Annotated in this window: 77 protein-coding genes and 1 pseudogene; 19 read left to right on the forward strand and 59 right to left on the reverse strand. The window is 59.5% G+C overall.

Annotated elements, in window-relative coordinates:
• Positions 1 to 77: 77 nt before the first annotated feature.
• Complete coding sequence (locus ACTHV6_RS02495; RefSeq protein ID WP_441385686.1) at positions 78 to 1,601, forward strand: IS30 family transposase; 1,524 nt, start codon at positions 78 to 80, stop codon at positions 1,599 to 1,601.
• Between the two features lie 48 nt (positions 1,602 to 1,649).
• Here ACTHV6_RS02495 and ACTHV6_RS02500 read toward each other — a convergent pair whose 3' ends face one another.
• From ACTHV6_RS02500 to rimP, 10 genes are all read right to left on the reverse strand, one after another.
• The gene (locus tag ACTHV6_RS02500; protein ID WP_441385687.1) at positions 1,650 to 2,981 is read right to left on the reverse strand and encodes a M16 family metallopeptidase; all 1,332 of its coding nucleotides are present in this window, start codon (positions 2,979 to 2,981) and stop codon (positions 1,650 to 1,652) included.
• Positions 2,982 to 3,105: 124 nt separating this feature from the next.
• Positions 3,106 to 5,418 (reverse strand): polyribonucleotide nucleotidyltransferase, encoded by a 2,313-nt coding sequence (locus ACTHV6_RS02505; RefSeq protein ID WP_441385688.1) that lies wholly within the window; start codon positions 5,416 to 5,418, stop codon positions 3,106 to 3,108.
• Positions 5,419 to 5,556: 138 nt separating this feature from the next.
• Positions 5,557 to 5,826 carry a 30S ribosomal protein S15 gene (rpsO, locus tag ACTHV6_RS02510; protein WP_441385689.1) on the reverse strand — a complete coding sequence of 90 codons (270 nt, stop codon included), beginning with the start codon at positions 5,824 to 5,826 and terminating at the stop codon, positions 5,557 to 5,559.
• Positions 5,827 to 6,008: 182 nt separating this feature from the next.
• Positions 6,009 to 7,001, reverse strand: coding sequence for a bifunctional riboflavin kinase/FAD synthetase (locus ACTHV6_RS02515; protein WP_441385799.1), 993 nt, complete (start codon positions 6,999 to 7,001; stop codon positions 6,009 to 6,011).
• A 47-nt stretch (positions 7,002 to 7,048) separates the two neighbouring features.
• Complete coding sequence (gene truB, locus ACTHV6_RS02520; protein ID WP_441385690.1) at positions 7,049 to 8,059, reverse strand: tRNA pseudouridine(55) synthase TruB; 1,011 nt, start codon at positions 8,057 to 8,059, stop codon at positions 7,049 to 7,051.
• Between the two features lie 2 nt (positions 8,060 to 8,061).
• Positions 8,062 to 8,559 carry a 30S ribosome-binding factor RbfA gene (gene rbfA, locus ACTHV6_RS02525; protein WP_441385691.1) on the reverse strand — a complete coding sequence of 166 codons (498 nt, stop codon included), beginning with the start codon at positions 8,557 to 8,559 and terminating at the stop codon, positions 8,062 to 8,064.
• Positions 8,560 to 8,625: 66 nt separating this feature from the next.
• Positions 8,626 to 11,535 (reverse strand): translation initiation factor IF-2, encoded by a 2,910-nt coding sequence (infB, locus tag ACTHV6_RS02530; protein ID WP_441385692.1) that lies wholly within the window; start codon positions 11,533 to 11,535, stop codon positions 8,626 to 8,628.
• A gap of 67 nt (positions 11,536 to 11,602) precedes the next feature.
• Complete coding sequence (locus ACTHV6_RS02535; RefSeq protein ID WP_441385800.1) at positions 11,603 to 11,983, reverse strand: YlxR family protein; 381 nt, start codon at positions 11,981 to 11,983, stop codon at positions 11,603 to 11,605.
• 39 nt (positions 11,984 to 12,022) lie between these two features.
• Positions 12,023 to 13,054 carry a transcription termination factor NusA gene (nusA, locus tag ACTHV6_RS02540; RefSeq protein ID WP_441385693.1) on the reverse strand — a complete coding sequence of 344 codons (1,032 nt, stop codon included), beginning with the start codon at positions 13,052 to 13,054 and terminating at the stop codon, positions 12,023 to 12,025.
• Between the two features lie 9 nt (positions 13,055 to 13,063).
• On the reverse strand, positions 13,064 to 13,618 hold the full coding sequence (gene rimP, locus ACTHV6_RS02545; RefSeq protein ID WP_441385694.1) for a ribosome maturation factor RimP: 555 nt from the start codon (positions 13,616 to 13,618) through the stop codon (positions 13,064 to 13,066).
• Positions 13,619 to 13,741: 123 nt separating this feature from the next.
• Here rimP and ACTHV6_RS02550 point away from each other — a divergent pair, with 123 nt between their 5' ends.
• On the forward strand, positions 13,742 to 14,677 hold the full coding sequence (locus tag ACTHV6_RS02550; protein WP_441385695.1) for a hypothetical protein: 936 nt from the start codon (positions 13,742 to 13,744) through the stop codon (positions 14,675 to 14,677).
• A gap of 28 nt (positions 14,678 to 14,705) precedes the next feature.
• Here the strand turns inward: ACTHV6_RS02550 and ACTHV6_RS02555 are convergent, their stop codons facing one another.
• From ACTHV6_RS02555 to ACTHV6_RS02630, 16 genes and pseudogenes are all read right to left on the reverse strand, one after another.
• Positions 14,706 to 16,475, reverse strand: a complete 1,770-nt coding sequence (locus ACTHV6_RS02555) for a proline--tRNA ligase (RefSeq protein WP_441385801.1) — start codon at positions 16,473 to 16,475, stop codon at positions 14,706 to 14,708.
• Positions 16,476 to 16,555: 80 nt separating this feature from the next.
• Entirely contained in the window at positions 16,556 to 17,416 is an 861-nt protein-coding gene (locus tag ACTHV6_RS02560; RefSeq protein WP_441385696.1) for a GNAT family N-acetyltransferase, read from the reverse strand.
• 62 nt (positions 17,417 to 17,478) lie between these two features.
• Complete coding sequence (gene ispG / locus ACTHV6_RS02565) at positions 17,479 to 18,618, reverse strand: flavodoxin-dependent (E)-4-hydroxy-3-methylbut-2-enyl-diphosphate synthase (protein ID WP_441385802.1); 1,140 nt, start codon at positions 18,616 to 18,618, stop codon at positions 17,479 to 17,481.
• Between the two features lie 129 nt (positions 18,619 to 18,747).
• On the reverse strand, positions 18,748 to 20,046 hold the full coding sequence (locus ACTHV6_RS02570; RefSeq protein ID WP_441385697.1) for a M50 family metallopeptidase: 1,299 nt from the start codon (positions 20,044 to 20,046) through the stop codon (positions 18,748 to 18,750).
• A gap of 15 nt (positions 20,047 to 20,061) precedes the next feature.
• The gene (gene dxr / locus ACTHV6_RS02575; protein ID WP_441385698.1) at positions 20,062 to 21,300 is read right to left on the reverse strand and encodes a 1-deoxy-D-xylulose-5-phosphate reductoisomerase; all 1,239 of its coding nucleotides are present in this window, start codon (positions 21,298 to 21,300) and stop codon (positions 20,062 to 20,064) included.
• A gap of 37 nt (positions 21,301 to 21,337) precedes the next feature.
• Positions 21,338 to 21,886, reverse strand: a complete 549-nt coding sequence (locus ACTHV6_RS02580) for a DivIVA domain-containing protein (protein ID WP_441385699.1) — start codon at positions 21,884 to 21,886, stop codon at positions 21,338 to 21,340.
• Complete coding sequence (gene rlmN, locus ACTHV6_RS02585; RefSeq protein WP_441385700.1) at positions 21,879 to 23,138, reverse strand: 23S rRNA (adenine(2503)-C(2))-methyltransferase RlmN; 1,260 nt, start codon at positions 23,136 to 23,138, stop codon at positions 21,879 to 21,881. Before rlmN ends, ACTHV6_RS02580 begins: the two co-directional genes overlap by 8 nt.
• 64 nt (positions 23,139 to 23,202) lie before the next feature.
• A complete protein-coding gene (locus ACTHV6_RS02590; RefSeq protein WP_441385701.1) occupies positions 23,203 to 24,075 on the reverse strand; it encodes a phosphatidate cytidylyltransferase in 873 nt (290 codons plus the stop codon).
• Positions 24,076 to 24,078: 3 nt separating this feature from the next.
• The gene (gene frr, locus ACTHV6_RS02595) at positions 24,079 to 24,636 is read right to left on the reverse strand and encodes a ribosome recycling factor (protein WP_441385702.1); all 558 of its coding nucleotides are present in this window, start codon (positions 24,634 to 24,636) and stop codon (positions 24,079 to 24,081) included.
• The gene (pyrH, locus tag ACTHV6_RS02600; RefSeq protein WP_441385703.1) at positions 24,636 to 25,394 is read right to left on the reverse strand and encodes a UMP kinase; all 759 of its coding nucleotides are present in this window, start codon (positions 25,392 to 25,394) and stop codon (positions 24,636 to 24,638) included. The genes frr and pyrH overlap by 1 nt, the downstream gene beginning before the upstream one ends.
• A gap of 82 nt (positions 25,395 to 25,476) precedes the next feature.
• Complete coding sequence (locus ACTHV6_RS02605) at positions 25,477 to 25,947, reverse strand: response regulator (RefSeq protein WP_441385704.1); 471 nt, start codon at positions 25,945 to 25,947, stop codon at positions 25,477 to 25,479.
• Positions 25,948 to 26,030: 83 nt separating this feature from the next.
• Positions 26,031 to 27,418 (reverse strand): annotated as a pseudogene (locus tag ACTHV6_RS02610) (SLC13 family permease).
• A gap of 339 nt (positions 27,419 to 27,757) precedes the next feature.
• Positions 27,758 to 29,269: an anion permease gene (locus ACTHV6_RS02615; protein ID WP_441385705.1), complete on the reverse strand. Its 1,512-nt coding sequence runs from the start codon at positions 29,267 to 29,269 to the stop codon at positions 27,758 to 27,760.
• Entirely contained in the window at positions 29,266 to 29,886 is a 621-nt protein-coding gene (ttdB, locus tag ACTHV6_RS02620; RefSeq protein WP_441385706.1) for a L(+)-tartrate dehydratase subunit beta, read from the reverse strand. The genes ACTHV6_RS02615 and ttdB overlap by 4 nt, the downstream gene beginning before the upstream one ends.
• Positions 29,883 to 30,809 (reverse strand): L(+)-tartrate dehydratase subunit alpha, encoded by a 927-nt coding sequence (gene ttdA / locus ACTHV6_RS02625; protein WP_441385707.1) that lies wholly within the window; start codon positions 30,807 to 30,809, stop codon positions 29,883 to 29,885. The genes ttdB and ttdA overlap by 4 nt, the downstream gene beginning before the upstream one ends.
• A gap of 255 nt (positions 30,810 to 31,064) precedes the next feature.
• Positions 31,065 to 32,153: an AraC family transcriptional regulator gene (locus tag ACTHV6_RS02630; protein WP_441385708.1), complete on the reverse strand. Its 1,089-nt coding sequence runs from the start codon at positions 32,151 to 32,153 to the stop codon at positions 31,065 to 31,067.
• Between the two features lie 109 nt (positions 32,154 to 32,262).
• On the opposite strand from ACTHV6_RS02630, the gene ACTHV6_RS02635 reads away from it, so the two are divergent.
• Together ACTHV6_RS02635 and ACTHV6_RS02640 are read left to right on the forward strand one after the other, a co-directional pair.
• On the forward strand, positions 32,263 to 32,532 hold the full coding sequence (locus ACTHV6_RS02635) for an ACT domain-containing protein (RefSeq protein WP_441385709.1): 270 nt from the start codon (positions 32,263 to 32,265) through the stop codon (positions 32,530 to 32,532).
• 38 nt (positions 32,533 to 32,570) lie between these two features.
• Positions 32,571 to 33,929, forward strand: coding sequence for a PFL family protein (locus ACTHV6_RS02640; RefSeq protein WP_441385710.1), 1,359 nt, complete (start codon positions 32,571 to 32,573; stop codon positions 33,927 to 33,929).
• A gap of 72 nt (positions 33,930 to 34,001) precedes the next feature.
• On the opposite strand, the gene tsf is transcribed toward ACTHV6_RS02640, so the two are convergent.
• Both tsf and rpsB read right to left on the reverse strand, forming a co-directional pair.
• Complete coding sequence (tsf, locus tag ACTHV6_RS02645) at positions 34,002 to 34,850, reverse strand: translation elongation factor Ts (RefSeq protein ID WP_441385711.1); 849 nt, start codon at positions 34,848 to 34,850, stop codon at positions 34,002 to 34,004.
• A 30-nt stretch (positions 34,851 to 34,880) separates the two neighbouring features.
• The gene (gene rpsB, locus ACTHV6_RS02650; RefSeq protein WP_441385712.1) at positions 34,881 to 35,768 is read right to left on the reverse strand and encodes a 30S ribosomal protein S2; all 888 of its coding nucleotides are present in this window, start codon (positions 35,766 to 35,768) and stop codon (positions 34,881 to 34,883) included.
• A gap of 340 nt (positions 35,769 to 36,108) precedes the next feature.
• On the opposite strand from rpsB, the gene ACTHV6_RS02655 reads away from it, so the two are divergent.
• Positions 36,109 to 36,726: a M23 family metallopeptidase gene (locus ACTHV6_RS02655; protein WP_441385713.1), complete on the forward strand. Its 618-nt coding sequence runs from the start codon at positions 36,109 to 36,111 to the stop codon at positions 36,724 to 36,726.
• A gap of 9 nt (positions 36,727 to 36,735) precedes the next feature.
• On the opposite strand, the gene ACTHV6_RS02660 is transcribed toward ACTHV6_RS02655, so the two are convergent.
• The 6 genes from ACTHV6_RS02660 to ACTHV6_RS02685 form a co-directional block, all read right to left on the reverse strand.
• Positions 36,736 to 37,662, reverse strand: coding sequence for a tyrosine recombinase XerC (locus ACTHV6_RS02660; RefSeq protein WP_441385714.1), 927 nt, complete (start codon positions 37,660 to 37,662; stop codon positions 36,736 to 36,738).
• Positions 37,663 to 37,681: 19 nt separating this feature from the next.
• On the reverse strand, positions 37,682 to 38,812 hold the full coding sequence (gene dprA, locus ACTHV6_RS02665) for a DNA-processing protein DprA (RefSeq protein WP_441385715.1): 1,131 nt from the start codon (positions 38,810 to 38,812) through the stop codon (positions 37,682 to 37,684).
• A 28-nt stretch (positions 38,813 to 38,840) separates the two neighbouring features.
• Positions 38,841 to 40,349 carry a YifB family Mg chelatase-like AAA ATPase gene (locus ACTHV6_RS02670; protein WP_441385716.1) on the reverse strand — a complete coding sequence of 503 codons (1,509 nt, stop codon included), beginning with the start codon at positions 40,347 to 40,349 and terminating at the stop codon, positions 38,841 to 38,843.
• A complete protein-coding gene (locus tag ACTHV6_RS02675; protein WP_441385717.1) occupies positions 40,346 to 40,816 on the reverse strand; it encodes a YraN family protein in 471 nt (156 codons plus the stop codon). The genes ACTHV6_RS02670 and ACTHV6_RS02675 overlap by 4 nt, the downstream gene beginning before the upstream one ends.
• A gap of 146 nt (positions 40,817 to 40,962) precedes the next feature.
• Complete coding sequence (locus tag ACTHV6_RS02680) at positions 40,963 to 41,337, reverse strand: HepT-like ribonuclease domain-containing protein (RefSeq protein WP_441385718.1); 375 nt, start codon at positions 41,335 to 41,337, stop codon at positions 40,963 to 40,965.
• Positions 41,327 to 41,632, reverse strand: a complete 306-nt coding sequence (locus ACTHV6_RS02685) for a nucleotidyltransferase family protein (RefSeq protein WP_441385719.1) — start codon at positions 41,630 to 41,632, stop codon at positions 41,327 to 41,329. The genes ACTHV6_RS02680 and ACTHV6_RS02685 overlap by 11 nt, the downstream gene beginning before the upstream one ends.
• Positions 41,633 to 41,832: 200 nt before the next feature.
• Here ACTHV6_RS02685 and ACTHV6_RS02690 point away from each other — a divergent pair, with 200 nt between their 5' ends.
• Positions 41,833 to 43,041, forward strand: coding sequence for a M20 family metallo-hydrolase (locus ACTHV6_RS02690; protein WP_441385720.1), 1,209 nt, complete (start codon positions 41,833 to 41,835; stop codon positions 43,039 to 43,041).
• Between the two features lie 113 nt (positions 43,042 to 43,154).
• Here the strand turns inward: ACTHV6_RS02690 and dcuC are convergent, their stop codons facing one another.
• Positions 43,155 to 44,669: a C4-dicarboxylate transporter DcuC gene (gene dcuC, locus ACTHV6_RS02695; RefSeq protein WP_441385721.1), complete on the reverse strand. Its 1,515-nt coding sequence runs from the start codon at positions 44,667 to 44,669 to the stop codon at positions 43,155 to 43,157.
• A 396-nt stretch (positions 44,670 to 45,065) separates the two neighbouring features.
• On the opposite strand from dcuC, the gene ACTHV6_RS02700 reads away from it, so the two are divergent.
• Entirely contained in the window at positions 45,066 to 46,325 is a 1,260-nt protein-coding gene (locus ACTHV6_RS02700; protein WP_441385722.1) for an amidohydrolase, read from the forward strand.
• Between the two features lie 119 nt (positions 46,326 to 46,444).
• Here the strand turns inward: ACTHV6_RS02700 and ACTHV6_RS02705 are convergent, their stop codons facing one another.
• The 8 genes from ACTHV6_RS02705 to rpsP all read right to left on the reverse strand — a co-directional run bounded on the left by ACTHV6_RS02705 (position 46,445) and on the right by rpsP (position 51,639).
• The gene (locus tag ACTHV6_RS02705) at positions 46,445 to 46,756 is read right to left on the reverse strand and encodes a DUF2469 domain-containing protein (protein ID WP_441385723.1); all 312 of its coding nucleotides are present in this window, start codon (positions 46,754 to 46,756) and stop codon (positions 46,445 to 46,447) included.
• Complete coding sequence (locus tag ACTHV6_RS02710; RefSeq protein ID WP_441385724.1) at positions 46,749 to 47,516, reverse strand: ribonuclease HII; 768 nt, start codon at positions 47,514 to 47,516, stop codon at positions 46,749 to 46,751. The genes ACTHV6_RS02705 and ACTHV6_RS02710 overlap by 8 nt, the downstream gene beginning before the upstream one ends.
• The gene (gene lepB, locus ACTHV6_RS02715) at positions 47,476 to 48,309 is read right to left on the reverse strand and encodes a signal peptidase I (RefSeq protein WP_441385725.1); all 834 of its coding nucleotides are present in this window, start codon (positions 48,307 to 48,309) and stop codon (positions 47,476 to 47,478) included. The genes ACTHV6_RS02710 and lepB overlap by 41 nt, the downstream gene beginning before the upstream one ends.
• A gap of 167 nt (positions 48,310 to 48,476) precedes the next feature.
• Positions 48,477 to 48,821, reverse strand: coding sequence for a 50S ribosomal protein L19 (gene rplS, locus ACTHV6_RS02720; RefSeq protein ID WP_441385726.1), 345 nt, complete (start codon positions 48,819 to 48,821; stop codon positions 48,477 to 48,479).
• Positions 48,822 to 48,955: 134 nt separating this feature from the next.
• Positions 48,956 to 50,341 (reverse strand): tRNA (guanosine(37)-N1)-methyltransferase TrmD, encoded by a 1,386-nt coding sequence (gene trmD / locus ACTHV6_RS02725; RefSeq protein ID WP_441385727.1) that lies wholly within the window; start codon positions 50,339 to 50,341, stop codon positions 48,956 to 48,958.
• A complete protein-coding gene (gene rimM / locus ACTHV6_RS02730; protein ID WP_441385728.1) occupies positions 50,341 to 50,892 on the reverse strand; it encodes a ribosome maturation factor RimM in 552 nt (183 codons plus the stop codon). Before rimM ends, trmD begins: the two co-directional genes overlap by 1 nt.
• A 73-nt stretch (positions 50,893 to 50,965) precedes the next feature.
• On the reverse strand, positions 50,966 to 51,205 hold the full coding sequence (locus tag ACTHV6_RS02735; protein ID WP_441385729.1) for an RNA-binding protein: 240 nt from the start codon (positions 51,203 to 51,205) through the stop codon (positions 50,966 to 50,968).
• A complete protein-coding gene (gene rpsP, locus ACTHV6_RS02740) occupies positions 51,205 to 51,639 on the reverse strand; it encodes a 30S ribosomal protein S16 (protein ID WP_441385730.1) in 435 nt (144 codons plus the stop codon). The genes ACTHV6_RS02735 and rpsP overlap by 1 nt, the downstream gene beginning before the upstream one ends.
• Positions 51,640 to 51,928: 289 nt before the next feature.
• Here rpsP and ACTHV6_RS02745 point away from each other — a divergent pair, with 289 nt between their 5' ends.
• Entirely contained in the window at positions 51,929 to 52,921 is a 993-nt protein-coding gene (locus tag ACTHV6_RS02745) for a cation diffusion facilitator family transporter (RefSeq protein WP_441385731.1), read from the forward strand.
• 10 nt (positions 52,922 to 52,931) lie between these two features.
• Here ACTHV6_RS02745 and ffh read toward each other — a convergent pair whose 3' ends face one another.
• From ffh to ftsY, 5 genes are all read right to left on the reverse strand, one after another.
• A complete protein-coding gene (ffh, locus tag ACTHV6_RS02750; protein ID WP_441385732.1) occupies positions 52,932 to 54,497 on the reverse strand; it encodes a signal recognition particle protein in 1,566 nt (521 codons plus the stop codon).
• A gap of 65 nt (positions 54,498 to 54,562) precedes the next feature.
• Complete coding sequence (locus tag ACTHV6_RS02755) at positions 54,563 to 56,350, reverse strand: HD domain-containing protein (RefSeq protein ID WP_441385733.1); 1,788 nt, start codon at positions 56,348 to 56,350, stop codon at positions 54,563 to 54,565.
• Positions 56,340 to 56,678, reverse strand: a complete 339-nt coding sequence (locus ACTHV6_RS02760; RefSeq protein WP_441385734.1) for a P-II family nitrogen regulator — start codon at positions 56,676 to 56,678, stop codon at positions 56,340 to 56,342. The genes ACTHV6_RS02755 and ACTHV6_RS02760 overlap by 11 nt, the downstream gene beginning before the upstream one ends.
• Before the next feature lie 2 nt (positions 56,679 to 56,680).
• Positions 56,681 to 57,985: an ammonium transporter gene (locus ACTHV6_RS02765; RefSeq protein ID WP_441385735.1), complete on the reverse strand. Its 1,305-nt coding sequence runs from the start codon at positions 57,983 to 57,985 to the stop codon at positions 56,681 to 56,683.
• Between the two features lie 150 nt (positions 57,986 to 58,135).
• Positions 58,136 to 59,305, reverse strand: a complete 1,170-nt coding sequence (gene ftsY, locus ACTHV6_RS02770; protein ID WP_441385736.1) for a signal recognition particle-docking protein FtsY — start codon at positions 59,303 to 59,305, stop codon at positions 58,136 to 58,138.
• Between the two features lie 137 nt (positions 59,306 to 59,442).
• Between ftsY and tdh the strand changes: the two genes are divergently transcribed.
• Positions 59,443 to 60,498 (forward strand): L-threonine 3-dehydrogenase, encoded by a 1,056-nt coding sequence (gene tdh, locus ACTHV6_RS02775; protein ID WP_441385737.1) that lies wholly within the window; start codon positions 59,443 to 59,445, stop codon positions 60,496 to 60,498.
• Complete coding sequence (locus tag ACTHV6_RS02780) at positions 60,486 to 61,697, forward strand: glycine C-acetyltransferase (protein WP_441385738.1); 1,212 nt, start codon at positions 60,486 to 60,488, stop codon at positions 61,695 to 61,697. Before tdh ends, ACTHV6_RS02780 begins: the two co-directional genes overlap by 13 nt.
• Here the strand turns inward: ACTHV6_RS02780 and ACTHV6_RS02785 are convergent.
• Complete coding sequence (locus ACTHV6_RS02785) at positions 61,694 to 62,071, reverse strand: hypothetical protein (RefSeq protein WP_441385739.1); 378 nt, start codon at positions 62,069 to 62,071, stop codon at positions 61,694 to 61,696. The two genes, ACTHV6_RS02780 and ACTHV6_RS02785, sit on opposite strands and share 4 nt — an antisense overlap.
• 780 nt (positions 62,072 to 62,851) lie before the next feature.
• Between ACTHV6_RS02785 and ACTHV6_RS02790 the strand changes: the two genes are divergently transcribed.
• On the forward strand, positions 62,852 to 63,595 hold the full coding sequence (locus ACTHV6_RS02790) for a hypothetical protein (protein ID WP_441385740.1): 744 nt from the start codon (positions 62,852 to 62,854) through the stop codon (positions 63,593 to 63,595).
• On the forward strand, positions 63,595 to 64,512 hold the full coding sequence (locus tag ACTHV6_RS02795; RefSeq protein WP_441385741.1) for a hypothetical protein: 918 nt from the start codon (positions 63,595 to 63,597) through the stop codon (positions 64,510 to 64,512). Before ACTHV6_RS02790 ends, ACTHV6_RS02795 begins: the two co-directional genes overlap by 1 nt.
• An 83-nt stretch (positions 64,513 to 64,595) precedes the next feature.
• On the opposite strand, the gene smc is transcribed toward ACTHV6_RS02795, so the two are convergent.
• The 8 genes from smc to ACTHV6_RS02835 form a co-directional block, all read right to left on the reverse strand.
• A complete protein-coding gene (gene smc, locus ACTHV6_RS02800; protein WP_441385742.1) occupies positions 64,596 to 68,138 on the reverse strand; it encodes a chromosome segregation protein SMC in 3,543 nt (1,180 codons plus the stop codon).
• Positions 68,139 to 68,232: 94 nt separating this feature from the next.
• On the reverse strand, positions 68,233 to 68,925 hold the full coding sequence (locus ACTHV6_RS02805; RefSeq protein WP_441385743.1) for an HPr family phosphocarrier protein: 693 nt from the start codon (positions 68,923 to 68,925) through the stop codon (positions 68,233 to 68,235).
• 2 nt (positions 68,926 to 68,927) lie between these two features.
• Positions 68,928 to 69,551 (reverse strand): dihydroxyacetone kinase subunit DhaL, encoded by a 624-nt coding sequence (gene dhaL / locus ACTHV6_RS02810; protein WP_441385744.1) that lies wholly within the window; start codon positions 69,549 to 69,551, stop codon positions 68,928 to 68,930.
• A 2-nt stretch (positions 69,552 to 69,553) separates the two neighbouring features.
• Positions 69,554 to 70,549, reverse strand: coding sequence for a dihydroxyacetone kinase subunit DhaK (gene dhaK, locus ACTHV6_RS02815; RefSeq protein WP_441385745.1), 996 nt, complete (start codon positions 70,547 to 70,549; stop codon positions 69,554 to 69,556).
• Between the two features lie 36 nt (positions 70,550 to 70,585).
• Positions 70,586 to 71,002, reverse strand: a complete 417-nt coding sequence (gene ndk / locus ACTHV6_RS02820; protein WP_441385746.1) for a nucleoside-diphosphate kinase — start codon at positions 71,000 to 71,002, stop codon at positions 70,586 to 70,588.
• A gap of 149 nt (positions 71,003 to 71,151) precedes the next feature.
• Entirely contained in the window at positions 71,152 to 72,729 is a 1,578-nt protein-coding gene (locus ACTHV6_RS02825; RefSeq protein WP_441385747.1) for a bifunctional folylpolyglutamate synthase/dihydrofolate synthase, read from the reverse strand.
• A gap of 5 nt (positions 72,730 to 72,734) precedes the next feature.
• Positions 72,735 to 75,977 carry an isoleucine--tRNA ligase gene (ileS, locus tag ACTHV6_RS02830; RefSeq protein WP_441385748.1) on the reverse strand — a complete coding sequence of 1,081 codons (3,243 nt, stop codon included), beginning with the start codon at positions 75,975 to 75,977 and terminating at the stop codon, positions 72,735 to 72,737.
• Between the two features lie 308 nt (positions 75,978 to 76,285).
• Positions 76,286 to 77,068 carry an SDR family NAD(P)-dependent oxidoreductase gene (locus ACTHV6_RS02835; RefSeq protein WP_441385749.1) on the reverse strand — a complete coding sequence of 261 codons (783 nt, stop codon included), beginning with the start codon at positions 77,066 to 77,068 and terminating at the stop codon, positions 76,286 to 76,288.
• Between the two features lie 71 nt (positions 77,069 to 77,139).
• Between ACTHV6_RS02835 and proC the strand changes: the two genes are divergently transcribed.
• From proC to ACTHV6_RS02855, 4 genes are all read left to right on the forward strand, one after another.
• Positions 77,140 to 77,952, forward strand: a complete 813-nt coding sequence (proC, locus tag ACTHV6_RS02840; RefSeq protein WP_441385750.1) for a pyrroline-5-carboxylate reductase — start codon at positions 77,140 to 77,142, stop codon at positions 77,950 to 77,952.
• 136 nt (positions 77,953 to 78,088) lie between these two features.
• Positions 78,089 to 80,755, forward strand: coding sequence for a valine--tRNA ligase (gene valS, locus ACTHV6_RS02845; protein ID WP_441385751.1), 2,667 nt, complete (start codon positions 78,089 to 78,091; stop codon positions 80,753 to 80,755).
• A 126-nt stretch (positions 80,756 to 80,881) separates the two neighbouring features.
• On the forward strand, positions 80,882 to 81,931 hold the full coding sequence (locus tag ACTHV6_RS02850; protein ID WP_441385752.1) for an LppP/LprE family lipoprotein: 1,050 nt from the start codon (positions 80,882 to 80,884) through the stop codon (positions 81,929 to 81,931).
• A 10-nt stretch (positions 81,932 to 81,941) separates the two neighbouring features.
• Positions 81,942 to 82,682, forward strand: a complete 741-nt coding sequence (locus ACTHV6_RS02855; protein ID WP_441385753.1) for a GPP34 family phosphoprotein — start codon at positions 81,942 to 81,944, stop codon at positions 82,680 to 82,682.
• A gap of 44 nt (positions 82,683 to 82,726) precedes the next feature.
• Here ACTHV6_RS02855 and ACTHV6_RS02860 read toward each other — a convergent pair whose 3' ends face one another.
• Together ACTHV6_RS02860 and ACTHV6_RS02865 are read right to left on the reverse strand one after the other, a co-directional pair.
• Positions 82,727 to 83,470, reverse strand: a complete 744-nt coding sequence (locus tag ACTHV6_RS02860; protein WP_441385754.1) for an ATP-binding cassette domain-containing protein — start codon at positions 83,468 to 83,470, stop codon at positions 82,727 to 82,729.
• A complete protein-coding gene (locus ACTHV6_RS02865; protein WP_441385755.1) occupies positions 83,467 to 84,675 on the reverse strand; it encodes an ROK family protein in 1,209 nt (402 codons plus the stop codon). The genes ACTHV6_RS02860 and ACTHV6_RS02865 overlap by 4 nt, the downstream gene beginning before the upstream one ends.
• A gap of 362 nt (positions 84,676 to 85,037) precedes the next feature.
• Between ACTHV6_RS02865 and ACTHV6_RS02870 the strand changes: the two genes are divergently transcribed.
• Genes ACTHV6_RS02870 through ACTHV6_RS02880 form a run of 3 tightly spaced genes read left to right on the forward strand, consistent with a single transcriptional unit; the run spans position 85,038 to position 89,099 of the window.
• Complete coding sequence (locus ACTHV6_RS02870) at positions 85,038 to 86,576, forward strand: ATP-binding cassette domain-containing protein (protein ID WP_441385756.1); 1,539 nt, start codon at positions 85,038 to 85,040, stop codon at positions 86,574 to 86,576.
• 13 nt (positions 86,577 to 86,589) lie between these two features.
• Entirely contained in the window at positions 86,590 to 87,948 is a 1,359-nt protein-coding gene (locus tag ACTHV6_RS02875) for an ABC transporter permease subunit (protein ID WP_441385757.1), read from the forward strand.
• 38 nt (positions 87,949 to 87,986) lie between these two features.
• Positions 87,987 to 89,099 (forward strand): substrate-binding domain-containing protein, encoded by a 1,113-nt coding sequence (locus ACTHV6_RS02880; protein WP_441385758.1) that lies wholly within the window; start codon positions 87,987 to 87,989, stop codon positions 89,097 to 89,099.
• The last annotated feature ends 132 nt before the right edge of the window (positions 89,100 to 89,231 follow it).

Consider the following 89,231-nt stretch of genomic DNA (forward strand, 5'->3'; position numbering starts at 1 on the left):
CGAATCCCCAGAAACCGTCCTCGCAGCTTGACAAACAACATAGGGGCACCCCCCGAAATGGGGGCAGGCTTGTCTGTATGGAAGGCAAGATTCCCATGGCCGCACGTAGGCATGTGACCAACAAGCTCTCTACCGCGTATCGCACGGCTTCTAAGGCTGAGCGGTCCATGATTTTGGATGAGGTGATCACAACAACCGGGATGGGCCGGTCCACGGCCCGACGGATGCTGACCGGCCCGGTGCTGCCTGACCCTAAGACGCAGGTGGACCGGCGCCGTCTGCGCCCCAAACACTACAGCGACGAGTCCAGAGCCTTGTTGGAGCACGTGTGGACTCTGATGGGGTTCCCGTGCGGGAAATACCTCACGGTCATGCTTCCGATCTGGCTTCCCCTCATAGCCCAGGGCGGGGACTTGGATAAGCCGTACGCGAGTCCTAAGGCGATCAGGGAACTAGAGGCGATGAGCCCGGCAACGATCGACCGATACCTCGCCCCGGCCAGAAAACGCATGGCCTTACGTGGCATCTCGACAACGACCCCGGCTCCGGCGTTGCTGCGCAACTCGATCAGCCTATCGACGGTTGGGGACAGCCCGCCAGAGGCACCGGGAGTGATCGAGGCCGACACGGTCGCTCACTGCGGTCCAACGTTCAAGGGCGAGTTCGCCCGAACCTTGACAATGACCGATATCGTCACCGGATGGACGGAAAACACTGCGATCCGCAACAATGCTTCCCGGTGGATCATCGGCGCCGTTGATCGCTTAGAAGCCCTGTTCCCGTTTCCGTTGAGGGTGTTCGATTCTGATAACGGGACCGAGTTCATCAACTACGACGTCGCGAACTGGCTCCAAGCCCGTGATATCGCCCAAACCCGCTCACGCCCGTACAAGAAGAATGATCAAGCCACCGTCGAATCGAAAAACAATCACATCGTGCGCAAACACGCCTTCTACTGGCGTTACGACACCCCAGACGAACTCGCCTTACTCAACGAGCTGTGGCCCCTCGTCTGCCTGCGATTGAATTTTTTCACCCCGACAAAGAAACCCGTCGGATACGCCACCACCAGCGACGGGCGCCGCAAACGGATCTACGACACGCCAGCCACCCCATTCCAGCGTGTACAAGCCTCCGGGCTGCTCACAAGCGAAGAAATCAGCGTCGTAGCTGGCCGTATGAGTGGTTTCAACCCGGCCGACCTGACCCGTCAGATTGAAGCGATCACGGCCGGCAACACTCTTGATGCGCAAATCGGCTTGTATTCGTCACTACCAGCTCGGGCAGCCCGGTCGGTGACCGCTGATAATGGCAGTGAGTTCGCTTACCATTACCAGCTTGCTAACACGCTGGCCATCCCTACCTATTTCGCTGACCCATACAGTGCCTGGCAACGCGGATCTAACGGGCACTTCAACGGCAGGCTCCACAAATACCTACCCAAAGGCACCAGCTTCAAGGATCTCGGTCAGGCCGAACTCGACCACTACGTCGCAGAGATCAACAACCGACCCCGCAAAATCCTCGGCTGGGCAACCCCAGCAGAAATATCCCACGAACTATGCTTAACACCAACCACACCACGTCGCACTCCAAACTAGAACCCGGGTGATGCCATCACTATCAAGAGCTTTGATAAAATATGACCGCTAGCCCTTTGCGGGGCCCACGGTGCACAGGGAACGGGGCTGGGACGCGATGTATTGAGCTACCTCTTGAACGTCCGATGCCGTAATGGCCCGCGCCTTGCGCAACGATTCTGACTGGGAGGTGAGGGAGCCGCGAATGAGTTCCGCGCTACCGAGACGGTTCATGTGAGAACTCAGATGCTCATTGGAGAAAATGATCTCCGCGCGGATGCGCCGGTAGGCGGATTCCACTTCAGCATCGCTCACCCCGTCCGCGGCAATTTCGTCCAAGCAAGCCCCCAGCAGCGTGGCAACCTCCGCGGCGTTGGGCAGAGCGCACCCCGCATACATTCCGAACATCCCGCCTTCTGGGAACAAGCTGGGGAACGAATACGTGGAGTAGGCCAGGCCCCGTTCTTCACGAATCTTCTGGAACAGACGAGAGGACGTTCCCCCACCGAGGATCGCGTTCATTGTGAAGAGTGCGCGGCGACGTTCATCGAACATATCGAAGCTGGGCATGGAGAGAATCACCGCTGCCTGCTCAACGGGCCGTTCAACGTAGCGCGTAGACGGGGCGGCTGGCACGATCGGGGCGGCGGTACGGCGCGGTTCAGGTTCGGCAGGCCCACTGAGATCCCAGCCTCCGCGTTCTAATTCGCCCTGGACCCGTTCGCACAGCTCATCGTGATTAATGGCACCGGCGGCAGTCACCACCAGTTCGCTGGGGCGATACATACGGGAGTAATGGCCCAGAAGGCTCTGGTTGGCCAGTGCGCTAACAGATTCACGCGTACCGCCCACCGGCCGGCCGAGGGGGTGATCTCCGAACACCATGGACGTGATGTTCTCGTGGGCAACCTCGGTAGCATCGTCGTTGTACATCGAGAGCTCTTCAAGGATCACCCCGCGCTCCATCTCCATGTCCGAGGGGTCAAGGTTGGCGCCTGTGACCATATCGCTCAGGAGTTCTAGGCTGGGTGCCACGTCATTTTCGAAGCAATGGCCGTAGTAGCACGTGTACTGTTTGGCCGTGGCGGCGTTGAAATCTCCCCCAAGATAATCGATGCGTTCGGCGATCTCTCGCGCCCCGCGCGTGCGAGTTCCCTTGAAAAGAAGATGTTCGAGAAAGTGGGTGGAACCACGGGCGTCATCGCCCTCATCGCGCGAACCGGCACCTATCCATAGGCCCATCGTGGTGGAATGGGCATGAGGAATCTTCTCACTCAACACCCTCACGCCTCCGGGCAGGACCGACCTGCGCAGGAGCTTTCCTTCTTCTTCGAGGGCTAAGCCACCCCTCGAAAAGTCAAGATCTAGGGGCATCTCACTGTAATCGACAGATTCACTCACCAGACCAGAATAACGGACACACGCCTGATCTTTTGAGCATTGCGTCTAATCACACGCGAGGGCCCCGATGCAAACATCGGGGCCCTCGTACGCTCGGCAGGTAGTAACCCGCTAGAGCATGCGCTTATTCACTATCCTCGGAGGATTCGTGCGTGCGGCGGCGCTGGCGGGAACCACGGCGTGAGCCGCGCTCCGGGCGCTCACGGCGCGGGCGCTGTTCGGTGTTGGGAGCTTCTTCTTGCTCCGGAGCCTCTTCTTCGCCTTCAACAACCGCGTGCAGGGAAATCTTGCCACGCTGATCCAGTTCGGCAATCTCCACTTCAACACGATCGCCAACGTTGAGAACATCCTCAACATTCTCCACGCGCTTGCCACCAACGAGGCGGCGAATCTGGGAGATGTGTAGGAGTCCGTCGCGGCCCGGCGTCAGCGAAACGAACGCACCGAAGCTGGTTGTCTTGACAACCGTTCCGATGTAACGTTCCCCAACTTCAGGCAGCTGCGGGTTGGCGATGGCGTTGATGGTGGTGCGAGCTGCTTCGGCGGACGTGCCGTCCGAAGCGCCGATGAACACCGTACCGTCATCTTCGATCGAGATGTCTGCGCCAGTATCCTCTTGGATCTGGTTGATCATCTTGCCCTTGGGCCCAATGACTTCGCCGATCTTATCCACGGGGATCTTCACGGAGATGATGCGCGGAGCGGTTTCAGCCATTTCATCTGGGCCATCAATCGCTTCGCTCATCAGATCGAGAATCGCGAAGCGTGCATCACGGGCCTGCCCGAGCGCACCGTCAAGAACGGCGGCGGGGATGCCAGCAAGCTTGGTATCAAGCTGTAGCGCCGTCACGTATTCGCGGGTTCCGGCAACCTTGAAGTCCATATCGCCCAGCGCGTCCTCGGCACCGAGGATATCGGTGAGGCTGACGTAACGGGTTTCGCCATCCACCACGTCTGAGACGAGGCCCATGGCGATGCCGGCAACCGGTGCCTTGAGCGGGACGCCCGCATTCAGCAGGGCCAGCGTGGAGGCGCAAACCGAACCCATGGAGGAGGAACCGTTGGATCCCATGGTTTCGGATACCTGACGAATCGCGTAGGGGAACTCCTCGCGCTCCGGAAGCTGGGACACCAGAGCGATCTCAGCGAGGTGGCCGTGGCCGATCTCGCGACGCTTCGGGGAACCAACGCGACCGGTTTCACCGGTGGAGTAGGGCGGGAAGTTGTAGTGATGGATGTAGCGCTTGCGGGTAACCGGTGACAGGTTATCGAGCTGCTGCTCCATCTTGAGCATGTTGAGGGTGGTGACACCAAGAATCTGGGTCTCTCCACGCTGGAACAGGGCTGAGCCGTGCACACGAGGGATGATGCCTGCTTCGGCGGAGATCGAACGGATCTCAACCGGGCTACGCCCGTCCATACGCACGCCTTCGGTCAGGACATGACGGCGCATGACCTGCTTGAAGTTGGCGTTAACCGCGAGGGCCACCATGTTCTCTTCTTCAGGGAACTGCTCAGCAAGCTCGCTCACCACAGCGGAGGTGAGCTCATTGAGCGCTGCGTCGCGTTCTGCCTTCGCAACGATACCCAAGATGGGCTGGAAGCGATCGCCGACCTGCTTCTCAACCGCGGCGTACTGTTCTTCCGTGTAATCAGGGAAGAACGGGTAATCGCCTGTGGGCTTCGCGAACTCGTTGATGAGCTCCAACTGAGCCTCGCACAGGGTGCGGATGACGGGCTTGGCGGCGTTCAAGCCTTGGGCCACGACATCCTCGGTTGGCTTGGCGCCACCGGCCTTGATGGTGGCATCTGCGTTTTCTGGCGCAGAAGCCTCCACCATCATGATGGCTACATCGTTATCCGTGAGCCGGCCGGCCACGGACATGGAGAAGGTTGCACGGTCCAGCTCGCTCCAATGGGGGAAGGCGATCCACTGGCCGTCAACGAGGGCCATGCGAGTGCCGCCGATCGGACCGGAGAATGGCAAACCGGCGATCGAGGTGGACAGTGAAGCAGCGTTGATTGCCAGCACATCGTACTGATCATCCGGGTGGATAGAGAGGATGGTGGCGACGATCTGGACCTCGTTGCGCATGCCCTTCTTGAAGGCAGGGCGCAGCGGGCGATCGATCTGGCGGGCGGCCAGAATGGCCTCCGTGCCCGGGCGGCCTTCGCGGCGGAAGAACGATCCGGGAATGTTGCCGGCAGCGTAGGAACGCTCCTCAACATCAACTGTCAACGGGAAGAAATCGAAGTGTTCCTTCGGGTTCCTCGAAGCAGTGGTGGCGGAGAACACGGTGGTTTCTCCATCAAGGTAGGCAACGGCCGCACCGTTTGCCTGCTGGGCGAGGCGGCCAATCTCGAAGCGAATGCTCCGGGTGCCGAAAGCGCCGTTGTCAATAACGGCTTCTGAACTATGTACGTCAGGACCCTCCACAGGGACCCCTTTCTTTTCTTGGCACGGCCATCAGTTGAAACCCACGGAATCCCTCCGGAGGACACAACCGACAACCGGACCTTGATCGTCTTGTGGAATACAGGAAACGGCCCGGGCTTGGCCCGGGCCGTCAGTTCGTCAGCGGCGCAGGCCGAGACGAGAAATCAATGAACGGTAACGCTCAATGTCTTCTTCGGCAAGATAAGCGAGGAGCCGCTTACGCTGACCAATAAGAAGCATGAGGCCACGCCTTGAATGGTGATCATGCTGATGGGTGCGGAAATGCTCCGTCAGCTCGCTGATACGAGCGCTCAGCAGGGCCACCTGAACCTCGGGGGAACCGGTATCGCCCTCGTGCGTAGCATACTCAGCGATGATCTTTTGCTTTTCTTCAGGCTTCAGAGCCATGTTTCTCCTTCGAGGTTCGTTGCACGGAGCTCCGGGGCATGTTCTCCCAGGCAATGACGCATCCGTGGCCGATCTGACGGCTCAGCTAGTCTAGCATCGGGCACTACCTGCGAGCTTCGTACCAAGTGTGAGTTTGCCCGCCAAGTAGGCCGATTCATGCCATACAGAAGCCGTATCCCGCGCTAGATGGCGGTGACCTCCGCAGGGTCAACCCGCCCAGCCGTGGGTACACCAAGCGCCAGAGCCGTATTCCTCAGATCCTCATCCATCTGGCAGAGCAGGCCGTCCACGGATTCGAACGAGACCATGGGGCGTAGCCGCCTGATGAAATCTACGGCGACATCCTCCCCGTACAGGTTGAGATCTGCACGCCCCAAAACATGTGCTTCGACCGTGCGCTCGACTCCATCGAACTGCGGATTACTACCAACCGATATGGCCGCCGGCAAGTATTCTGCGGCATTGGTCATCGGCACGTCGCGCACGAGCCACCCCGCGTACACTCCATCGGCTGGGATCTCTCCAAGTTCTTCGCCCTTCAGGTTCGCCGTGGGGAACCCCAACTCCCTGCCCCGCTGGAATCCGTGCACCACCTTGCCACGGAGCCTGTGAGGGCGGCCAAGTACTTCTGCAGCTTTATCCACGTTGCCAACAGCTAAGAGTTCACGCACCCACGTTGAGGACCACCGGCGCCCGGCCGGCTCCCCCAAATCGTTGAGAAGAATGACGTCAAAGCCAAGCGCATGCCCCAGCTCCGTTAGCAGGGCACCATCACCGGCATTATCCTTGCCAAACCGGGCATCCTCCCCCACCACGACGAGGCTCGCATGGAGCTGATCAACCAGCTGGTTGCGCACGAAGGATTCGGCACTCGCCTGAGCATATTCGAGTGTGTAGTGCTGAACGAATACGGCATCGATACCAGCTGCCGCTAGCCGGTCAATACGATCATCGAGCGTAGCCACCAGTTTGACTGGACGATCGGGATTGTGGACGGTTGCCGGATGAGGATCGAACGTCAGCGCCACCGATGTTAATCCGCGCGTTCTAGCGTGACGTACGGTCTCAGCAAGCACCGCATGGTGGCCACGATGCACACCGTCAAAAACGCCGACAGTCACAACGCTCTGGCCAAGATCTGCCGGGATATCCTCTGGCGTGCGCCACACATCAATACTCACTGGTTTACCTTATCGTTTCCGCTATAACTGGTGGACGGGGGTTAGCGAGCCAGCAACAGATCAGGCTTGAGTTTCGTGCCCCGCACAGACACTAGGGCGATTGCCTGCCCGCCGCACATGGCTGCCAGCGGCATATCATCCGTGGCTCGGCCTTCCTGAGCTCGGCCATCTTCGGCCGGCCGTCCAGGAATGAACTGGCCGTGTGCCAGCGCGTTGGCCTCGTCCGGCGTCACCTCCACGCAGCTGAACAACTGCTGGCAGAGTTCGGTCACACTCACGACGGGGAGTGCGTGATCATCTGCCACGACCTGGGCCAGCTGGGCCACGGTGCGTGCCCCGTTAGCCCCCCACGCCCCGACACGGGTGCGCCGTAGCGCCGTCAGGTGTGCCCCCGTGCCCAGAGCCTCACCTAGGTCACGAGCAAGAGCGCGAACGTACGTGCCTGCCGAACACTGCACCACCACGTCCACATCCGCCACCGTGGTATCGCCGTAAGGAACGTGGCGCGGATCGCCCACACGCTCGAATCGTTCAACATGGACGGGGCGGGCGGCCAGCTCTACCTGTTCGCCCTCACGCACGCGCGCGTACGCCCGCTTACCATCAACCTTCACGGCGCTGACAGAGCTGGGGCGCTGAAGAACATCCCCCCGTAGTGGTGCCATCGCGGAATCGATGGCACCGGTCAGAGACGCCCCGTCCAGATTCACTAGCCCTCGCACGGCCACGACATCACCCTGGGCATCCTCCGTGTGAGTCTCTACTCCCAGCCGGATGGTGGCGCGGTATTCCTTATCGGTGCCCGTCACGTACTGCAAGAGCTTCGTGGCCTTGCCAATGCCGATGCACAGGACCCCCGTTGCCATGGGATCCAGCGTGCCAGCATGCCCCACCTTCCGTGTAGCGGCCAGACGGCGCATAGCGCCCACGATGTCATGGCTGGTCACGCCGCCATCCTTATCCACGATGACGAGACCATCACCAGCTGTCACCTGAGCACGGGGCAGTTCACCCCACGGACGGGGCGGGAAGTTGGGCCTGCGTTCACCCATTCTCAGCTCTCGGGGCTGGACAGATCGGAAGGTGTGGCATCGCCGTCGTCGTCAGAAAAACTACCTACGGACGCCTCATCGTCCTCCACCGTGCGATACGGATCGGCCTCCCCCGCCCACGCGGCTCCCTCTGCGGACTTCGCTATCTGCTCATCGCGGAACCGCGCTGCGGTGAGCGCATCCTCGAACGTACGCGCACTTTCCGGAAGCGCATCGGCAACAAACTCAATCGTAGGCGTGAGCCTGAGGCCCAGCTGGCCGCCAACCTGAGAACGGATGTTCCCCTTGGCCGATTGAAGGCCGCGGCGGGCATCCGCCTGACGCTTCTCATCGCCATACACCGTGTAATACACGGTGGCGTGCTGGAGATCACCGGTCACCTTGACATCGGTGATGGTCACCATATCGAGCCGAGGATCCTTCAAACGGGTTGTCACAAGCGAGGCGACGATCTCCTGAATTCGCCCCGCGATACGAGTTGCTCGTGGGTTTGGCATCATGCCACCTTTCAATCGGAACGGCGGGCCACCACTAGGGTAGCCCGCCGCCGAACTTAGCGCGATAGGTTAGTCGCGGGGTTTCTCCTGCATCTCGAAGGTTTCGATAACGTCCCCTTCTTGGATGTCCTTCTGGCCGAGCGTGATACCACACTCGTAACCCTCGCGGACCTCGGTGACATCGTCCTTCTCGCGGCGCAAGGAGGCGATCTCCAGCTCCGGTGCGATAACCACACCATCGCGAACCAAACGGGCCTTGGTGCCCCGCTTGATCGTGCCACTGCGGACGATCGAACCTGCGATGTTGCCGAACTTGCCGGAGCGGAAGACCTGACGAATCTCCGCACTTCCAAGCTGGACTTCCTCGTAGATTGGCTTGAGCATGCCCTTGAGAGCATCCTCTACGTCCTCGATCGCCTTGTAGATCACCGAGTAGAACTTCATCTCGATGCCCTCAGAATCCGCCAGCTCCTGAACACGTTCGGCTGGGCGAACGTTGAAGCCGATGATCACCGCGTTGTCCACCGTTGCAAGGTTGACATCGTTCTGGGTGATGGCGCCAACGCCGCGATGGATAATCTGCAGCTGGACCTCGTCCGACACCTCGATCTCCAAGAGGGACGATTCCAGTGCCTCGACGGAACCGGAAGCATCTCCCTTGAGAATGAGGTTGAGGGTCTGAACCGTTCCTTCCTTGAGCGCCTCGTTGAGGTTCTCAAGGGAAACGCGCTTGCGACGCTTCGCGAGGGTTGCGGACCGCTTGGCGGCTTCACGCTTATCAGCGATCTGGCGTGCCGTACGATCATCGCTTGCCACGATGAAGCTATCGCCTGCCGATGGAACAGCCGACATTCCGAGGATCTGGACAGGACGCGAGGGCCCCGCTTCTTCCACGGTGCCACCCAGCTCATCGAACATGGCGCGGACGCGGCCGTGGGCGGCGCCAACCACCAACGGATCGCCAACGCGCAGCGTGCCCGTCTCCACCAGCGCCGTCACAACCGCGCCGCGGCCCTGATCCAGCTTGGCTTCGATAGCAACGCCGCGAGCAGGCTTGTTCGGGTTCGCCTTCGGATCAACCTCAGCATCGGACGTGTACAGCACGGCCTCGAGAAGATCATCAATGCCGGTACGCTGCTTCGCGGAAATATCCACGAACATCGTATCGCCGCCGTAATCTTCTGCCACCAAACCGTATTCGGTCAGCTGGGCACGAACCTTGGCCGGGTTTGCACCCTCCACATCGATCTTGTTGACAGCTACAACGATCTTGACGCCAGCGGACTGAGCGTGGTTCAACGCCTCAACCGTCTGGGGCATAACGCCATCATCTGCGGCAACCACGAGGATCGCAACGTCTGTGACATCCGCACCACGCGCACGCATCTGCGTGAACGCCTCGTGGCCCGGGGTATCAATGAACGTAATGGCGCGATCCGCACCTTCGTAATCGAGGTGAACCTGATAGGCACCAATATGCTGGGTAATACCGCCGTGCTCCGTTTCCAGAACATGTGCGTGGCGGATCGCGTCCAGCAGCTTGGTCTTACCGTGATCAACGTGGCCCATGACGGTCACAACCGGCGGGCGGGACACCAGATTCTCATCCGGCTCCTTCGCTTCTTCGGCATCCAGATCGATATCGAACTGCTCCAAGATCTCGCGATCTTCGTCCTCAGCAGACATCACCTGAACGTCATAGCCCAGTTCCGCACCCAGCAGCTTGAACGTATCCTCGTCCAGCGACTGGTTGACGGTAGCCATTTCGCCCATACGGAACAGCACCGTGATGAGTGCTGCGGGATCAGCGTTAATCCGCTCAGCGAAATCGGCGAGTGATGCACCCTGGCGCACACGCACCACGGTAGTTCCATCGCCATGAGGAAGCTGAACGCCCTGAACCATGGGGGAATTCTGATTCTCCCATTCTTCACGCTTGGCCCGCTTGGACTTGCGCCCACGAGTGGGGCGCCCTCCCTGACGTCCGAATGCGCCGGCCGTTGAGCCGCCGCGCGACTTCCCGCCGGAGCGAGTGAAACCGCCGCCTGGGCGGCCGCCTCCACGATTGCCGGGGCCGCCGCTTCCGCCACGGCCACGGCCACCGCCGCGGCTCGGAGCAGCTTGCTGCTCCAAATGATTCGGCATCATGTTGGGGCTGGGGCGTGCGCCAGTTGCATTGGGCTTGTTGCCACCACCGGGGCGCGGACCACCTGACTGCGGACGAGGGCCACCGCCCTGTCCGCCGCCTGGACGCGGCATACCCTGATTCGATGCGAACGGGTTGTTGCCCGGACGCCCGCCACCATGGGGCTTGGGGCCGCCTGGACGGGGCATACCCTGATTGGAAGCGAACGGGTTGTTGCCCGGACGCGGGCTAGAGTTACGCCCACCACCGCGCCGGCCATCACGCTGCCCCTGACGGCGATCGTCACGCCCGCCGCGATTGCCCTTCGGGCTGTGCGGCTTCGGGGCGGACTTGGCCGCCGATTGTGCAGCCGATTTTGGCGTCACTGGTGCGCCAGTCGAGCGCTTGGGGTGCGGGGTATCGTGCCCGTGCTCAGAATCGGCCACCGGCTGGGATTCAGCTGGAGCCTGTTCCTTCGGTGCCGGCTTGCTGGACTCGGGCTCCTCAACGGGCTTTTGCTCAGCAGGCTTTTGCTCGGCAGGTTGTTCTGCAGGCTTGGGTGCAGGCTTCGGACCCGGCTTCACGCCAGCCTTCGGCTGGCCACCGGACTTCTTCTGGCTAGGCTGGTCAGCCTTCGCCACCTGATCTTCGGAAGCCTGCTTCTTTGCCGCTGGCTTCTTGGTAGAAAGCTCAGGATGAGCCTTCATATATTCGTGTGCTTTACGCACAACGGGCGCCTCAATTGTCGAGGACGCCGATTTAACAAACTCTCCGGATTCCTTGAGCACTTCGAGTAACTTCTTACTCGTAATGCCCAATTCCTTCGCGAGCTCATGAACGCGTACTTTGGCCACAGTTCTCCTTCTTAGGGGTCTGCGCCACGCGTCAGACCCTTATTGCTGGCAGCTCATCGCTGGGTACTCATTGGGTGCCCATCGGGTTCCTACCCGCTTTCTTTACTCGGGTCAGTTCAGGTGTTTGTGCACCTGAACTCTTGTCTTCTAGCCACTGACGTACCGGATCACTATCGAGCCCTCCACGGCGGAACGCCCGATCAAATGCGTGAATCTGTATCGCCCGGTTCAGGCAACCTAGATCCGGATGGATCCACGCACCTCTCCCGGCACTGCCGCCTTTCTCATCTACCTGACACGTAGTGTGAGTGGCAACAACTCTGACTAAATTTGTCGCGGCATCCAGTTGGCGGCAGCCCACACATGTGCGCGGGTTTTGAGTCACGAGGAATCCCACCTGCCTGTAATGCCCTAAGTATCTTAACGTGTTAACACAGAAAATGCCCATGCCAGAGCGCAATGTCACTCACGGCACGTCCGAACCGCCCTAAAGTTCCTCGGCTTCTTCCGGATCTTGGGCCTCTTGGGTCTCTTCGGCCAGTGGATCCTCGGACTTCTTCCGGATATCGATCGACCATCCGGTGAGCTTAGCGGCCAGCCGGACGTTCTGTGCTTCCTTGCCGATGGCAAGCGAGGTTTGCTCATCAGGCACGATGGCACGTGCCTGGCGTTGATCACGGCTGAGGATATCTACCCGCAGAACCCGTGCTGGTGACAAAGAAGCGGCGATGAACTTGGCGATATCGTCATCGTAATCCACGATATCGATCTTCTCCCCGTTCAGCTCCGTGGTGATAGCACGCACGCGCTGGCCGTTGTGTCCAATGCAGGCTCCCTTGGGGTTGAGATCGGATTCACTCGTCCAGACGGCCACTTTCGAACGATGGCCGGCCTCACGCGCAAGAGCAACAACCTCAACGCTTCCATCTTGAATCTCCGGGACCTCCTGCTCGAAAAGCCTCCGAACAAAATCCGGATGGCTTCGAGACAGCCGAACGGTGGCACCGCGTGGGTTCACCGCGACCTCCAAGACGAGGGCCCGCAGATGATCGCCATGGCGGAAGTGTTCAGTGGGGACCTGTTCTTCCGAACGCAGGATGGCCTCATGTTCACCAACATCCACGCGGATATCGCGTGATTCACCGCGCGGGCCACTCTGCTGGACAATGCCGGATACGATCTCGCCCTGCTTGCCCTTGAAGGAGCCAAGTACACGGTCCGATTCTGCATCGCGTAGCCGCTGAGCAATAATGGACTTCGCGGTAGCCGTGGCGATACGCCCGAAATCTCCCGGCGTATCATCGAATTCTCCGATGGCAGCGCCCTCTTCATCAACTTCCGGCGCCCATACGGTGACTTTGCCGGTTGTTCGATCCATCTCAACTCGGGCATTGTGGATCGCGCCGGGAACGCGCTGATAGGCGTGCAGCAGCGCATCTTCGATTGCCTCGACCAGAACGTCAACGCTAATTCCCAGTTCGCTCTCGACAATGCGGAGCTCATTCATCTGAATATCCATGGCGTTCTCCTAGCCTTCCGAGTCCGCTTTCGCGCTGCCCAGCTCAACCTGAACCCGTGCGCTCGCTATATCTGACAACGAACAAGTATATGTGCCTTCTTCCCCGTTCAGGTGAAGAGTATCGCCTTCGATCGCTTCCAGCCTAGCGGTGCTGGCTGTTCCATCCGTGCCGCGAATGGACAGAAGGCGGCCAACTGACCGGGAAAAGTGCCGCGGTGTGGTCAGCACTCGATCCGCGCCCGGCGTGGAAACCTCGAGCGTGTAGGCGCCTTCAACGAGGTCAACATCATCAAGACGCGCAGAGATAAGACGCGAAACTTCTCCCAGCGCATCCGAATCCACTCCTCCGGGACCATCCGGGAGGTCCACCACAACTTTGACAACCGCCCGGTTGCCAGCCCGTCCTACCTTCACCGATTCCAGAAAAAGCTGCTGTTCGGCAACGATCGGCTCAACGGCACTGGTGATAAGGGAGGACAGTTCCGGATTATCACGATTCGTATCGCGCCGTGATCGATGCCCGGAGCTCTGTTGGTTTCGATTTCGCTGTGAGGACTTTGCCATGGCTCAAGACTACCCGCCCTCATACCCCGCTCCACAATGCACCGCGGTGACCACAGTGAACGCAACACGCACAGGCCACACGCCGCGTCATGAACCATAAGGTTCTCGTGGCAAAATGGCACCATGGAGCAAACGCAGGTGTCCACACCTAAGTTCATCGGAGGAGCCTTCATTGGCGTTGCCATTTTCAGTGGCGCGATCATCGCCATGGGTGGGCAACTGGAGAATGCTGATCTCACCCCTGATGCGCCAACGGCCGAACAGGAAGCGCGCCAGAATCTCGCAGTTCAAGCGCACCGGATCAGCGCGTCGAGCGAAGTCCTTCTGGCAGACGCGCCAGATTCCGCTGAGCTTGCCGCGATTCACGACGCTTCGGTGAGCTACGAGCAGCAGCTTGGTGGTGTGTGGATTCCATGGCCCTCCGGAGCCCCAGAGGGGTACACCAATCCCCCGCTGAGCACGGATCCCCCGGCAGAGATCGATGAGGAAGCTCTGCTTGCCGAACTCCAAGACTTTTCACAGGCCTCACTTGACGCGGCGGAGGGATTGGCGCCCGCTGACCGGCCCACCACCCTATCGATGTCCCTCGGCTCCCGGCTCCTCGGCGCGAACTACGCCCAGGCCGTTGGGCTGGATACCCCCATGTGCGGCGCGGCCGATCCCGTCCTTGCCGGGCGGGCCACCACCACTCCCGAGATGCTGAACATCGCGGATTCATCGCGTCAATGGATAGAAACTGACACCGCCCGCATGGATCCAAACGCACGTGAGGCTCAGGTGGAACGGATTGCGGCGATCGACGCCTACATTGAAGCAGTTCTCGAAAACGACGTCCCCGATCACCGAGAGGCCTTCGCGGCCTACCCCTCACTGTCAGAAGGGGAAACCTATACCCAGGTGGGCCTAGAGAACCTGACCGGCTTGCTCATCACTGTCGCAGCCGATTCCCCGTCAGCCGAAGAACGCGAAGCAGTGATCTCCCTGAGTTGCTCGCTCTATGTGACATCTGCAGAACGAAACGCCGCGCTTCCATTCCCCGGCGTGGAATCAGCCAACTAACGAAAGCGCGGCGCTGGCGCTGGCGCGCCTATCGCGTCCTAAACTCTGCAAATCGGGCAACAGCTTCGTCCACTGCCACCTCTTCACGCTCCCCTGAGCGGCGGCTACGGAGTTCGACCTTGCCTTCGGCCAAGCCCCGGCCAACGACAATGCCGTACGGTACGCCAAGAAGCTCAAAGTCCTTGAACTTCACACCGGCAGAGACCTTCTGGCGGTCATCCACAATCACCTCGATGCCCGCGGCTTCAAGATCACCGGCAAGCTCCTCTGCCTTGTCAAAGAGCTCCTGACCCTTGCCGGTCACGAGGATCTGCACCGTTGCCGGAGCAATCTCTTCGGGCCACACAAGCCCGGCATCATCGTGGTTGTACTCCGCGAGGGCAGCCAGCGTGCGCGTGACCCCCAGCCCGTAGGAGCCCATGGTGACAATCTGGCTCTTGCCGTTGTGATCGAGCACCTTGAGATCAAGGGCCGCCGAATACTTGCGCCCCAACTCGAAGATATGCCCAAGTTCGATGCCTCGAGCAATTTCGAGGGGACCAGAACCGTCCGGCGCCTCATCACCTTCGCGGACCTCAGCAGCCTCGATCACACCATCGGCTTCAAAATCGCGTCCATACACCAGATTGAATACATGAGTGTTTTCCTTGTTGGCCCCCGTGATCCATGCCGATCCGCGCGCTACGTGGGGATCCAGCAGGTACCGCAAGACGGCCGGATTGTCCTCATCCCGGCGCTCGCTCTGCGGGCCAATCACCTCCGGGCCGATGTAGCCGGCCACAAGTTCCGGAAATGCCGTCAGATCCTCCGGCGTAGCCATATCCACTTCCGCAGGCGCCAACGAGGCTTCCACTCGCTTCATATCCACATCACGATCGCCCGGCAGGCCAATGATGATCAGCTCTCGATCACCCTTGGGGGAAACAGCAGTGACAACAACGTTCTTCAAGGTATCGCTCGCCTGCCACGGGGCGCCTGGACGGGGCCGAAGATCGTTGGCCACCTGAACCAGTGTGTCGATCGTGGAAGCATCGGGGGTATCAACGGCCTCGGACTGGGGCACCTGCGAGGCATCGATTTCTGGCACCGGCGGCGTTGTGACCGCCTCCGTGTTCGCCGTGTAGCCACCGGGCGAACGCACGAAGGTGTCCTCACCGATCTCACATGGGAACAAGAACTCTTCGGACCGAGAGCCACCCATCGCGCCTGACATGGCGCGGCAGATCGCAATTGGCAGGCCAAGCCGTGCAAAGATCTTCTGGTAGCTCGCCCTCATTGTGAGATAGGTGGCGTCTAGGCCGTCGTCGTCGATATTAAACGAATAGGCGTCCTTCATCACGAACTCGCGCCCACGAATTACCCCGGCGCGAGGCCGCGCCTCATCGCGATACTTCGTCTGGATCTGATACAAAACCGCTGGAAGATCCTTGTACGAGGAATACAGGTCCTTCACCAGCAGGGTGAACATCTCCTCGTGGGTGGGGGCCAGAAGGTAATCGGCCTCCTTGCGATCCTTCAGCTTGAAGACGGTGGGACCATACTCAGTCCAGCGGTTCGTTGCCTCATACGGTTCGCGGGGAAGAAGCGCCGGGAAGATGACTTCCTGCGCGCCGGCCGCGTCCATCTCTTGGCGGACAATGGCCTCCAACTTCCGCAGGACCTTCAAACCCAACGGTAACCAGGTGTAAATTCCCGGAGCGACACGCCGGATATAGCTGCCCCGTACGAGGAGCTTATGGCTGGCAACCTCTGCATCGGCGGGATCCTCGCGCAGGGTACGGACAAATAGCGTAGACATTCTGAGCACGGCACTAGCATACTCAACACCGGCGTATTACCTAGCAACGGGCCACGGGAGAGGTTTTGCCACGGGGCGGCTTACAGGAGCACCGTCGCCCACTCATCCACGATGCGGAAGCCAACGCGCTGATACACCTTGACGGCGGCTTCGTTGTAATCATTGACGTACAGGGAAACCGTCGGAGAAAAGGTGGCGCGCACCTGATCAACAACGGCCGCCATGGCCGCACCGCCAATGCCGCAATTTCGCTGATCGGGGGCAACCCACACGCCTTGAATCTGAGCGACTCCCCCAGCGAGCGCCCCCACGTCCGCCTTGAACACTACGCGTGAACCCGGCCGATCCAGCGCCGGGCCCATCACCACATACGTCATGCCGTTGCGGATGAGACGCGAGGCCCGCCCAGCATACGAGCCCCCGAACGTCGTGGGATCGTAGCCCACTTCCTCGGTAAACATCGCGACGGAGGCGGGCAACACCAAGCCGTCCTCCGCCGGGCGCGCGGGCCGTACTGCCGGATCGGGTTCCAACAGCGGAGGATGATCAATCACCATGGAATACTGGCGCGGCCGCACTTCACGCGCGGGGCCCCATGGATACTCCAAAAGATCCCACAGGTTAAGAACCTGATCCGCTGGGCCTACGAGCGAGCCAGCCAGCTTGCCGTGCCCCAGCACTGTGTCCGCCAAGCTTTCGAGGCCATCACGATCAAAACCGAGTGGAATGAGGTTCCCGCCGTCCCACGCCAGCGCGTTGATGTCCCGGGTGCCGGGCTGAAGATGAACCAGAGCGCTGGAGGGGCCAATCCCCATCCTGTCAATGTTGGCACGGGCAAGGACAGAGTTGACGGGATCCTTGTTGAGAAATGCAATCGCCTTTGCCTTGTCGGACCCGTAGAGCCGGCGTAGCGCTGTGGTAGATCTACTCGGCCAACGCATGAAACTCCGATCCGTCAGTTAGCGGTGTTCTTAGTAGAGCCGTATCCGCGCCCCTGTGGCGCTCAGTACGTCACCACCTGAGCTCCCTGACCATCGCTCTCCTCATCCATATCTTCCGCCATCTCGTTGGCGTAACGCAGCAGCGTCTCAACAATCACTTCTTCGCGGACGGTTTCAACAACCTTGCCGCGAACGAAGATCTGTCCTTTGCCGTTGCCGGATGCGCAGCCAAGATCCGCCTCGCGGGCCTCACCTGGGCCGTTGACAACACAGCCCATGACGGCCACGCGGATCGGGGCCGTAATGTCCTTGAGGCCTTCTTCTACCTTCTCGGCAAGCTCCCACACGTCAACCTGTGCCCTGCCGCACGACGGGCAGGAAACGATTTCCATCTTCCGCGGGCGCAGGCCCATGTACTCCAGAATCTTGCTCCCCACCTTGACTTCCTCGACGGGCGGGGCGGAGAGGGACACACGAATCGTATCGCCGATTCCCTCCGAGAGAAGAGCTCCGAAGGCGCTGGCAGACTTGATGGTGCCTTGGAAGGCGGGGCCGGCCTCAGTCACGCCAAGATGTAGCGGCCAATCGCCCTGCTCCGAGAGCTGGCGGTAGGCCTCCACCATGGTCACCACGTTGTGGTGCTTAACGGAGATCTTGAAATCGTGGAAGCCCTGCTCCTCGAATAGGCTGGCCTCCCACACCGCGGATTCCACGAGGGCCTCCGGGGTGGCCGAACCGTACTTCTTCAGAAGGCGCGGATCCAGCGAACCGGCATTGACCCCGATGCGCAGTGACACGCCGTGATCGCTTGCGGCCCGGCAGATTTCTCCCACGCGATCATCAAACTTGCGGATGTTGCCCGGGTTAACGCGAACCGCTCCACAGCCGGCCTCGATCGCGGCAAAAACGTACTTGGGCTGGAAGTGGATATCGGCAATCACCGGGATTCGGGACTGCTTCGCAATGATCGGCAGCGCCTCGGCATCCTTATCGGTGGGGCAGGCAACGCGAACAATATCGCAGCCGGCAGCAGTCAGCTCAGCTATCTGCTGCAAGGTGGCACCGATGTCATGGGTTTTCGTGGTGGTCATGGACTGCACCGAAATGGGCGCATCACCACCCACTGCTATATCCCCAACGTGGATCTGACGGGTTTTCTTTCGCGGCGCGAGCACCTGAGCCTCAGGGCGCAAGGTCGGCATTCCTAGAGCAACACTCACGCGCTCCAGTATTCCACTTTGTGAGCCCCGTGGGGAGTACTGGTGTTGTGAACTCGCCCAAGGTCTCATGTGCGAGGCGTTGTTCCAGCCCACCGCCCGCGCTGGCTTGCTCTAGAACACGGGGTTCACGATGTCAGCAATAATCAGCAAAACCGTCATCACAATGAAGAGGGATGCCACCACGTAGCCCAGTGGCATCAGGCGCGCGATGTCCACGGGGCCGGGGTCAGGTTTCCCTGCAAGCTGAGCGATCTTGCGGCGGGCCCCCTCATAGGCGGCGCCCACGATGTGGCCTCCGTCCAGCGGGAGTAGGGGCAGAAGATTGAAGAGGAATAGGCTGATGTTGAGGGACGCAATGAGGAGGAGCAGATCGCCGATGCGCGCCGAAAGGCCGTAGGCATCGTGTTCGGTGCTGGTAATCGAGCCAGCGAGATCCGCGGCGCCCACGATCCCCATGACGCCGCTTTCAGACCGGTCAGCGCCGGTAAACAGGCCGGCGGCGGTATCCCACAAATCCGCCGGGAGTTTCACAATCACGTTCGCCGTTCCCGCCGTCAGGTCCCACAGCTGCGCGGGGATCTGCGTGATCGGGATTCGTTCGTGTTCGTATCCCGGTCCGATACCAACATAGGGCTTTTGTTCGGTGAGGGTTTCTCCGGAATCATCGGTAACGATGGCACCATTTTCGTCGACGACGGGGCGTTCCGTGACCGCGGGAGTCACGGTGAGAGTGACCTGTTCTGACTCTCGCTCCACAATGACTGTGGCCGGTTCCGTGCCTGATGAGGCGATGGCCTGCTGGACATCGGTCCAGCTATTGGTGGGGGTTCCACCCCAGGAGAGCACAACATCGCCCGGCAAGATCCCGGCTTGGGCTCCCGGGGCTTGCGGATCATCTTTCTCGCAGGTGTCCGTATCCGCGATACACGTACTGACCGTTGAGATCTGGTTGGACGGGACAAGGGCACCGATGCCCGACATGACGATGGCAAGCAGCACCCCGGCAATGAACAGATTCATGACGGGGCCGCCGAACATGATGACAAGGCGTTTGGCCGCGCTCAATCGCCAAAAGGCATGCGGTTCTTCCTCAGGGGTGAGCTCCTCGCCGCTGGCGCGGCGCACCTCCTCGGCAATCGTCACCTCGCCCTTGCGGTTGACCTGTGTGCGGCGGGCGTTTCCCGGCCACACCATGCCGGCAATGCGTACATAGCCGCCGAGAGGGATGGCCTTCAGCCCATATTCTGTCCCATTCTTGGTGGTGGACCAGATGGTTGGGCCGAATCCAATAAAGTACTGGGGAACCTTGGCCCCGAACTTCTTGGCTGGGACCAGATGCCCCACTTCGTGCAGCCCAACTGAAACCAGCAGTCCAACGATCAATAAAAGGATTCCGGGAAGCGATCCCACTATCTAGCCTCCCCGCTATCTGCGCTGTGCCATCACCTCATGGGCACGCACCCGCGCCCACTTCTCGGTGCCAAGCACCGTTTCCACATCGAGAGTGCCCCGGGGAGCTGAGAATTCACTCAGAATCTCGGCCACGGTTGCTGTGATTCCCAGATAGGGCAGCTCGCCGGCCAAGAAGCTGCCCACGCATTCTTCGTTGGCGGCGTTCAGTACGGCCGGATGGAGCGGGGAGGCGGCCACCGCATCCCGTGCCAAGGAGACGGCTGGGAACGTCTCATGATCGAGCGGTTCAAAGTTCCACGCAACCGGGCTATCCCACGCATTCGGCACGCTCACGGCCTCTAGGCGCTCAGGCCACGAAAGCCCGAGAGCAATGGGCAGGCGCATATCCGGAGGGGAGGCCTGAGCGATCGTTGCACCGTCAGTAAACTCCACCATCGAGTGGATCACCGATTGGGGATGGACCACCGGCACAATGCTTTCGGGGGCAATATCGAACAGGTATGCGGCTTCGATCAGCTCCAGTCCCTTGTTCATCAGGGTCGAGGAGTTGATAGTAACAACAGGGCCCATGGCCCACGTGGGGTGGTTGAGTGCATCGGCGGGAGTCACATCGGTGAGCTGCGATGCGTTGCGCCCGCGGAACGGGCCACCGGAGGCGGTCAGGATAATACGCTTGACCTCGCTCGCACCGTCCTGTTCCACCGAACACAGGCCACGATGGTGGATCCCAGACCGCAGCGATTGCACAATCGCCGAATGTTCAGAATCTACGGGAACGATTTGGCCAGGACGCACCATCGCGTCCGAAATGAGTCCACCTCCCACAACCAGCGATTCCTTGTTGGCCAGTGCCAGTGTTGCGCCACTGGAGAGTGCGGCGAGGGTTGGGCGCAGGCCCACGGAGCCCGTGATTCCGTTGAGTACCACGGTGGACCCGGGATCGGAGCTGCGGTCTTGCCCAGCCCCACCTGCCAGATCGGCCATCGCATCGGGGCCGGCTATGATCTGGATTCCGCTGCCTGTCAGAAGCTGTTCGAGTTCTTCCTTGCCGCTCGGATCGGCAATCCCGACGATCGGAACAGAGAATTCCTTGGCTTGGCGGGCCAACAGCTGGACGCTTCCGCCCCCTGCCCCAAGGGCCAATACCGTGTAACGGTCGCGATTGCGTCCGATCACATCAAGGGCTTGCGTACCAATCGATCCTGTTGAACCGAGGATGACAACCCCACGGGTTGCGGGTAATCCAGTCACTGCTTGTCCACCAATTCCGCCAACTCCACTAACGTTTCTACTCCACCGAAACCAGCACGGTAATCGCGCGCTCGATGTACACATCCACTACTGCGGCATCGTAGGCCTTGCTGTCTTTAGCTTGCTCGAACAGGGAATCGCGCAGTTCCTTGGAGGAGAGCGCACGCTTTCCGTCAAAGTACTCCATCAGGCGATCCATCAGTTCGTCAACGTCACTCTTGCTGTATCCCCAGCCTGAGGCATCGGCAAAGCGAGCACCTTGCTTTCGTAGGAGGCGCGGGTACAGGCTCTTGGCATCCTCATAGGTCTTGTTGAGCCATGTGGCCTCACCGCGCTGGCGCACCACTTTGGCCCGCCTGCGCTGGATGAATGCCGCTTCGAGCCGGTCCAATGCCGCGTCCACTAGAGCGGGATCGTACCCGTGGCGCACACGTGAAAAGCCCGCGTTGCGGACTGTCTGCTCGTTGAAGTCAGCCGCTCCCTTATCCGAGTAGGCGTCCTTCGCCTTCCTCAGAAATTCGTCAACTTCATCCGTGGCGTATCCCCACCCAAAGCGGCCAACACGTGTGAACGTGTCTTCACTCATCAGCCTCTCGCTCCTCCACATCGTTTATGGCGGCCATTACCCGCTCTGCTGCAGCGGCGGCCTTCTTTGCCCGGGCCGAATTCCCTTTGACCTCAGCCGCGAGTTGGCCACATGCACCATCAATGTCCGATCCGCGTGTATCCCGAATGGTTGTGGGGATACCCGAGGCTTCCAGCGTATCAACGAAAACACGTTGGGTTTGGGGCAGGCTCGCCGTCCAAATGGATCCGGGGGTGGGATTAAGCGGAATGGGGTTGACGTGCACCCAACCCCGCCCACGTGAGTTGAGTTCGTCAGCCAAGAGCTGGGCACGCCACTGGTGATCATTCATGTCTTTGATCAACGCGTATTCGATTGATACGCGCCGTCCAGTTTTCTCAAAGTATCGGCGTGCCGAATCTAGGAGCTTTTCCACGTTGAACCGTGAGTTCAGCGGGATAAGCGGATCGCGCAGACCATCGTCCGGAGCATGAAGGGACACTGCCAGAGTCACGGGCAGCCCCTCGTCTGCCAGCTTGTTGATGAGAGGCACCATGCCTACCGTGGAAACGGTGACGCCACGGGCCGAGATTCCGAGTCCCGATGGGGCTGGCTCAATAATCCTGTGAAGTGCGGCCTGAACCTGACGCCAGTTCGCCAGAGGCTCCCCCATCCCCATGAACACGATGTTCGACAGGCGAACGGGGCCACCTTCAAGGTCACCTGATTCAGCGGCCACCATCCCCAAACGCACCTGTTCAACGATTTCGGCTGTGGACAGGTTACGTGTGAGCCCGCCCTGCCCCGTTGCGCAGAATGGGCACGCCATGCCGCACCCAGCTTGGGAGGAGATGCAGAGCGTTGCCCGCCCGGGGTAACGCATGAGGACGGTTTCCACCATCGCACCGTCAAACATGCGCCATAGAGACTTAATGGTCCGGCCCTGATCGGCACGCAGATCGCGCACCTTTGTCAGAAGCGGGGGCAGGAAGTTCTCCACGATCTGTTCCCGCGAGGAGCTAGGCAGATCGGTCATCTCATCCGCCGTGGCCTCGTGGCGTTCAAAGTAATGGCGGGACAGCTGATCGGCGCGGAAGGCCGGAAAACCAGCCTCTTTCATCGCCTTTTTGCGCGCCTCAACCGTTAGGTCTGCGAGGTGCGTAGGTGGCTTTCCCTTGCTGGCAGGCTTCATGGTGAAGACGGGCATAGGCCCCGACTCCACAGTGGGCATGACCTGCCGCGTGGCAGCATTCGGATACTTCGGTGAATTCATAGCCCTGCTATTGTCCCATGTAACCGCGGGCAGCGGGGTGTGGCAGTGCTCCTACCCGCGCCGGCTACCACGCCATGATGAGGTAGCAGAACGGCGCCCACATCAAGATGGAATCCAGACGATCCATCATCCCGCCGTGCCCGGGAAATATGGAGCCCATGTCCTTGACGCCAAGATCGCGTTTCAGGAGTGATTCGGCCAAATCGCCGATGGTGGCACACGCGGCGGCAACCCCAGCCACGATGCATGCCACGTACCACGGACGATCAAGGACGCCATAGACCAGAACGAAGGCAACGGCCAGAGCACACACCAGCGATCCTGCGAACCCCTCCCACGATTTCTTCGGCGAAATCGTGGGGCTCATCGGGTGTTTACCCCACAGCACGCCGAACGCCCAGCCACCCGTATCGTTGGCCACCGGCATCAAAATCAGGAGTGCCACCATCCACGCGGGCTGCTCCAAGAACGCGAGTGCCACAGCGAAGCATCCCAGAAGCGCAATCCACGCCAGAGCGAAGATTGCCGCCATCACATCGCGCGGAGCCCGCTTCGATCCGTCAAGCACACACCATAGGAACACAGCCGCGATTGATAGGAGGAAGGCGATGAGCCCGCCGCCTAGCCCTTCGTACCACGTTGCCACCACCATGGTGAGGGCGCCAACCCACAGTGGAACAATGGGGATGCGAACGTCACGCGCAAGGAAGGCACCGGCTATCTCCCACAGCCCGATGCACACTGCCACAGCCACGAGGACGGCGAACAGTTCAAATTTCCACACGACGGACAAAGCCACGAGTGCCAGCAGCACGAGAGCTGTTGGCACCGCGGCCCGAAGGTTCCGCCCCGCCCGTGATGTGGATGCGGCGGGAGGTTGTGGAGGATGTGGGGCGAGCCGGTCAATCACCGATCGCTCGCCATCGTTCTTCTCCACGCACTACACCTCGAGGAGGTCCTTCTCCTTGGCCTCAAGGAGCTTGTCCACTTGATCGACGAAGCGCTTGGTCTGCTCTTCCAGCTCGGCTTCGCCGCGCTTGACATCGTCTTCTCCGGCGTCGCCGTCCTTCTTGATCTTGTCCAGCGCTTCCTTTGCCTTGCGGCGAATCGAACGGATCGAAATCCGGGCGTCTTCCGCCTTGCTGCGCGCCATCTTCACGTAGTCTTTGCGGCGCTCTTCTGTCAAGGATGGCAGAACACAGCGGATGACGTTGCCATCATCGGTTGGGTTCACTCCCAGATCGGCGGCGCGAATCGCCTTGTCAATGGCGGGCATCGCCGTGCGGTCAAACGGGCTGATCAGCACCGTACGTGCCTCCGGAACTGTCACCGAAGCCAGCTGCTGGAGGGGTGTTGGTGCGCCGTAGTAGTCCACGAGGATCGGCGTGAACATGCCGGCGCTTGCACGTCCGGAGCGAATGTTCGTGAAATCGTGGCGGGCCACGTCAATGGCCTTTTCCATCTTGTCCTCGGCTTCGAGGAGCTCGTCTTCAATCATTACTTCTCTTCCTCCTGCTTATCTTCTGTGACAAGCGTACCGATCTTCTCGCCACGAAGGGCGCGAGTGACATTGGTTGATTCTCCCATGCCAAAAACGCGCATGGTCAAATGGTTGTCGCGGCACAGCGAGAACGCGGCGGCATCAACCACGCGAAGCCCCTGTGCCAGTGCCTGACCGTAGGTCAACTCGTCAAGCTTGACGGCGCTAGGATCGAGCTTCGGATCTGCGCTGTACACCCCGTCCACGCCGTTCTTGCCCACGAGGATCTCATCGCAGTGCAGTTCAAGGGCACGCTGGGCGGAAACCGTATCGGTGGAGAAGAAGGGCATGCCCGCTCCGGCGCCGAAAATGACAACCCGGCCCTTTTCCAAGTGCCTGATAGCGCGCAGCGGAACATAGGGTTCGGCAATTTGAGTCATCTGAATGGCGGTTTGGACGCGAGCGGGTGTTCCCGCCTTCTCAATGAAATCCTGAAGGGCAATGGCGTTCATGACCGTGCCGAGCATGCCCATGTAATCGGCACGCGCACGATCCATCCCCCGTTGCTGAAGCTCTGGGCCGCGGAAGAAGTTTCCCCCGCCCACCACGATGGCCACTTGCACGCCGTCGTCTACAGCTTCCGAAATCTCTTCAGCTACCCGTGTCAGGACATCAGCGTCAAGTCCAACGGCTCCGCCCCCAAACATTTCCCCAGAAACTTTGAGGAGAACGCGCCTCACTTGGTCCTTGTTATGATCGCCTAGTACTGAACTCACGGGCTGATTCCTTCCATGTGGGATAACGCCGGGGAGCAAATGCCCGTCCGTAACCTTACCAGTGAGCGGCGGCCCGTCCCTACTAACGCCAAACGTCCAGAATCCGCTCTTCGTCAAGATCTCGCATGTAATGCAAGGGATCCACGCCGCTTTCGAGAACGTAATCGGTCAGCAACTCGCGCACAACCTCGCACAACTGGGCCCCGTCCCACGGTTTGGCAACGTAATAATCCAGATGCGCCTTGTTGACGGCCCGCACCGTATCGTCCAGAAAGGCCTGGCCTGTCACCAGTATCTTTTTGGCATCGGCCACGCGCTCATCTTCTGAGATGGAAATCAGGAAGTCCACTCCATCACGCCCTGGCAGGCGGTGATCCGAGAGCACCAGAGCAAGCTCGTCCTCTGAATCGATGAGTTCCTCAAGCACATCCCATGCTTCATCGAACGTCTCCGCAGCTTCGATGTTGAATCGATCCGCAAAAGCCTGAAGATCGCGTTCCAGCGCGTGGCGCACTTCCGGTTCATCCTCAAGAATGAGAATTGTTAACGTCATCGAGGCCTCCTCGCCCTTCCTGTCCGCTCAATCGTCTGACTCCACGAAAGTCTAGATCATGGATCACCTAGGCATATGAGACTTTAGATTACTCCGAGCAGGTTCCACACATGGGGCATGACGAACGCTAGGAGAATCACCCCGACGCCCCCAATAACCAGCCCCACCTTGACCATGTCGCCAGTACGAACGGAACCTGTGGAGTAGGCGATGGCATTCGGCGGTGTGGAGATGGGAAGCAGTACTCCCATCGAGCAGGCAAGTGCTACCACCATGGCAATCTGGGCGGTGGTGCCGTCCAACCCAGAGGAGATGCCAATCGCCATCGGAATCAGCAGATTGGCTGCAGCGGAGTTGGAGAGGAATACGCCAAGAAGGGCTGTGACGCCCGCAAGCGCCAGGAAAATCACGGCGGAAGGGATCCGCCTGCCAATTGATCGATCCGATGAGCCAGCTATCGAGCCCCGATCCCTACGCCGCTACCGAGCGCAATGCCACCAGCAACCAGCCAGAGGATGGGCCAATCGAGTTTACGGACATCGTCACCGTTCATCACGCCCAGCATGAGGAGCGCCACGACGGGAAGGAAGCCCACGGTATTTGATGACACCCCGTGCAGCGGCTCAGTCATCCACAGCAAGATCGTGGTGATCGCTACCACGTAGAACGCGATAGCCTTCTTGGAGGTGTTGAACTTGGCCGTTGTATCGACGTCAAGAGTGAGGTCCGCCGGAATAAACGTAAAGGCAATGAATGCCCACACGGCCGCCATCATGACGATCGCCAACGGGATAGCGGCAATCATCCATTCCACGAACGTGATGTGAATTCCGTTGTTCTGGAGTGCCGCCAGCGCAATCGCGTTGGGAGGCGAGCTCACCGGCGTGGAAATGCCACTCACGTTGGCCGCCGCCGGTATGGAAAGCGCCAGCCCCGCACGCGCCTTCCCTTCTGGTAGCGCCCTCATCACCCGGATCACCACGGCGAACATCGCGGCTGTTGTGGCCGTGTTGGACATGAACATTCCCAGCACCGCCGTGATGAGCATGACCCCAAGCACCGTGAGTCGTGCGCTTTTGAGGAACGGCCGCAAAAGCACGGAGGAGAGCGCACGATCAACTTTGAACTTGGCCGCGCAGTCCGCCAGAAGGAAGCCCCCCATGAACAAAATGATGACGGGGTTGGACAGCGAGTTGAAGAACGTTTCTGCCGCAGGCGCCGATTCGTCCACTGACAGTATCGCCTGATCGGAAATGAGCATCACTTCCGCGAAGATCACTCCCACCGCCGTAGCGTAGAGCGGCACCGCTTCCGTAGCCCAGAGCAAGATGGCGGCAACGAAGATTCCGAGCATCCGCTGTCCCGATTGATCGAGCCCCGGTATGTCAAGAACTAGCGTCAGAACCAGGGCAATAACAGCGCCCACACGTCCGAAAAGCTGGGCGGGCGATACGCGGGACTTCTTCCGCATTTTCTTGATTCTTTGCCGCGTACTGATTTCCGCTTCACCCGTACGGTGCCCACCGGAACGCCTGCGCCGTAGCCCCTTGAATGGTCCAGTGCTAGCTGACGCTTCAGTCCGTTTTCCGCCGCCGGCGCTACTTTTCGAGGGCACATTGCGATCGGGAGTGGGCGGGGGGCTTGACGTCATTGCGTGTGTCATCCTCGTATTGGCGGTGTTCGGCCACTTCGTAGTGTACCCGACCGATATGTCGCTACGATTGGAGGTTGGTCCCGGCAAGACGAGGGACGACGACGGATCACTCCTCCGCCGCCGCCCCGTCTATCTATCACCGTGCAATGAGGTTCTCTACCAAACGCCGATTATGTTCCACCATGCGATCCCGATGGTCAACCAGATAACGAGGTGCATGACCCCGATGATCAAACCGTTGATCCACCATGCGCGCAGTTCAACATAACCCGATCCGAAGTAGATCGGAGCTGGCCCATTTCCATAGTGAGTCAGACACCCCATGATCGTTGGAAGTACACCGAGGAACACGACCAGAGGCACGCCGGGCAACCCCAGCGCCAGCCCCACCGCTAAGAACACGGCAAACATGGACGCTGCGTGAGCGGTGCCGGAGGCAAAGAGATAATGCGATAGTGCGTACACCGCCGTCAGCGCAACGAACGCCAAGAGATGGCCCATTCCTTGCTCCTCAAGCCATCCGCCAACGCCGTCACCAAACCACGAGATGAAGCCAGTGGTATTGAGGTAGGTTCCCATCATCACGAGGGCAGCGAACCACACAAGGGTGTCCCAAGCGGCCTTCTCCGCCTTCATGTCCTCCCACGTCAGTGCCCCACCAATGAGCAGCGCAGATAGACCAATCAGGGCCACCGTGGTGGCGTTGAGGATGTCTCCGCCGAAGACCCACAGGGCGATGATCAGAACGAACACCGCGAGCGTTGTCCACTCCGCCCGTGTGACTTTGCCTAGTTCTTTGAGCTGTGCAGCCGCATGCTGAGGCGCATCCGGGGTCCTTTTCACCTCGGGTGGATAGGTGAAATAGAGAATGATTGGCACAAGAAGTACTCCAACCACCCCTGGGATGAGCGCGGCAAGGAACCAGCCAGTCCACGAAATATCAACTCCTTGTTCCATCGCCAGTTGAACAGCCATGGCATTGGGAGCAGCTCCCGTGAGGAAGATGACGGAGACCGCAAGGTCCATGTTGTATCCAGTGAGGGCCAGATAGGATCCAACCTTGCGATGTGTAGCCGGGTCCTCTGTATGAGAACCAGCCTGCTCAGCAATTGCTTTCGTAATCGGATAAACAATCCCACCGGCGCGGGCCGTGTTGGACGGGATAAAGGGAGAAAGGGCCAGATCTGTCAGCCCCAATCCGTATGCCAAACCGATCGTGCTCTTACCAAATACCCGCACAAACAGGTACGCTAGCCGCTCCCCTAACCCAGATTTCACGACGCTGCGTGCAACGAAGAATGCTGACACGATCAACCAGATCGTCGCGTTAGAAAATCCGCTGAGCGCGGCATTGATAGATTCACCAATATCTCCCGGTGCCAGCACCTGAGTGCCGGCGCAGAGCGCCATAGCCACAACCGAAAGCGAGCCCATTGGAGCTGCTTTCATAATGATAGCCACAATCGTCGCAAAGAAGATGGCAAACAGGTGCCACGCGTTATCAGCCAGCCCCTCGGGTATGGGAACAACCCACAAGATCACGCCGATGGCCACGGAGACCGTGAGCCGAATGGGGCGGACCTCTCCTACTACCTTCCGCGGCGGTGACTTCTCAGAGATGTCAGGCGATGAAGTATCCACCGTATGCGATGCGGATGCGCCGCTCACTGAATGTACCTCACCTTCTCATACAGCGAGGGAAGCACTGCATCTTTGCGCCGGTTGTATTCGACCTTCTTCTGTTCAAAGATGTTGTTTCCCTCTGTATCGATTGAGACGATGAGCGGACCAAACTGCTTGACTCGCAGCACCCAGAGCGATTCAGGCATTCCCAGCTCGGGCCAGTACCGCCCTTCCACTTCCTCAACAGAGGTAGCAGCGATGACGGCATTTCCAGCGGGGAACACGCAGTGAAGCGCCTTGTAGTCCCTACACCCGTTTTCGGTATTGGGTCCCATGCCTCCCTTACCAACGACCAGCCGGACGCCAGTCTTGCGGATGAATTCATCCTCGAACTTCTCCATCCGCATCGACGTGGTAGGACCCACCGAAACACACTCGTAGGCTTCCTCTTCGCCTTCCTCGGACGTTTGCCGCATGATCGGCCCGGCGTGCAATATCGCCCCCTCGGAAATATCGATGGGCAGCTCACGGTCCAGATCCACGACCCTGCGGTGAGGAACGTCGCGGCACGTCACGATGTGGCCGTCAAGAAATACGACGTCTCCGACCCTCAGGTTCTCAACATCTTCTGGCTTAATCGGTGTGGTGAGTGTTGTGGTCACAACTCCATCCCCTTGTGTGTGAGCAGTTCGTAACTGAGATCGCTGTTGATTCGAATGGTGCCGCGCCGGTGAGACCAGCATCCGGTATTCACCGCAACGGAGAGTACGGAGGGATGCCTTGCCGAGTTTTCGATATGTACCCCCATCACTGACTTGTTGCCCCCGAGGCCCTGCGGCCCCAGACCGATGGAATCGATCGCATCCTTAAGGAGAACTTCGAGCTCCGCAGCCTTCTCGTTCGCCGAATGGCTACCAACGGGCCGCATCAGTGCCGCCTTGGACATATAAGCTGCGGAATCGATCGAGGTACCAATACCCACACCTACCAACAGCGGCGGGCACGCATTGACACCGTAGGACGTCATCACGTCCATCACGAACTTCACCGCCGCTTCGTAGCCTTCGCCCGGCATGAGGGTTTTTCCTTGCCCGGGCAAGGAGCACCCACCGCCGGCTAGATAGACATCAACTTCCAGCTGATCGGAATCTGGCACCATCTGGGTGTAAATCCACGGCGATTTCGTTCCGGTGTTCGTTCCAGTGTTGAATTCATCGAAGGTTTCAACGGAGTTCAAGCGCAGCGGCGCATCCGCCGTTGCCTTGTCAACGGCCTTTTCAAGGACGTCTTCCATCACATCGATATACGGAAAATGGGTCCCGACCCGCATGAACATCTGGACCAGCCCCGTGTCCTGACAAGAGGGTCGGCGTAGATCCCACGCGAGATTCTGGTTCTTGACCATGGTGTTGTAGATCATCTGCGCCATCGGATGTTCTTCTTCTTCGGCAAGCTGCCGGAGCTTTTCCGTCACATCATCTGGAAGCTTCTGGCTGACAATTGTGGTGAATGTTCCGATCATGTTCACCAGGCGCTCGGCGCCTTCCGTGCGTTGTGCCGTTTCGGCAAACTGCGTTGTATTCACGACCCGATACCTCCCTTGCTATAGGACAGGCGTGTAACACCTCAATCATCGCCATCAACACCTAGCGGAATCTGCACAAAATTCTCGAACTTTACGCTTCGGTTAGTACCGTGTCGCCTCTCACAATCTGCCTCCGATGGCCACTGGGGCGCAACAATTGCCCACCGATGGTCCAGCCTGTGCGCGGCTTCTTAGCCCCCGTTAGGACGAAAGTACGTGCAGATAACCTAAAAATTCGCCCTATGGGACGTGCCTCTAGCTCGGTTGTGTTCCCGTCAGCCTGTCCAAGTTCTCCAACAGCTCCCGCGCCAAGGAGATCGAATCCGAAAGCGAGCGTTGTGCGCTCCTGCCGGGTGCTGTCACGGCGGAGGAATCGGGGTGATGCAAACTGTCTCCGCCGCTGCCAGCAAACGCCCTGAGAATGCTGACGATCTCCTCATCGCTACGCGGGACAAAATGCTGGTGGAAGGACTCATCTACCTGACGGATTTGGCGGCCCATACCCGCCACGTGTTGGCGATATTGCGAAGGCGTCTTTCCGAAGGCGTTCTGGAAGGCGGAATTGAACGCTTTGACGTCCGGAAAGCCATTGGCGAGAGCCACATCGGCGATGCGTTTGTCCTGCTCGTTCAGATCTATCACCGCATGGGCGAGCCGGACACGGCGAATATACTCAGAGGTGGTCATTCCCAATGTCTGACTGAAAATCTGCGAGATATACGTTGGTGAGTATCCCGCGATCTCCCCAAGCCTTTTGAGCGTGATCCGCTCCGCGAAATGACGATCGATGTAAACGGTTGCCTGCGCGATCACGCTATTTGTGCCAATCGGATCAACACATCCAGATCGATCAGTTTCACGCATAAAATGCGTTAACAGAATCTGGACGATTCGGGCAAGTCCTGCTTCGTAGCCAGCTGCCGATGCGGGCCTATCCGCTGGTGTTGAGAGCATCATCTGCGCCAGTATCTGACGCAGCTCTGTAAAAACCGGATTTGCGGACGTCAGCGGAGTGCTCGAACAGTCAAAATATGCAACCCCATCAACAAAGCTTCCCACATAGCTCTGATCCACATGGAGGAGAAGAACAGTTGAACGGGGCGCTTTCGCCAGAGTGGCGTGCCCTTCGCCAGAGTTGATGAGGATGAGATCCCCCTGGCCAAGGAGAATGACCGAGCCACCAGTGCATACCTCAACTTCACCCGTCAGAACAAGCAAAAGCTCAGCAGCTGGGTGCCAGTTGTAGTGATAGGAACCTATCTCATAAACGTATTGCCACGAGTGTATTCCGTGCGCGGGCGCACAGTACTCGTAATAGAGCTCTTCTAACCGCCGCTGCCGCACACCATCAGTTTGCGCCTCACCTCACGGCTGGCCGTGGGCCAATGGTCACATCAGCCGGGGCACGGCCCACGACATCGCATCTGTGCCATGCGCGTGCCACACTAGGAGCATGCGCGCCATCATGACGGTCACGGGGCTTGACCACACGGGAATCATTGCGGCAATCGCCACCGGGCTTGCCAACCACAACGCGAACATCACGAACGTCTCCCAGACTCTGATGGGCGATTACTTCACCATGATTCTCCAAATAGATTTCGATGAGAATGAGACAGCTCTGCCTGAGCTTCAAGAGGCGATGAGCACGATCGGTACGCACATCGGCATGGACGTCCGCATCCAGTCCGAGGCCATTTTCAATGCGATGCACCGCCTATAGCGGGCACTGAGATCGCTACTACCTGAAGGAGATCGCCAATGGCCATGGATACGGCCGCAGATATTCTCGAGACCATTCACATGATCTCGGAAGATCAGCTAGACATCCGCACCGTCACGATGGGGATTTCACTGATGGACTGTGCCGATGGCAATGGAGAGGCCGCCCGAGCTAGATGCTTCGATCGTATTACCCGCTGCGCTGCGCAACTGGTCAGCGTATGCGATGAATTGGGAGCCGAACTGGGCATACCCATCATTAACAAGCGCATCTCCGTCACGCCCATTGCGATGGTTGCCGCCGCCTCCCGCGAAACGGACCTTGTGCCGTGGGCACAGATGCTCGATGCGGCAGCGAAGCAGGCCGGGGTTGACTTCATCGGCGGATTCTCCGCTCTGGTGGAGAAGGGCGCCACCAGCGCCGATCAGAACCTGATCCAATCCATTCCGCGCGCCTTGGCTTCGACCGATATCGTGTGTTCGTCCGTGAACATCGGATCCTCACGCGCCGGCATCAACATGGATGCCGTGGCCGATATGGGACGCGCCGTTGTTGCCACCGCTCAGCAATCTGAGGGCGGGCTGGGCGCAGCCAAGCTGGTGGTATTCGCCAATTCGGTTGGGGACAATCCCTTCATGGCTGGGGCCTTCCATGGCCCCGAGATGCCCGATTGTGTGGTCTCTGTTGGCGTCTCCGGCCCTGGAGTGATTAGGCGGGCAGTTGACGGGGCTCCCGACGCATCGTTCGACGTTCTTGCCGAGACGGTGAAGAAGGCCGCTTTCAAGGTCACGCGAATGGGCGAGCTGGTTGGCAACCTCGCAGCGGAGCGGCTGGGTGTCCGATTTGGGATCGTGGATCTTTCACTGGCCCCCACCGCCGAGGTAGGAGACTCCGTCGCACGGGCCCTTGAAGCGATGGGAATTGAGCGAGTGGGAGCCCACGGCACAACGGCAGCCCTCGCCCTCCTCAACGATGCCGTGAAGAAGGGCGGGCTCATGGCATGCTCCCACGTTGGCGGCCTCTCAGGTTCCTTCATCCCCGTTTCTGAAGACGAGGGAATGATCGAGGCAGCGGCGCTTGGCGCCATCTCCCTGTCGAAGCTCGAGGCAATGACCGCCATTTGCTCGGTCGGGCTGGACATGGTGGCTGTCCCCGGTGATACCCCCGCCTCCACCATCGCCGGGATGATCGCAGACGAAGCGGCCATCGGAGTGATGAACCATAAGACAACCGCCGTGCGCGTGATCCCCGCCCCGGGTAGCACTGAGGGAGACATCATCGAATTCGGCGGCCTTCTCGGTTCGGCCCCCGTCATGCCGGTGAGCCCGTATTCCTCTGAGGCCTTCATCAACCGCGGCGGGATCATTCCCTCCCCCGTGCACGGGTTCAGGAACTGAGCGCCGCCGTCGTCACAAACAAAGAACCGGGGTACTGAACACGTCAGCACCCCGGTTCTCTTACGTGAGAAACTACTCGGCGGAAGCTCCCACACGCAGGCGAACAAAGCCAGTGACCTTGCCACCAGCATCCTTGGCCACCTGGCCAACGGAGATCTTGGGATCGCGAGCGAAGCCCTGCTCCTCAAGCACAACAGACTTGTAGAAGCCCTTCATGCGGCCTTCAACGATCTTCGGGATAGCCTTTTCGGGCTTGCCCTCCGCAATCGTGGTTTCCGTGGCGATGTGCGTCTCGTTATCCACGATGTCCTGCGGAACCGCCTCGCGGTTCAGGTAGGACGGGGACAGAGCCGCAATGTGCACGGCGATATCGTGAGCAACCGAGGCTGCTCCAGCATCGGTTGCCACCAATACGCCAACCTGCGGGGGCAGATCAGGGTTGGTGCGATGCATGTAGGCCTCGACGTGTTCGCCCTCTAGGACTTCCACGTGCGAGATCTCCATCTTCTCGCCGATGATCGCAATCATGCCGTCGATACGATCCTTGACCGTCTGCCCACCAAGCTCAGCGGCGAGGAGGGAATCAACGTCAGAGGCGCCTGAGGCAACAGCTGCCTCCACGATCTCTTCCGTCATCTCAACGAACTTATCGTTCTTGGCCACGAAATCGGTTTCAGCGTTGACCTCAATGAGGACGCCACGCTTGCCGGCTTCGGAATCGCGAACGGCGGAAACCACCAGGCCGTTAGCCGCGGTGCGACCTTCGCGCTTGGCGATCGACTTCATGCCGTTCACACGAAGGACCTCTTCAGCCGCGGTGACATCACCGTTGGCCTCATCGAGGGCCTTCTTCACGTCCATCATGCCTGCGCCGGTTTTATCGCGCAGGGCCTTAACGTCAGCAACAGTAAAGTTTGCCATCTACGTTCTTCCTTCAGTTCATTCGGGGAATCAGGCCTGCGGTGCTTCGGTTTCAGCCGGAGCTTCAGCGGCCGGAGCCTCGGGAGCCGGGGCCTCAGCGGCGGGCTCTTCAGTGGCCGGTGCTTCGGTTTCTGCTGCAGCTTCCCCAGCAGGAGCCTCGGTGCCTTCAGCGGAGGCGAGGATCTCGCGCTCCCACTCGGGCATGGGCTCTTCTTCGGCTGCACCGCCGCCACGGGCGATGAGCCCATCAGCAACCGCGTCAGCAATCACGCGGGTGAGGAGGCCAACGGCGCCAATGGCATCGTCGTTTCCGGGAATCGCATAATTAACATCGTCAGGATCACAGTTGGTGTCAAGGATGGCAACAACGGGGATGTTCAGCTTGTGAGCTTCGGCAACAGCCAAGTGCTCCTTGTTGGTGTCAACGATCCACACAGCGGAGGGGACCTTCGCCATATCGCGGATGCCGCCGAGCGTGCGGTCGAGCTTGTCCTTCTCGCGGCGCATCATGAGCAGTTCCTTCTTGGTGCGGCCAGAACCAGCCACATCATCGAAGTCAATGAGCTCAAGCTCCTTAAGGCGGGAAATACGCTTGGCAACTGTTTGGAAGTTGGTGAGCATGCCGCCGAGCCAACGCTCGTTCACGTAGGGCATGCCCACACGCTCAGCCTGCTCCTTCACAGCGGTCTGAGCCTGCTTCTTCGTGCCAACGAAAAGGATGTTGCCACCATGAGCAACGGTTTCCTTGACGAAATCGTAGGTCTTATTGATGTAATCGACGGTCTGCTGAAGATCAATGATGTAAATCGAGTTACGATCGGTGAGGATGTAACGCTTCATCTTTGGGTTCCAGCGGCGGGTTTGATGCCCGAAGTGCACGCCGGCTTCAAGCAGCTGGCGCATGGTAACGACTGCCATGGTCGTCCTTTCTCAGGCGCGCGTGTGCGCGCGTTTTGGTTCTTACATTGAACGGTTGCCCAATGCCCTGGTGCCTCACCGGCCACCCCTCTTTCGAGACCGTGGAAGCCGGGCCGCTGCGCTATGGAGCACAACGGATTGGACACGCGAAGTCAGCCAGCTTGCGCTAGCTGCCCAACAAGCTTAGCTGAGCGGGTGAACTCCAGCTAGGCGAGAGACCACCAGAGAGGGTGTTGTTGGCAACAGTTCGCCGTGCCCACAGAAACGGTTCGTGTCATGCCCATCCACAGAAGTTGGCCCAAGAACAACGTGGGCTTGCGGGCTTTGGCACTCTTGGCTCATGAAAACTTCGATTGCTCTTGGAATGGCCGCCGTCCTTCTCACTTCCGCCGCGTGGCTGTGGGCTTCTCAGCCCTCGACTGAGAGCTCGGAGATTTCTGTGGGGGCGGGAGCCGCACAGCAGCCCCATAGCGGCCCCGCCCCCTTCTCACCCCGCGATGCGGCGGAGGATGACGAAACCCACCAGAAGGATCCCAAGGTGGACGAGCCACGGTCAACCGAATTTTCTTGGCCGAGCGGATCCGAAGCCCCTGTCACCCGCGAATTCTCCAATCCTGAACATCGCTGGCAGCCCGGCCATCGCGGTGTTGATCTTGGAATGCGCGAGGGACAAGAGGTGCTCGCAGCAGGAACCGGCACAGTGGTGTACTCAGGACGGCTAAATGACCGAAACGTGATCTCGATCGAGCATCACAACGGGTTACGAACAACGTACGAACCAGTAGCTCCCAGCGTCAAGAAGGGCGATTCGGTGGCACGTGGCCAACCCATAGGAACACTCGAAATCGGACACTTCGAGCATCTGTCCGTCCTTCATTGGGGCGCCAAGTACCCGGAAGATCGATACATTAATCCGCTGTCGCTGGTGAATTGGTCACCAATCCGCCTGTGGGAATAGACGCGCTAGCTACGCCCGCGGGTGAGCCTGCGTAAAGCTCTTCCTCAGGCGTTCTGCACTCACGTGCGTGTAACGCTGGGTTGTGGCAAGCGATTCGTGGCCAAGGATCTCCTGAACTGTCCGCAGATCCGAGCCGCCATCGAGAAGATGCGTGGCCGCCGAGTGGCGCAGATCATGGGGGGAAATATCCGGCACACCGGCCTGAGCCGCGAGAGCGTGGACTCGTTCCCTCACCGTCCGTGGGTTGATTCTCGCCCCGCGGGCTCCTAGGAACAGCGCCTTCTCAGATGCCCCTGTGCGAAGCAACTGGCTTCGGACCGCGAGGTAATCCATGATGGATCGGGCGGCAGGCACTCCATAGGGGACGATGCGTTCCTTGTCGCCCTTGCCGATCACACGAACCGTGGCATCCGGACGCAGCGAGGCCACATCTAGGGTGCACAATTCGCTCACTCTCAACCCGGCCGCGTACAACAATTCCAGCATGGCCGAATCGCGAACATGAAGCGGATCATGGCTCCCGGCACGTTCATGCACATACCCAAGAAGCTGGCGCGCCTGGTCTTCAGTCAGAACGTGCGGGAGTTCGTTGGAGGCGCGGGGAGCCTTCAGGCGGGCTGCCGCATCCGTATCCGTGTAGCCACTGCGATACAGCCACGACGAAAATGTCCGGATCGCGGCTGAGTGGCGTGCCATGGACGAACGCGCTTCACCCTGACTAACGGCCGCGAGCCACGAGCGTACATCGTTCAAATCTAGCGGCGACAGATCCAACGGAGCATCGGGATCTACCTGCACCGAGCTCGCAACGAATTCGCACAACGAACGAGCCTCATACATATAGGCCGTGATGGTGTTTCCAGACAGCCCACGCCTCAATCTCAGCTCCCGTTCGTACTGAGAAAGCAACTGCGAAATCACAACTCTTTCGGCCACGTCACTAGCTTAGCCAGTTTTAGGCCCGGGTCTTGGCCAGCTGCCACTTTCCTTCGGTGGAGCGCGCACGCCCTTCCATCTCGAGTGAGCCGAGCCCTCGCATCGTTTCCTGAATACTCAATCCCGCGGTAGCGGCAATCTTTTGGACGGAAGCGGGCCGAGAGACCGGAAGGGCGTCTTGAACGCGCAGAGAAAGGGGACTCTGGGGCCTACCACCAGCGCGTTCGGCGACGTCTAATTCTGTCTGGACACCGCCGCGTATGGGGGTATAACCAAGAAGCTCAACGGCCTCGGCCACAGTGGTGACACACGTAGCATTTTCACGAAGAAGCCGGTGGCATCCCGCGGATCGCGCTGAGTTGATGGGCCCGGGAATGGCGCCAACCTCATGCCCAATTTCAAGGGCGTGCCGTGCCGTGTTGATGGCACCGGATCTAAACGGAGCCTCAACAACAATGGTTGCCCGGGTCATGCCTGCGATGATCCTGTTTCGCGCGAGAAACCTGTGACGGTGCGGGGACGCTCCAAGAGGAACTTCGGAGACGAGCAAGCCACCAGATTCAAGAATGCTGGAGAAAAGACTGGCGTTGTGTGCCGGATACGGCCGATCCACGCCGCCTGCAAGAACCACGATTGTTTGGCCTGCAGCTGTGAGCGCTCCCTTGTGCGCGGCCGCGTCAATACCAAAAGCGCCACCGGAGACAACCGCAACGCCCAAACTGGTCAGTTCGTATGCGAAATCCGTAGCTATTCGTGTCCCATACTGCGAGGGATCGCGTGTCCCAACGATGGCGATACATGGTGCCGAAAGCGCTTCAATGTTCCCGCGAAACCACAATCCAAGAGGGGTGCGCGGGCCCCAGTCAGACAGTCCGGACGGCCACAGTGGATCATCCGGCATGAGGAAGCCACCCGATATCTGGTCGAGGCCGCGCCGATCCCGCTCAAAAGCAAATTCATCAAGGCGAGCCTTCCATCGTTTGCTCGCCCCCTGATATTCGCCTGAAACCTCCGTGGTTTTCACCTTGACTAGCCACTCGAGTGCGCCATGGTATCCCAGTTTCGCAATGAGTTTGCTTGCCTGAACATCTTCCGCTTCGGTGATCCGGGTCCACGCCATCGCTGCATCACGTTCACTCAGCGTGTGCATTGCTTGGGAACCTAGCTGTCCTGCCATGTCATACACCCCGTCCGCGCAGTGCAAACGCTTCGTCTACATCCGCTTCTGCTGGAGCATCCCGGCCCGCGAGATCTGCGAGAGTCCATGCCACCCGCAACACTTTCGTGACCCCTCGCATGGACAGTTGGCCGGTAGCGAGCACGTTGTTCATGCGGTCGCTTGCTCGTTCCGGCAAGGTGGTGTTCTTTCGAAGCCAAGCCGTGGAGGCCTGAGCATTGTTGGCCCACGCTGTTCCTTCTAGCCTCGCGAGCATCCTCTCGTGAGCGCACGCTACCCGCTGTGCAACAATCCGCGACGGTTCCCCACCCACGTGTTCGGCAAGCTCGGCGCGCGAGAGGCGGTGAAGGACGATACTGAGATCGAAACGGTCAATCATGGGCCCGCCGATACGCCGGAAGTAGTCCCGGCGCTCCCTCGGGCTGCACGTGCACTGGAGCGAATCCTCGTAAAACATGCCGCAACGGCACGGGTTTGCGGCGCCAATCAATTGAAACTCGGAGGGGAATCGGACGCTGTGCCTCGCACGATGGATGTCTATGTGGCCCTCTTCCATGGGTTGGCGGAGAGCCTGCAGCACGGAGCGAGAGAACTCAGGGAGCTCATCGAGGTAGAGGACGCCGTGATGAGCCCGAGAGATTGCACCAGGGCGCGGGACCGTCCCGCCCCCGATGAGGGCTGCCGCGCTCGCAGTGTGGTGCGGGCTACTGAGAGGCGGAACGAGCGATAAGTGCCCGTCAAACTCCCCCACAGCCGAGGCAATGGAAGCCACCTCCACCGCTTGCGCCAGCGACAGGCAGGGAAGAATCCCCGGCAGGCAGCTGGCCAGCATCGATTTGCCGATGCCAGCGGAGCCCGTCATGAGCAGGTGGTGCCCACCGGCCGCCGAGATTTCGAGTGCTCTGCGTGCCTCTTCTTGGCCGCGCACATCCTCGAAATCACACGAGACTGCGCTTTCCACGTGCCGAGTGGGTTCCGCATCGGCAATGTCCGGAGCAGGAGCACAGGCGATTCCCGCATCTTGAGCCACCTCGCTCAGATGCCACAACGCAGAGACGTCGATCTGCGCGAAGGAGGCCTCCTCGCGGCTGGCGTAGGGAACAACAAGATGTGCACCGGGCGTCTTTGCCAAGCTCAGCGCGGCCGGAAGGATCCCCCGAACCGGACGTACCGAGCCGTCCAATCCAAGTTCTCCAATCCACACCACATTGTCATCGGCCCGCCACGAGGACATCGCCGCAATGATGGCCACCGCAATCCCCAAATCGAAGCCCGTTCCGGACTTCGGGGTGTCGGCTGGCGACAGATTGACGGTGACGCGTGCGGTCGGAAATCCGATTCCCGCCGCCGCAAACGCGGCCCGAATACGTTCCCGGGACTCTGAGACAGCCGCGTCCGGCAGCCCGACAATCGTAAAAGCTGGTAAGCCCCGCAACAGAGCCACCTCGATTCGGACAGCGTGACCCTCAACTCCAACCACCGATATGGCCTGTGCAATCCCCAGTTTCATGCCACACCCTCGATATGACACAGGTTCCACAGATCCTCGTCCCCCACCGTGATCGCGATGACGTCAATATCCAGTTGTTCCGCCCGCTGGTTGTGCGTTGATACCCAGATGCCAAGGAGGCGGCGGAGCCTCGCAAGCTTGGTTCGCGAGACGGATTCGATGGCGGGAACGCTGCCTCGCTCACGGCGGGTCTTCACCTCACACGCGATAATCGATTGACGCGCCGGATCATGACATACCAGATCGATTTCTCCGCTCCGGCACCGCCAGTTGCGCGACAACACACAGATCCCTCGCGCACTCAGGTGCCGGCAGGCAATCTCTTCTCCCCATGCCCCTAACTCCCGCGCGGTGGCCGTTGGACTCAAAACGGGAGGATCCCAATCACTGCCAAGATCGATGTGTTCCGCCCGGTGAGAAGGGCGAAGAATATGAGGGGTCAGGGCCGCCGAATGTGTTGTATCCATGGCAACAGTGAAACGCAGTTGGGCACGTTGCTGGCATCCCCGCGTAGGACCTGTGGACAAACTGCCCGCGAAGTGAACCTGTGGAAACCGCGAGGGCGAACCTGCTGAATGGCGCGAGACGCGCATCCCTCGTGGAATAGTGAGAACTACGTGGTCGAATAGCCCAAGTCAGTGCCAAACTCATCAAGGAGCTTCTCAAGCGTCACAATCAGTTCGGGTAGCGCCTCAGTTGCAGCCTGCCAGACCACTCGATCGTTGATAACAAGGTATCCGTGAGCCAGGACGTTTCTCATGCTGATGATTCGGTGAATGTTTGGGATACGTTCCGCCAGCTCGGGATCTGCCTGGCGTAGTTTGCTGAGAGCCTCACCAATGAGTTCCATTTGGCGTTCGGTCGCCCAAGCGATGGGTCCGCCTTCGAGATAGGTCAGCAGAGATGCGTCGCCGACGGCAATCTGGGCATTGTGTGCGAACTCCCGTGCGTCCCAGAGTAGGCCAGCAATTTCTGATTCAGGCCGCATAAAGATCCTGTGCGCTTCCGAAGGCTGATGCCTTGAAATAAGGATTGCGTACAGCGCTAGCGTCAACGAGGTCAACGCTACGGCCGACGATTCGTTCCAGCTCTTCTTTCAAATCGAAGAAGTCGGCAAAGAGGTTGTCATTGTCAGGATTAAAGTCTACGAGAAAGTCGACATCGCTGGTGGCGGGATCGAAGCGGTTGCTCACAGCTGAGCCAAACACTCGTAGACGTTCAACATCAAACTGTTGGCAGGCGCGGCGGATTGCCTCCAAGTCAAGCGTCGGCCCAGTAGTCATGGACCCATTGTCTCAGAGAAAGTGCTTCGGGTGTTGAAATTCGACGTCATCAAAACCCCAGAAATCATCAGAATCAGCCGGTATTCGTTAGTAGTAAGGCGCTAAACTGGACCCATGAGTTCCGCAGGATCATGCGGAACTGCACCAAAATCGGGGCTAGGTACCGAGGGTTCGGAGTCCATCGAAAACGCGAGGTTCAGATGAGCAATTTTGACGAAAAAGCCTATTTGGCAATGATCATGGAGGCCTACTTTCCGATCGGTACAGATCCGGCCGGTGGCGTGACCCGGCTGGGATACGGCTGCGTGGAGGACGAGATGCATGCGGGCGCCACCGCGATTGCGACCGATGAAGGCTACGTGATTGAAACCGATTCGGTGGGTAACCTCTTCTTCTCCCTGGCCCCACTTGACGAGTACTATCTGGTTGCTTCACATCTGGACTCCGTACGCAACGGTGGCCGCTTCGATGGAATCATCGGCGTTGCCTCCGCCATGCTTTTGCTCAAGATGGTCAAGGAACAAGGCTTAGATATGCCCATTAAGGTGGGGATCTTCCGGTGCGAGGAATCCACCAACTTCCTCAAGGCCACCTTGGGAAGCTCGCTCATCACCGGCAAATTCAACGAGTCCGACTTCACCCGCCTTTCTTCGCGCGCCGGCCAGAGCCTCAAAGAAGTCTTCAACGAACGAGGGCACTCGCTAGAGCTCGAAACGATTCAAGGCGCCAAGAAGTACCTAGAGTTACACATTGAACAGGGCCGGCTGTTGGAGGCCAAGGGACTGCACATCGGAATTGTCACCTCGATTGCCGGGAACAACCGGTTGGAGGTCAAGCTAGAGGGCTTGGCCGAACATTCCGGCGCCACTCCCATGTCCATTCGGCAAGATGCCCTGTGCGCCGCATCCGAGATTATTCTGGCGGTTGAGGACATCGCAGCGTCCGATCCCGCGGGAACCTCAGTGGGCACGGTGGGATTCCTAGAGATCGAACCAAACTCCCTCAACGTGATCCCTGGCGCCGTCCATATGACGATCGATCTTCGCGATGGCGATAATGATCGAATTGCACAGATGCGCACCGAGGTTGACGCCGCCATCGAGCGTATCTGTGGCGCACGGTCGGTCACCGCAGACGTCTCATTGGTCTCCAGTTCTCCGGCCGTTACCCTCCATCCCAGAGTGATTCACGGACTGGGGAAAGCGTCAGAAGAGCTCGGAGTTCCTTTCCAAGAGATGCCGAGCGGCGCCGGCCATGACGCCATGAATTTCGCTGATCTGTGCCCCACCGGCATGGTGTTCATCCCCTGCGAGAAAGGGATCAGCCACAACCCTAACGAGAAGGCGGATTACGCCGATGCGGTTCTTGGAACGCGAATCATGCTCCGTTACCTGCAAGAGGACGAGTAGCTGATTCAGCACTGACACCGCACCACGAGCTTCACCGTGTCACATGCACAACGAATGGGGCTCGCGGTGCGTTCGTCGTCGTCGAACCAAAAACTACTCGACGGGTAAGAGGTTTAGTGGAAGATAAATCCACAGGCCATCATCGTCAACCAGCCAACCAACATGACCGGGATGGTGCGCTTGACAACATCAATCGGGTTCACGCCCGCCATACCCGAAACAACGATCACCACGCCGGCGATCGGAGACATCGAGCGGCCGATGCCCGAAGACAGCTCCATAGGCAGCGCAAGGTTGACCGTTGGCTGCCCCACCGAGGAGGCGACCTGCGGCGATAGCGGCCCGAAGGCGAGCCACGCGGCGTTGCCGGAGCCCGTGACAATCGCAGCGCCCAGAATAACGAGGGACAGCACAATAGCCATCCCCATCAATCCAAAGTTGGCATCCTGAGCCGCGTTAATGACGGTATCGATGAACCCAATTTGAATGAGACCCTCGGCGAACAACTGACCCGCGATAACAAGGGAGACAACGTTCGCCAGCTGGCGGCCCATACCTTCGAAGAAGATCTTGAGGCTCTGAAGGCCCTCGGACAGGCTGCGTAGCCGGATCGTCTCGCAGATCAGCGAGAAAATGGTGCACACGAGCATCGCGGTCACAACATCCATCGTCACAGAGCTGATGACGAACTCCGAGAAGATGATGACCAGAATCAGTGGCAGAACCGGCATGATCGCATACCACTTGGGGGCTTGGAGCTCCTCCACATCGGATTTCTCAGCGCTGGCAGCCCCGTCTTCAGCCTTCATGAGGGACTTCACGTCAATGGTGGATGCCGGTGGCAGCTCCTCGCCCGCAGCCTTGAGCTCGCGGCGCCGGTTCTCCTCCGTAATGGCCGCCTTGACCATGGCGGTGCTGGAGCCCACTGGCACGTGAATCTCTGTGCCTGGCATCGTGTCTTGACGCTTATCAAACAGGTACTGGACAACGCCGTGCATGACGGCGATGACCAGAACGGTGACGAGGACAACCGGACCTTGGAAGCTGATGAAGAATACCTGAACCGACATGTCAGACAGATCTGCCGCAAGAATGGAGTTCGCTGAGGAGGGGCCGATATCCAAACAGGACGCCGTGGCGATCACGCCGGCGGCCGACAACCGAGAAATCCCGATCGAGATCAGGAGCGGATACACGGTCACCATCAGCAACATAGCAAGGCCGGCTGCCGAAGGAATCACGATGCACAGCGCCTGACCCACAACGTAGGTCAGCGCCAGAATCAGGTATGGCTTCTTCACCTTCTGCAGCGGCTTTGCTGCAATTTCAACCAGAGCGCTGGAGGCGCCGATCTTCTCCATGTAGAGGGCGAATCCGCCCACAGCCATGATCGTCATTCCCAGGCCAGAGAACGTATCGGCCATGGTGATGCGAATAAGATCGAAGGCGTCCAACCACGCTGAACCGGTGGTGGTTTCCGCGTCGAGTAGCTCAGCATCTTGGAGCGGGATCGACAAAAAGATCATGACCAAGCCGGAGGCAAGCAACACTGCTTGCGGGTAGTACCGCTTGAGCACCATGTAGGCCGTGATGCCAATCATCACCAAGCCAATAATTACCGAAACCATAACGGCTGATTCCTCCTAGTCAGATGTACTCTCGTGGCCGGGCGCAATAACCATCCGTGTGGTCCGAGGCTGCGCGAGTATTCGTTGGTTGGGATGATCCAATTTCATGCTATCAACAACAACGATCGCAGATTCTAGCCCGGAACGGACCGCTTGTGCGCTTTGCGTGGGAAAACTCGCGCGCCCTGACAAAATTGGGACCTTGGGACCACAACTGATGAGAAGCAGAACTACGATGGAAAGTAGGCCTGATGGAACACATTGCTGTGTCACCGATTCGAGAATCGGACTAGACGCTTCGAACAGCGTGGCAGCAAACGTGTTCAGGCAACACCAAGAAGATGTGTCCTCTATGTAGCGCAACACCAGCGCACGAAGAAAGGGATCGAACGAACTATGAGTACATTGATCGACGACAGGCGGAAACTACATCAGCGTCCAGAACCGGGCTTTTGCGAGATTGAGACGGCCGCCTACATCTATGAGCGGCTGCTAAGCCTTCTTGACACAACCGCCGGTGACTCCATCGTGACGGGTGACGATGTTATTGACACCGATGCGATTCCCGGCCTCACTCAGGCGCAGCTGGATGAGAGTGCGCGCCGAGCACTTGAGCAGGGGGTGTCCCCCGAACTGGTGGAGAAATTCTCGGGTGGGCGTACCGGGATCATTGCCAACATCAAGGGGAACCGCCCCGGCCCCGTGATCGGCCTACGTACTGACATCGATGGCCTTGGCGTGAGCGAGGACGAATCTGACAGCCACGTGCCAACTCATCTTGGTTTCGTCTCACAGATCAAGGATGTCATGCATGCCTGCGGCCACGATGGCCACATTGCCGTTGCTCTCGAATTGACCAAGCGGCTGACGGAGAACAGGGACTTCCCCGGAGCATTCCGTATTATCTTCCAGCCGGCTGAAGAGGGCGTGCGGGGCGCGATGGTGACCAAAGCTTCGGCAACCGAAGGCGTGGACACGATGCTGGGGATGCATCTGGGCTTGGGCTTGGAGGCAGGCGAAGTGGGTGCTGGCACTCATGGCCAACTGGCCACGGAGAAGACGCAGGTAGAGCTGACCGGCGTCCAGGCCCATGCCGCCATGGCGCCAGAGCAGGGCAGGAACGCCCTTCTTGCCGCCGCCTCCGCGGCGCTCAGCCTGCACGCCCTTCCCCAGCGCGGCGATGCCAATACGCGCCTCAACGTTGGCGTTCTCAATGCAGGCAGCGGACTGAACATCATCCCGAACCGTGCGGTCATGAACGTTGAGTACCGCGCCGATAAGCGCGAGGTGCTGGCCGATCTCAAGAAGCGTTTCGCGGCTGTCATTGAGGGCGCAGCTCAGGCGTACGGGGTTGAATCAACGATCACTCCACTGGGGCGCGCCACAACGCTCGTGTGCGATCAGCCGGTTATCGACAAGGCCATGAAGGCTCTCGAGGGCGTCTCGGGCGTAGAAAAGTCCCACGAAACCGTTTTGTTTGCCGCAAGCGACGATGTCTCGATCTTCATTGAGCGTGTTCAAGACAACGGTGGCGAAGGAACGTTCCTCATTGTCGGGTGCTCCAGCCCCGGCCCGCACCACAGCGCCACATTCGATATTGACGAGACGGCACTTCCCATCGCGGTGGATTGGATCGAAGCGATCGCCCGCTCCTAATCAGCTCCCTCCTCACGGAGTAGAGCCCGCGGGCAACAACTGTGCCCTCCTTGCCGAATCACGTGGTGAGGAGGGCACAACTCTGCGATCGTCCCGGCCAGTCAACCGCCGCCCGCGCCTTACTCAATATCCAACTCGCGCGTAATATCTTGCTTGTTTAGCTCCTCAACGTTCACATCTTTGAACGTCACCACACGGACCGAGCGGACGAACCTGCTGGTCCGGTAAATGTCCCATACCCACGCATCGGCAAGATTGACCTCGAAGAACACATCGCCCCCACCTGAGGCACGAACCTTGACGTCCACCTCATTCGCAAGGTAGAAACGCCGCTCTGTTTCCACAACAAATCGGAAGATCTTCACAACGTCCCGATATTCGCGGTACAAAGCAAGTTCAGAATCGGACTCGTAGTTTTCAATGTCACTCATTGCCTTTGCCTCCTACTCCGGGAAGGTTCCATGACCGACGGTGCAGCGGGGACGCGCCAAGCCGCCGAAGTGCCTCAATGTGGGCCGGGGAAGAATACCCCTTGTTCTTTGCCCAATCGTAGTCTGGATACTCCCGCGACAGCTCGACCATCAAGCTATCGCGTTCCACCTTTGCTACAACGGAGGCGCTGGCGATAATTGCACACATCGCGTCCCCCTTCACTTGCGTTTGCACCGGGACGTCGGGCAGCTCGGCCACCTCCCATAGAGAGGCATCGGACCACCAGTTGTGGCTCCCGTCCAGCAAGATCCCATCGGGAGCGTTGCCGCGCGCCGCAAGGAGCGCATAGGCCTGCGCCGCCGCTGCCCGCAGCGCCCCGATGATGCCCACCTGATCCACAATCTCGGGACCGGCGTGCCCCACCGCCACGTCGATGGGCCACGATTGGCATGCGGCTACGATCCGCTCACGGGCGCCGGGGCTCAACAGCTTGGAATCGCGCAACCCCTCCGGGAAATGACTGGACGTGGAGGCATCCATGACGGAGATGCCCACACTGACGGGGCCTGCTAGGGCACCGCGCCCTACCTCATCCACTCCCCCAAGGCGGGCACCGGCGCCCAGCCCGGCCTGTAGGCGTGTGAGCAGGGCGGTTTCACGTTCACGTGTTGGGTACAGCGCCGCTCTCAACGCACCCTCCGGATGTCCACGCCAGCCCCTAGTCCACCGAATCGAAGGAGTCCGTTTGCGGGATTCCACCGAACCTAGAGAACGGGTAGAAAATTGACCACACCCTGCCTTCAACGTTATCTACGGGGACGAACCCATTGCCATCCACCAGCTGGTGATAGCGCGAATCGCTTGAGTTGGAGCGGTTATCTCCCATGACCCACAATGAATCCTCCGGAACTTCCACGCTAAATTCCTGAAGGGATGGGGCAATATCTGGCGCGAGGTAGTCCTCTTCAATGGGTTCACCGTTCACCGTGAGCAGTCCGCGATCGGTGCAACACTCCACCTCATCGCCGCCGATACCAATCACACGCTTCACCAAGTGATGACCACTGTTTTGCGGCAGTAGTCCGATTGCCTGAAAGACGTCAGACGAAAAGCGTTGGAGGCCGTTGCGAGTATCTGGCTGGTCTTCCAGCCACCCTCCGGGATCAACGAACACCACGATATCCCCGCGGTTGATATCCTCCGCGTCGCGCGCCGTGCGGTTAACGGCGATGCGATCACCCTTTTGCAGGGTCTGTTCCATCGATCCAGAGGGAACGTAGTAGGCCTGCATGACAAATGTCTTGATCAACACGGAGATCAGGAGGGCCACCGCGATGATGGCGACGAACTCGAGAAGGTTGCGCAGCCACGATGCCTTGGGTTCCTCCGCCTGAAGCTCATCTTCGGATTCCTCATCAGAATCCTTGCGGGGATTGCGAATCGGATCCTTGGGAGAGGGGCGCCGAATATCGGCCTCGTTCAGCGGTTCGGGCGGAAATGACGGAGGTAATTCGGACGCGTCATCGCCCTGCGAAGGCCCTTGAATAGCCATATGCGCCCCTTTCCTGCTGCCTCTGAAATGCTACCCAATTTGGGTGGCCGGGCGTGAGCGGCGCGGCGATCAGGGATGAGTTCCTCCTCATACACCTGCCGCCACCGGCTCCCGAAACACGTGTGGGGCCCCATCGGGACCCCACACGCCAAGAATGCTCTGCAGAATTAAGAGCGGCGCTCCTTGACCTTCGCAGCCTTGCCGTGACGATCACGCAGGTAGTAGAGCTTTGCGCGGCGTACAGCGCCTAGGCTTACTACTTCGATCGATTCGATCGTCGGGGAATGAAGCGGGAAGGTACGCTCAACACCTACGCCAAAGGACACCTTACGGACGTTGAAGGTTTCCCGAACGCCGGCGCCCGAGCGCCCAAGGACAACACCAGTGAACGCCTGTGCACGCGTACGGTTGCCTTCAACAACCTTCACGTTCACGCGCACGGTATCACCGGGACGGAATTCTGGGATATCGCTGCGCAGCTGTGCTGCATCAACAAAATCGAGAGTCTGCATCTTTCTTCACTTTCCGCTCGTGCACGCAGGTCACAAGCGATCTCGGAGCACCAAGGGTGCTGACGATTAAAACTCGCCGATGCGCGACCCCCTGCGGCAGGTCCAGCGCACTGTAATGGCGAGAAGCCTAATAATTATGGCACACGTAGCCCACGAGCAAAAACAACATCGCGGTTGTCTTGCTCACCTACCGTGAATTGCCGGGTTCCCACTTCCTCAAACCCGAGCTTACGGTAGGCGTGGCGTGCGCGCCTGTTGGCAGCGTTTGTCCCCAAAAAAATTCCTGGGTTCGCCCACTTGTCACATGTGCTGGCAAGATCGGCGAGAGTGAAATCCCAGAGGATTCTGGCGCCGCCGCTTCCTCGCCACTGGCGATCGATGTAGAACTTCGAGAGTTCGAGGAGTGGCCCTGACCGCTCCGCCCCATCGATGAGCGCATCAACGGGCGCACCTTCGTCAAGCCCCGCAATGCCATCGGCTTCGGGCACGATGGTAAGCGCGTATCCCACAAGATCCTTGGAATCCGCTTCCAGAACGATCACGCGATCGCGATCGTTCGCCACGTATTTCTGGAAGCGGGCGAGCGACAGCTCTTGTTGGATAAAACTCTGGATCGATTCGTCTGTGAGGTATGCCGGCGCCGCATCTGGGAACGTTCTCGCGGCCAATTCGCTCAGAGCTAGCGCATCACGTGGCGTCGCTTCGCGCGCGCGCACGGGCACGGGGCGGGTGCCGCCACGGGGCACCAGATAGCCCAGCGAGGCAAGCGTGGCTTTATCCTTCTTATCCAACGCTGTTGCGTCAAGCTTGGCCACCATGTCCGGGCGCCGCGCTGCCGTTTTCTCCAACGCGCGATCTTTTCGCCACCGAGCTGCGGCGCCGTGGTTGCCAGACAGTAGCACGGCCGGGATATCGGCCTCACGCCAGCTCACGGGGCGCGTGTAGACAGGGTATTCGAGAAGCCCCGCCGCCCCGTGCGATTCTTCGACCAGCGATTCGGGGTTGCCCACCATTCCGGGAAGGAGGCGCCCCACCGCCTCTACCAGAGCCACCGCCGCTACTTCACCGCCGTTGAGGACATAGTCCCCCAGCGAGTATTCGATCACCTGGACCCCGTTGGCAGCGTAGTGCTGGGCCACCCGGGCGTCGATTCCTTCGTAGCGCCCGCACGCGATCACAACGTGGTGGGCGTCGCTTGCGATACGTTCGCACGTTCGTTGGGTTAGCGGGGTTCCGGACGGGGTAGGAATAGCGACGACGACGGAGCCCGCCTCATCCCCCGCTCCAGCCCCGTCACTGAGAACAGTATCGATTGCCTTCCCCCAGATATCGGGGCGCATGACCATGCCGGCCCCGCCGCCGGCGGGGCTATCATCGACGGTGCGATGAGGATCGTCCGTCCAATCGCGCAGATCGTGGGAGTCAATGGAGAGAATCCCGCGTTCTTGAGCCTTTCCAATGAGTGAAAGATCGAGCACGCTGAAGAACTCGGGGAACACGGAGATGATATCGAACCGCATTACGGCTGATCCCCAGGCTCATCGGGCTGGTCCAGAATCATTTCATCTTCGCTGAACAGTCCAGGCGGTGCATCCACAATCACACAGTGATCGTCCAGATCCACGTCCGTCACGATGTCTCTGACGAACGGAACACGCGCGATCAGACCGTCCGGTTCGCGCACAACCAGAAGATCTTGGCCCGGCATCGGCTCCAAGCTGATGACTTCACCAAGTGTGTATCCCTCAGGGTCAAGCACCTCGAGGCCTACGAGCTCATGGGGGTACCACGCGTCCTCTTCGTTATCTTCTTGTTCGTCAGTTTCGATGGTCAGTTTGGTCCCACCTAGGGCCTCGGCCACCGTCCTGTCGTGGCATTCCTTGAAGATGACGTACATGGACCCTTTGAGGGAGCGAGTCCGTTCCACTGTGAGCGGGCCTAGTTCGGGCGGGTCCGTTTCCAGTGTGGCACCAACTGCGAGGCGCCGTTCGGGTGAATCGGTGCGCACGTCAAGGCGCAGCTCCCCCTTTAACCCGTGGGGACCGCCAATGATGGCAACGGTTAATTGCACGTCCTTCTCCTTGGACAAGAGTTGTGAAAAGCCGGCCCTCAGCCAAAGGCTGGGGCCGGCTTATCTCGCAAAACTAGCGTTGATCGGTTTCGATCACATCAACACGCACGGAGCCCTTGCCGGACAACGCGCCGATGACGGAACGAAGCGCCTTAGCCGTGCGCCCGTTGCGTCCGATGACGCGCCCGAGATCTTCGGGATTGACCCGAACCTCGAGGAGCTCGCCACGGCGGGTGTTTCGTGACCGCACCGCAACTTCGTCCGGTGAATCCACGATTCCTCGAACGAGGTGCTCCAGGGCTTCAGCAAGCATTAGGCTTCCTCTCCGGCTTCTTGTGCAGCTTCTGACTTCTCAGCTGCAGCTGCCTTGGCGGCAGAAGCTGCCGCACGGCGCTTCTCTGCATCATCTTGCACGGAGTCAACAGCGGACTTGCGTGCCGCTTCTACATCTACCGTGTCCTTGAACTTGAGACGGCCTTCAGCTCCGGGCAGGCCCTTGAACTTCTGCCAATCGCCCGCCAGCTTGAGCTGCTGCTTGACCGTATCGGAGGGCTGTGCGCCAACCGAAAGCCAGTACTGAGCGCGCTCGGAATCGATCTTGATAACCGACGGATCGGCGGTGGGCTGGTAAATGCCGATTTCCTCGATGACGGCGCCATCGCGGCGCTTACGGGAATCAACAACAACAACGCGGTAGAAAGGCGCACGGATCTTACCCATACGCTTCAAACGAATCTTGACTGCCACTTTAGTGGTCACTCCTGGTTCTATATTGGGATGAACGCACTCCGTTCAAACGGGGGACCATCTGATGAAGGGTTCGACAAGGGCGCCGCAAAGTTGAGAGGGACTCTGCTTTACCCAAGTACAACGCTCTATTGTGCCAGAATCCACGGCGTGGCGGCAATTGCCGCCCATCACAAACACGGTGGCTTCTCCCACACTCACATCCTTCGGTCACCCGAACATCGTGTTGTGTGCTGCATTCGTCAGTTTTGGCTTGGAACACATGCGCCCTTCGTCCCACAATAGCTAGGTGAAATCAGGAAAGAAGGATCAGAGCTCGCACGCGGGGCGCCCCGCCTCGCTCGTTCGCTTTGCATGGCTTTCAGTGGCGGCAGCACTCTTCACGCTGTCCATGAAAACCGTGGCGTACGCGATCACCGGATCAGTGGGCCTTTTGTCCGATGCTGCCGAATCCGTAGTGAACGTTGTGGCAGCCGTTGTGGCGCTTCTGGCACTTCACCAAGCGGAGAAGCCCGCCGATTCGCGGTTCACGTATGGACGCTCGAAAGCCGAATACTTCTCGGCTGCCGTTGAAGGCGCCATGATCTTTGCTGCCGCACTCTTCATTATTGGCAGCGCTATTGACCGCATCATTCACCCCCAGCCCATCGAGAATGTGGGAATTGGCCTGCTCATCTCTGTTGGTGCATCCATCATCAACGGCACGGTGGGCCTTATCCTCATCCGTGCGGGGAAGAAATACACCTCCCCCACGCTGTCCGCCGATGGCAAGCACCTCATGACAGATGTTGTCACCAGCGCAGGTGTTCTGGTGGGAATCGGCTTGGTAGGACTCACCCAGTGGAACGTTCTTGATCCCATCGTGGCCCTGATCGTGGGCATCAACATCACGGTGACTGGCATGCGTCTGATCAGCGATTCCCTCAGGGGGCTGATGGATGTCACGCTTCCCGAGGAACAGAATTCCGCCATCGTGCACGTTCTTCAAGAGTTTTCTGGTGATGACGTGACCTTCCACGGGCTTCAAACACGAGTATCGGGCCGCGAATCCTTCGCCAACGTTGACCTGCTGGTACCGGGCACGTGGACCGTCCTGAAGAGCCACAATCTGGCCGAAAAGGTCAAGGCCGAGATGAAGAAGACCGTCCCTGGATTAGGCGTGCTCGTGCATGTGGAACCCATCGAGGATCCGACGTCCTACGAAGACATTCCTGACGGATACGTCCCGATCCCACTGCCGCCCTCCAGCATGAGTCCGCAATCGGCGGGCGAACCCGCCTGACGCGGAGTTTCTACCGCAGGAAGCGCTGGAGTTCCTCCATGCTGGCCTGATCGAGGTCCTGAGACTTGGCGGGTCCGCCAAACGCACTCCCCTTGTTCTGAGAACTGAGGTTCTCCTGTGCCGCTTCTTCCGCAGCCTGCCGCGCGCGCTTTGCAGGATTACCCGATCGGCCCTTCTTGTTGCCAGAGTTCTTTTTCTTTGCTCGTTTGGCCTTACGCGAGCCTCCGCCCCCAGCGCCAGGCATTCCCGGCATGCCGGGCATCCCTGGCATGCCTCCGCCCTTGGACGCCTGAACCATGAACTTCTTGGCTTGCATAAACCGATCGATGAACGAATTGATTTCCTGAACGGTGGTTCCTGACCCGTTGGCAATTCGTAGGCGCCGCGATCCGTTGAGAACCTTCGGATCGTCGCGTTCGGCAGGAGTCATGGAGTTGACGATCGCTTCAATGCGATCCACCGAACTCTCGTCGAATTCTTCCATGGCGTCACGGTACTGAGCCATCCCCGGCATCATGCCCATGATCTTCTTCATGGACCCCATGCGCTTGAGCTGGTGAAGCTGGTCAATGAAGTCCGACAGCGTAAAATCGCCGCCCGCCATTTTGGAGGCGAGCTCAGCCTGCTGGTTTTCGTCCCACGTGCGCTCGGCCTGCTCAATGAGCGTGAGAATATCGCCCATATCAAGGATTCGTGAGGCCATACGATCGGCGTGGAACCGTTCAAAATCCTCAAGCTTCTCACCTGTGGAAGAGAACAGGATGGGTTTGCCGGTGACGCCACGAACTGAGAGCGCAGCACCGCCTCGGGTATCGCCATCCAGCTTGGAGATGACCACACCGGAAAAGCCAACGCCATCTTGGAAGGCATTGGCCGTGGTGACGGCGTCCTGACCGATCATGGCGTCAACAACGAACAGTGTTTCATTCGGGTGCACGGCATCGCGAATATCGATGGCCTGCTGCATCATTTCCTGATCAACGCCCAGCCGCCCGGCCGTGTCAACCACCACAACGTCGTAACCGTTGGTCTTGGCAAACTCCAAGCCATTGCGCGCCACGTCAACGGGATCACCCACGCCGTTACCCGGCTCAGGTGCCCACACATCAACGTCCGCCCGTGTTCCCACAACCTCCAGCTGCTGAACGGCGTTCGGGCGCTGAAGGTCCGAGGCAACCAGCAGGACCTTGTGATCGCGTTCGCGCAGCCACAAGCCCAGCTTGCCCGCCAGAGTTGTCTTACCGGCACCCTGAAGACCTGCCAGCATGATGACGGTGGGGCCGCTTGAGGCCATGTTGAGATCACGGGTCTCACCACCCAGAATCTCTACCAGCTCATCGTTGACGATCCTGACCACCTGTTGGCCGGGGTTCAGCGCCTGCGAGGCTAACGCCCCAGTGGCCTTCTCACGCACGGCAGATGTGAATGATCGGACCACCGGGAGCGCCACATCGGCGTCCAACAGGGCGCGCCGGATTTCACCAACGGTCTGCTCAACATCCGATGCAGTGAGGCGCCCCTTGGAGCGCAAGTTCTTAAACGAGCCGGTAATGCGGTCGGAAAGCGTATCGAACACTGGCCTACCTTCGAGTTGCGGTCAATAAACTGCCTTCTATCCTACGCTAGGGCGAGCCACCGAGCCTACGCCCCGTGGCGCATGTGGACGTATCCCTCATTAACCAGCTGACGGACAAGACTAGCCTTCCATGGCCCCCACGCTTCTGGCTTACAGGAGGAGGCATCTGCTTGCGTCAACAGATGGAGGCAGATCAGCAGTTCTGCATCACCGCCAACGGCATCCGAGAGCGTTGCCCACGTTGCCGGATCATGAGGATCCTCCGATGTGGCCAAATCGCCAAGAAGCAGATGATGCCGGGTCAGGAGCGTCACGTCATCCCGGAGAGATTCCGGGTACCCCATGGGTTCAAGGATTCCAGGGATCATCGTGGCTCCCCGTTGGGCGTGGTGGGGAAACCCAGGGCGCTTGCCAATGTCATGGAAGAATGCAGCCACAAGAACGGCGCTGCGCCGCTCGGGCGAAAGCGCCGCCAGAGATTGCCCATCGATGCTCTCCATGTCGGGCACAATCGACGCCACTTCGAATTGATGGCGATCCACCGTATGTTTGTGAATCGCGGAGCGCTGGGGCAAGTTCCGTATCTCAGCCCACGGTGGAATCATTTGAGTGAGCAGACCTGCCGTATCCAGCGCTTCCCACACCGAAATCTGATTGCGCCCGCTACTGAGGATCCGCTCAAAGCTACGCCGCCCCCACTCGGGCCACGGTGCGGATTCCGCCACGGCGGTCCCGGCACCGCTGCGATACATATGGGCCAAGCTCGCCAAGCGAATCGGAGTTCCACTCTGCGCGGCTTCGCCGGCCAGAGCAAACAACACCTGAGGGTCAGCGGGTGAGGCCCCAGAGGTCAACACAAGTTCGCCACCGAGTTCACCAACACCCGGCGCCACCTCTTTGAGCCTCGGGGGAAGGGCCCGCCCGCGCACCAACCGAGGGCCGCGCCGCCGGCCTGCGGTTTCAAGGCTGCCGCGAGCGCGCCGCTTCACATCCGTATAGGCGGCGCGGATCGTCCGAGCGGCGCGGGAAACCTCCGCCAGCAGTTCATCGGCCGGATCAGTCCCGCCGATGCCATCAAATCCAAGGATCTGGGCTACCTCGTCTTGGTACTGCAACCTCAACACATTGTGATGGCGCCCCGTGACCGATGTCAGGGCGTCACGAACATCGAGGAGAAACTCATACGCACCGTCGTAGTTGATCGAAGGCCGTTCAGCCAGCCACGCGGCCACGACGGCCTTGATGAGAAGCGCGTCCCGCATGCCACCAGCAGCTTCCTTCAGATTGCCTTCGATGAGGTAGGCGAGCCTGCCGAACTGCGCGCGCCGTTCGCTCTGTTCAGCCACCACCTCATCAAATCTCAGCCGCGCGCCCGCGCGCCAGTCCGCGAGAACTGCAGAAGCCGCCCGGTCAACGAGTTCGTTATCACCAGCGATGACGCGCAGATCTAGCAAGCTCATCGAAGCGGCAAGATCTTTCTTGGCGATGCCTCGGCAATCCTTGAGGGAACGGACCGAGTGATCGAGCTCCAGATTGGCATCCCAGATCGGATACCACAAGCTATTTGATAGGCCCTCAAGGCCCCCCTCAAGTTCTGGATGCGCCCCGCCGTCGTGAACCAACACCAAATCCAAATCGGACTGGGGCCCGGCGTCCCTACGCGCCAACGAACCAACGGCGGCAAGCCCTATCCCACTTATCGGGCCGTGGACTCCCTGCCCGGCCAAGGCTTCCTGCCACAGGCCGCCCAGCGCTTGTTCTATCTCCTCGCTCCAACGCCTACGCGAGGCAGCGCCGGGTGTAAAACCCTGACGTGCCTCGCGTAGTCCAGATAGCGGTCCGCTAGAGGGCATCCTCACCGGTATCCCCGGTACGGACTCGAATAACCTCGTCCACCGTGCTGATCCAAATCTTGCCATCGCCGATACGCCCAGAGCGGGCGGCCCCGGCAAGGGTCAACGCCAGCTCGGAGGCCTGATCATCAGAGCACACAAGCTCAATCTTGACCTTTGGCAGGAGATCCACCGTGTATTCCGCACCGCGGTATACCTCGGTGTGGCCACGCTGGCGGCCGTAACCGTTCACTTGGGAAACGGTCATGCCCTTGACACCTTCGGCCATGACGGCCTTTTTCACTTCATCGAGCCGGTGGGGCTGAATGATTGCGGTAACAAGCTTCATGTTCAGATCTCCTTCGAGTATGCGCCAACAAGCTGATCGTATGCGGATTCGCCGTGTTCTGAAGAATCGACTCCACGATCCTCATCCTCAGCGCTCACGCGCCACCCCATCGTTACCTTGATGATGAATCCGAGGATCACGGTGATAACTCCAGCGTAAATGATAGCCACAAGAGCAATCACGATCTGGACAATAGTCTGCTCAATGCCACCACCGTAGAACAGGCCAGTGTCCGTTGCGAGCAGGCCAACAAGCACCGTTCCGATGAGGCCGCCCACCAAGTGAACACCCACCACGTCCAGCGAATCGTCATAGCCAAACTTGGTCTTGAGCGATACCGCCAGCGAGCACACGGCGCCGGCGATTGCACCAAGAATGATGGCGCCAACGGGGCTGACGGAGCCCGCCGCTGGGGTGATAGCCACCAGTCCGGCAACAACACCCGAGGCTGCGCCGAGCGCCGTCATGTGACCAAAGCGCAGCTTTTCGGTGAGGATCCAGCCCAAGATGGCTGCGGATGCGGCAGCGGTGGTGTTGACCCACGCCATACCTGCCGCACCATCGGCCGTGAAGGCGGAGCCAGCGTTGAAGCCAAACCATCCGAACCACAGTCCGGCGGCGCCCAGCATGACAAATGGGAGGTTATGGGGGCGGAATGCGTCCTGACCAAAGCCCTTGCGCTTGCCGATAATGAGCACGAGAACCAGAGCAGCCACGCCAGCGTTGATGTGAACAACGGTGCCGCCAGCGAAGTCAATGGGGGCAACGGTGGCCGCCCCGTCCGTGGTGCCGAACAACATGGCCGCTAGGCCGTCCTCCGAATCGGACAGCAGGCCGCCGCCCCACACCATATGCGCCATCGGGAAGTAGGACAGGGTTGCCCACAGCAGAGCAAAAACCAGCCATGAAGAGAACTTCGTGCGGTCGGCAAGTGCTCCGGAAATCAGTGCAACGGTGATGATGGCAAAGGTTGCCTGGAAGGCAACGCCAACGATCACTGGGACTCCCAGATCGTCAAGCAGGAACTCCCCGCCTTCGCCGTAGATCAAGCCGGACAGATTGAAACCGTCAAATGGGTTGGCGAAGATCCCGCCAACTGAGCTTTCTCCGTAGCTCATCGAGTATCCCCACAGGGGGTAGACCACGCCGATAACAGCCATAGTGCCGATCGACATCATCATCATGTTGAGGACGGACTTCGATCGGCTCATTCCCCCGTAGAAGAATGCCAGCGCGGGTGTCATGAGCAGCACAAAGGATGCCGAGGTTAGCATCCATGCGGTAGCGCCCGTGTCGAGGGCTTCCATGATGGCCTCCTAGTGTCCGGCCACTCGGCCGGCTCCGTACCATCAAGGATTCCTTGCCGCCATTTCACTTAGGGGGCGGGGACATTACATTCCAGTAACGCTCTCCCGCTACCTTGTTTCCAACGTGTTAAACGTGTGTTCTGAGTTACGTTATGAGGCCGTTCCCACCAGCGCGTCCACGAATCCTTCTGGATCGAACGGGGCAAGATCGTCCGCACCTTCGCCCAGTCCAACGAACTTCACCGGTACTCCGAGCTCGCGTTGCACGGCAATGACGATTCCACCCTTGGCGGTGCCGTCCAGCTTGGTGAGCACGATTCCCGTGATGCCCGTGACCTCCGCAAACACCTTCGCCTGCTGCAGGCCATTTTGCCCCGTGGTGGCGTCCAGTACCAGCAGAACCTCTCCTACGGGGGCGTTGCGTTCCATCACCCGTTTGATTTTTCCGAGTTCATCCATGAGGCCCGCTTTGTTTTGGAGGCGCCCCGCTGTATCGACGACGACGACGTCACTGCCCCGCTCCGCGGCAACCTTGACGGCCTCAAAGGCAACAGAGGCCGGATCTGCACCTTCACGATCGGAGCGGACCACATCAACGCCCACGCGCATCCCCCACGTGGCTAGCTGATCCGCCGCCGCGGCACGGAAGGTATCGGCTGCACCCAAGATCACCGTCTTCTCCTCGGCAATGAGCAGGCGGGCAAGTTTACCCACGGTGGTGGTTTTGCCTGTGCCGTTCACACCCACCATGAGGATCGCGGCCGGATGTGCCACCCCGGATTCGTCCGTGGACGGTTCCGTCTTGAGCGTGCGGTCCATCGTGGGGTCAACGAGCTTCATGAGTTCGTTGTGGAGGATCTCGCGCACTCGCTGAGGATCACGGGTACCTTCCACCTTCGTCTGGGTTTTCAGGCTGTCCATGATCTGCGTTGTAGGCTCTAGGCCAACATCGGCCATGAGGAGCGTATCTTCGATCTCCTCCCAATCTTCGGGTGAGAGATCTCCACGCGAAAGGATGCTGAGGATCGATTGACCGATTCCGCCCGAACGGGCAAGCCGCGCGCGCAGCCGCTGCATGCGGGAAGGCACAGATTCGGGAAGCTCGATGGCGGGGACGGTAACCTCGGGTTCCGCCGGGGCTTCCTCCACCTCCACGGAGCTTTCTGCTTCCTCTGCTGTTTCCTCTGTGGATGTGATCGGCGGGCGGCGCAGGCTTTCTTCGAGCTGGTCACGCCGGCGATTCTTGACGATGAAGAGCGCCACCACAACAATGGCCAGAAGCGCCGCGATAACAATAAGGACTGTGGTCTCTGTATTCACCCCCTCAGTCTTGCGCATCGGTACCGATGTTTTCTACAGGGTTGCGCCCTGCGAACACGTAATCTTTCCGATTCGGCCCATATGTGAAACAAAACACTTACAGTGGGAGGCAAGGATGAATCTGAAAGGCGGTTCAGATGCGTGCATTGGTCAAGCCTCACAGGGGTCCGGGCCTCGAACTTCGCGATGTTCCCGAACCAATGACGGGCAGGTCCGAGGTCAAGATTAGGGTGATGCGCACGGGGCTGTGCGGAACGGACCTCCACATCGAATCGTGGGATGATTTTGCCGCCACTCATGTCACTCCCGGTCAAATCATCGGTCACGAATTCTATGGAGAAATCGTGGAGGTTGGCTCCTCTGTCCCGGAGGGCGAAGGGATCGATGAGCTTCATGTTGGCCAGCGCGTTTCCGTTGAAGGTCACGTTGTGTGCCGTCGGTGTTCGAACTGCCGGCGCGGCCGGCACCATATGTGCCTGCGCACGAGCTCCGTGGGTGTGGATAGGGACGGTGCATTTGCGGATTATGTGGTGGTTCCGGCTCGCAACGTCTGGGTGCAGCCCGAAACTATCGATCCCGATCTTGGCGCACTCTTCGATCCGTTTGGCAACGCCGTGCATACCGCGTTCCAATATCCGCTGGCCACGGAGGATGTTCTCATCTCTGGAGCTGGGCCCATTGGTATATTCGCGGCCGCGATCGCTCAATACGTGGGTGCTCGCCATGTGGTTCTCACCGATATCAATGATCGCAGGCTCGAACTGGCCAGTGGCATCGGTGCCACCACCGTGAACGTTGCCCGAGACAACCTCGCTGATGTACTGGAGCCCCTTGATATACGCGAAGGCTTTGACGTGGGGCTAGAAGTATCAGGAAGTCCGGCTGCCATGGCCCAGATGATCGAGCTATGTAACTTCGGAGCGAACATCGCAATGCTCGGGCTACCGTCCGCTCCGTACCCCATTGATTGGAACACCGTCATCACCCGCATGCTCACCCTGCAGGGCGTGTACGGTCGCATGATGTTCGATACGTGGTTCAGAGCCACCAACTTGCTGACAAGCTCCTCGGTCTTGCGCGAGCATGTGCGCTCGCTGATCACACACCGCCTGCCTGCCGAACGGTGGGAAGAAGCCTTTGATATCGCCCGAATGGGCAACAGTGGAAAAATAATCATGGATTGGACTCAGTAATGTTCACCTTTGCCGAAGATATTGCTGGCGAACTCGATCAGATTCGCGCGGGCGGGCTGTACAAGGCCGAACGCCCCATCACCACTCCCCAAGCGGCGCATATCGCGACAGATCTGGGTGAATGTCTCAACTTCTGCGCTAACAACTACCTCGGGCTTGCCGATCACCCCGATATTATCGGCGCCGCCAAGAACGGGCTGGACGAATTCGGCTACGGGACAGCTTCCGTGAGGTTTATTTGCGGCACTCAGGTGATCCATCGCGAACTCGAAGCCTCTATCGCCTCTTTTGTGGGCAAGGAGGATGCGATCCTTTTCGCATCCTGTTTCGATGCCAACGGAGGCGTTTTCGAGGTGCTGCTGGGTCAAGACGATGCCGTCGTGTCCGACGCCCTCAATCACGCCTCGATCATTGATGGCATTCGACTGTGCAAAGCACAGCGGTACCGCTATCGCAACTCGGACATGGCAGATCTCCGCGCCCAACTCGAAGCCGCTCGAGCAAACGGAGCTGGCCGTATCCTCATCGCAACCGACGGCGTTTTCTCGATGGACGGATACTTCGCAAAGCTGCCGGAGATTTGCGATCTCGCGGATCAGTTCGGGGCGCTGGTTCTTGTGGACGATTCCCACGCCACTGGCATCGTGGGAGAACACGGGGCTGGGACGCCTTCGATGTTTGGGGTTCAGGACAGGGTGGATATTGTCACGGGCACGTTGGGCAAGGCGCTCGGCGGGGCATCCGGTGGATATGTTGCTGGCCCGCGTCTGGTCATTGAGCTACTCAAGCAGCGCGCTAGGCCATATCTGTTCTCCAACGCCGTTGCGCCATCCATCGTTACAGGATCTCTTCAGGCCTTAGAACTCGCTCGAAGTGGTGATCATCTGCGCCGCCGCGTGGACCGCAACACCAGTTTGTTCCGCAGGCTCATGTCAGAAGCAGGATTCACCCTGCTTCCGGGCAACCACCCTATTGTTGCCGTCATGTTCCCCGGGGACGATGGCGCCCGCCAAGCGAGCGAGATTGCCTCGGCCATGTTGAATCGCGGGGTTTACGTCACCGGATTCTCCTACCCGGTGGTGCCGCTGGGAGAAGCGCGGATACGAGTTCAGCTATCTGCCGCCCATAGCGAAGATGATGTCCGCGAATGCGTGCAGGCGTTCATTGCCTGCCGCGAGGAAGTCAATGAAGTGGGTTAGCGCTCCGCCCGATCTGCACTCACGGCGCTGGCGGCACTGCGGCGGAGCTTTCCTGCCGCCGAGATGACTGGCGCTGTCACGGCCTCTGCTGCCCCACGTTCAAAGGTCCGAACCTCGTTCCATACCTGCCCGATCTCATCCGGTCCGTAGGAGTGACCAGCATCCAGAGGGAAATCAGCAAGATCACCCAGCCTGCCATCAACCACTTGCACATCGAATTCATCGTGCACGTCAAGTTCATCTGCTCTCCACGCCGCAACCGAGTCGGATACCCAACTCGACACGTTCTTGGAGCGAAGATAGAAAAAGCACAGGTAGCTGAGTACCACTGCGAGGACAACAAGCATAATCAAGATAGCGACAACCACAGCCATAATTATCCCCCACTTCTGCTGCAGTGGGAAGAGACCACACCTGAAAAACCGTGAGATCGGCGACAATCTGGGGACCTCCATCACTCACACGGTAACGATCACATAACAAGAGATTTCGTTACGATCACAGAGAAATCTACGGAGGCGTCAGTCTTACTGAACAGTCCAGATGGTTCCAATTCTGAAATGCCAACAATCGAAAGAAGACTCAACGGTTTCAGAGGAACGAACTTAGCGACACCTATCAAGTAGCTGAATTCGGAACCTTTGAGTGATTACGATTCCCCGACCACAGATCAAGACAACCGGCTCAAACCGCCCTCGCTCACCCACCTACCACGCTACGGTGAATTTCAGAGCTACAGCACTTACGAAATGGTAACTTGGAACTAGGAGAACAGATGTACATAGCGTCAAAGCCAGAGTCGCGCGCGTTGCATCTCGCTCAGGGATTATGGTGGTAACTACGCATCCAACAGCGAAGCGGCCTCTAACATGGGCGATTATTCTGATGGCTATTGGCGTAGTGACTTACTTTGGCGCACCATAGCTTAATCACGGTGCAACTGGTACCTCTTATGGCTTTAACGCCATCGAGTCGCAAATCATCCACAACGAAACATCCTGGCCCTCAGCGACAAGATCCGAGTAAACACGGCGGGCGTCATAAGCGACAAGTCAGAATCCTTGCGTGACAAAAGCTCAAAGCGTAGCGTAGCGGCGTCAGCTGATAGCTTTTCTCACCTTTGCGCAACTTCGATTTGGGCGGAGATTAACAGTATGCAGATAAAGAATATTGGGGGCCTCCTTTTCGTAATAGCTCTCATATTGAGTTCGGGCACTGCTGGTGCTGCGTCAGCGGCACCGTCTGAGGAGCCCTCAGATTCCTCGGAATCTCAATCGGCACCTGAAGGTTTCGTTCAGGGGGGAACTACTTCGGACACGCAGTGGATTGAGATCGACGAGACTACGGCGAACAGAATTGAATCTGGCGACATTGAAGCGATCGAAAAATACTACAACAGTAATGGAGATGTCGATCCTAGTGCAGTACTAAGCGATTTCCCCACTGAGGCAAATCAGTTGGCGTACGGTTCAAGTAGTGCCCAACGTAGCACTCCCAAAAACCCCGATGGGTGTGAGCTACTACCAGTCGGCTCTAGTCACAAAGACGGCCCGATGTACATGCACAAGCGAACTGGCTCGAATTCAACGGGCAACGGATACGGAACGATCGGCTGGAAGCCGGTAACTAAATGTAAGACAACTCCTAAGCAGATTGCTAATGAGAACAGGTTCTATAGGTCCTCGCTTGGCGGATGGTATCCACAAGCTGACGGCAAGAAGGGTTCTACATCAAGCGTTAAGGAATATACACAGAAGGACGTCAAATGGTCTTGTCAGAACCTGAAACGAGAAGATTGGCGAGGCATTACCGTCAGTACGATCACCGCTAGCGATAACAAGAGTTATGCTGCTAAACAGACGACCAATACTATCAACTTGCCTTGCGGTACAAAGTGATGAGCACAGTTGCGTCCGTATTGTGTCGATGGCTTACCTATTGCGAAGCGGCTGGTGTTGCGGTCAAGGATCAGCAGACAGCACCGAAAATGTTGGTTGAGGAGCTCGTCACCCGTGACTTCCACCAGGAGATAGTGCCACTCCTGCCAGAAATCGAACCCTATCCCATCGAAGAGACGCAGGTTCTCCTGTTGGCAGCCGCCGTGGGAAATACGTTTGGTGGCGAAGGTATGCAAGTCGGCTCCAGCGCTGCTTCGCTTGCACGCAACCTCACCGTGGAATACGCCAACATCGTGCGTGGAACGCTAATTTCAGATCACGTCGAAGCGTTCGCGGACGGCTGGTACAACGCACCGGAGTCAGATCAGGTACGTCTCACTACCGGTGCCGCGTCGTGGTGCTGGTGGACCTCCCCGAACTACATCAACTCGGCCGGTTCCGACGAAGCTGGACTATGGATGACGTCTCAACTATTCAGTGAGAAGGTTCGCTTCCCTGCGACTATTTCATTGGGGTGGCTGTGCGGCGAGGACGCCTCTACGAGCCCAATAGATCTCCTCAAGGACGCGCCAAGGGCACCCTTACGAGTAACGCAAACTCCTGACTCGTCCCGTACCTTTACTATTAGCTCGACACAAGATTTTCGGGAATTAGTGGACCGTTTCCCACTCGCTATCCCGCAAGATTCTGCCGAGCAGACGCACCATCAGTTACGAGACACGGCGCTAGTCTCACGCCCAGTTGACGTTCTGGTTGACTGGCCGCGTGCCGCAGAACGCTACGACGCTGTCCGTATGACATGTGAGGGATATATGGAGTGCGCGTGGCTTCCGCTTGAAACCACGTACGGTGTCACAACAGCAACTGGCTGGTCACCGGAAGCGACATACTGGCTGCAGGCACCGCCTCTGCGCTAGTAACATCAGGCTGCGCTTAGGCGACCAGCAGGACCCCAACGTAGGCCATGGACGCAGCTAGTTATAGTTGCCGCCGTAGGTATTTAAGTTGTCAGGCCGAGGTCCGCCAGCCTTTGAGAGATAACCGATGAGACTCCCGAATCCTGCATGGCAATTCCGTACAGGGTATCGGCAATTTCCATCGTTCTCTTCTGGTGGGTGATCACTAGGAGCTGTGAGCTTTCCTGAAGTTCACGGAAGACGCCGAGAAGCCGCGAGAGGTTCGCATCATCCAGCGCCGCCTCCACTTCGTCCATCACGTAGAAGGGCGAGGGCCGTGCCATGAAGATTGAGACGAGGAAAGCGAAGGCAGTCAGAGAACGCTCACCACCCGAGAGCAGCGAAAGCCTCTTGACACGCTTACCTGGGGGCCGTGCCTCGATTTCAATTCCCGTGGTGAGCGGGCTGTCCGGTTCAGTCAGGACCAGCCGCCCTTCTCCCCCGGGAAATAGCTTGGAGAAGACCTCCGAGAACTTTTCGGTGACGTCGCTCAGGGCCTCGCTTAGCACTTCGTGCACGTGACGATCCACGTCCTTGACGATGTCCATGAGATCGTTGCGCGATTTCTTCAAATCGGACAGCTGATCAGTGAGATAGCGTTGACGTTCCTCTAGGGCAGCGTGCTCCTCGAGAGCAAGCGGATTAATTTTACCCAGACGGGCGATCCCACGTTCAGCCTTGGCCAAGCGTTTTTCTTGTTCACCGCGGATATACGGGACCTCGCCGGTCTCAGTAGGAACAGGCAAGAAGGGGCCATACTCCTCAACAAGTTCGTCAGGGCCCATCCCGAGTTCATCGGATGCTTGGGCTGCTAATTGCTCGTATTTCAAGCGGTGTTCTGCCTGAATTAGCTCGCTCTGATGCTTGGAATCCGCGAGGCGTGTGGCCTCTTGGCCGAGCGCATCGAACCTGCGGCGGCATTCTCGCAGCTCAGCCTCGTATTCATCCTGAGTTTCCTGCTTATGTGCTCGGGCGCGCGATACTCGCTCTCTCAGGCTTTGCACGGCCGCGAGGCTTCTTGCCGCCGCCTCTGCTACCTCTTCGGCCATTCGTGCCGCCTCCACCCGGCGCTCCGCTGCACGCTTGGCGCGGTCAATCCGCTCCTGAACCGCTTCGGCCTGTCGCAGGAGAGCATCGGATTTGCCCGCAACGGCCCTCAAACGTTCCTCCGCTGTACGAAGGGCAAGCCGCGCCTCGGTTTCCTGCTGGCGGGTAGACCGCGTTGCTTCGTGGGCGGCTCCGAGTTCCTCTTGTAGCGTCGCGATGCGATCGCCGGAGTCCTGCGAGGCTTGTGGTGCGCCCCGCTCCTGAAGCGCTGCCAGCTCCTTTGTTCGCGCGGCAATCTCCTTCTGGATCTTTGCCGCACGATCTTCGTTGCGCGCTACCTCTGTCTGAGCCGCTGCTTCGCTCTGTTGGCTATATTTCAGCTGTGCCTGAGCCTTTGTATGAGCGGCTGAAGCAACAGCCGCCGCCGCCTCGAACTCGTGGCACTGGGCCGAAAGGGCTTTGACCTCCGCCTCACTCGAAACGATCTGTTCCCGGAGGTTCTCCGCCTTCTCGCGTTCTGTTACTACCTCACGCTTGACCACATCGTATCGGTTTCGGCGCGCTAACACAGACGCAGCCTCATCACCTCCTGCCACAAGGTGGGCTGTCAGGAGATCTCCAGCCTTCGTCACCACACGTGGCGCGCCCGCGTCCACGAGGGCGCGCGCTGCCTCAAGGTCCGAGGCAAGAACGGTTCCAGCGAGGGATGGGTGTATCCCTTCAAAGATCTCAGGGGAAGCTTCCACCGCGTCCACCGCGCACATAGCGCCAGCGGCAGCGCCGCATTCGGCGATGGCGCGCTCAGCTAACTCGTCTAGTTCCTCGCAGCGGGCACGCAGGCTCCGCGAGTTGGCGCCCAACACCGTCATCACCACCCGGCCGGCTGAAGCCTGATGGACGCGTGCGAGCAGACTGGTTGCGCGGGCATGGCTATCAAGAACGGCACCCGCCGCTGCTCCGCTGAGGCCAGCCTCGAACGCGGACTCCCATCCCTCACGCACCTTCAGGTCCCCAGCGAGCAAGCGCGCATCGCTGTTCGCCATCAACCACGCGGTGGCGTCCTCAGGTTCAAGAGAGAGCGCCAGAGTCTCCTCCGTTGCTCTAAGTGAGGCCAGTTTCTCGCGCGCAGCCTGCTCGGCCTTACGCAGCTGGCTCAGCTGATCTTTCGCCGCGTCGAGATGCGCGGTAGCTTCCTCGTATTCGGCGGGCGGTTGCGGCTCCACCATGCCCTCGTGGATCCTCGCCGCTTCATTCGACGCCTCATGCCCTCGATCGTGCGCCGCGCGAGCTGCCGCCTGCACACGCTCGAGCTCTCCATCCAGCGCCTCGATTCGGGCTTCGATGGTGGCAATCTTTCCCTGATGGCGCGCCGTCTCTTCGCGGTTGTTTGCCAGCTGTCGATTGAACTCAGCCACGTCCTTATCCAGCTGCCGTTCACGTTCTTCACGTTGTTCGCGAGCGCCAACATGGCTACCCAACCGATCGGCCGCTTCCCGTACGGCTGCCTCCAGCTTCTCTTCTTCTTCTCGCGCACGACGGGAACGGTCACGGATATCCTGAGGGCGTTCCCCGCGATACTCAGAACCGCTCGCCTGAGCCAAGGAGCGCTGCCGCTCTCGCGCCAACTCACCGAGTGAACGGTATCGCTCTTCCAATGATCCGAGCGCCTCGGCCTGTTTAGCAATATGCGCCGTTTCTGGACGTGACTGGGCCGCAGCCAATTCGAGGCTCTCAAGCTGCTCCTTGGCCTCGTCCACCTGCCGTGCATTCTCCGCACGCTGGCTGGCAATCTTTTGCTCGTCGGCACTGTGGGACTGTAGGCGAGCCTGCTGCTGGGCCACATCATCGGCCAACAACCGCGCCTTCGCGTCACGCAATTCAGCTTGAATAACGCCTGCCTTACGTGCCGCATCTGCTTGGCGCGCAAGGGGTCCCATCTGGCGCCGTAGTTCAACTGTGAGGTCCTCGATCCTCGTGAGCGAACCCTGCATTGTTTCGAGCTTGCGTAAGGCCTTCTCCTTACGCTTGCGGTGCTTGAGCAACCCGGCTGCTTCTTCGACGAAGCCGCGGCGATCCTCCGCACTCGAGGTCAGGACCTCATCAAGCTTTCCCTGACCAATGATCACATGCATTTCTTTGCCCATGCCGGTATCGGAAAGCAGCTCTTGGATATCGAGCAGCCGGCACGAGGCGCCATTGATCGCGTATTCGGACCCACCCGAGCGAAAAAGAGTCCTCGAAATGGTGACTTCGCGGTACTCGATGGGCAGGGCACCATCGGAGTTATCGATCGTTAGCGAAACTTCGGCGCGGCCGAGGGCTTGGCGGGCAGACGTACCAGCGAAAATGACATCCGCCATGGCGCCACCACGCATGTTTTTTGCGCCCTGCTCCCCCATCACCCATGCCAGTGCGTCAACTACATTGGATTTTCCTGACCCGTTAGGCCCCACCACGCAGTTAATGCCCGGCTCAAAACGCATCGTTGTTGACGAGGCGAACGATTTGAAGCCTCGGAGCGTCAACGATTTGAGATACACCCGTTCAGGATACCCTTTCGGCTCCAGAGCGCGAAAAAGGAGCCAGCCCGCGTGGGGAGGCTCCTTTTTCGTTTGTGATTCGGAGTTCGAAGATCTAGGCCAAGCCACCGGCGATCGCGGCGGCGATCCTCTTCACTGATTCCTCTGATCCACGATCCGGACTAGAAACGATCACGCGTTCGCCCTTCTGGACGCCTAGCAGCAAAATCTCCATCATCGAATCGCCAGCAACTCCGTTAATCAGGATGTTGACAGGTTCTTCCATAATACGTTGGGCGAGAACTGCGGCTGGACGGGCATGAAGGCCTGCATCATCAACAACCATCACCTGGGTTTGGAAGCCATCCACACTCGATGCTGGCGTTGTTTCCTTCTCGGGGAGCTTGTAATCGCGCCAGTACTGTAGGGAGGAAGCGATCGCACGAACAACCTGTGCGAGGCGCGCACCGCCCTGAGCGGCGGCAGTTCCCGAAACTGTCCCCTCGAGGAAGGGACCTGGGCCCATCACGCGCCGCGGCGTTCCGTCACTCGCGTTTGCGCCCGCTTCAACGGCCATCTCTGCGGCCATACGAGCGGAACCAAGATCGGCCATCACGATCACGCGTTCACAGGTATCTTCCACCTTGTCGCAGGCGTCAATGACCTGAGTAACATCTGTTCCGAACCCTCCGTCAGTGTTGCCGCCCACGGGAACACAGTGAACATCTGGCGCCATCTCTGCCGCCAACTGTGCAACCGCATGCGCGGCGTCCTTCGAATGTGAAACTAGTACAAATCCAATAGCCATGCTTATTGTGCCGCCTTCAGTGCCGCGTCCAGTAGGTACGATGAAGAAACTGCCCCAGGGTCAAGGTGACCTGCGGACCGTTCTCCCAGATAGGATGCTCTCCCTTTCGTTGCCACCATACCGAGGGTTGTCTGAGCGCCCTCAGCTGCAGCATCAGCCGCGGCTTGAAGTACGCCCACGCAATCCGCCCCAGATTCGGCGGCTTCTTGTGCTGCGCGGGAGGCCGGGGCCCACGCATCAACCATCGTTTTCTCCCCCTGAGTTGCCCGGCCGCGGGCTTGAATTCCTGCACTCGCCGCTTCGATCATTGCGGCCAGCTCGCGAGGACCCATCTGCGCCGCTGCTGCGGAGGACATCCGCAGATAGGCTGTGCCAAGCAGCGGGCCAGATGCTCCGCCAACCTTGGACATGAGGGTCATAGCGATCGTGCGAAAAATTTGAGCTGGATCAGCGGGCACATCCTGAGCCAAGGCCTGCGTCACGGCTGTGAATCCACGATCCAGATTCTCGCCGTGATCAGCATCGCCGATAGCGCGATCCAGTGCTGTGAGTTCTTCCCTGTGGGACTGCGCTGCCGAAGCGGCAAGCTCCGTCCACTTGAGTACCCACACTTGGTCTAGGGACATAGCTAGCAACCCTTTCGCCACGCCGGAGTGTGCACTGGGGCGTCCCAGAGGCCCAAAACCGTATCATCGGCCTTGGCGATCGTGACTGACACGCCCTCCATATCGAGACTCGTCACGTAGTTACCCACGAGGTTACGAGCGATGGTGATACCAGCATCATCGAGTCGCTGGGCTACGCGCCGGAACACGATATCCAACTCGTATCCAGGTGTGGCACCCATGCCGTTCACCAGAACAATCACGGGATCACCGGATTCGAGAGGCTTATCAGCAAGGATGGCATCGAGAAGCTGATCGGTCAGATCATCGGCGCTGGCCATGGACACCCGAGAGCGCCCTGGTTCACCGTGTATCCCAACACCCAGCTCCACCTCATCATCGGTCAGCGCGAAGCCCGGCTCGCCCACATGAGGAAGCGTGCATCCGCGCAATGCCAATCCCATGGACCGAACTGACGCTGCCATCGCAGAAGCGGCCGCTTCTACTTCGTCAAGCGATCCGCCCGCCTGAGCAACGGCGCCGGCAACCTTTTCCACGAACAATGTTCCAGCAACTCCACGCCGCCCCGCCGTGAACGTTGAGTCCTCAACAGCCACGTCATCAGCAACGAGAACGCTCCGTACCTCGTGCCCGCTGGCAGCTGCTAACTCCGCTGCCATCTCAAAATTCAACACGTCGCCCGTGTAGTTCTTGACGATACACACCACGCCTGCCCCATTATCCGCGGCTTCGATTGCCGCAAGAATCGCGTCAGGTGTGGGTGAAGTGAACATCGGCCCTGGCACAGCGGCATCGAGCATGCCGTCACCAACAAATCCCGCGTGCAGCGGTTCGTGGCCTGATCCTCCGCCCGAGACTACTGCTACGCCGTCACGTGGTTGTGCTCTTCCTACCCAGATGGGTTCTTTGTGAAGAGCAACGAGATTATGATTTGCGCGGGCAAATCCCTCGAGTACCTCTTCAACAACATCGTGAGGATTATTGATAAGTGCCTTCACTGGTGTGCCTCCTTGCAATCGCCAGTGGCCTGCCCATCAGGCAAACCAAAGAGCAATTTCCCTTTCTGCATTTTCGGGACTGTCCGATGCGTGAACGATGTTCTCGACATTCCCGTCTCCCCAATCACGCGCCAGATCGCCGCGGATTGTTCCCGGTGCTGCACTGGTTGGATCTGTAGCTCCGGCAAGGTTTCGAACGCCCTTAACAATCTGAGCACCGTTGAACACCGCGGCCACAATTGGGCCAGATGTCATGTATGAAACGATGTCAGGATAGAAGGGCTTGTCAACCAATTCGTTGTAATGCTTGGCAAGAAGCTCTTCCGAAGCGTTCTTCCATGCAATGTCCTCCAAGGTGTATCCCTTGGCTTCGATGCGGCGCAAAACCTCTCCAACGAGGTTGCGACGAACGCCATCGGGCTTGACCAAAACTAAAATTCGCTCTGTACTCATAGCGTTAATTGTCTCACCTCACAGCGTGATATATGGGCCGTTCGTCGCTCTTTGGCCGAACCGATGATGCCAACGTACTACATCGGAACAATCATATGCTCTAGGTCACGAAACTTACAGGAGGAGGTGCGTGCTGCTAGTTGGCAGGATCATGCCCCGTCGGGCGCGCCCTGACCCATCAACGTGCGTGTTTCGGCAACCAACTGAATCGAACCTGTCACCAAAACGATGGGCGAGGTCATGGGCTCCGAATCATCCGACTCGGCCAAACCGGCCGCCATATCGATTGCTGCAAGAAGATCATCTTCGCGGTGAACACGATCGCTACCGAACACCTTACGAGCAATCAGCTCCAAATTATCGCTGGGCATCGCCCGCTCGGTGGGCATACCCGTGACCACCAGTTCGGCGAGCGCCGGTTCCATCTGGCCCAGATAGCCTTCCACATCTTTATCCGCCATCATGGCAATAACGCCAACACGCCGTCCGGGGTAGTACTCATCCAACGCACGCGCGGTGGCCTGCGCCCCGTGGGGGTTATGCGCAGCGTCCACCACAACGGTGGGCGATGAGCGAACAACCTCGAGGCGTCCCGGCGAGGACACGGCCATGAGGGCGTGTTCCACCACCAACCCGTCCAACGCCTTGCCCCCAAAGAACGCCTCCACCGCCGTGATGGCGAGGACGGCATTATCGGCCTGATAATCCCCGCGCAACCCCAGCGGAATATCTTCGTAGCGTGCACTGGGGGTCTGGACGGAGATCAGTTGGCCACCAACGGCCGTTTCACGGGAGATGACGTGCATCTGTGGCCCAGCGATGAGGAGCTGGGCGTGTACTTCCTTCGCCCGCTCCATCGCCATCTCCGCCACGATATCGGACTGCTGCGCGCACACGAACGTGCAGCCTTCCTTGACGATCCCCAGCTTCTCATGGGCGATGCCCTCAAGCGTAGATCCCAGCCACCGCTCGTGATCCATCGCCACGGGGCACAGAACCGCCACGTCCGCGTCAATCACGTTCGTTGCGTCCCACAGGCCCCCCATGCCAACTTCAACAACAGCCACATCGATCGGTGCAGCCGCAAACGCCGCGTATGCCATCACCGTGAACACTTCGAAGAAGCTCATTCGAGGACCGCCGGTCCGAGCGGAGGCAGCATCCACCATCTCAATAAATGGTTGGACATCTTCCCACGCTTGAATGAAGGCGTCGCGGGAAATAGCCGTGCCGTCTATCGCGATTCGTTCGCGCACGGTGGTCAAGTGAGGCGATGTGAAACGCCCTGTCCGCAGCCCCCGTTCCCGAACCAGTGCCTCGACCATTCTGGCCGTGGAGCTCTTTCCATTGGTCCCGGTGATGTGAATCGCCCGGAACGTCTTCTCCGGATTACCCATCAAGTCCAGACAATCCCGAACACGATCCAGCGACGGCTGCACCTTGTGTTCGGGCGCCCGGGTGAGGATCTCCCGGTAGATCCGATCAACGTCCAGATCAGCGGTCAGATCATCAGCCATTTGCTGAGTTGGATCGGGAGCTTCCTCGGCCACCACATCCTGAATAACGGACGGGTCGGGGCCAGCTATGAGGCCGGAGGAAACCACCGCTTTGATAGCCGCATCGAATTCTGCGTCCTCGCGCGCCTCAACACCCTCAACATCCTCACGGCCCTCGGCATCACGATCTTCCGCGCCAGAATCCTCGCGCTTATCCAACTCATCACTCATGGCTTTTAGCGTTCCACCTTTTCAACATGAACCTGAATAGCATCTGCGCCGCCCTCAACTGTGGCCTGAAGGGCCAGCGTCTCGGACGCGATGAAGTCCAGATGCGCCTTGACACCTTCCACACGATCACTAGGGACGGCCAGCGTCAAAGCGATCCGATCCGCCACGTGCAGCCCGGCGTTCTTGCGTTCGTCCTGAACAGCGCGAACAACATCGCGCGCGTAGCCTTCGGCTTCCAGTTCTGCATCGATCTCCGTATCAAGAGCGATGAAGGCACCGGACGGCAGCATCGAGGCCACGCTTCCTTCCTCGGACACCACTTGGCTGGTCAGCGTGTACTGGCCTTCCTGAAGAACAACGCCATCACCTACGTTCAGGCGCACGCCGCCCGCCACTTCCTCCCAAGCGCCGTCACGAGCCGCCTTGAACAGCGCGGAGGTGAGCTTGCGCATGGCAGGCTCGAGCTCACGGGGCAGCACGGCCAAGTCGCGAGTCACTTGCATACCTGATGTCTCAACATCTTTGAGTGCCACACTCTTCACGTTGACTTCCCCGGCCATCAGGTCCGTGTAGGCGGACAGATCCTGATCGGTCACAACCGTCATGGACCGCAGCGGCTGGCGAACGCGCAGGCTGTGAGTCTTACGCAGCGAATGCGCGGCGGACACGATGGAACGCACCTCATCCATCTGGGCCACTAACGCATCGTCTGCCACAGTCTCAGGAAGCTCCGGCCAATCCACCAGATGCACGGAGCGCCCGCCGGTCAGCCCGCGCCAGATCTCCTCTGACATCAGGGGGAGGAGCGGGGCAGACACCTCGGTGAGCACCTTGAGCGCCGTGTACAAGGTATCGAACGCCTTCGCATCCTCGTTCCAGAAGCGATCACGCGAGGTACGCACGTACCAGTTGGTCAGCACATCCAGGTAATCACGAACAACGGCGGTGGCTCCGGGGATATCGTAGGCGTCCAGCAGCTCGCGCACCTTGCGTGCCAAGCGCTGGGTGTGCGCCAGCAGGTAGCGGTCCTGAACGTCCAGCCCGCTCACCACATCGGCGTTCTCCATCTCTACCTCGCGGGCATCGTAGCCAGCCCCGCGGTTGCAGGCACCGGCGTACAGCGAGAAGAAATAGTAGGAGTTCCACAGCGGCAGGAGGATCTGGCGCACGGTATCGCGAATCGCATCCTCCGTCACCACAAGGTTGCCACCGCGCACCACCGGTGAGCTCATGAGGAACCACCGCATGGCGTCCGAACCGTATTCGTTGAACACCCTGAGCGGATCGGGGTAGTTGCGCAGCGACTTACTCATCTTCCGTCCGTCATCGCCCAGCACGATGCCGTGCGAGACGCAATTGAGGAAGGATGGCGTATCGAAGATCGCCGTGGCCAACACGTGCAGGTTGTAGAACCACCCGCGCGTTTGCCCGATGTATTCGACGATGAAATCGCCGGGGTAATGGTTCTCGAACCAATCCTGATTCTCGAACGGATAATGCACCTGTGCGTAAGGCATAGAGCCAGAATCAAACCACGTGTCCAGAACATCGGGGACACGGCGCATCATGGATTGGCCCGTCGGATCGTCCGGGTTCGCCCGCACCAGCTCGTCGATGTACGGGCGGTGGAAATCCACCTCGCCGTCGTCGTTCATCGGAACGGTGCCGAAATCTTCTTTCAACTCGGCCAACGAACCGTACACGTCCACGCGCGGATACTCGGGGTTATCGGACTTCCATACGGGGATGGGCGAACCCCAGAATCGGGTGCGCGAAATGGACCAGTCACGAGCGCCCGCGAGCCAGTTCCCGAAGATTCCGTCCTTGATGTGCTCCGGTACCCACGTGATCTCTTGGTTGAGCTCCACCATACGATCGCGGAACTCGGTCACGGCCACGAACCATGAGCTCACGGCCTTGTAGATCAGCGGCTGGCGGCAGCGCCAGCAGTGCGGATAGGAGTGCGTGTAGGAGGCCTGCTTGACCAGCACCGCACGCACCGCCGGTTCCTGACGGGCCAAATTGCCGGTGCCGTCACGTAGGTCCGCGATCACGAGGCGGTTGGCATCAAATACCTGTTCGCCGGCGTAGTCCGGAACTTCTGCCGTGAACTTCCCGGCATCATCCACGGGCACCACGGGGCGGATCCCGTGGGCACGGCACACGTTCATATCGTCTTCACCGAAAGCTGGGGCGATGTGCACCAGCCCCGTGCCGTCTTCTGTGGTGACGAAATCGCCGGAGATGATGGTCCACGCGTTGGGCCCAGGAGCCTCGCCATCCCCCCGCCGTTCGGGAGTATCAAAGTAATCGAAGATCGGCGTGTAGCGCCTGCCCACAAGGTCCGAACCTTTACAGCGCGCCAGCACCTCGGGGGCCTCTCCCAGTTCCTTTTCGTAGGCGCCAACGAGCGCTTCGGCCAAAACAACGCTCTGGCCCGCCAGCGCACCATCACTCGGGCGGACCGTCACGTAATCGATATCCGGTCCGGCGGCGATGGCCAAGTTGGAGGGAAGGGTCCACGGCGTGGTGGTCCAGATGAGCGCCAGCTCCCCGGTTTCGAGGCGGAGTCCAACCGTCACCGTCTGATCGGTGCGGTCCTGATAGATATCGTCATCCATCTTGAGTTCGTGGTTGGCCAGCGGCGTCTCATCGTTCCAGCAGTAGGGCAGCACACGGAAGCCGTCGTAGATCAGGCCCTTGTCATACATCTGCTTGAACGCCCAGATCACCGATTCCATGAATTCGGGATCCATGGTCTTGTAATCGTTATCGAAATCCACCCATCGCGCCTGACGGGTCACGTAGTTCTGCCACTCGGCGGAGTACTTCATGACGCCACCGCGGGCGGCCTCGTTGAAGGCGCGGATGCCAATTCCGTTCGGGCCCTCGATTTCGGACTTGTCCGTGATACCGAGGGTCTTTTCCGCCTCGAGCTCAGCGGGCAGCCCGTGGGTGTCCCACCCGAAACGGCGCTCCACTCGCTTGCCCCGCATGGTCTGGTAGCGCCCCACCACGTCCTTGACGTAGCCGGTCAGCAGGTGCCCGTAGTGGGGCAGGCCGTTGGCAAACGGGGGGCCATCGTAGAAGACAAATTCGTTAGAGCCCTTGGGGCCGGCGGAACGGTTGTCAATGGATGCCTGGAAGGTGCCGTCCTGTTCCCAATACGCCAGCACCTCCTCTTCCATCGTCGGAAAGGAGGGTGACGCCGTGACGTCGCCTTCGCGGTGGAGCGGATAGTGGGCCATTTCTCTCCTCGTCGTGTTCGGACACACGAGGACGGACCGGCGTTTGCCGGGCCGCGGTACCACCTCGCTTGCCGCATGCGCGGCCGCTCATTGGGGACGATATCGAGTCCAGCCGTTCGGTTCTACTTGGACCGGTTCGTTGGCACCGCCTTTTTCGACGACGACGAACCCATCCGTTCTTCCGAATGCTCCCCGGTGATACCTAGGCGGCAGGCGCCCAGCCGGATCAACACAACTTTGCCTAGTCTAGCCAGCGGGGCGCCAACGGGGCCAGCAGCGGGGGCACCGCCGCGGCGTCATTCTGCTCACTATTTGATGGAATCGAGCGCCGTACGGGGCAGTTCTGGTTCCGGAGCATCCGCGCTGCGGGCAACCGTCCAGCTGTTGGCCTGAGCCACAGGGCGCACCGTGACCAGATCGATGTTCACATGCTTGGGGCGTGAGAGCGCCCAGAAGATGATGTCCGCGATGTCCTCGGCAACCAATGGTTCGGCAACACCCTGATAGACCTTCTCCGCCGCATCTTCGCCACCGAGCCGGTTCTTGGAGAACTCCTCCGTCTTGACCATACCCGGGGCCACTTCGATGATGCGCACCGGCTCGCCCACTAGCTCAATCCGGAGCGTGTTGGCAATCATGCGTTCGGCGTGCTTCGCCGCCGTGTATCCGGCGCCACCCGGATAGGTTTCATGGGCCGCCGTTGAGGTGAGGAAAACAAGATCGCCACCGTGCTCGCGGAAGCGGGGCAGCAGCGCCTGAGTCAGGCGCAGCGTGGAGATCACGTTGATGTCATACATCCGCTGCCAATCGGCGATGGCGCCAGAGGCCACGGGATCCTGCCCCAGCGCGCCACCGGCCACGTTCACCAACCCGGCCACCGGCTCCTGACCAAGGAACTCCACGAGGCCGTCAATATCCTCCTGAACCGTCAGATCCGCGGCGAAATAGCTACAGCCCGTCTGCTCGGACAGGGCGATCAAGCGCTCCTGCCTGCGCGCCGTGGCCACAACGCTATAGCCTTCGTCAACTAAACGCCGGACCGTCGCCTCCCCGATTCCGGTGGATGCCCCTGTCACAACAATTCGTGCCATGATGATTCCCCTCTCGTGTCACTTCACTTACCTACTAGAGTAGTGCCAACCCAACACGGAAAGGCTGAACAATGCTTGGATTTATTGGTGCCGGTGCCATGGGCGGCGCAATCTTGAACGGTGTTCTGGAAAGTGGGGCCTACGCCGCCTCCGATGTGCTGGTGGCCGAAGCTCACCCGCAACGCGCCAAGGCTCTCGCGGATCAGACGGGTGTGGGCGTGGCCGAGGGCAACGTTGAGCTTGTCAGGGGCGTGGGCGCTGGCGGAACAGTTATCCTCGCGGTCAAGCCAAACGTCATCGGCGCCGTACTGGATGAGATCGCCGATGTGACCGGCGAATCCGGCATAACGCTCGTCTCCATCGCCGCCGGCACCTCGCTGGCCACCCTCCACTCCTATCTGTGGGAGCGCCAAGCCGTTGTGCGTGTCATGCCAAACGTGGCCGCACAGATCGGCAAATCGATGAGCGCCATCTGCCCGAACAGGCACGTATCCCAGGAGGCGCTCGCTTCAATCACCGCCATCTTCGAGGCCGTTGGCAAGGTGGAAGTCATGGCGGAAAAGGACTTCTCCGCTTTTGCCGCCATTGCCGGATGCTCGCCCGCCTTCACCTTTGAGTACATTGATGCACTCGCCCGCGGCGGCGTTGCCAATGGAATCCCGAAGGCCCAAGCTGTCCGAATCGCAGCCCAAGCCGTGCTTGGGGCTGCCTCTCTCATCCTCGAAAAGGAGGAAAGCCCCGCGGATCTGGCCGATCTGGTTCAGTCCCCCGGCGGTACAACGGTGGCCGGTGTGGTTGCCCTTGAGGAGGCGGGCTTCGGCCGAGCAACCGTCAAGGGCGTTCAGGCCGCCATCGATAGGGATGTCGAGCTTTTGGGTAACTAACCGTGAACTTCTGGGCAACTAGCCCCGCACCCTCGCTGGACGTGCCACGAGATTCACATCACGAAACACGGGCTTTTACTCCCCCAGTGGGCCCCGTAGCTGGGGCAACGCCCATCTTCGTGGAACAATAACCACCATGACTGATTCGACGAACAAGAAGCGGTCCGAACTCCTCGCTCACACGGAGGTACCGGATCGTGCAAACCTCGATGGCATTGAAAAGCGCTGGACAAGCCGCTGGGACGATGAACAGACCTACGCGTTTGACAGGACGGCAACACGCGAGGAGGTGTACTCGATTGACACCCCTCCCCCCACCGTCTCGGGTTCGTTGCATATCGGTCACGTATTCTCTTATACCCATACGGACGCGATGGCGCGCTACCAGCGTATGCGCGGCAAGTCAGTGTTTTACCCGATGGGCTGGGACGATAATGGCCTGCCCACCGAGCGCCGCGTGCAGAACTACTACGGGGTGCGCTGCGATCCCTCGCTCCCCTACGATCCGGAATTCGTTCCTCCGCACGATGGAGGGGATGGCAAGTCCATCAAGTTTGCCGATCAGAAGCCGATTTCGCGCCGCAACTTCATCGAGTTGTGCTGGACGCTGACGGAAACCGACGAAGGCCAATTCGAAGAACTCTGGCGCCAGCTGGGGCTCTCGGTCGATTGGAACCAGCACTACCAGACGATCGGCGCCAAGGCACAGAAGGTTGCTCAGGCGGGCTTCCTGAAGAACCTTGAGCGGGGCGAGGCTTACCAGGATCAGGCGCCCGGCTTGTGGGACGTCACGTTCCAGACCGCCGTGGCTCAGGCTGAACTTGAAGCCCGCGAGTATCCCGGCTCCTACCACGCGCTTGCTTTCCACACGGAGGGCGGCGATGACGTGATGATCGAGACCACGCGCCCTGAGCTGCTGCCCGCTTGTGTGGCGCTCATTGCTCATCCCGATGATGAGCGGTACCAGCACCTGTTCGGCACCTACGTCACCTCCCCCATCTTCAACGTCAAGCTCCCCGTGGTGGCCCATACGGCCGCGGAAATGGACAAGGGCGCCGGCATCGCGATGTGCTGTACTTTCGGTGATCTCACGGACGTCCAGTGGTGGCGCGAACTCCAGCTTCCCACACGCTCCGTGCTGGGCAAGGATGGCCGCATCCTCCGCGATACCCCGGACTGGATCACGGATCCCGCCGGCCGCACGATGTACGAGCAGATGGCGGGCAAAACAGCCTTCTCCGCACGCAAGGCGCTTGTTGAGGCGCTTCAGGAATCCGGCGAGATGCACGGGCAGGCAACCCCGACCCAGCGCATGACCAACTTCTTCGAAAAGGGCGATAAGCCCTTGGAGATCGTCACCTCCCGCCAGTGGTACATCCGCAACGGTGGCCGCCCCTATGAGGAGGCCAACGGCAAGGATCTTCGCGATAACCTGATCGCCGCCGGTAACGAGCTCTCCTTCCACCCGGACTTCATGCACGTGCGCTATGACAATTGGGTCAACGGGCTCAACACCGATTGGCTCGTGTCCCGCCAGCGCTTCTTCGGCGTGCCGATTCCCGTGTGGTACCGCGTGTCCGATACGGGCGAGGTCCGCTACGATTCCGTCATCGCGCCCGAATTCGAGCAGCTTCCGATCGATCCATCCAGCGATGTTCCTTCCGGTTTCACGGAGGATCAGCGTGATCAGCCCGGCGGTTTCTCCGGGGAGATTGACATCATGGATACGTGGGCCACCTCCTCGCTCAGCCCCCAGATCGTGAGTGGGTGGTTGAACGACGACGATTTGTTCCAACGCGTCTATCCCATGGACCTGCGCCCACAGGGCCAGGACATCATCCGCACCTGGCTGTTCTCCTCCATGGTCAGGGCTCACCTCGAGTTTGGCCAGATCCCGTGGAAGCGCGCCGCCATCTCGGGCTGGATTCTGGATCCTGACCACAAGAAGATGTCCAAGTCCAAGGGCAACGTGGTCACGCCAATGCACCTGCTGGAGAAGCACGGTTCTGACGCGGTGCGCTACTGGGCCACCTCCGCACGCCTTGGCGTGGATGCCGCCTTTGACGAACAGCAGATGAAGATCGGCCGCCGCCTCGCGATGAAGGTCCTCAATGCTTCGAAGTTCGCCCTGTCGATGGCGGGCGAAGGCGCAGCAGTTGATCTAGATCCGGCCTCCGTGACCGAGCCCGTTGACCATGCCTTACTCACTGGGCTGGCGGACGTGGTGGATGGTGCCACGAAGGCGTTCGATGCCTACGATCACACCCGCGCCCTCGAGTTGACGGAAACCTACTTCTGGACGTTCTGCGACGATTACCTCGAGTTGGTCAAGGATCGCGCCTATTCGGCCGATCCGGCAGCCAAGTCCGCGCAGGTCACTCTGAACATCGCCGTGGATACCTTCCTGCGCCTTCTGGCGCCGTTCATCCCGTTTGCTACGGAGGACGTGTGGTCTTGGTACCGCACAGGGTCCGTCCATCTGGCCGCCTGGCCACAGGCTGCGCCGCTGCGCGCCGCGGGCGCCGGAGCCGATCCGGAGCTTATCCGCGTGGCGGGCGAAGCGCTGACGGTGCTGCGCAAGGCCAAGTCGGAGAACAAGGTGTCCCAACGCACCTCCTACGCATGGGTGAACCTTGCTGTTGCTACGGCCGATCGCGGCCTATTCGATCTGGTCCATGCAGATCTGGTGAAGGCCGCCCACGTGCGTGGCGATCTTTCTGTGTCCGACGAATCCGACGGGGCGGTATCCATCGCCTCCTACGAGCTAGATCCGCCAGAGCCGAAGAAACCGCGAAATAAGTAACATGCGAGCAGCGCCCGGCTTCGGCCGGGCGCTTTCGTCGTCGTCGATCTCACAATCGGACACGGCATCAACCCGCGACCGATCGTCCGCTAGCCTTGCCCCAACCATTCGAACGGGGAGGACATCATGCGAAAGTTGTGGGGTATCGGTGCGGCGGTGATGCTGGGGCTGGCGGGGTGCTCTCTCGGCTCGGGGGCGGATTCCCCCTCCCCCGGCGCCTCCGCCCCGCCGAGTGCGCAACCGAGTCCCAACGCCTCACCAGTTCCCTCGTGCGCCGATACCTCGCCCGAAGAAGCAGCTGATGCCGCGTTCGATCAACTCCCCGATCCGTTCGGTGATGACGAGGAAATGAACGCGAGCAATGGCTGGGATCGCCACTACGCGGACACATCCGGTTACGATCCGTGCGCCGCGCTCTCGTGGATCGGATTCCCGCTGGCAGGCGGCACCGTCTCCTCCCCGTATGCGATCGCTCTGTTCGTGCACGGCGAGTATGAGGCGGCGCCCGATGGCTCGGAGTACGGATGGGGCCCAACAGTAGAGCGCCTCTCCGATGATTCGATCGAGGTCACCTACCAATGGCCCAAGGACGGGGAATCCAACGCAGAAGCCTCCGGCACCACCGTCATCACCTACACGTGGGATGAGGCGGCGCGCGAAATCGTGCCGTCGGGTGATGTGGATGGCGGCCCAGAATTCGACACCCCGGGTGGCGATCCCACACCGGACCTTCCAGAAAATGCCTACCCCGGGGCGGGCGGCCCCGCCCCCGACGGGGCGAAAGCCATCACCTCCGTGTACACCCCCTCCTCCAGCTCCCCCGAGATCGCCATGATCGTGACGCCCAGTGGCAACATCGGTTGCGATTTCACGACTAACCCGGACTACGGGCCGGGCTGCGGGGTCGAATCCTACATTCAGGATGCGCCCTACGGCGGCGATGAATCGGGGAACAACTGGTGGTTCTTCTTCGATGGTGGTCAGGCAACGCTGGGCACTAAGGGTGACGCCCCGTACTACATCACCCCCGGCACCGAGGGGCAAGAAGTGGGCTACGGTGACGTGGTGTACTACAAGAACTTCGTGTGCGCCTCCGAGGAGACGGGGCTGACCTGCTGGGATTCGAACACGGGGCATGGCGTGTGGATGAGCGGCGACGCCTCGGAAACGTTCTAAGGAGGGGCACATGACTACTCTCGGCGATCTGGTGACCGTCACCACCGATCCGAACGGGAAACTGCAGGTGCTCGTGGATTCGGATGGAAACTACCTTCTGGCCGCCGCGGCCCTCGCCGACCTCATCGATCGCGGGCGCCTCACGTTCGCCCCGTACGGCCCACACCCCCAGATTCAGGTCCTGAGCTACGCCCCGGTGCCTGAACCGTCTCTCACCACGTGCCTGTCCCACTTACAGAACAAGAATGTGTCCGTGACGGACCCCCGCAATCTTCTTCGGCACATGTACGGAGGGCCACGAGGGCACAAACCGATCTTCGAGAGCCTGGTGTATGAGGGCGTTCTTGGCCCAGCACTGCCCTCCTTGGGGTGGAAGCGATACCCGGTGGCGAACCCGCCATACCGCGAGGGCCTTCTGGGTGAGCTCTACGGCGCATTCTTCGGTCCAGAGGTACCCAGAGAACCGATCAGGCGGATTGCCGCACTCCTAGCGGTGGGCGATATGAAGGTGGGTTCGCTCCTAGATCCTGTTCTGGACTGGCCGGGGGCGAAGCCGCCAGGCGCGCCAGATCTCACGGGCAGGCAACGCGAGGAAGCGCTCGGGCACATGAGAGCGCGCGGTCATTTTCTGGCCCAGAACGATCCCGTGGCGCAGGTAGCTCTGGCCATCGTGACCCCTGAGTACGAATCGCCGTTTTGGACCCGGTCCAGGTTTGATGGCTTCACAACTCGTCTCGGTCGCTTCAGGTGATCATCGGTTCGTTTTGAAAGGGACGACGCCGGGTTCCTCCGCCGCTAGTGCCCGTGCGTCAGCCCCGTAATCGCGGCGATCACCTGTTCATATGAGGCATCCTGAGCAAAGAATTCGCCGTTGATGCGGCCGTGGCGCAGGACGATGATGCGGTCCGCGATGGCACGCACATCCGTGAGATTGTGGCTAATGAGGATCACGCCCTTGCCCATCTCGCGCAAACCCTCGATGTAATTGAGAACGTCGGCAGTTTGGGACACGGAGAGCGAGGCCGTTGGCTCGTCCATCACGAACAGGCTCGGTTCGGCCACGAGGGTGCGCGCGATGGCCACGCCTTGGCGTTGGCCTCCCGAGAGGGCAGCGAGTGGAGCATGCACGTCAGGGATGCGCCCTCCAAGTTGATCCAAGTATTCGCGCGCCAGGCGATCCATCTCTTTGGTATCCAGCAGGCCCGCCTGACTCGTCAGTTCGCGGCCAAGGAAAATGTTGGACGTCACATCGAGGTTTTCACACAGGGCGAGCTGCTGGTACACGGTGGCGATCCCTAGATCGAAGGCCTCGCGAGGCGAGGCAATGGTGACGGGATGTCCTCCCACGAAGATGCGCCCTGCCGTTGGTGTCAGTGCTCCGGCAACCATTTGGGCAACCGTTGATTTACCGGCCGCATTGTCACCTACGAGGGCCACCACCTCGTGATCGTGCACGGAAAAACTCACGTTGTTGGCCGCCTGAACGGCCCCAAAGTGCTTGGTCAGATTCTCCACACGAAGAATTGGTGTCCGTGTCATTCCCCTACCCCCTTCGGAGAAGCACCGTCAGCGCGATCTGGCGATACCCCCATAGGGTTCACTCTCTCTTGTTCATCGTAAGCGAGCGTCAGTGCCCCCATGATCTCCGATTGGCCGGCCAGCGCTGCCGCTTCCACGCTCACCGTACCAGCGAACAGTGGCCGTCCTTCAATGGCATCGCGCATCGGGGCAAGCAAAAGTTCACCCGTGGCCGCAAGTTCGCCCCCCACCACGATCTTTGAGGGGGAGAGTACCATCACCTGATCGGCTAGAACTCGCCCGATCTGGGTGCCGGCATCGCCCACCACCTGACGGCAGCCAATATCTCCAGCGTTGGCCTCGCGGATCACGTCCGAAACCGATGTGTAGCCGTGTGACAGCCGAAGGGATTCCACCAGCACGTTGGCACCCACAAGTGTGTTGAGGCAGCCACGGCCTCCGCAGTTACAGATTAACCCGGAGGGTTCCACCTGAACATGCCCGATCTCTCCGGCCGTACCGCGCACGCCGTGATACACGTGACCATTGATAATGATCCCGGCCCCCGTCGTGTAGGTAGCACACACGTAGATCCCGTTAGCCACCCCGCGCAGTGCCCCGCGGCGCGCTTCTGCCACGGCGGCCGCGTTCGCATCGTTATCCACGCTCGTTGGGCGATTGAGACGTTTGGACAGGACGGTGGCGATCTCAATGTCTTCCCAGCCCGGGAGAATCCCGGCAACGGGGATCATGCCGGATTCAGGATCTATCGGGGCTGCCATGCTCACCCCAACGGCGCTGAGCTCGTCTACGTTCGCGCCCAGATCCTCAACCAGTTCAGTGATGAGTATCGCCGCCCGATCCAGCGTGGTATCTGCCCGATGCGTCAGTGGGAGGGGCAGGCTCTTGGACCGCTGGATGTCCAACGAGGTGTCTGAGATGGCGATGCGAAGAACTCGCCGGCCCACTTGAACGCCAGCGAGTAGCCCTGTTTGCCGAGCGAGAGAAACCAACTGAGCACGCCGTCCCGAATGAACAGTGCTCCGCGTGCGGAAAACTCCCTCGGCAACCAAGCGTTTCACCGTGTTCGAAATGGTGGCAGGTGAAAGGCCAGTAGCTGCGGTCAATTCAACCTGAGTGATGTGCCCGAACTTGCGAACGGTTTCCACAACGCGAGCCGTATTGGCTTCACGTAGTGAAGCTTGCGATCCCGGTCCTATACTCACGAGATAACGCTATCACTACTGAGCCTCCCCCGATCTACGCCTCACGGTATATTCGGTGCAAGACTTTGGAGTATTCTTTGCCGGACAGCATGCCTTAGCGTTTCGTTCCGAGGTGGCACATGCCGCGCTCACGCACACTTTCCACCGTCCCCTCGCGCCTGAGGAGCGGATGGTGAACGGCATCTGAAAAACTCATCCACGCAATTTGCGTTTATAGCTTGAAGTCAAGGGGGCAAGTGCCTATGATTCCAAAATAGAACGAATTCCTCGTTCTGTTCCCACAAAGAAGCGCGGGAGTACATATGGCAAAGCAGCCTCCCCCAATCCTAGAGATGCGTAACATCGTCAAGGAGTTTCCTGGCGTGCGCGCTCTAGATAACGTCACGATGACGGTTCAGGAAGGGGACATTCACTCCATCTGCGGAGAAAACGGCGCGGGTAAATCCACGCTCATGAAGGTCCTCTCGGGAGTTCATCCCACCGGAACGTATCAGGGTGACATCTACTTCAACGGCGAACCCGTGAAGTTCCACAACATCAAGGCCTCCGAAGAGGCCGGGATTGTGATCATCCATCAGGAGCTCGCTCTCATTCCAGAGCTTTCCATCACGGAAAATGTGTTTATGGGATCCGAAATCCGTAAACGCGGCCTCATTGATTGGGATGAGCAGCGCCGGGTCACCACCGGGCTTCTGGACCACATCGGTTTGGCAATTGATCCCAACACGCCCGTCAAGAATCTTGGTGTGGGCCAGCAGCAGATGGTGGAAATCGCCAAGGCGCTGTCCAAGGACGTCAAGCTTCTCATTTTTGATGAGCCCACCTCGGCTCTGAACGAGGAGGATTCCGCCAATCTCCTTGACCTGATGCGCGATCTGAAGTCGCGAGGCATCACGTGCATCATGATTTCGCACAAGCTCAACGAAATTGCAGCCATCTCCGATGCAGTGACCGTCATCCGCGACGGTCAGACTGTTGAAACCTACCCCGTTGTTGCTGGAAAGGTTGACGAGGATCGCATCATCCGATCCATGGTTGGCCGCTCCCTCGATAATCGCTACCCGGATCACACGCCCAACCATGGCGAAACGATGTTTGAGGTCAAGGACTGGACCGTTGTCCACGAATCCATTCCCGATCGCCTCGCAGCCGATCGCTCCTCCTTTACGGTCAGGGCTGGCGAAGTTGTTGGTTTCGCCGGCCTCATGGGCGCAGGCCGCACCGAGCTGGCACGTTCGCTTTTCGGCAAGTCGTACGGGCAGTACCTTGGCGGGCAGATGTGGCTCAAGGGCGAAGAGCTTCGCTTAAACAACGTCAGTCAGGCCATTAAGCGGGGCATTGCCTACGTTCCAGAGGATCGTAAAACGCTCGGCTTGAATTTGATCGATACCGTGGAAAAGACGATCGTCAGCGCCAATCTCCGCGGCATTGTCCACGGCGGATTACTCGATCTGGACGAACAAGCAGAGGTTGCCGAGCGCTACCGCAAGGATCTTCGTATCAAGACCCCGAATGTGCGCTCGGGCGTTTCTACGCTCTCAGGAGGCAACCAGCAGAAGGTTGTTCTCGGCAAGTGGATGTATCCAGAACCAGACCTGCTGATCTTGGACGAACCTACGCGAGGCATCGATGTGGGCGCAAAGTTCGAGATCTACAAGCTGATTTTCCGCCTCGCGGATCAAGGCCGCGGAGTGATTGTCATTTCCTCGGAACTGCCGGAACTGCTGGGGATCTGCGATCGCATCTACACCATTTGCGAAGGCCAGATCACCGGCGTTGCCAACGCGCGCTCTACCAACCAAGAGGAGCTCATGCGGCTCATGACCCTCACCTCCACCACCGCTACTGACCCAGATGCCACGGACGATACGGACGTCCCTATCGGCGCAGGCGCTAACTAAAAGGATCCGCAAGATGAAAAAACTGAGAGAACTCCTCGGGGGCAATCTTCAGCAATACACCATGGTGTTGGCGCTGATCGTGCTTGTGCTCGTGTTCCAGTTCCTGTCGGGTGGCAAGATGGTCACCTCCTCCAACTTCCAAAACCTGATCTCCGGTAACGCCTATGTTCTCGTACTTGCCATCGGCATGGTCATGGTGATTGTGGTTGGCCACATCGATCTGTCCGTCGGTTCAGTAGCCGGCCTCGTGGGCATGGTGGTAGCCATTTCTGGGCGCGATTTCGGACTCCCCTGGTGGGCTTCGCTGCTCGTGGGCCTAGGCGTTGGCCTCCTCGTGGGGTGCTGGCACGGCTTCTGGCTTGCCCAAATGGGAATCCCCGGCTTCATTACCACGCTGGCGGGATTGTTAGCCTTCAGAGGCCTCGTCATCTGGATTTCTGGCTCCATCTCCGCACCGGTTCCCCGCGAGTTCACCACTCTGGGCGCGGGATACATGCCCGAATGGGGACCCGGATGGACCATGATGAACAACTCCACGCTCCTTCTGGGAATCGTTGGGATCGTTTACCTGACATGGAGTCAGTTCCGCAAGCGTGCCAAGGAAATCAAGCGAGGAAATGAGGCTCCACTGTGGATCCCCGTGACACGATCGATCGCTCTGGTGGCCATCATCGGATACATCACGTGGATCTTCGGATCGGGCCGCCCGGGAACCTCCTTCCCGATCCCCGGCGTGATTCTGCTGGTACTCGTGATCATCTACCACATCATTACCCAGCGCACCACATTCGGCCGCCACGTCTACGCCGTGGGTGGCAATCGGGCCGCCGCGGCGCTCTCGGGTGTGAACACGAAGCGCACCTACTTCCTCGTCATGATGAACATGTCCTTCCTTGCCGCCATTGCCGGCATCCTCTTCGTGGGGCGCTCCACATCTGCAGGTCCGCAGGACGGCAACATGTGGGAGCTGGACGCCATCGCGGCTGTGTTCATCGGCGGCGCCGCGGTATCCGGCGGTATTGGAACCGTGTTCGGCTCCGTGATCGGCGGCTTGGTCATGGCCGTTCTCAACAACGGCTTGATGCTCATGGGCGTTGGCCAGGACCGCACGGCCGTGATCAAGGGCCTCGTGCTCCTGATCGCCGTTGCCTTCGATGTGTACAACAAGAACCACGGAAAGCCCTCCATTACCGGCCATTTAGCGAAGAAAGCGCAACTGGGCCTCGATGGTGAACCACAGGAGCCACTCTCCCCAGAAAGTGCGGCAGTAGCCGCCTCCGGTGCAGAACCCGGATCAAAGCCCGCTGATGGGCCTGCGATCACACCTGAATCCGACAACCCACTCGATCCACATCCACCTACCAAGCATTAACAACGCGGTTTCATAACCGACACCCCGAAAGGAAAACAATGAAGCGACGTTTTACCGGGCTGGCCGCCATCGCGGCGGCAGCAGCCCTCACACTTAGCGCATGTGGCGGCGATGGCGGCCGCGGCGGCGATGATGCCGGCTCAGATTCCACCGATGACGCAGTAACACTCGCGGAAGGAGACACCATTGGTGTTTCCCTTCCATGGCTAGGAACGCAGAACTGGAAGGAAGCAGATCAGATCTTCAAGACCGATCTGGATGAAGCCGGATACAACGCGATCGTTCAGGCCGCTGATAACAAGGTTCCTAACCAGCAGTCCCAAATCGAGGCCATGATCGAGCAGGGCGCCAAGGTCCTCATCGTTGGTCCGATTGACGGCACCCAGTTGGGATCTGTGCTTGAGCAGGCCCAGGCCTCTGGCATCACCATCATCGGATACGACCGCATGATCGAGAACACCGAAGCCGTTGACGGTGTTGTCCAGTTCGGTTCGATCAAGACTGGTGAGTTCCAGGCACAGGCACTCCTACAGGGCCTCGAAGAAGAAAAGGGCGATGGCCCCTACAACATTGAGCTGTTCGCGGGCGGCCCGGCAGATCCGAACGCTCAGCTGTTCTTCGATGGCGCGATGAGCGTACTCCAGCCAAAGATTGATGACGGGACCCTCGTTGTCGTCTCTGGGCAGACCGACTTCACACAGGCCGCCACACAGGATTGGGATAACGGCAAGGCTCAGTCCCGCATGGATTCCATCCTGTCGGGTAACTACTCCAACGAGCAGATCGATGGCGTCCTTTCCCCGAACGACGGTATTGCTCGTGCAATTATCACCTCGGCTGAACAGGCCGGTCAGGATATCCCCGTGGTATCGGGCCTCGATGCTGAAAACGAATCCATCGCTTGGATCGCCTCCGGCAAGCAGTACTCCACGGTTGCTAAGCCAACCCAAGAAATGGTTGACCAGACCATGGATATTCTCGATTCCTTGGCCGCTGGTGATGGACTCCCCGAAGCCAATGACACCGCTGATAACGGCGCCAAGGAAGTACCCGTGTACGCCCTTGAGCCCACCGTTGTGACCCTCGATAATCTGGAAGAGTTCTTCGCAGATAACGAGGACATCATGGCGATCATTAACGACAACAAGTAATTTGACGAGCGGTGGGGGGGGGCAGGCCCCCCCCCCCCCACGAGCACCCAAATTAAAAACAACACAAAACCCCCGCACCAAAACAAGAATGAAAAACGAAAAACACAAAGAGAGGGTTACACACAACACACC

The sequence above is a fragment of the Ancrocorticia sp. genome (assembly GCF_052089425.1).
Lineage (GTDB): Bacteria > Actinomycetota > Actinomycetes > Actinomycetales > Actinomycetaceae > Ancrocorticia.

What these genes read in the sequence shown, in the direction of transcription:
- ACTHV6_RS02605 (WP_441385704.1), bottom strand. Translation starts at nt 25,947, where the DNA reads ATGACGTTAACAATTCTCATTCTTGAGGATGAACCGGAAGTGCGCCAC.
- ACTHV6_RS02560 (WP_441385696.1), bottom strand. Translation starts at nt 17,416, where the DNA reads ATGCGTTGGCCGAGTAGATCTACCACAGCGCTACGCCGGCTCTACGGG.
- ACTHV6_RS02670 (WP_441385716.1), bottom strand. Translation starts at nt 40,349, where the DNA reads ATGAAACTGGGGATTGCACAGGCCATATCGGTGGTTGGAGTTGAGGGT.
- ACTHV6_RS02795 (WP_441385741.1), top strand. Translation starts at nt 63,595, where the DNA reads ATGAGCACAGTTGCGTCCGTATTGTGTCGATGGCTTACCTATTGCGAA.
- ACTHV6_RS02790 (WP_441385740.1), top strand. Translation starts at nt 62,852, where the DNA reads ATGCAGATAAAGAATATTGGGGGCCTCCTTTTCGTAATAGCTCTCATA.
- ACTHV6_RS02760 (WP_441385734.1), bottom strand. Translation starts at nt 56,678, where the DNA reads ATGAAGCTTGTTACCGCAATCATTCAGCCCCACCGGCTCGATGAAGTG.
- dhaL (WP_441385744.1), bottom strand. Translation starts at nt 69,551, where the DNA reads ATGTCCCTAGACCAAGTGTGGGTACTCAAGTGGACGGAGCTTGCCGCT.
- frr (WP_441385702.1), bottom strand. Translation starts at nt 24,636, where the DNA reads ATGATTGAAGACGAGCTCCTCGAAGCCGAGGACAAGATGGAAAAGGCC.
- ACTHV6_RS02680 (WP_441385718.1), bottom strand. Translation starts at nt 41,337, where the DNA reads ATGCGGCCTGAATCAGAAATTGCTGGCCTACTCTGGGACGCACGGGAG.
- proC (WP_441385750.1), top strand. Translation starts at nt 77,140, where the DNA reads ATGCTTGGATTTATTGGTGCCGGTGCCATGGGCGGCGCAATCTTGAAC.
- dcuC (WP_441385721.1), bottom strand. Translation starts at nt 44,669, where the DNA reads ATGGTTTCGGTAATTATTGGCTTGGTGATGATTGGCATCACGGCCTAC.
- ACTHV6_RS02855 (WP_441385753.1), top strand. Translation starts at nt 81,942, where the DNA reads ATGACTACTCTCGGCGATCTGGTGACCGTCACCACCGATCCGAACGGG.
- ACTHV6_RS02640 (WP_441385710.1), top strand. Translation starts at nt 32,571, where the DNA reads ATGGCCATGGATACGGCCGCAGATATTCTCGAGACCATTCACATGATC.
- dprA (WP_441385715.1), bottom strand. Translation starts at nt 38,812, where the DNA reads ATGCACACGCTGAGTGAACGTGATGCAGCGATGGCGTGGACCCGGATC.
- ACTHV6_RS02735 (WP_441385729.1), bottom strand. Translation starts at nt 51,205, where the DNA reads ATGCTTGCTGAAGCCCTGGAGCACCTCGTTCGAGGAATCGTGGATTCA.
- ACTHV6_RS02765 (WP_441385735.1), bottom strand. Translation starts at nt 57,985, where the DNA reads ATGGAAGCCCTCGACACGGGCGCTACCGCATGGATGCTAACCTCGGCA.
- ACTHV6_RS02880 (WP_441385758.1), top strand. Translation starts at nt 87,987, where the DNA reads ATGAAGCGACGTTTTACCGGGCTGGCCGCCATCGCGGCGGCAGCAGCC.
- ACTHV6_RS02685 (WP_441385719.1), bottom strand. Translation starts at nt 41,632, where the DNA reads ATGACTACTGGGCCGACGCTTGACTTGGAGGCAATCCGCCGCGCCTGC.
- ispG (WP_441385802.1), bottom strand. Translation starts at nt 18,618, where the DNA reads ATGCCGACCTTGCGCCCTGAGGCTCAGGTGCTCGCGCCGCGAAAGAAA.
- ACTHV6_RS02580 (WP_441385699.1), bottom strand. Translation starts at nt 21,886, where the DNA reads ATGAGTGAAGACACGTTCACACGTGTTGGCCGCTTTGGGTGGGGATAC.
- ACTHV6_RS02850 (WP_441385752.1), top strand. Translation starts at nt 80,882, where the DNA reads ATGCGAAAGTTGTGGGGTATCGGTGCGGCGGTGATGCTGGGGCTGGCG.
- ACTHV6_RS02495 (WP_441385686.1), top strand. Translation starts at nt 78, where the DNA reads ATGGAAGGCAAGATTCCCATGGCCGCACGTAGGCATGTGACCAACAAG.
- rpsB (WP_441385712.1), bottom strand. Translation starts at nt 35,768, where the DNA reads ATGGCAGTCGTTACCATGCGCCAGCTGCTTGAAGCCGGCGTGCACTTC.
- ACTHV6_RS02755 (WP_441385733.1), bottom strand. Translation starts at nt 56,350, where the DNA reads ATGCCCTCTAGCGGACCGCTATCTGGACTACGCGAGGCACGTCAGGGT.
- ndk (WP_441385746.1), bottom strand. Translation starts at nt 71,002, where the DNA reads ATGAGTACAGAGCGAATTTTAGTTTTGGTCAAGCCCGATGGCGTTCGT.
- ACTHV6_RS02700 (WP_441385722.1), top strand. Translation starts at nt 45,066, where the DNA reads ATGAGTACATTGATCGACGACAGGCGGAAACTACATCAGCGTCCAGAA.
- rbfA (WP_441385691.1), bottom strand. Translation starts at nt 8,559, where the DNA reads ATGATGCCAAACCCACGAGCAACTCGTATCGCGGGGCGAATTCAGGAG.
- ACTHV6_RS02535 (WP_441385800.1), bottom strand. Translation starts at nt 11,983, where the DNA reads ATGGGCATTTTCTGTGTTAACACGTTAAGATACTTAGGGCATTACAGG.
- truB (WP_441385690.1), bottom strand. Translation starts at nt 8,059, where the DNA reads ATGGGTGAACGCAGGCCCAACTTCCCGCCCCGTCCGTGGGGTGAACTG.
- ACTHV6_RS02825 (WP_441385747.1), bottom strand. Translation starts at nt 72,729, where the DNA reads ATGAGTGATGAGTTGGATAAGCGCGAGGATTCTGGCGCGGAAGATCGT.
- ileS (WP_441385748.1), bottom strand. Translation starts at nt 75,977, where the DNA reads ATGGCCCACTATCCGCTCCACCGCGAAGGCGACGTCACGGCGTCACCC.
- ACTHV6_RS02860 (WP_441385754.1), bottom strand. Translation starts at nt 83,470, where the DNA reads ATGACACGGACACCAATTCTTCGTGTGGAGAATCTGACCAAGCACTTT.
- rpsO (WP_441385689.1), bottom strand. Translation starts at nt 5,826, where the DNA reads ATGGCTCTGAAGCCTGAAGAAAAGCAAAAGATCATCGCTGAGTATGCT.
- nusA (WP_441385693.1), bottom strand. Translation starts at nt 13,054, where the DNA reads ATGGATATTCAGATGAATGAGCTCCGCATTGTCGAGAGCGAACTGGGA.
- ACTHV6_RS02785 (WP_441385739.1), bottom strand. Translation starts at nt 62,071, where the DNA reads ATGGCTGTGGTTGTCGCTATCTTGATTATGCTTGTTGTCCTCGCAGTG.
- ACTHV6_RS02875 (WP_441385757.1), top strand. Translation starts at nt 86,590, where the DNA reads ATGAAAAAACTGAGAGAACTCCTCGGGGGCAATCTTCAGCAATACACC.
- rplS (WP_441385726.1), bottom strand. Translation starts at nt 48,821, where the DNA reads ATGCAGACTCTCGATTTTGTTGATGCAGCACAGCTGCGCAGCGATATC.
- valS (WP_441385751.1), top strand. Translation starts at nt 78,089, where the DNA reads ATGACTGATTCGACGAACAAGAAGCGGTCCGAACTCCTCGCTCACACG.
- ACTHV6_RS02705 (WP_441385723.1), bottom strand. Translation starts at nt 46,756, where the DNA reads ATGAGTGACATTGAAAACTACGAGTCCGATTCTGAACTTGCTTTGTAC.
- tsf (WP_441385711.1), bottom strand. Translation starts at nt 34,850, where the DNA reads ATGGCAAACTTTACTGTTGCTGACGTTAAGGCCCTGCGCGATAAAACC.
- ACTHV6_RS02555 (WP_441385801.1), bottom strand. Translation starts at nt 16,475, where the DNA reads ATGTCTACGCTATTTGTCCGTACCCTGCGCGAGGATCCCGCCGATGCA.
- rimP (WP_441385694.1), bottom strand. Translation starts at nt 13,618, where the DNA reads ATGGCAAAGTCCTCACAGCGAAATCGAAACCAACAGAGCTCCGGGCAT.
- ACTHV6_RS02835 (WP_441385749.1), bottom strand. Translation starts at nt 77,068, where the DNA reads ATGGCACGAATTGTTGTGACAGGGGCATCCACCGGAATCGGGGAGGCG.
- ACTHV6_RS02635 (WP_441385709.1), top strand. Translation starts at nt 32,263, where the DNA reads ATGCGCGCCATCATGACGGTCACGGGGCTTGACCACACGGGAATCATT.
- lepB (WP_441385725.1), bottom strand. Translation starts at nt 48,309, where the DNA reads ATGGCTATTCAAGGGCCTTCGCAGGGCGATGACGCGTCCGAATTACCT.
- ACTHV6_RS02805 (WP_441385743.1), bottom strand. Translation starts at nt 68,925, where the DNA reads ATGGCTATTGGATTTGTACTAGTTTCACATTCGAAGGACGCCGCGCAT.
- ACTHV6_RS02655 (WP_441385713.1), top strand. Translation starts at nt 36,109, where the DNA reads ATGAAAACTTCGATTGCTCTTGGAATGGCCGCCGTCCTTCTCACTTCC.
- rlmN (WP_441385700.1), bottom strand. Translation starts at nt 23,138, where the DNA reads ATGAATTCACCGAAGTATCCGAATGCTGCCACGCGGCAGGTCATGCCC.
- tdh (WP_441385737.1), top strand. Translation starts at nt 59,443, where the DNA reads ATGCGTGCATTGGTCAAGCCTCACAGGGGTCCGGGCCTCGAACTTCGC.
- ACTHV6_RS02675 (WP_441385717.1), bottom strand. Translation starts at nt 40,816, where the DNA reads ATGGATACAACACATTCGGCGGCCCTGACCCCTCATATTCTTCGCCCT.
- ACTHV6_RS02690 (WP_441385720.1), top strand. Translation starts at nt 41,833, where the DNA reads ATGAGCAATTTTGACGAAAAAGCCTATTTGGCAATGATCATGGAGGCC.
- ACTHV6_RS02550 (WP_441385695.1), top strand. Translation starts at nt 13,742, where the DNA reads ATGGAGCAAACGCAGGTGTCCACACCTAAGTTCATCGGAGGAGCCTTC.
- trmD (WP_441385727.1), bottom strand. Translation starts at nt 50,341, where the DNA reads ATGCGGTTCGATATCATCTCCGTGTTCCCCGAGTTCTTCAGCGTGCTC.